Genomic DNA, 115,343 nt, shown 5'->3' with positions numbered 1-115,343 from the left:
CGCGGCGTGGCATTTGAATTCCGCGGGCAAGTGAACAATCTGAAATGGGTCAAAACATGGGACTGGGTGATTTTCTTCGGAAGCCTTATCCCGCCGTTTGTATTCGGCCTTATCTTTACAAGCTTGTTCCGCGGCGTGCCGATTGACGGACACATGAACATTCACGCGGGTTTTTCAGATATTGTGAACGTGTATTCCGTTCTTGGCGGAGCAGCCGTCACCCTTCTTTCATTCCTGCACGGTTTAATGTTTATCACCCTGCGCACGATCGGTGATTTACAAGAGCGTGCGAGAAAAATGGCAAAACGCGTAATCGGTGTTATCTTTCTTGTTGTACTTGCTTTCTTTGCGATGTCTGCATACGATACGGATATGTTTACACGCCGGGCAAACATCACGATTCCAATATTCGTGCTGATTGTCATCTGCAACGTTCTTGCCATTGTGTTCATGAGCAAGAAAAAAGACGGCTGGGCATTCGGTATGACCGGCGCGGGTCTCGCTTTGACAGTCGCGATGATTTTTATCTCCCTGTTCCCGCGCGTCATGGTCAGCTCGCTGAAAAGCGCGTATGACTTAACAGTAGCTAACGCGTCTTCCGGTGATTATTCACTTAAAGTCATGACAATTGTCGCACTGACTCTGCTGCCGTTTGTCATCGGCAGTCAGATCTGGAGCTATTATGTCTTCCGGAAACGCGTCAGCCATAAGGAGCCTATGACTTATTAATGGGAAAAGACCTGTTTCTTTATAAAGGAATGAAGCGGATTCTTGCGATCATTACGGGATTAACGATCATACAAACGGCCGCCATTATCTTGCAGGCGGAATGGCTGAGCCAGGCGGTAACCGGATTATTTAACGGGAAGCGGATTGCTTCTCTTTATCCGGTTATCGGCTTTTTCCTGCTTGCGTTTTTGGTCCGGCATGCGGTGACAACGGTCCGGCAGAAAATCGTGTACCAATATGCCGCGCAAACCGGCGCAGACTTAAGAAAAAGATTTCTTGAGCAAATATTCCGTCTCGGCCCCCGCTTTGCGAAAAAAGAGGGGACAGGCCGGATGGTGACGCTGGCGATGGAAGGCATCAGCCAGTTCCGCCGCTATTTAGAGCTGTTTCTGCCGAAAATGGTCAGCATGGCGATCGTGCCGGCTGCCGTTGTCATTTACGTGTTTTTTCAGGATAAAACATCGGCTTTGATTCTGATTCTTGCGCTTCCGATTTTGATTGTATTTATGATTCTGCTCGGACTTGTCGCACAGAAAAAAGCCGATCGCCAATGGAAGTCCTATCAGACGCTTTCCAATCATTTCGTGGATTCGCTCCGCGGACTGGAGACATTGCGGTTTTTAGGATTAAGCAAATCACACAGCAAAAATATTTTTCATGTCAGTGAGAGATACCGCAAGGCGACGATGAGCACGCTCCGGGTCGCGTTTTTATCATCATTCGCCCTTGATTTCTTCACGATGCTGTCGGTGGCGACAGTGGCGGTGTTCCTCGGCTTGCGGCTGATAGACGGACAGATTCTTCTCGGTCCGGCATTGACCGCGCTGATTCTCGCGCCTGAATACTTTCTCCCGGTCCGCGAGGTAGGAAATGATTACCACGCGACATTAAACGGGCAGGAAGCGGGAAAAACCATTCAGGCGATTTTGGCGCAGCCCGGTTTTAAAGAAGAAAAGCCGCTCGAGCTTGATACGTGGACTGACGGAGATGAATTACAGCTTACGCGTTTGTCCGTCCGTGAATCGATGTCTGAATTTAATCTGTCCTTTAAAGGGAAGAAAAAAATCGGGATTATCGGGGAAAGCGGCGCGGGAAAATCGACTCTCATTGATGTGCTGGGCGGCTTTTTAGAGCCTGCGTCCGGTGAGATCAAGGTTAACGGTGAATCCCGCTCGCATCTGCAGTCGGACGGCTGGCAGAAGCAGCTGCTCTATATTCCGCAGCATCCGTACATTTTTGATGACACGCTTTTGAATAATATCCGGTTTTATCATCCTGATGCTTCCCGTGAGGAAACGGCGCAGGCCGCTAGATCGGCGGGTCTTTCCGAACTGATCCGTGATCTGCCCGGCGGTCTTGACGGCCGGATCGGCGAGGGCGGACGGGCGCTCAGCGGAGGGCAGGCTCAGCGTGTCGCGCTGGCCAGAGCCTTTTTAGGAAACCGTCCGATTCTCCTTTTGGATGAGCCGACCGCTCACCTTGATATTGAAACAGAGTATGAAATAAAAGAAACGATGAAAGACCTGTTTGAAAATAAGCTTGTTTTTCTGGCCACTCATCGTCTTCACTGGATGCTTGAAATGGACGAAATTATCGTGCTTGATGACGGCGCGGTAGCGGAAATCGGCACCCACGACGAATTGATGGCGAAACAAGGCGTATACGCCAAACTTGTAGAGGCGCAACTGGGGGAAAGAACATGAGGAAAGAAGAATGGATTCTGCCGTATATTAAGCAAAATGCCCGTTTGTTTGTTCTTGTGATTTTTTTAGGCGCGGTGACGATTTTTTCGGCGGCCTTTCTCATGTTTACTTCCGGTTTTTTGATCTCTAAGTCGGCGACAAGGCCTGAGAATATCCTGCTGGTGTACGTCCCGATTGTGGCCGTGCGCACCTTCGGGATCGCCCGTTCAGTCTCCCGGTATGCCGAGCGTCTGACAGGGCATCACATCATTTTGAAAATCGTGTCCGACATGCGGGTGCGGCTTTACAATATGCTGGAGCCGGCCTCTCTCATGCTCTCTTCCCGTTTCCGGACGGGCGACATGCTCGGCATTTTGGCTGAGGATATTGAGCATTTGCAGGATGCGTTTTTAAAAACGATTTTCCCCGGGGTTTCCGCTTTGCTGCTGTATGCGGCATCCGTTATCGGGCTCGGCTTTTTTTCCTGGCCGTTTGCCGCTCTTGCGGCGATTTATCTGTTTGTATTGGTTGTCTTATTTCCGGTTGTGTCGCTTCTTGTGACGAGAGCGAAAAACATGAGGCTGAAAAGCGGACGGAATACGCTCTACAGCCGGCTGACCGATGCCGTGCTCGGCGTGAGCGACTGGATGTTCTCGGGACGTCAGGCCGCCTTTATTTCCTCTTATGAAGAGAAAGAAAAGGCATGGTTTGACCTTGAGAGCAAGCGTCAGCGATTTACGAGGCTGCGCGATCTCGCCGCACAATGCCTTGTCGGCGGCTTCATATTGATCATGCTGTTCTGGACGGCAGGTCAGTATGCGGACGGCAGTATGGCCAACACGATGATCGCGGCCTTTGTGCTTGTTGTATTTCCATTGACGGAGGCGTTTCTGCCCCTTTCGGATGCGCTAACGGAAGTGCCTTCTTATCAGGATTCGATCAGAAGAATGAGTAAGGCGGCTCCAGAGCTGCGGGGGCGTGAGGTGAAGCAGTCAGATGAGAAACTGGATGTCACTGATGTGACACTGACGTTTGATAACGTGACATTTTCTTATGATCAGCACAGTCATGTGCTTGACCGCTTTTCCTTCACTCTCCGCCAGGGTGAAAAAATGGCGCTGCTCGGCAGGAGCGGCTCCGGTAAGTCGACCTCTCTCGCTTTAATTGAAGGCGCCTTAGTTCCCGATTCAGGCAAAGTGACACTGAACGGGCTGGAAACTGCGGCCGTGCAGGATCAGATTTCCTCAGCGGTAGCCGTTTTGAATCAGAAGCCTCATCTTTTTAATACGAGCATTATGAACAATATCCGGCTCGGAAACGGCAAGGCGAGTGATGAAGATGTTAAGCGTGCGGCGCGGCAAGTGAAGCTGCACGACTATATTGAATCACTGCCTGACGGGTATGAAACGTCCGTGCAGGAGACGGGGATACGTTTTTCAGGCGGGGAGCGTCAGCGGATCGCACTTGCCCGCATTCTGCTCCAGGATACGCCGGTCATTATTCTTGATGAACCGACGGTCGGCCTTGATGCGGTCACTGAACGCGAATTGCTTGATACGATTTTTGACGTCTTTAAAGAGAAAACGATCCTCTGGATTACACACCATCTGGCAGGTGTGGAAACAGCTGATAAAATCGTCTTTTTAGAAAATGGAAAAGCAGAAATGGAAGGAACCCATCAAGAGCTGCTTGCAGAAAACGAACGGTACCGAAAGCTTTACCGTCTTGATGTTCCGATCAGAACATAAACAGCCGCAAACGTGCGGCTGTTTTTTTGTGCGGTTTAAAATCTCTTCTTGTTTGGAATATAAATAAGAGACAGAAGAGGAGGTACAGAGATGGACATACTGGAATGGACGGAACGGGATGTGAAAGATACATTGCCGAAGCGTGAGGCAGACAGCCATAAGGGGACGTTCGGGACGGCGTTATTGCTGGCCGGAAGCGATGACATGCCGGGAGCCGCCCTTCTTGCAGGTTTGGGCGCGATGAGAAGCGGTGTCGGTAAGCTCGTCATCGGTACATCGGCAGGCGTCATCCCGCTCATTGTCCCGGTGCTGCCGGAAGCGACGTACTGGCGGGACGGGTGGAAAAAAGCCGCGGCGGCTCAGCCGGAAGAAACCATCCGGGCCGCGGCCATCGGGCCGGGGCTTCCCCAAACGGACGAAGTGCAGCAGGCGGCTGACCAGCTGCTTTCTGCCGATTATCCCGTCATACTGGATGCGGGCGCCTTAACGAAAAGATCCTATCCGGAAAGGAAAGCCCCGGTGATCTTGACGCCTCATCCCGGCGAATTTTCAAGAATGACAGGCCTTCCGATTCAAGAGATTCAGCAGAACAGGGCGGCATATGCCGCGGAATGGGCGGAGCGGCTTCATGTCACGATTGTCCTGAAAGGAAACGAAACCATTATCGCTTTTCCTGACGGGGAGTGCCGCCGGAATACAACCGGAAACGGCGCGCTTGCAAAAGGCGGGACCGGCGACACGCTGACGGGAATGATCCTCGGTATGTTGTGCTGTCATCAAGACCCGAAGCATGCCGTATTGAACGCCGTCCGCCTTCACGGCGAATGTGCGGAGTTATGGACGAAAGAGCGCTCCGCACATACCTTATTGGCGCACGAACTTTCCGAACTGCTGCCGCGTGTATGGAAGGAATATGAATAAAGAAAAGGCGTCTTCATAGGGAAGGCGCCTCTTTTTGTTTTAACCTTGATTTCATCAGAACATAATACAACAGCGACGGAACGGCCAGCCCGACGACCCAGGCAATGTCGCCTCCGCCGAATATTTCTGCGAGCGGCCCGATGTAAAAGGACGTATTGATGAACGGGATTTCTAATATGATCGACAAAACGAAGGCGGCCGCTGTAATCCAGTTGACCCTGCCGTATTGTCCATTCACGTCAAACATCGACTTGACGTGGTATTTTCCGCGGCGGACAAAATAGTAATCCACGAGGTTGATCGCTGTCCATGGAATTAAGAAATAACTGATGAAAAAGATGAAATTTAAAAACAGTTCCATGAAATTGCTTTGACCCAAGAGACTTAATACAGTACCCGCTGCCGTCACACAAAGGATCATTACGACTCTCGTTTTCGGCGTCACCTTCAGTTTTAAAAACGGCTCCAGGGTGGTCGTGGTTGACATAAAGGCTCCGTATAAATTAAAGACGTTGATAGCCATTTGCCCGAACAGGACGATAATCAGCATAATAAAGGAAAACGGGCCGAACAATTGGACAATTTCATTTCCGGCATTAGCAGTGAATCCCGGGAGCGCCGTCGTCAAAATAGCGCCGAGAAGCATCATCCAGATAGAACTGACTGACGTACCTGCGTAGCTGTACCAAAAGGTATGCGATGCCGGTGTTTTGACCGGCAGATAACGGGAATAATCTGCGACATATGGCGCATACGCCAGCTGCCATGTGGCCACCGCGCTGACCGCCACTAAGAAAACAGGCAGATCTAATGAGCCGGGCACCCAGCTTCCTGAGGGAATCGGCAGTTGAAAAATAAGAATCGTTGCAGCAAAAAAAACGGCAAAGGAGGTCCAAGAGAGGATTTTCTGCATTTTGTGAATCAGATCATGACCGTAGATCGTGAGTAAAAAACAGATGGCGCTTAAGCCGATAATACACCATGAAGCCGGAATCGGTACAAAGCTGCTCAGTGTACCGGCTGCGAGAATCGTACTGCTCGCAAAGAAGCCCAGGTAGATAAACATGACCAAAAAGAGGGGCAGAATCGCTCCGATCACGCCGAATTGCGCGCGGCTTTGAATCATTTGCGGAATTCCGAGCTGAGGTCCTTGTGCGGAATGAGACGCCATAAAGATTGCGCCGATAAAGGTTCCGATAATAATGGCGGCGATACTCCAAAAGAGATCGAGTCCCATTGTAACGGGCAGTGTGCCTGTGACTAACGTCGTTATATGCATATTCGCCCCGAACCAAACGGGGAATAAATCTTTGGCCTTTCCGTGTCTTTCGTGATGCGGAATATGTTCAATCGTTCGCCTTTCTACTTTCAATAGATAATCTCCTCCGTATGTCTTCTTTTAACATAAAGTCATAGCTTAACAGATTGACTTACCGTTTACAAATTCCAGTACGCAGGAAAAACATTGTAAAGCCTCGCTGACAGCAGTTCTTAGATTTTTTGTGAAACTGAACAGACACTGCCGCCAAAACGATTTACCGGGGGTTAAAAGGCATGGAGATGCTTACGGACTAATATATATGAAGGAGAAATGTGTCAATCTTTTGACGAATGGAATCATTATTCGCTAAGCTTTAAGAATAGTTTACTTTGTGTAAATTTCATAAATGAAAAGGGGATTGATGATATGTGTACAAGTCTTACATTGAAAACGGCAGATGGTAATCACCTATTGGCGCGAACGATGGATTTTGCTTTTCAGCTCGACACCGACGTCATGCTGTACCCTCGTCAGTACAGCTGGAAAAGCGAAGCTGACGGCAGGCTGCATAAGACGAAATACGCATTTATCGGCATGGGGAGAAATCTCGGCAATATTCTGTTTGCCGACGGCGTGAATGAAAAAGGGCTGTCTTGTGCGACGCTGTATTTTCCGGGCTTTGCGGGATACGAGAAAGCGGAACGGGAGGGCACGTGCCACATTGCTCCTCATGAGTTCGTCACATGGACCTTATCAAACTGTGAATCTCTTGAAGACGTAAAGGAAAAGCTCGCTTCACTGACAATTGTAGAGAAGAAGTTAATGTTATTGGATACGGTGCTGCCCCTTCATTGGATTTTATCAGACCGCACGGGGAGCTGCATTGTGATCGAGCCGACGCCGGAAGGTATGAAAGTCTATGACAACAAACCCGGAGTGATGACCAACAGTCCTGAATTTCCTTGGCATGTGACCAATCTGCGCCATTATATCGGAATCAGGCCGCAGCAGTCAGAAAGCAAAACATTGGGCGGAATGACATTAACCGCATTCGGCCAAGGGTCAGGAACGATCGGGCTTCCCGGTGACTACACGCCGCCATCCCGATTCATCAGGGCCGCTTATCTGAAAGAGCATTTAGAGCCTGCCGCTCATGAAACAGATGGCGTTACGGCCGCTTTTCACGTGCTGTCCAATATGAATATTCCAAAAGGCGCGGTGATCACCGAGGAGAATGAAATTGATTATACGCAGTATACGTCCGTCATGTGCTGTGACACGGGGAGCTATTACTTTCATCTGTACGACAACCGGCAGATCCATAAAGTGAATTTATTCCATGAAGATCTTGACCGTCCGGAGCCGAAAGTATTTGCGGCTGTGGCGGAGCAGAATATACAGGAGCTTAATTAGCTCAAAAAAAAACAGGACGCGATTGTCCTGTTTTTTTGTTTAATACGGATCTGACGGATGGCTTTCCCGTTCAGCCTGCTTTGCCGCCTGTGCCGCATCCGTAGTGCCGATCGGCCCGCCGCTGTTGCTTTCGGAGGCTTTTTTCAGCCCTTCCGCCACGCGTTTTCCGTAGTCCGGATCTGCTTTTGTGAAATTCTCAATCATTTGATCCTGAATGTCTTTCCGGCAGGAAGAGAGCGTATTGACCAAGTTTGTGATCAATTCGTTCCGTTCAAATTCCGAAAAGCGGCGGTACGTTTCTCCGGCTTGGCCGAAGTTATTCGACCGATCGATCGCTTCCCGCTTCACATCGCCTTCGACATGAGGCGTATGGTCTTTCCCATCCTGCTTCGCTTCTTTCAGTCCGCCCATAATAGACGGCTCATAGTTGACGTGCGGGTTTTGCCCTTCTGCCCGATCGACCCGATACTGCATTTGCCCGCCTTCCTGGTTGGTGGCGACATGCTTTTTCGGCGAGTTGATCGGAAGCTGCAGATAATTTGCGCCGACGCGGTACCGCTGGGTATCTGAATAGGCGAATGTCCGCCCCTGAAGCAATTTGTCATCTGAAAAATCAAGGCCGTCCACAAGCACGCCCGTTCCGAATGAGGCTTGTTCCACCTCGGCATGGTAGTTTTCCGGATTTTTATTGAGCACCAATTTGCCGATCGGCTTCCAAGGAAAATCGTCTTTATACCACAGCTTTGTCGGGTCAAGCGGATCAAAATCCAGTTCGGGATGCTCGTCATCAGTCATGATTTGCGCATACACTTCCCATTCAGGATAATCGCCATTTTCAATCGCGTCATACAAATCCTGTGTCGCATGGTTAAAGTTTTTTCCCTGAATCTCTTCCGCTTCCTTCTGTGTCAGGTTGCGGATGCCTTGTTTCGGTTCAAAGTGATATTTGACGAGCACGGCTTTTCCTTCTTCATTGACCCATTTGTACGCGTGGACGCCTGAGCCCTGCATCTGCCGGTAGTTGGCCGGGATGCCCCACGGCGAAAACAAGAAAGTGATCATATGAGTCGCTTCCGGTGATTGGGAGATGAAGTCGAAAATACGCTCACCGTCCTGTATGTTCGTAACCGGATCAGGCTGAAATGCGTGAACAAGATCCGGAAACTTCAGCGGATCACGGATAAAAAAGATTTTCAAGTTATTGCCGACCAGATCCCAGTTGCCGTCTTCCGTATAAAGCTTAACGGCAAAACCCCGGGGATCACGCAGTGTTTCCGGCGAGTGCTTTCCGTGATTGACGGTTGAAAAGCGCACAAACGCCGGTGTTTTCGTTCCTTTCTTTTGGAACACCTTCGCCCTTGTGTATTTTGAAATCTCCTCGTCTCCAAAACTTCCGTACGCCTCAAAGTATCCGTGTGCGCCGGCGCCGCGCGCGTGAACGACGCGCTCGGGAATCCGTTCACGGTCAAAGTGGCTGATTTTCTCCAAAAAATCATAATTCTCCAATGTCGTCGGCCCTCTATTGCCGACTGTCCTGACATTCTGGTTGTCAGTGACCGGATGGCCCTGCCGGTTTGTCAGCGTGTCTTCTGACTCGCCTTTACCGGTCGTCTTACTGGAAAGCGCTTCTTCGCTGTCTTTGTTATTTTCCATTGCTGAACCCTCCTTTTTGAACGGTAACAATATGCCCAGCAGAGCCGTTTTTTAAAACCGGTTTTCAAAAGAAGAGGTTATTCCGCAATCGGCGTCAAAAATCCGCCGTTCCATACTCAGGCCAGCCATAACAGCCATAAATAAAGCCCGATCAGGGTGATGAATAACGTCGGAACGGTTAATATCAGACCTGTTTTGAAATACATTCCCCAGGAAATTTTCACGTTTTTCCGGCTCAGCACATGGAGCCATAACAATGTCGCCAGCGACCCGATCGGCGTGATTTTCGGCCCGAGGTCCGACCCGATAACATTCGCGTAAATCAATGCTTCTCTCATCAGCCCGTGAGCGTCTGTTCCGCTGATGGCTATGGCGTCAATCATCACCGTCGGCAGGTTATTCATAACGGAGGACAGAACCGCAGCGATAAAACCCATTCCGAGTGTCGCCGCAAACAGTCCGTGATCCGCCGCTTTCTGAATAAGCTGAGAAAGAAGATCCGTCAGTCCGGCATTCCGCAAGCCGTACACGACAACATACATGCCGACAGAAAAAAACACGATGGCCCACGGGGCGTCCTTGATGACTTGTTTTGCAGGGACGGCGGGGCTTCGCTGCGCCAGAATGAGAAAAATAACCGCGATGGAGCCGGCAACGAAGGACACAGGGATCGACAGCAGCGCGCTGACGAAATACCCGATCAATAAAACGGCCAGGACACCCCATGATAACCGGAAAAGGCGCTCATCCTTAATGGCGGATGCAGGGTGTTTCACAAGGCCGGTGTCAAACCGTTTCGGAATGTTTTTTCTGAAATAGAGATACAGCACCAAAATGCTTGCCGCCAAAGAAAAGAGATTGGGCACCAGCATGCGTGATGCATATTCAATGTATCCGATATGAAAGTAATCCGCGGATACGATATTGACCAAATTGCTGACTACGAGCGGGAGCGAGGTGGTGTCGGCGATGAACCCTCCGGCGATAATAAACGGAAAAACCAGCTTTTCAGGTAAATCCAAAGCCCGCACCATCGCCAGTACGATCGGCGTCAAAATGAGCGCCGCTCCGTCATTGGCAAACAGGGCGGAGACCACCGCCCCTAAGACGGAAACATAGAGAAACATCCGCAGCCCGCTGCCTTTGGCCGCCATGGCCATATGCAGCGCGGCCCATTCAAAAAATCCGATGCTGTCAAGAATCAATGAAATGATAATAATGGCGATAAAGGCAAGTGTCGCGTTCCAGACGATTCCCGTCACTTCCGCGATATCATGCAGGCTGACTGCCCCCGCAATCAAAGCGAGGACCGCTCCGCCGCAGGCAGACCAGCCGATTGATATATGTTTCGGCTGCCAAATGACAAATACAAGTGTCAGCACAAAAATCAGCGCTGATAAAACCGCAATTCCCAAGAATATATCCTCCTTATCGGCATGAAACAGTGGCTTCTTTTTGCCGCAATGTCTGTAAAACGCCGTCCTTTTCATCTATCTGCTGCAGAATGGAGCGGACCAGCGCGTATTCCGGACCGGACGGATGAATGGCATAGTACCGCCACTGGCCTTCCCGTCTTTCCCGCACAAGCCCGGCATTCTTTAATTTCCGCAAGTGCTGGCTGATGCCGGGCTGACTCATGCCAAAAATGGCCGTCAGCTCACAGACACAGTATTCCTTCTCCTTCAGAAACTTCAGCATCAAAAGCCTTGTCGTGTCGCTGAGAAGCTTGAGGCATTGGCTGACCCCTTCGGAACTTAAGGCGTTATGCTGCCGTTGCATGCTCTCACTCCTTTTTTACATCATTATATAAGCGGTTGTTTATATAAGTAAATAACAATATAAAAAAGCCGGCTTTGCACGTTTTGCAAAACCGGCTCATGTTTATTTTTGGAACAGCTTTTTCGCTTCATCCATTGCTAATTTATTTCCCAGTGCCGAATAATCAAGCCAAGGCTGATCGGCAATCTTATAGACGTGGTTTGCTTTCACGGCCTTCAGCCCTTTCCATACAGCGCTTTTTTGCAATTCTTTAAAAGCTTGCTGTGACTTGTCGTCTCTGTTAACGACCACGAAAATCGCATCTGCGTTGTAATCCGGCAGCACTTCCTGAGAAATGACCTCATAAGGGCGGGAGGTGTTCATGTCTTTAATGCCGTCAGCAGGCTTCAGTTTCAGGTCATCAAACAGAATCGGACCCATCGGGCGGCGTGTGCTGAAGACGCGAAGTTCTTTTGCATTCACGCGGATCGCCATGACTTTGGCGTTTTTTCCTAATTCCTTATCGATCATAGATTTGACTTGTTTTGTTTCATCTTCGTAATCTTGAATAAAGGTTTTCGCTTCTTTTTCACGGTTGACGATTTTTCCGATGTCTTTTAAATGATCGCGCCAAGTGCCTTTATCAAGGTCGAAAACGTGTGTGTTTCCGATTTTCTTGTATTTTGACACATCTTTTCCTGCAAATTCTTTATCAAGATAAATGTTGTCAGGGTTCAGTTCGAGTAACGCTTCCATATCCGGATCTGAGGCAGGGCCGAGTTTTTTCGTGTCTTTCAGCTGATTTTTTACATGAGGGAGAAAATCTTTTAATTCTCCGCCCACGACGGAACCGGCCGGTGTAATGCCGAGAGCCAGCAGATCATTTGTCAGGTGAATAGACATCGAAGCGATTTTATGATCGCCGGATGCCTTTTTTGTCTCCGGCTGTGTTGAATCGGATTGGCAGGCAGCCAATAAGAAAATACACATGAAACTGACGAGGGCAATTATTTTTTTCATGAGAAGACTCCTTGTTTTATGTTTTGATTTTCATAACCAGATAGAGAAAATACGGCGCGCCGATGGCTGCCGCAACCACGCCGGCCGGAATGGCGTTCGGCTGAAACAAAGAGCGGCCGATGGTATCTGCCGCGACAAGAATGACAAGGCCGATTAACCCCGCAATCGGGATGATATGCTGATGCATGGTGCCGACGAGCCGTCTCGCCAAGTGAGGGGCGGCAAAGCCGATAAAGCCGATTCCGCCGGCCATCGCCACACTCGCGCAGGACAGGCCGACCGCTATGGCGATCAGCATGATCCTTTTTCTCTGCACGTGTGCGCCAAGCCCCGTGGCGGCCTGGTCACCGAGCATTAAAATATTCAAAGACCGGGCGTTAAGCCATGCAAGCGGGGCGAGAATGCCGATCCAGGGCAATAGCGACCACACGTGAATCCAGTCCCTGCCCCAGACGTTTCCCACCAGCCAGCGGGAAGCGAATGTATAGGTTTCTTCATTCAGACGCAGCGACATAAACAATGTAACGGCGCTGAAGCCCGCGGAAACAGCAATCCCGACTAACAGCATGCGGATCGTTAAAAAGCCGTTCAGCCTGTCGTACGTGAGCACTACGATCAGCAGGGCGGCGAGGGTTCCGCCCGCAAACGTAAATAACGGGATGAACATCGACGCCTGCGCCTCAAGTGAATGAAAGAACGTGATATACATCATCAGGCCGAACGAAGCCCCGGCATGAAGCCCAAGGATACCCGGATCGGCAAGCGGATTCCGGGATACGCCCTGCAAAATAGCGCCCGACACGCCTAAGCCGATACCGGCCAGCATCGTCACCAGTATCCGGGGGAGCCGGTAATCGAATAAAACGGTTGTGCTTTGAAACGTGCCGTATCCGAACAGCGTTTTTCCCACCGTAAAGGGAGAAAGCCGGAATGATCCCGTATGCACCCCGATCAGAACAATGCAAACGGCGATGATCAGCAGAATGAGGCCTGCCGCCGCCGCTTTTTTGGTTTCCTTCTGCACCTTCATTTATAATTCTCTCCCTTCCTTGCGGGCAATATAAAGAAAGAAAGGGACACCGACAAGAGCGACCATGATGCCTATTGCCAATTCTCTCGGGGGACTGACCGTGCGTGAGGCCAAGTCGGCCAAAATCAAAAGAATCGCCCCAAGCAACGCGGACATCGGAATAATCAGCCTGTACGTAACGCCGACGATCTTTCGCGCGATATGGGGGATGACCAGCCCGACGAAGCCGATTGCACCGGCAGCGGAAACAGACACACCGGCAAGAACGACGGCGATCATTAATCCCGCGGCACGCGTCAGAGCGGTGTTCACCCCTAAATTCGCCGCAACGTCATTTCCCATTGAGAGAAGGGTGACGGACCGGCCCATGAATGTTGCGAGAATGATGAAGACCGCAATCACGGGAGCAAGGACTTGTAAATGAATCCACTTGATTCCTGAGACCCCGCCGGCGTACCAGAAGGCCAAATCCTGGCTTAAATCGTAATAAATCGCCACACCTGTGCTGAGTGAATGTAATAGAGCGGCTACAACCGCCCCGGCAAGCGTCACCTTTAAAGGTGTCATGCTGCTTTTTCCCGCCGCGCTGATAAAGAAAATCAAGCCTGTGCTTGCCAGTGCGCCCAAAAACGACATCACCATCAGCAGGGCGTATGACAAATGAGGGAAAAAAGCAAAGCTGAGCGCAACAACAAACATGGCTCCCGCATTTACGCCTAAGACACCCGAATCGGCAAGCGGGTTTCTCGTGACACCTTGCATGAGGGCGCCCGCTGCTGCAAATGCGGCTCCTGTAACGGCCGCGCCGAGCACTCTCGGCAGACGCAATTCATGAATGATCTGCTGGCCCGTCATGTTTGGATTGTAATCAGCAATCGCCGACCACACCGTATGTAAAGTAATGTCTTTCGCGCCGAATGAGACGGCGAAAAAAATAGACACAAGCAGTCCGATTACCGCGATCAGGAAGAAAATCCCGTTTTTTAAGATGCCGATCAGACGGCTTGCGGACGTGACAGAATCGCTCAAAAATCAATTCACCTACTTTTATGATCATTGTCCGGTATTTATTGAACATGAGAATCATTTTCATTTGAACCATCATATTATAACCAGCCGATTTTCAAAACGCAATAGAGTGTTCAACAATGATGCCCTTTTTTCTTTCATGTTTATATTGTAAAAAAGAAGTGAAAAACGTGAAAGAGGGAATTGGATATAATCAGAAAGGGGGGAGACAAATGGCGGGAGAACGAAAGCCTTTGCCGATTGAATTTTACCAAAGGCCGTCAGTAGAGCTTGCTCCTTTATTGCTCGGCTGTCTCTTAGTAAAAGAGACGGATGAGGGAACGGCTTCAGGCTTTATCGTGGAAACAGAAGCTTATATGGGAGCAGAAGACCGGGCGGCGCACAGCTTCGGCAACCGGCGCACGAAACGGACGGAAATTATGTTCCACGAGGCGGGCCGCATTTATACATACGTCATGCACACCCATACATTAATGAACGTCGTCGCCGCTGACATCGGCATTCCGCAGGCCGTGTTAATCAGGGCGGCACAGCCCCATGAAGGTCAGTTCCTGATGGAGCACAGGAGACCGGGCAGACCCCCGAGAGAGTGGACGAACGGCCCGGGAAAACTGACGAAGGCGATGGGCATTTCAATGAATGACTACGGCGGCATGATCACGGAACCGCCGCTGTATATTACGGAAGGCTTTACACCGGAGCATATATCAACAGGCCCGAGAATCGGGATTGACAACAGCGGAGAAGCCCGGGATTATCCGTGGCGCTATTGGGTGACAGGGAACCGGTATGTCTCACGCTGACTATGTTTATAAACGCTGATAACAGGGGAAAGACAAGGTAAAAGAAAGGGGATTCAAACATTGAAAAAATTTTTCAAAACAATTATTAAATGGGCGCCCGTCATCTATCCGATTATCAGAAAAATCGTAAAAGATCGGAAGGCATCTAAGCGAAACCGCATGTCCGCATCCCGAACAGCCGGCTGATCCGGCTGTTTTTTACGGGCTTTGCCTCAGGCTGCCGCATTGACTTGAAAACCTCCCCATTATAGAATTTACATACATTTACCCCTTTTTCATCCTTTTTGCCTATTTTTTACGTCTGCATCTGATCTGATAGGAGGTTTTTCTCATGCTTCATGGGCGGCTTCGTGAACTTCTTCGCTTGCTTTTAGCTGCTGAAACACCGGTTACAAGCTCAGTCATCGCTGCAAAAGTAAAGGTAACGACGCGGACGGTCCGCAATGACATAAAGGAACTGCAAACCATTGTCGAAAAACACGGCGCTTCCATTCAATCTGTCAGAGGGAGCGGCTATAAGCTGCTGATCCAGGATGAGCAGCCGTTTAAAAACTGGCTTCAGGACAATTTCCAGCAGAACAGCGCCGTGCCGATTTTTCCCGAAGAACGGATAAATTATCTGATGAAAAGACTGCTTCTGACCGACGGCTACCTCAAGCTGGATGACTTGGCAGAAGAATTATTCATCAGTAAATCCACGCTTCAATCCGATCTGAAAGAAGTAAAAAAACAGCTCCGCCCCTATGACATCATTTTGGAAACAAGGCCGAACTACGGCTTTAAACTGCGCGGTGAAGAGCTCCGTCTCCGTTATTGTATGGCGGAATACTTAGTGGACGACCGCGAGCCTGAGCCTGATCTCCTGAGTGAGAAGGCCGGTATTCTGCCGAAAGACGACATTCAAGTGATCCGATCAGCCATTATGAAGCAGGTTCGAAACCATAAGATCCCGCTTTCTTTCTTCGGCCTGAACAATCTCATCATCCATATCGCCATTGCCTGCAAACGAATCCGGACAGAAAACTATGTATCTCTCATTCCGGAGGATCTTCATGATATTAAGCTTGAAACAGAATATCAGTCAGCGGAAGCCATCGTTAAAGAGCTTGAATCGGCGCTATCTGTCACCTTTCCTGAACAGGAAACCGCCTATATCGCCATTCACCTGCTCGGGACAAAACGCATGACCCAGTCACAAATGGAAGGAAAAGAGCTTACAAGGTTGATAGACGGGGAGACCAGCCGTTTGACAGAGGCGATGATTGAAGCCATAGAGCGGGAGCTGAAGCTCGGAATCACGGACGATAATGAGCTGAAAGCCGGTCTTGCGCTCCATATCAAGCCGGCGATTAACCGAAACCGGTACGGAATGAACCTGAGAAACCCGATGCTTTCCGCCATAAAGGAAAATTACCCGCTCGCATTTGAAGCGGGAGTGATTGCGGGAATCGTGATTAAGGAGCAAACCGGCATTGATATCCATGAAAATGAGATCGGATACTTGGCGCTTCATTTCGGAGCGGCCATCGAAAGGAGAAAGACAGAACGGCCGCCTAAACGCTGCTTGATTGTCTGTGCGTCCGGCGCCGGCAGCGCGCAGCTTTTAAGAGAAAAGCTCCGTTCACGGTTCGCAAAGCGCCTTGAAATCGTCGGAACGGCTGATTACTGCAGCCTTGACCAGCTTTCTTTTGAGTCGATTGATTTTGTGGTCAGTACAGTGCCAATCAAAAAAGACCTGCCCGTTCCCGTATTAAAGGTTCATACACTGTTGGGAGGCGGGGATTTTACAAAAATCGACGCCATGCTGGAAGAAAAGCGGGAACAATTGAACTTTCTGAAACCGGAGCTGGTTTTTTTGCAGCAGGATCTGGAGACGAAGGAGGACGTCATCCGTTTTCTCGGACATCAGGTTGCAAAAGCCGGCCTCGCTTCTGATACTCTGACCGATTCTATTTTTGAAAGGGAAGCGATTTCTCCTACGAGTTTCGGCAATCTCACGGCGATTCCGCATCCGCTCGTTCCGCAGACAGACACGACGTTTTGGGCGGTGTGCACGCTGAAAAAACCGATTGACTGGGCGGATAAGCGTGTCCAATTTGTCTGCCTGCTTTGCGTCGAGAAAGAGAGCAAAGCCGACCTTCAGCATATGTACAAATGGCTGGGGGGCATGTTAGATGATCCGGCCGCGGTGAGCCGTCTCTTAAAATGCACAGCCTATCACGAGGTTTTACAAGTGTTCAGAGACAAACGATCAGAGAAAGACCGGGATACACCTTTTTTCCGTTAGCAGCGGAAAAAGCCTGAGTAGTTATGAAAGCGATTTCATAATATGATGGTATTAACACCGAGACATACAAAATATCAAACTTTCAGGAGGTCTTTTACATGAATATATTACTCGTTTGTGCAGCAGGGATGTCAACAAGCTTACTCGTTACAAAGATGGAAAAAAGCGCGCAGGAACAAGGAAAAGAATATAAAATCTGGGCTGTGTCAGGCGATTCAGTCAACCAGCATATAGATAAAGCGGACGTATTGCTGCTTGGGCCTCAAGTCCGTTATTTGCTTCCGCAGCTGAAAAAATTGGGTGAATCAAAAGGCGTGCCGGTTGAAGTCATTAATACCGTCCATTACGGCACATGCAACGGAGCGGAGGTTCTGAAATCAGCAGAACAGCTCGGAAACGCATCGTAGAAAGGGGCGGGCCGTGTGAATAAGGTGAATCAGTTTTTAGAAGAGAAAGTCATGCCCATTGCCGGGAAAATTGCTTCCCAGCGGCATCTGCAAGCATTGCGTGACGGGATCATCCTCACCATGCCGCTTATCATCATCGGTTCGTTTTTTCTGATCATCGGCAACCTGCCGATTCCGGGGTACGCGGATTTCATGGCGAAGACGTTCGGAAGCGCGTGGTCTCAAAAACTGCAATATCCGGTTGATGCGACCTTTGAAATCATGGGCCTTGTCGCCGCTTTTGGAATCGCCTACCGTCTGGCTGAAAAATACGGGGTGGACGCTTTATCGGCCGGTGCGATATCTCTGGCGGCGTTTCTTTTGGCAACGCCGTACAAAGTTCCGTTTCTGCCGGCCGGCGCAAAAGAGGAAATCATGGTGGGCGGCGGCATTCCGCTTTCTCTCATGGGAAGCAAAGGGCTGTTTGTCGCAATGATCATCGCCATGCTGTCGACGGAAATTTACCGCCTGATCATCCAGCGGAATTTCGTCTTCAAAATGCCGGACGGCGTGCCTCCGGCGGTCAGCAAATCGTTTGTCGCTTTAATTCCCGGTTTTGCCGTCGTCTTTCTCATCTGGGGTGCGCGTTTAATCGTCGAAGCGACGCCGTTTGAAAGCCTTCATAATATTGTAAGCGTTGTATTGGGGACGCCGCTCTCGATTCTTGGGGGAAGTCTCGGCGGAAGCCTGATAGCCGAAACGGTTCAAATGCTCTTGTGGGCGTGCGGATTACACGGGGCGAACATTGTCGGCGGCGTCATGGCGCCGATCTGGTTCGGAGCGATGGATGCCAACCGGATTGCATTTCAGGCGGGCGATGTGCTTCCGAATATTTTCACCCAGCAGTTCTTTGAAATTTGGATCAACATCGGCGGAAGCGGCGCGACACTGGCGCTCGTGGTCACCATGTTTCTCCGTTCGCGAAGCAAGCAGATGAAGCAGCTTGGGAAACTCGCCATCGGGCCGGCCGTCTTTAATATTAATGAGCCGATTATTTTCGGAATGCCGATCGTCATGAACCCGATGCTTCTTATTCCGTTCATTATCACACCGCTTGTCACACTGGTCCTTACCTATATCGGCATGAGCACGGGCCTCGTCGCCAAACCTGCCGGCATTGCCGTCCCGTGGACGATGCCGCCGATTTTCTCCGGCTATCTGGCCACGGGCGGAAAAATATCAGGGGCTGTCATGCAGGCGATTAATATCATCGCAGCCTTTATCGTGTACTATCCATTCTTCAGAATGTGGGATTCGCAAAAGCTGAAAGAAGAAAACGAACTTGAACAACCGCAGGCGCCAGCCGTACAGGGAGACGAAAAAGCCGCGCTTTAGAGAAAGGGAGTGAAACACATGAATGAGAAAATGGAACAGACCATTTTTCAGATCATCCTGCATGGCGGCAATGGCAGAAGCGCATCAATGGAGGCCATTGCCGCCGCAAAGCGGGGAGACAGAGCCCTGGCGGAAGAAAAGCTTCAGGAAGCCGCAAGGGAACTGACTGAAGCCCATCATTATCAGACAGAACTGATCCAAAATGAAGCCGGCGGAGAAAAAACAGACATGACGCTTTTGATGGTACATGCGCAAGACCATTTAATGAATGCGATGACCGTGAAAGACTTGGCCGCAGAGTTAGTCGAGATTTATGAAAAAGTGAGTCTGCAAGGGGGAGCAAAAATATGACAAAAGGAATTAAAATTGTAACGATCGGCGGAGGTTCAAGCTATACACCGGAGCTCGTGGAAGGCATTATTAAGCGCTATGATGAACTGCCTGTCAGAGAATTATGGCTTGTCGACATTCCCGAAGGCGAGAAAAAACTCAATATCGTCGGCACGCTTGCAAAACGCATGGTCGAAAAAGCGGGGGTTCCGATAGAGGTTCACCTGACGCTTGACCGGAGAGAAGCCTTGAAGGATGCGGATTTCGTAACAACTCAATTCCGTGTCGGTCTTCTTGAGGCCCGCGCCAAAGATGAACGGATTCCGTTAAAATACGGCGTAATCGGGCAGGAGACAAACGGTCCGGGCGGTTTATTCAAAGGGCTGCGCACCATTCCGGTTATTCTGGAAATCGCGAAAGACATCGAAGAGCTTTGTCCGAATGCATGGCTCGTGAATTTTACAAACCCTGCCGGCATGGTTACCGAGGCCTTGCTCCGCTACTCGAATCTCACAAAAGTCGTCGGCCTCTGCAATGTGCCGATCGGCATTAAAATGGGCGTCGCCAAAGCCTTGGATGTCGATGTCAGCCGGATTGAGGTGCAATTTGCCGGGCTGAATCACATGGTCTTCGGATTAGATGTTTTCTTAGACGGCGTCAGCGTAAAGGATAAAGTCATCGAAGCCATGGGAGACCCGGAAAACGCCATGACGATGAAGAACATTTCCGGAGCGGAATGGGAGCCTGAATTCCTGAAGGCGCTCGATCTGATTCCTTGCGGCTACCACCGCTATTATTTCAAAACGAAAGAAATGCTCGAGCATGAAATAGAAGCGTCACAGACGGAGGGCACACGCGCCGAAGTCGTGCAGAAGGTTGAGAAAGAACTGTTCGAACTGTATAAAGATCCGAATCTCGCCATCAAACCGCCGCAGCTTGAGAAACGGGGCGGAGCGTACTACAGTGACGCGGCCTGCAACCTGATCAGCTCCATCTATAACGACAAACATGATATCCAGCCCGTCAATACGATAAACAACAGCGCGATCGCCAGTATCCCAAATGACTCAGCGGTCGAAGTGAACTGCGTCATAACGAAAGACGGTCCGAAACCGATCGCCGTCGGTGATCTGCCGGTATCCGTCCGCGGGCTCGTCCAGCAAATCAAATCATTTGAACGCGTGGCCGCTGAAGCAGCCGTCACGGGAGATTATCAAACAGCGCTCCTTGCGATGACGATCAATCCGCTTGTGCCATCTGATAAGATCGCGAAAGAAATACTCGATGAAATGCTTGAGGCGCATAAAGAATACCTTCCAAAATTTTTTAACTCTGTCGAAGCTTAAACAAAGGGTTCCAGTACGGGTGTGCTGGAACCTATTTTATTTCACCAGACTGCCGCTTAAATCCAGCCCCATTGAAACAACTTTGCACCCCGTGTTCGACTCATTCTTTATTAGATAAAGGAAGAATTCGAACTTGAGTTCATTGAACAGAATCCTGGAAGAGAATGTCATGCCCACAGCTGCAAGGATAGCTGGCCAGCGTCACCTGCAGTCTCTCCGCGATGGCATTGTCTTAACAATGCCGCTGATTATTATTGGGTCGCTGTTTCTAATTTTAGCGAATTTGCCGATCCCTGGTTATGCAGATTTTATGGCTGGTTTATTCGGTAAGCAATGGGCAGATCAATTATCTTACCCGGTCAGTGCAACCTGCGGCATCATGGCGCTCGTCGCGACATTCGGCATTTCTCTTCGCTTGGCAGAAAAGTATAAAGTGGATGCTCTTTCAGCTGGAGCCATTGCATTTGCTGCATTTCTGCTGGGGACACTTATCAAATTCCGTTTACACCAGATGGGTCAACAAAGGAGGTCCTTGTCTCAGGCGGCATTCCTGTTTCGTTAATGGGCAGTAAAGGTCTATTTGTCGCAATGGTTATTGCTATGCTCTCAACTGAAATCTACAGGTGGATTATCCAGAAGAATATTGTCTTCAAAATGCCTGATAGGCGTGCCTCCTGCAGTCTGCAAATCATTTACAGCGCTTATTCCAGGTTTCGCAGTCATTGGCGTTGTCTGGGCAGCAAGGTTATTCATTGAACTCACGCTTTTTCAAAGCCTTCACAACGTGATAGGAGAACTTTTAGGCAAACCTTGGCGGAAGTCTGACGGGGAGTTTAATAGCTGAATTTACACAAATGCTTTTATGGTCCTGCGGTTTGCATGGCGCAAGCATCGTCGGCGGAATCATGTCTCCGATTTGGTATGGTGCAATGGATGAGAACCGACTTGCGTTTCAGGCCGCTGAAGCATTGCCGCATATTTTCACAAAACAATTTTTCGACATATTTATTAATATTGGCGGAAGCGGGGCGGCGTTAGCACTTGTACGCAGCATGGCGGTTCGTTCAAAAAGCAAGCAAATGAAGCAGCTGAGCCGTCTTGCGCTTGGTCCTGCCTGCTTTAATATTAATGAACCGATTATTTTCGGTTTGCCGATTGTCATGAATCGATGCTGTTAATCCCCTTTATCATCACGCCGCTCTTAACGGTAACTGTCACTTACATTGGGATGAGCACCGGCCTAGTTGCAAAGGCGGCAGGAATATTTGTGCCATGGACGATGCCGCCGATCTTTTCAGGCTATCTGGCTACGGGTGGGAAAATATCAGGAGCTGTCATGCAAATCATCAATATCGCCATCTCATTCACTGTATATTATCCATTCTTTAGAAAATCTAAGAAAAAGAAAGAGCCCAAACCAAATAGGGCTCTTTTTGTTATGAAGTCTGAAAATTATGATACCTTAAAAGAATCATCTATAAAGGGGTGCTGCTTAATGAATGAAGAAGTGAAAGTGTTGGAAGTAGAGTTAGGGGCGATATTAAATGCTTCGAACGACAATATTGTGATAACAGATGGGGAAGGGATCGTTTTAAAAGCAAGTCGTAATTGTGAAGATATTTACGGACGGCCGCTTTCTGAGATCATTGGGAAATCGGTGTTTGATTTACAAAGCAGATCGGTCTTTTCTCCGTCTGTTACCGCACGAGTGATTCAAGAAAAGAAGGAAATTCAAGTGATGCAAACGACCTCTTCTGGCAAATCCGTAATGGCGACGGGAATTCCGATTATGAAAAACGGAGAGATATTTAGAATCATCAGTTTCTCGCATGATTTAACGGAGATTAGGCGGCTGAAAGAAGATTATGAACAGCTTCAATCCAAGATGCGGCGATATGAAAAGGAGATTCAGGAATTGAAAAAGAAGACCGCTAATTCTGGAGAGGTTGTCATCAATAGCGATCGAATGGAGAAACTTTGGGTATTATTGAACCGCGTTGCGGCGAGTGATGCCAATGTAGTCCTTCTGGGTGAATCCGGTGTAGGAAAAACGGTTTTTGCCCGCGCCCTCCATCAGGCCAGCCATCGTAAGGCGGGCCCTTTCATTGAAGTGAATTGCGGTGCCATCCCGGAAAACCTGTTTGAATCAGAGATGTTCGGTTATCAAGGCGGTGCATTTACTGGGGCAAATCAGAAAGGCAAAGCAGGCATGATTGAACTCGCTCAAAAAGGTACTTTATTTCTTGATGAAGTAGGGGAACTCCCATTTAGTATTCAGGTCAAACTCTTAAAAGTTCTGCAGGAAAAAAGGGTTACAAGAATTGGCGGAATCACAGGCAAACATGTCGATTTTCGACTGGTTTCGGCTTCAAATCAGAATTTAGAAGAGTTAGTTCAGCAGGGAAAATTCCGTGAAGATTTATTTTACCGCTTAAACGTCGTCCCCATAACCATTCCGCCGTTAAGAGAAAGAAAAGAAGAAATTGATCAGCTGATGATGCATTTTCTGGAAAAATTCAATCAGAAATATGGGACAAGCAAGTTTTTTCATGCCGAAGTGTTTCCGCTATTCTTACAGTACCATTGGCCAGGAAATGTAAGAGAACTCGAGAATATGATTGAAAGAATCATTGTTACGACTGACACCAATACGATCTATCCAAAAGATATTGGTTTTTTGACTGGTAAGACTCAGGCTGACTATGATTGGAGCTCGCTCTTCGAATTTAATTCGAGTGGGGGCACACTGCAAGACGCTTTAAAAGAAGTCGAGAAAGCATGGCTCAAGCGGGCCTACCGCCAATGTAAAACAACGTATGAGATGGCAGATATACTAGGGATCAGCCAAGCCACGGTTGTCAGGAGGCTCAAAAAATACAAGATCGATTCAAAATAAATGAAGATAATTCATTTTGAATCGAAGTAACCGCTTTTCATTCACTTTTAACTCATTGTGCGTATTTATAATCCCCCGTTACTTGGAATCAAATGATTGGCACGGAAATTGCATAAATAAAAGAAAAACGTTTGGGAGGTCTTATGATGAAAAAATATCAGCCTAAAAATTCTTTTGAATCTCCGCGCTACTGCGGGCCGCGGACATTTATGCGACTGCCTTACAGAGAACAGCTTGACGAGCATATGGATTTTGTCATCACGGGAATTCCGTTTGACTCCGGTCAATCTTTTAGAACAGGGGCGAGATTCGGCCCTGAAGCAGTGAGAGATTTCTCCATTCTTTTACGGCCTTATAACCCGGAACAAAATATTAAAATCTTTGATTATGTTTCAGGAGTAGACTATGGAGATATTCCTGTGGTCCCTGGGTACTTTAAAGAAACATATAAAAAAATCGAAGAAGGTATTTATTCAATAGCAGAAAAAGGGATCATTCCCATTACAATTGGCGGAGATCATTCGATTACGCTAGGGGAATTAAGAGCCTTAAAGAAAATTCACGGACCAGTCGCATTGCTTCAGTTCGATGCGCATTCAGATACATGGGACAGCTATTTTGAGCAAAAATACAACCACGGCACGGTTTTCCGCCGAGCGATCGAAGAAGGGCTTATCGATGTCTCACGTTCCATTCAAATTGGAATGCGGGGCGGACTTTATGGTGAAGAGGATCTAATGGATGCGAAAAATCTTGGGTTAGAAGTGTTTACGACGAATGAATACAAAAAGCTTGGTGTTGAAAAAATGCTTGATGTGATTCATCAGAGAGTCGGCAGCGGACCTGTTTTCTTATCATTCGATATCGATTTTCTCGATCCTGTTTATGCGCCGGGGACAGGAACCCCTGAGGTATCTGGAGCAAGTATTGATGATGCTTTGGCTTTCGTCAGGGGATTGACGGATATCGACTTTATCGGTTTTGACCTTGTAGAAGTTCTTCCTGCGTATGATCATGGTCAAATTACTGCAGCAGCGGCCGCTAACATCATTTATGAGTTTGTCACACTGACAGCCCTTGCGAAGAAGAAAGCTGAGGCTGAACTGCGGTTGGCCAAAGAGAGATAGTTTTTGGCATAAATGACTGAATATTCTCAACTCGAAAGGAGGAGGGTGTTATGAATGGACTGGATGTCATGATGGTTGTCTTATATTTTGCTGCATTGATTTTTGTAGGTGTTTTAGGAGCGAGAAAAGCAAAAACTTCTGAAGATTATATCGTTGCCGGGCGTAATCTCGGCCTCACGATGTATTTAGCCTGTCTGGCTGCTGTTATATTAGGCGGTGCCTCTACAATTGGCACCGCCAAACTTGGCTATCAATTTGGCCTTTCAGGAATATGGATGGTTTTCATGCTTGGTCTGGGGATATCAGCAATCGGAGTTTTTCTGATTCGAAAAATGATGGCCTTGAAAGTGCTCACCATCAGTGAGGTGCTTGAAAAACGTTTTAATTCGGAAACAAGGCTGATCAGCTCTTTAGTTGCTGCCATCTATACACTGATGGTTACGGTGACACAGGTGATCAGTATGGGGACTATTCTCAATGTTCTGCTTGGCTGGAATTTAACGTTATCCATGATCACAGGCGGAGGAATTGTCCTGTTTTACACCTTGCTTGGCGGAATGTGGGCCATTACGATGACCGATATTATTCAATTTGTGATTATGACAGTTGGTGTTTTCTTCATTATGCTGCCGATGAGTCTCCACAAAGCGGGAGGCTGGAGCACGCTTTTAGAGAGATTGCCGCCAGGATATTTTGATGCAGGATCTATCGGCATGTCAACCATCTTTCAATACTTCCTGCTGTTTTGCTTAGGTATGGCTGTCGGGCAGGACATCTGGCAGCGGGTCTTTACAGCAAGAACAACTAAAATCGCCCGGGCCGGCACGATTGGAGCAGGGGTCTACAGTTGTTTTTACGCAGTTGCTGTTTGTTTGATCGGAATGTGCGCCTATGTTGTTCTCCCGCACTTGAAAGACCCGCAAACAGCCTTTTCAAGTATGGCGCTCGCGACGCTTCCGCCTGGCATATTAGGGGTTGTTATCGCAAGTGTCATTTCCGCACTCATGTCGACAGCCTCAGGAACGATGCTGGCTTCATCAACTTTAATTGTAAATGATATTTTAAAACGATATATGTCGCCTCAGATGAACGAACAGCATTTTTTGAAAATATCCCGGTTGACAACGTTCGCAGTCGGAATCACGACGATCGTCATTTCAATTTGGATTCAAGATGTACTGACAGCGCTTGATGTGGCGTATGCTGTGCTGTCCGGAGCGATATTCTTCCCGATTATTTTGGGATTCTTTTGGAAAAGAGCTACCGCACAAGCAGCATTTTATTCGATTTTGCTCAGTACTGCAGTTATCCTTGCGGGTCTTGCTATCCAAGGGGTGTCGTCGACAGAGCCGATTGTGTACGGGCTGCTTGTCAGTATCATCGTCATGATTACAGTCTCGCTTGCTGGTACATCAAAGAAAGAACCAGCTGCACTTAAAAAGTCTGAACCTTATTATTAAAGGCTAGGAGCTGATCGAAATTGAATGTGAAAAATGAACAGCTTTTCATTAATGGCGAATTTATAAAAGGAGAAGGAAAAGAACGTGCAATCATTGATCCTGCTTCGGGGCGCCTTATCACCGTCATTCAAGAAGCTTCGGGAGAACAAGCACGTGAAGCTGTCCAAGGTGCAGAACGGGCTTTTGTCAAAACAGACTGGGCTCAAAATCAATCCCTTCGTATAAAAGTCCTTCGCCGGCTTTCGGATCTATTGGAAGCTTCCGCAGAGACATTTGCCGAAATCGAAACCCAAAATACCGGTAAACCGATTCGTGAATCAAGATTAGATATCAGTGATGCTGTGTGTTGTTTAAGATATTACGCTGATTTGCAAGAGTCGAAAAAAACGTGGTCCAAGGAAATGGATGACGGTTCAATCAGCCGAGTGATTGAAGGCCCCATGGGTGTCTGTGTTTTGATTGTACCGTGGAACTTTCCGCTGTTATTGGGAATTTGGAAACTGGCGCCGGCGTTAGCTGCGGGGAATGCAGTGGTTTTCAAGCCTTCTGAATGGACGCCGCTGTCATTTTTAACATTTGCAAAATTGGTCAAAGAGGCGGGCCTCCCAGATGGCATATTCAACTTAGTAACAGGAGATGGCTCGTCTGTCGGCCAAGAATTAATTAAGCACGGAGCGGTTCGGAAAGTCTCGTTTACTGGAAGTTCCAAAACGGGTCAACTGATTAATCGCCAATGTGCAGGCACATTTAAGCGAGTTTCTCTTGAATTAGGAGGTAAATCGCCGCTTCTCGTCTTTGATGATGCAGACATTGAAGCAGCTTGTGATATTGCATTGTTTTCGTCTTATTTTAATCAGGGACAGGTCTGTGTCGCTGCTTCCCGTATACTCGTGCAAGATTCATTGTATGACAGTTTTTTAGCCAGGCTGACAGAGAGGGCTAAACAGATTAAAATTGGCGATCCTCGTGACGAAGAGACGGAAATGGGGCCTGTCATCAGTCAGGAGCACCTTGCAAAAATTGAACACTATATCAGGGCCGGGAAGGAAGAAGGGGCTCGTCTCGTGACTGGAGGTGAGCGGATCATTCCTCAAACCGGTTACTATATCACACCGGCAGTCTTCACGAACGTAAACCAATCGATGAAAATTGTTCAGGAAGAAATTTTCGGCCCGGTGATAACGGTTCAGGAATTTTCTAATGAAGATGAAGCCATCTCTTTGGCAAACGGTACGAGATTTGGCTTGGCAGCTGGTATTTTAACAGAAAATGAAGAAAAAGCGCTGCGAACAGCAGAAAGTCTTCATGCAGGGATCATTTGGATCAATAGCTATCATACACCGTATCTTGAAGCGCCATGGGGCGGGGTAAAACAGAGCGGGATAGGGAGAGAACTCGGACCTTATGGCCTCGCTTCGTTTACAGAGCCTAAACATATCAATATCACCAGCAAATTGAATCCTGTGGAATGGTATCAGTGGCATCCATCTGTTCTGAATAAGGGGTGATGACATGACAGAAGAAGCGGCAGGTTTTAGCAGTGATGGGATCATGCCTATTGAGACAGGGAAGAGGACGATGGGGTTCTTTTCAACTTTCTCGATTTGGACGGGCGCGAATATAGTGGTCACGACGATGTATACAGGGATGCTTTTTGTACCGGATATGACCTTTTGGCAAGCATTATGGCTCATTTTGCTCGGCTCCATTGCCGGCGCTGTCCCCTTGGTTTTAATGGGTAATATCGGAACACGAACAGGATTGCCGACGATGGTGTTAATGCGTCCGGCTTTCGGAATAAAAGGAGGTATTTTGCCTTCAGCTGTCAACATTCTCATTTTAGTTGGCTGGTCATGGATCCAAGCTTATATGGCGGGGGCCAGTTTAAATGAGGCTGTTTATTTTTTAACAGGCTACAGCAACATTAATCTGTTCACAATAGTGACGCAAGCTTCTGTGCTTGTCATCACGTTATATGGGCATAAAGTTGTTGAATCTGCAGAAACGATTGTAGCGGCTATTATGGTGGTATTAACTGCTGTTTTGTTTGGGTTTATCTTTATGACGTTTCATCCGATTGAATTTCTGCAAATGAAAACAACTGCCGTTTCAGGAATCAAGGGCATAAGCGCATTTGATATTGTCGTCGCGACTGCATTTACTTGGGTGCCGATCGTCTGCGATTATAATCGGCATTGCAAAAATGAGCGAACGGGGATGGCAGGTACCTTTTTCGGTTATATTTTATCCACCGTCATTGCGATGGGACTTGGAGCGGTAGTTTCAGCTTTTGCGGTTTTAGGACATCAACAGCCTGACCACCAAATGGCGGGCATTATTGGACAGTATCATCCTATTCTCGGCTTTATTGCGGCCATTGTTATTTTTTTATCTGTTTTATCGACCAATGTGATGGTATTATACAGTGCTGTCATGTCTTATCTATCCATCTTCAGCAAACAGCGCTTCATTTTTCCTGCAATCGCTCTTGGTATCATTACCATTGGAGGTTCATTATTAAAAGAATGGCTGCTCGATCACTTTCAAAATTTTTTACTGATGATCGGTACGCTTTTTATTCCTATCTTTGCTATTGTACTGGTTGATTACTATATTGTTAGAAAAAAACACTATCATGTGGATGAAATGTTAACAGGGGAGAAGCGGTTTTATTGGTATCAAAAGGGGTTTCACGTACGGGTTTATTTCACCTATCTTTTTGGCGCTGTTTTCGCTTATTATTTTTCCTATGTGATCCCGCTGCCGATCGGCGTGACCATTCCTACTTTTATGGCTACAGGGCTATTTTACTTAGCAGTGCTTAAAGTAACGGAAAGAAGGGCGGCAGTGACGGAGATGGTGAAAAAAAACCTCTCTTAAAGAGAGGTTTCATAGGTCTATTACAGTGTATCGACTTCTACTGTCCAGCCGAATAGATCAGGCTGGGCGCCTTTTTGAATGCCTGTAATGGTATCATACAGCTTCTTCGAGATCTCTCCGGTTTCACCGCTGCCGATGACAAGACTTTCATCATTCCAAATCAGTTCGCCGACCGGAGAAATGACCGCCGCCGTACCGGTTCCGAACGTTTCTTCCAATCGGCCGTCACGATGCGCCTGAATGATTTCATCGATCGAAATTTTCCGCTCAGACACAGTCAATCCCCAATGTTTGAGCAGGGTGATGACGGAATTTCTCGTAATTCCTTCAAGAATGCTTCCGTTCAGCTCCGGCGTCACAATTTCGCCGCTGATTTTGAAAAAGATGTTCATGCTGCCGACTTCTTCTATGTATTTTTTCTCAATGCCGTCAAGCCATAGCACCTGGGAAAAGCCCTTCTCCTCCGCAACCTGCTGCGCCTTCAGGCTTGAAGCGTAGTTGCCGGCCGTTTTCGCGTTTCCCGTACCGCCTTTGACGGCGCGGACGAACTCGTTTTCCACGGCGATTTTCACCGGTTTAATGCCTTCTTTGTAATAAGAGCCGACCGGCGACAGAATGATAAACAGCTTGTACGTATGGGATGCCGCTACACCGAGGAAAGGCTCGGTCGCAATGATAAACGGACGGATATAAAGGGAAGTGCCTTCCGCTTTCGGAATCCAGTCTTTGTCGATGGCTACGAGCTGTTTCAGGCCTTCAAGAACAAGCTCTTCATCAATGAGCGGGATGCAAAGACGGTCATTTGACTGATTCAGGCGCTCCATATTTTTCTCCGGTCTGAACAGAAGCAGCTCCTGATCCTTCGTTACATACGCTTTAAGCCCTTCAAAAACGGTTTGGCCGTAATGATAAACCATAGCCGCAGGATCCATTGAGAAGGGCTGATAAGGGATAATTCTCGGATCGTACCAGCCTTGATCCGCATCGTAATCCATAACAAACATATGGTCGGTGAAAATTCTGCCGAACGCAAGGTTATGGGGGTCCGGTTTAGGTTTTTTGGCTGAAGTCAATTCAACACGAATGTCTTGTTTCATAATGTTCTGTCTCCCTATTGGTGTTATTGTCGAACTTATTTGAAAATAATTTATATTCTATTGTATACCTTCAACAAATATTCGCAATAGTTTTCCTCAAATTTGTGAAAAAATCAAATCACATAAAAAGCAGGGGAGAGAATGCCCCCTGCGTGTTCGTTTTTTCTGTATTCGATCATCGCCGTGCTCAGTGAACCGTCACTTTGCCGGTTTTGTAAAACTGCTCCATCGCTTTATCGACGTACACCCAGCCCTTCCAGGCGATATGGATGGTGTCTTTCATAAAGTACGGATCATATTCGTGCCCGGATAAGTCGGCAACCTGAAAGCCCTTCGCTTTAATCTGCTTTGTGACTTTTTTGTAGTAATCAGTCCGGCCTTTTTTCGGGAAGCCGGTGTAGTCATACCATTTTCCGTTGACCGGAATAACCACGAACATCGGTTCAGCGCCGGCAGCTTTCAGAATGTCCAGCATATCCTCAAAGTCGTGATATTCGACTGATTTGGCGTAAGTTCTTCCTTTGTTGATTCCTTTCACTCTCTTTAACTTCGGCTTAATTTTTTTATAAGAAGTGTCATCGATATAGAAAGGATTGGACTTGGAACTCCGTTTTCCTAATTGCGCGGCGGCTGTTTTTAACTCTGACCACGATTTTCCTTTTAGGTTTTCAGAGATCGTCCGCTCAGGACCCTCGGTTTCTCCCAATGAATAATAAAGATCTTTTTTCTCAAGCAGAGAATAGTAAGCCTTGGCGGCCGGCATGACCGTTTTCACTTTCCATGATTGGCCGTTGACCATTCCTTTGTACAATTCAGAAAGGACGGCATCATGCTGAACGACTTTAAAACGAAGCATGCGTTTCATCATGTTCTTTTTGACCGCGGGATCAATCTGGTCATTAAATGCTAAATCCAATGCTTGAAGTGATGAAAAATTCGGCGCAAAGTGCTGTTCATCCGAACCTTTTTTAATAAACCATTGAGGAGAAACAATGAATACCAGTTTTTTTCCTTTCAGCTGCTGGTAATGCGCCGCAAAGTTTACGGCGTGTATCAGGGATTGATCCCCGCCTTTTCCGACAAGATAAGGCGTAAAGCCTTGGTTGTTCACTTGAAAATAGTTGGACGGGTGAAACTGATCTAATCTTGAAAGCTCGGAAGATCCGAAAATCGGCAGATACTTCGAGTCTTCGAACATTTTGTTTTGCAGATAGAGCCCTTGGAACATATTAGGGTTTAAGGCCGCTGCCGACTCTTCGACACGTTTTTCAGGAATGAAGCGCGTAAGCCATGAAGCCGGAACTGCTATAGCTCCGACAAACAGGACAAACGCTAAAATAATTGGTCCAAAGAAACGCTTTTTCATTTACTTCAACTCAGTCAGTTTGTTTACAATGTTGTTTGGCGTATTCCACTCGTCACGGTCAAACTCAGTGATCGGCACTGTAATGCCGAAGCGGTTTTCGATGGCAACAAGCAGCTCTACAGTTCCGAAAGAATCAAGCAGTCCTTCTTCAAAGATTTCAATATCAGGATTTTCTTTCACAGCGTCCTCCTGACAAACTTCAGCTAATACGTCTAATACTTCCTGTTTAAATTCCATGTGTTTTCAATCTCCTTTAGTGATGAAATGGTTTTCCTGAGAAAATATAAAATCCGAAACATACGAAATGGAATGTGATGACGATGGCTAAAAACGCCGTAAAACGATTGGCGGGCAGCCACTTGTATTTCTTATTCCATTTCTCAAAAAAGTTATACCCCGTCATTAACACGGCATGGTACAGGCCGTACACAATATATTGCAGGGCGAGCCCGTGCCAGACGCCCATCAGCATGAACAGCAGGAAATACCCGATGTTCGAGACGGCCATCCGGTTCTTTATCCATTTTTTCTTTGTCATCCAGAAAACAAAGCGCATAAATACGTAGTCTCTGAACCAAAAGGATAAGGACATGTGCCAGCGGTTCCAGAAGTCTTTAATGTTTCTGCTGATAAACGGCTTATTAAAGTTTTCCGGAGATTTGATACCCATAATGTAGCTGACACCGACGGCAAACATCGTGTAGCCCGCAAAATCGAAAAACAGGTACAAGCTGTATCCGTACATGTACAGCACATTGCTCCACAGTTTGCTGTGGGTGATATGAGACAGATTCATAATGAAATATGTGTTAATCGCATATCCGATAATGAATTTGTACAAGAAACCGATAAAAATTTTATGAATGCCGGTATACAGTAAATCAGCGTATTCTCCCTTTGTCCATACTTTCTGTTCGTCCTTGGCAAATCTGCGGTATCTGTCGATCGGACCGGAAGAAATGGTCGGGAAGAACATAATAAAGTACAAAAGGCGGTGAAGCGGCATTTTTTCTTTAATCAGCCCGTCTCTCGTTTCCATGATCAGCTGGACGCCTTTAAATGTCAAATAAGAAATTCCTAAGAAACTGATCAGGTTGTGAACCGGATGATGAGGCACCGCCGGAAAGAAAAACGGCCATAATTTAGATAAAAACAGGGGTAAAATGGACGCGATCACGGCCATGCTGAAGACAAAGCCGCTATTGGCTTTCAGTCTGTAAGCGAGATACCCCCTGATTAACAGCACCTGCCACAGCGTAAAGATACATAATGCAATGACGCCGTGCAGATCATGCGAGAAAATCAAAGCCAATACGATGATGGATATAAACATGTTGTATCCTTGGAATCTCTTGCCGTTCAGCCCTAAAATAATCGTCGGCAAGAGAAGGATTCCAAGTAAGATAAAAAAGAAAAACGAGCTGTAAGGCGTCATACAAGAACCTCTTCGCCAATGCGTTTACGGTCGATTTTTCCGTTCGCAGTCATTTGAATGTGATCCTGATAAATGAATTTTCTCGGAATCATGTAAGCCGGAAGCGAAGCGGCCAGCTCTTTCTTAATAGCGCTTGTCAGCTGGAATTCTTTTTCGAAATCATGTTTTTCAGGCACGATGGCGGCAATTAGATATTCGACAGGTCCGTTAGGCTGATACGGGATGACAACCGCTGAGCGTACATATTGAGACTGCCTTACATGCACTTCGATTTCCTCAAGCTCCATTCGGTAGCCGTGAAGCTTTATCTGGAAATCCAGGCGTCCTTGGCAGAAAATCTGACCTTCTTGAGCATAACCGGCATCACCCGTATGATATGCCCACTGTCCGTCAACAGAGAAAAACGCTTTTTCCGTCAGAGACGGCTCACCGAGATAACCTTTGCTTACGCTCGGGCCGGCGATGATGATTTCCCCTTTTTCTCCGTCCGGAAGCTTATTCCCGTTTTCATCCATGATGAAGATATTCATATCGGGTTTTGCAAATCCGACGGGCAGAGATTCATTTTCATCGATGACCTGCTGCGTAATTTCCACGGAGGTGACGGCAACCGTTGTTTCGGTCGGGCCGTATGTATTGAATACGCGGGCCTTCGGAAAACGGTTTAACAGTTCCTGTGCCACGGCAGCCGGAAGCGCTTCTCCGCAAAACATAAATACTTCTGCGTCAGGCAGGAGTTCCTGCGTAAAGCCGGGGTCCATCAGACACATTTGGACGAAAGACGGCGTCGATGTCCAGACATTCAGCCTGGATTTCTCCAGCTCTTCAAATAGTACTTTCGGTTTATTGATTTTGTCTTTCGTTACACAGTGCAGCGTACCTCCCGTTTGAAGCGACGGGAAAATGTCCATGACAGATAAATCAAAAGAAAACGGAGCTTGGTTTAAGAATGTCTTGCCTTCGCCCACAGGAAAATCCCTGCAGATCCAGTCTGTGAAGCTTTGCAGGTTATCAGCTGATATCTGCACGCCCTTCGGATTTCCCGTGCTGCCGGACGTGTAAATAATGTAAAAAGTGTCCTGATCTTTTACCCAGTTCTCACGGCTGAGGTCTGCATCTCCGTCAGCTGCAAGTTCTTCGGGTGTAACGGTTTTAATCAGATTGCTCCCCGTATCGACTGCATCGCCCGATACGCTGATGAGCAGCTCTGCGCCTGAGCTTTCAATGATTTTGACGATCCGCTCTGCCGGAATGGACACATCGACAGGGATGTAAGGGCGGCCCGCTTTGACGCTTCCTAAGAAAGAAACGATCATATTCGGCTCCATATGTCCGTAAACCAGGACAGGTGTTTTCGAACCGTCAGCTGTATGTTTTTCAATGCCGGACGCAACCCGCTCCGACAAATCCCATAATTCCCCGTAAGTGAGGGAATGATCTAAGGAACGAAACGCTTCGGCCTGAGGCTTGGCGTCTGCATATGTTTTTATAGCATCAAGTAGTTTCATAGTTATCCTCCCCGATTAGAAATCGTTGTAAATATAAGTGCCGGTATTGGCTGTATGAAATCCATACATCCAAAAGAGCAATACTAATATCAGAAAATAAAAGCCCGTATGAAACGTCCATTTAACCAATGTATTTTCATAAGCACGTTTTAATTTTTGCATCATGTTAAAATTCCTTCCCCGCGTATTCAATAATTACACCAGTATATGACGATTAGATTAACAAAAAGTTTCAAAATATGTCTAATATCCTAAGCTTAAAATTTCCTTAAAAATGAATGAGAAACAAAAGGATGGAAAATACGCATGTATAAATTGGCAAATGATCATACTAAAAAAGCGATGTTCAGGCGGGATTTTTAACTTATCGTAAATATAAATGAGGTAAAAAAATTTCGGCGGCTTTTTCTTACGCAGGCTTGTGCCGAACCCCAATAGGGAAGGGCGGAAAGCCGTTTTCGGCAGCAAAGCTGACGGAGCGCCGCATCTTGTGAAATGGGGAAGAAATTATTATGATAGATAAGGTAGCAGAAAACATAAAAACCCCAATTCAACACTACTGTTATCGGCTGACTGTGAAAGCCTTTTAATAGAAAGGAAGAGGAAAATGAATCAAAACAATATGGGAGGCAGCCAAAAGACGCCTGAAAAAGAAAGCATGGGCCGCATTTTATGGCAGTTAACCCGCCCTCATACATTGACGGCATCGTTTGTGCCCGTACTTCTCGGCACCGTATTGGCGATGTTTTACGTAAAGGTTGATTTCCTGCTGTTTTTGGCCATGCTGTTTTCCTGCCTTTGGATCCAGATCGCCACGAACTTATTCAATGAATATTACGATTTTAAACGCGGTTTAGATACGGCGGATTCTGTCGGTATCGGCGGAGCGATCGTCCGCCACGGCATGAAGCCGAAAACGATTCTGCAGCTGGCGCTCGGCTCTTATGCGATTGCCCTCGTGCTCGGTGTTTATATCTGCATGAGCAGCAGCTGGTGGCTTGCGGCAATCGGCCTTGCCGGCATGCTGATCGGCTATCTGTATACGGGCGGCCCGCTGCCGATTGCGTATACACCGTTTGGGGAACTGTTCTCCGGCATTTGCATGGGCTCTGTGTTTGTCCTTATTTCTTTCTTCATTCAGACAGGCGGAATTAATGAACAGAGCATTTTGATTTCCATCCCGATCGCCATCTTGGTCGGCGCGATTAACCTGTCCAATAATATCCGTGATATTGAAGAAGATAAAAAGGGCGGACGTAAAACGCTGGCGATTTTAATGGGGCATAGGGGAGCCGTCATGATACTGGCCGCGTCCTTTGCCATCGCTTACATCTGGATCGTCGGTCTTGTTATCATGGGATATACAAGCCCGTGGCTGTTCCTGGTCTTTTTGAGCGTGCCCAAACCCGTTCAGGCCGTGAAAGGCTTCGTGAAAAACGAAATGCCGATGAACATGATTATTGCGATGAAATCAACGGCGCAAACCAATACATTCTTCGGATTCCTGCTTTCCATCGGACTCCTGATCAATTATTTCCTGATCAAATGACAAGGCAAATGCCATAACGGCATTTGCTTTTTTTTATGAAATAATCTTCACGATTTTGTAAAGAACCTGACTGCCGACCGAACCGTCTGATATGTGGACAGCAAAGCAAGGAGATGAAAAAAATGGACTTGTCAACAGCCCATATGGATGATTTAAAAACGGTCATGGAAGATTGGAAAAATGAATTATTAGTTTATAAATTCGCTTTAGATGAGCTGGATACGAAGTTTTCTATCATCAGTCAGGAATATAATCTGATTCACGGGCATAACCCGATCGAGCATACAAAATCACGCGTGAAAAGTTTTGAAAGCATCGTCAATAAACTGATGCGCAAAGGCTGTGATGTGACGACGCAGGAAATGAAAGAGCATATTCATGACATCGCGGGTGTCAGGATCATCTGTTCTTTTATATCAGATATTTATAATGTCGCTGAGGTTTTGAAGCAGCATAAGGACCTGAACATTGTGAAGGTGAAGGATTATATCAAACATCCGAAGCCGAACGGCTACCGCAGCCTGCATTTGATTATTGAAATTCCCGTCTATTTGACGAATCGGGTGGAATATGTGAAGGCGGAAATCCAAATCCGCACCATCGCCATGGATTTTTGGGCGAGTCTTGAGCATAAAATTTATTACAAATTAAATAACGAAGTCCCGAAGCATCTGACTGACGAGCTGAAGGAAGCGGCGGAAATCGCCCATTATTTAGACGAAAAGATGCTTGGGATTAAGAAAGAAGTCGATTAACCGATTGGCGCATCATAAACAGCCGGACTGCAAATAAAAGCAGTCCGGCTGTTTGTTTATCCAAGGACGCTCACCGTTTTTCGCTGCCGGCCTTGATCGTCTTGCCCCCGTTCACATAGAACCCGCTGCTAAGATCACTTTCTTTCCTCACCCCAAACAAAGAAGAAAGATATCAACTCGTCAACAGCACATTCCCGCAGAAAAAATGTGTAAGATCGAGGTTTACTTTTGAAAAAAAGGGAAAGAAAATGATACAACAAAAAGGGAGATGAATATCAGTGGGAAAGAATGAAACAATGCATATCGTATCATGTGCCGATGATCATTATGCTCGTCATTTGGGTGGGATGTTCGCTTCTTTATTGATGAATATGGATAAAACAAGGAATGCCAAATTATATGTGATCGACGGCGGAATTACTGCTGAAAATAAGGACAAGCTTGAACAGACTGCGATGTCATTCGGAACGCCGCTTGAATTTTTAGAAGTGGATGCTGACCAATACAAACATGCGGTCGAAAGCAGCCACATTACAAAAGCGGCTTATTACCGCATTTCCATTCCTGATTTAATTAAGGATGAGTCCGTAAAGCGGATGATTTACATTGATTGCGATGCAATTGTGATGGAAGATATTTCGGTTTTATGGGATTTGGATATTTCCCCGGCAATAGTTGCGGCAGTAGAAGATGCCGGACAGCATGAAAGACTGAAAAAAATGAATATCAGCGACACGGCCAAGTATTTCAATTCCGGCATTATGATTATAGATTTTGAACCTTGGAGAAAACAGAATATTTCCAAAAAAGTGATTGATTTTATCAATGAAAACAGTTCGGAGGATTTTCTCGTGTTTCATGATCAGGACGCGCTTAACGCGGTCTTATATGATCAATGGTATGAACTGCATCCGCGCTGGAATGCACAGACGCATATTATCATGAATGAGAAAACGCCTCCTGAACTGATCGACCGTATACGTTACAGAGAAACACGGGCCGAACCGGCCATCGTCCATTTCTGCGGCGGAGACAAGCCTTGGAATACAGGCACCGCGCACCCGTACCGTGATCATTATTTCCGATATATGTCCTTTACGAAATGGAACACGGTCGATCGCCCGGCCATGAACCAATAGGCAGATGGAAGAAAAACGCTTATGAAGCCATGATGCGGCTCATAAGCGTTTTTTTAATGTTTCACCTGAATTGCGCGCACGCGTTTTTGCAGGCTGGTCTTTTCGGCAGACGGCTTCAGCCGGCTGACCGCCGTTTGTGCCGCTGATTTTGCCTTTTTCGTTTTGGTTTTTTCGGCCGTTTTCACTTTGTCTCTTGCCTGCTTCCGGTGGAGTTTCTCTTTTATCCGGTCAAGCCGTTTTTCCAGAGTGGTTTTTTCTTTTCCCGGCTGAAGCTCGCTCACTGCTTTTTTGGCTTTTGCGGCGTTGGCCTCAGAGGTCTTTTTTTCGGCCTGTCTGACGCTGGCCCCAGCAGTTTTCAAAAGGCCTGAATTGACAGCGTCAAGCCGCTTTTGCAGCCCTTTTTTCTCTGATCCGGCCGGTAATTTCCGGATGGCGCTTTGTGCCGCATTAACGGCGGTTTTTTTCTTTTGTTTTTCGGCAGTCCGGACTTTGTCTTTGGCGTCCGTCACATTTCTTGCTGTCTGAACTTTATTGATTCGGGACTCGAGGGCGGTTTTTCCCTTTGACTTGGAAAGCTTGCTGACCGCCGTTTTTGCTTGATTGATATCTGCCTGCTTTTTCGTTTTTTCCGCTTTTATTACGGCCCGTTCGGCAAAGCTCTTTTGCTTTGCGTGATATTGCACCAGCCCGTACCCGAATTGGCTGTCACGTCCGGGAGCGCCCAGATCTTTAATGTTTTGCTGCATCTGCTGTCGGAGCTGTTTATTTGTTTCTTCCGGATATTTTTGCTTGAGCAGCGCGAACATTCCGGTGACGTGCGGCGCGGCTTGAGATGTGCCGTCAGCCACAGCGTACATTTGATTCAGGTACGTGCTCGTAATATTGGTGCCGGGTGCGGCAAATTCAATTTGTTTTCCGGTCGTGGAAAAAGCCGCAAGCCCGTTTTTTTCGGTTGACGCTGAGACTGCCGTTACGCTGCTGTAGGCGCCCGGATAATTGACGGGTTTTTTGTTGCCGTCGTTTCCTGCGGCGGCTACGATGACAATTCCTTTTTTGTATGCTTTGTCGACGGCGTCGTGAAGAATTTTGCTGTCTGCGTTAGTTCCGAGACTCATATTGATGATGTCCATTTTGTTGGCGATGGACCAGTCGATCGCTTTAAGAAGGCTTTTGAGATCTCCCGCGCCTTTTCTGTCCAATGCTTTAACCGCATATAACCGGACATCCGGCGCGATGCCGTCAATGCCGTATCCGTCATGTTTGGCGGCAATGATGCCGGCGACATGCGTACCGTGCCCGTTGTCATCCTTGTATGAAGATGTATAGCTGACTGCGGAATAGCCTCCCGCAACGGAAAGGTCATCATGAGGGTAAATGCCGCTGTCAATGACAGCCACTTTCACCTTTTTTCCCGTCAAGCCATCTTTCCAGGCCTGCTTGACCTGAGTGGGCTCTATATCCCATTGCGGCAGGGTGTAACTGCCGCTTGAGGCCGCTGTTAACGGGTGTATATCAGAACCGCCTGCTGCCTGAAAGGATACATTGTCTTCAACATATAAAATGTCAGGATCATGTTTCAGGTCTTTCACCGTTTCCGAATCAGCCGACACGGCGACTGCGGGAAGATGCTGATAGGTCTGTTCCACATCCGCTCCGCTGTCTATGGCGGATTCCTTGCCGTTATTATTTTTGTAGACCACGATAACGTCCCGGTCCTGCGTCTCGGCGTGAGCGGGTGCCGCGGCGGAGAACAGGGTGACGCACAAGGCCGCGGCGATGATCGGTTTCAGGGTGTGATACATTGTGATTCCCCCTTTTTCTTTATATATCGGCATTGCGGAATTCTTTTTTTCCTAAGGGATAAGGAAAATTTCTGCATGCAAATGTAAGCGTTTCCAAAATATGATGGAGAAAATGCTTTAAGACATCTGCGCAATGAACTCAAAAAAGGGGGTTTTTTGATAAATGAGTACGTTTAATCGGGTCATGGAAGAAAAAATCATGCCTGTCGCCGGAAAAGTCGCCGGCCAAAGGCACTTAAGGGCTTTGCGGGACGGCATTATTTTGACTATGCCGCTTATTATTATCGGATCGGCTTTTCTGATTCTGACGAGTCTCCCGATTCCCGGTTATGCCGATTTTATGGCCGGTCTTTTCGGTGAACAATGGGTTGAAAAGCTCGGGTATCCCGTGAATGCGTCCTTTGACATTATGGCGCTTGTCGCCGCCTTCGGGATTGCTTACCGGCTCGCAGAAAGCTATGAGGTGGATGCCCTGTCGTCGGGAGCCATTGCCCTTGCCGCCTTTTTATTGGCGACACCGTATCAGATTCCTTTTATCCCTGACGGCTCGTCAACAGAGATTATGGTGGGGGGCGGCATTCCGATTTCGCTGCTCGGAAGCAAAGGCCTGTTTGTCGCGATGATCATAGCAATGTTGTCTACGGAAGTGTACCGGTTTATCGTACAAAGAAATATCGTCATTAAGATGCCTGACGGAGTGCCGCCTGCGGTCAGCAAATCGTTCGTCGCGCTCATCCCCGGTTTCATTATTATTACGCTGGTATGGCTGGCCCGTCTGTTTATTGAAATGACTCCTTTTAAAAGCCTCCACAATGTCGTAGGCGACCTGCTGGGCACTCCGCTGTCTATTTTAGGCGGGAGTCTTGGCGGAAGCCTTGTCGCCGAATTCGTGCAAATGCTCCTTTGGTCGTGCGGCATACATGGCGCTTCCATTATCGGCGGGGTCATGTCACCGATTTGGTACGGAGCGATGGACGTCAACCGTTTGGCTTTTCAAGCGGGAGAAGCGCTGCCGAACATTTTTACGACACAGTTCTTTCAAATATGGATCAATGTCGGCGGAAGCGGCGCAACGCTGGCCCTTGTGCTGACCATGCTTGTGCGCTCCAGAAGCAAACAGATGAAACAGCTCGGCCGACTCGGAATCGGACCCGCGATCTTTAACATTAACGAGCCGATTATTTTCGGGATGCCGCTTGTCATGAATCCGCTGTTAATCGTGCCTTTTATCATCGCACCGCTCTTGACCATTACGGCGACGTACATCGGGATGAGCACGGGAATGGTGGCAAAACCGGCGGGAATCGCCGTGCCGTGGACGATGCCGCCGCTTATTTCCGGTTATCTGGCGACGGGCGGGAAAATCTCCGGTTCGGTCATGCAGCTGATCAACCTCATGATTACATTTATCATTTATTATCCGTTTTTCAGAATGTGGGATCTTCAAAAATGGAGAGAGGAACGGGCAGCGGAACAAAACGTCACAGAAGAAATATAAAAAAACGGGCGCTTCTGCCCGTTTTTTTTAACGCTGGAAAAATTCGATCCATTCGCCGTCCGGTCCTTCAATGTAAAAGTAGCGGTACCCGTTCGGAAGCGTCGTGATTTCTTCATCGATAAATACGGCGCCCTGACGCTTCGCATGCGTGAATTCCGCCGCGATATCTTCAGTTAATAAAGCGATATGATGCACTTTTCCTTCTGCGGGAAGCTCGCTGCTGTAGCCTTGAATCAGCTCAATCTCCGTCTCAGGCCCTTCCTGAAAGCCGAGAAAGGCAAGTTCAATAATGCCGTTCGTATGAGTGATACGATCCTTTAACTGCATACCGAGAACGTCTTGGTAAAAAGCAATGGATGTTTCAATATCTTTGACCATAATGCCTGTATGGTCGATTCTTTTGGCTGTCATGGTTTTTCCCCCTGTTTTGAATTTTTCGGGACAATGCATGTTTTATGGTACGATAAGAGAAAGCAAAACGAAAGAGGAATGCACAATGAAGCTACTTACAGTGAAAGATACATTTGCCGGAAAGCTGAAAAAAGGATTCCCCCTGATTGAAAAAGACGCTCTGTCCGGAAGCTCGGCTCACTTAACAGAGGGCGATCTTTTTGATGTAACATCCGAGAAGGGCGAATTTATCGGGAAAGGCTATTACGGTTTGCAGAATAAAGGAGTCGGCTGGGTGCTGTCCCGTGCGAGAGACGAACAAATCGACGGACGTTTTTTTCTGGGCAAGCTGAAAAAAGCGGCTGAAGCAAGAACCCATCTGTTTAAGGCACCTGATACGACGGCGTTCCGTCTGTTCAACGGTGAAGGCGACGGCATCGGCGGCGTCACGATTGATGTCTATGACGGTTATCTGCTGATTCAGTGGTACAGCAAAGGCATTTACGCATATAAGGACAGTTTGATTGAGGCGATTGACGGCCTGGAGCTTTCTTATAAGGCGATCTACGAAAAGAAACGGTTTGATACCGCCGGACAATACGTGGAAGACGACGACTTTGTCAAAGGTGAAAGAGGAGACTTTCCAATCATTGTCCAAGAAAACGGCATACAGTACGCGGTGGATTTAAACGACGGGGCGATGACGGGCATTTTCTTAGACCAGCGTCATGTACGCAAAGCGATTCGGGACAAGTATGCAAACGGCAGACGGGTGCTGAACACATTCTCTTATACGGGGGCATTTTCGGTTGCGGCGGCGCTTGGAGGAGCTGAGAAAACGACCAGTGTCGATGTCGCCAACCGCAGCCTTGCAAAAACGATTGAACAGTTCAGCGCCAACGGAATTGATTACGAAGCACATGATATTAAAGTCATGGATGTTTTCAAATACTTCGGCTATGCGGAGAAAAAAGGGCTGGCGTTTGACCTCATCATCCTTGACCCGCCTTCTTTCGCCCGTACAAAAAAACGGACGTTCAGCGCGGCGAAAGATTATAAAAACCTGCTGAAGGAAACGATCGCCATCACCGCAAAAAACGGCATCATCGTTGCATCGACAAACAGCAGCGCCTTCAATATGAAGAAATTTAAAGGCTTTATAGAGACCGCCTTCAAAGAAACAAACGAGCGTTACGACATTTTGGAAGAATATATGCTTCCGGAAGATTTCAAAACGATTCCCGCGTTTAAAGAAGGGGACTATTTAAAGGTTGTTTTCTTGCGGAAAAAATAGGATTATCGTTTAAAGCGATGAAAGAGGGGGAAAGAAAACCTTCCTTCATCGCTTTAAATTGGTTGAAAATAAAACAGGTTATTAAAGAAACAGTCCGCTATTACGCAGTATCTCATCTGTATTAAGTAAAGTGGCCTCTCTAATTCCCACATTGTTGGCCTTCATGAAGGATTGCACTGCTTGGTAGCCAACCGCATAGCCCGCAAACGGTGATAAGCCGACAGGCTGATAACCTTGTTGGGCTGCAAAGATGTCACCAAACATGTAACTGCTGACCTCAGCAAATCCTTTCATATTTAATGAGTCTTTGATGATTTCTTTTGAGTATTCTAAGTCTTCCTTTTCAAAAGAAGTAACCCAAGGACCTAACAGAGCTTCTCCGTAAAGTTCTTTGGCAAACGATTCTGCCAACCCCTCTATAATTAAGTAATCGCCAACCGTTATGTTCCCATAATCCCAATTGAAATACGAAAAACGAATATTATGATGAAATTCATGTGCGATTACAGCAGGCAGTCTCGGTATATTATAAGTATTGGGAAAAATACTAACTTGAATAAATCCCGGAATTCCTCCAAATCCGCAATATCCTTTATGTAATTCAAGTTTTTTTGGATTAGCCAGATACATTCCAAATCTTATTTCATCAGCGTTTATTTTTAAGTTGCTTTCTTTGAGGAATTCAACACAATGAGTTAAGGTATCATATGCAATTTGAGGAGCTTGAATTTCTTTCAGGCTCTCTAATGCTTTTTTTCCGGTTTCCGTGTCCGATATGCTCAGGTAGCCCAGCATATTTGCAGCCATTATTACATCATATCCGTTAGGGTGTTTTGCCTTTAAGGGAACATTAATCTTCTTCCACATGTCTTCGAAGGGTTTCATCATTGAGTATCGATAATAATCTTCTCTATTTTCAATCATTGAAAATAACTTTTCGTATTGCCCGATTGTATCCTCTATAATGATTTTAATTGGTATCACCCTTTTTTTTGATTATCTATATAAATTTTAATTGCGTCACTCATGAGCATCGCCAATCCTTCACCATACTGATCGATGTTCTTAGTAAAGCGTTTATCTTCAACATAGAGTTGACCTAATCCATAAAAGGCATCAAAAGAATATTCACCAAAATTATCATTTAAAAAATCAAACCATTCTTTTACAGCTATTTGTACTTTTGGAGAGTTGGGGGATTGGTTAATGAGCAATGCAAATTTATTGAACATTGCAGTCCACTTATCAGATAAATCTTTTTGTTCACCATCAGTCATGCTTTTCAATCTTATATTTACCTTATCGACAGGTTCATCACCCCACCGTTTGCGAGCTTCTTGTTCATAATGATTATGTGTAAAGTGAATTCCCTCAAATCTCTCTTTGTTTGTCATGCAGATTTCTCCCATCATATGTTTGATTGATTTATCGATGGTATCAATCATCTTGTCGACTCTATTTCGTTTCTCCATCAACATTTTCTTTTGTAAGATTAAAGCCTCTCTTCGGTTAAATGAAGGACTATTAATGATTTCTTTAATCTCTTTCAGGGAGAAATCGAGCTCCTTGAAAAATAATATCTGTTGCAGCTGTTCAAGGTGTTCTTCTGAATAAAGCCGATAACCGGAATCGGTAGTTTTAGGAGTCAATAATCCAATCTGATCGTAATGATGGAGAGTACGGATGCTTACTCCAATCAGTTCAGCTACTTCTTTTACTTTCATATCCATCACTTTTTCCGCCTCCTCAATTGCTACTCTAAAGTATTACGCGGCGTAAGGGTCAATAGTTAGTTATGGATTTTTCGATTTAGCTATCACAAAAAAAGCCGGGCATGCATGCAGCCCCGGCTTTTTTTCTATTCAATAATCTGCTGGACCCGGCCGATTTGCCCGTCTTCCAGGCGAACCTTAATGCCGCGCGGGTGGAAGCTTGAGTTCGTCAAAATATCTTTCACGATTCCTCTTGTCAGCTTTCCTGAACGCTGATCGGCTTTCAAAACGATATCGACTTCAAGCCCTTTTCTGATGCTATTTCGCTGCTGGCCGTTCATATGACACATCCGTTCTTCAGTCTTTTCACTTCATGTCTTATCATATCGTGTTTTCGTCTTTTTATGAAGGACAGACTGATTGATCTCCGGCAAATAAAAAAGACCGCTCTGTCAGGAGCAGTCTTTTATGACATAAACGAAAGCAAAATCGGAGCCGCGCACAGCGTCATAATCGCGGCGAGAATCATGGACACGCTTGAGATCGTACCTGATACGGAGCTGAGCTCAAATGCTTTAGATGTTCCCGCTCCGTGCGCGCTTGTTCCGAGCAGCACGCCCCGGGCAATTTCGTTATCAATGCGGAAATAGCGGATGACCATCGGCCCGATGATCGTTCCCAATAAAGCCGTTAAAATGACGAAAACCGCTGTAACGGCCGGCATCCCGCCAATCATTTCTGAAACGTTCATGGCAATCGGCGTCGTCACTGATCGCGGCACGAGACTGTCGACTAAGCTGCTGCCGAGATGGAACCATTTCGCGATAAACGCCGTTGACAGAATAGCGATACATGAACCGACCGCTACGTTCAAAATAATTTCCACGGCGTATTTCTTTAAAATCGGGAAATATTTATAAAGCGGGATGGCGAACGCCACTGTTGCCGGCTGAAGCATATCGGTCAGCAGTCCGCCGCCGAGATTGTATGTCTGATACGGGACATTGACAAGAAGCAGCAGTACGACCAAAACAGCGGGCGTAATCAGAAGCGGCGACGTATACACCCGCGGAAAACGAATGTAGAGTTTTTTCGCGCCCAAATACACTAAGACAGTTAAGAATAAACTTATGATTCCGATGAACACGTTTGTTTTTTCTCCTTTCTTTTTGCTATCAGCTGTGTAAGCGTACCTGTAGAAACCATCACGACAAATGTGCTGATGACGACGACAAGTAAAATGCTTACACCGAATTTAGACATAATATCTCCGTATTCAATCACTCCGACGGCAGACGGGATGAAAAACAACAGCAGCTCACCGAGGAGCCATGCTGCGCCAAGCTCGATCCATTCAAGCTTGATAATCTTGAAATGCAATAATGTGAAAAGAATCACAATCCCGATTATACTGCCGGGAATATTTATATGAAGAGCCGCCGTGACCCAATTGATCAGACGCGCAAATATAAACAGCAGAGCGATTTGAATAACGGTAAGCAACAATTTTTTCATAATGATGCCTCCCTTATATTTATATTGTACATAAGGTTTTGCTATAGGTAAAATATATATAAAGAATAATATGTATTCCTTTTGTCTATAGAAAGGATGAGATGAAATGGACATCCGGCACTTAACGTACTTCTTGGAAGTGGCCCGTTTGAAAAGTTTTACGAAGGCTTCGCAGTCACTGTATGTTTCACAGCCGACAATTTCAAAAATGATTAAAAATCTGGAGACGGAGCTCGGCATCAAGCTGTTTTACCGTAATGGCCGGCAGGTTGAACTGACTGACGCCGGACAAAGCATGTATGTGCAGGCACAGGAAATCACAAAGTCATTCCAAAACCTGACATCAGAGCTGAATGATATTATGGAGGTAAAGAAAGGGCACGTCCGCATCGGATTGCCGCCGATGATCGGGTCGGGCTTTTTCCCGAGAGTGCTCGGTGACTTCCGCGTCACATATCCCGATGTGACGTTTCAGCTCGTAGAGGACGGCTCTATTAAAGTGCAGCAAGGTGTGGAGGACGGCTCGCTTGATATCGGGGTCGTCGTGCTTCCCGCGAATGAAGAGATTTTTCATACGTTTACAATCGTAAAGGAAACCCTCATGCTCGTCGTCCATCCGTCACATCGGCTCGCGGACGAGAAAGAATGCAGTCTTCACGAATTGAAAGAAGAGCCGTTCATCTTTTTCAGGGAGGATTTTGTCCTTCACAATCGAATTATGACAGAATGTGTGAAAGCCGGGTTCAGGCCGCACGTCATTTATGAAACGTCACAGTGGGATTTTATCAGCGAAATGGTATCGGCCAATCTCGGCATCGGCCTGCTGCCGGAAAGAATCTGCCGCGGCCTTGATCCTGAGAAAGTCAAAACCATTCCGCTCGTTCACCCGGTCATTCCGTGGCATTTAGCCATCATTTGGCGGAAGGACCGCTACATGTCCTTTGCCGCCAGAGCCTGGCTGGAACATACAAAATCGTATTTGTGGAATCCGAAAAAGAGAAAAAAGGATGATTAAGCATGGATGCACAAACGGCAGCTCAACACTTGAGTAAAGTGCGGGAGCAATGCCCGCTCGTTCACAGTATTACCAATAACGTCGTCACGAACTTCACCGCTAACGGCCTGCTCGCGCTCGGCGCATCGCCCGTTATGGCTTATGCAATTGAGGAGGCCGCCGACATGGCGAAAATCGCCGGAGCGCTCGTCCTGAACATAGGCACCCTCAGTCCGGCATCGGTTGAAGCTATGATCGCCGCGGGAAAATCAGCCAACGAAAACGGCGTTCCGGTCATTTTTGATCCGGTAGGCGCCGGCGCCACGCCGTTTCGGACGGCATCAGCCCGCAAAATCATACAGGAAGTCCGCTTGTCCGTCATTCGCGGAAATGCCGCGGAAATCGCCAATATTGCCGGCGCATCCGATTGGAAGATAAAAGGCGTGGATGCCGGGGAAGGCGGAGGAGACGCGCTTCAGCTCGCCAAGACGGCTGCAAGCAGGCTGAAAACGGTCATTGCGATTACCGGAAAAACTGACATCATCTCTGACGGCACCGACACATACGCCGTTCATAACGGTGATAAACTGCTGACGAAGGTGACGGGGGCGGGATGCCTGCTGACGTCTGTAATCGGAGCCTTCTGCGCAGCGGGCCAGGATATTCTGCAAGCGGCCGTTTCAGCCGTTTCTGTATACGGAAGCGCCGCTCAGCTTGCTGCTTTGGACACGTCTCACAAGGGCCCGGGCAGCTTCCAGATTGAGCTTTTAAACAAGCTGGCAAGCATTTCAGAACAAGAGGCGGCCGAGCTTGCTGCAATTGAAAGGATGACAGAAAAATGACGCGTATTTCTCGGGAAATGATGAAGGATATGTTATCGGTTTATTTTATTATGGGATCAAATAATACTGATGCAGACCCCGTGTCTGTAGTGAAAAAAGCCATAGAGGGCGGCGCTACGCTTTTTCAATTTCGGGAAAAGGGGACCGGTTCTTTAACAGGAGAGGAACGTGTCCTGTTTGCAAAGCAGGTGCAGGATGTCTGCAGACAGGCCGGCATTCCTTTCATCATTAATGATGATGTTGAATTGGCCTTGCGCCTTAAGGCGGACGGAGTGCATATCGGCCAGGATGACGCAGACGCTGCAGAAACGAGAGCGGCAATCGGTGATATGATTCTCGGTGTATCAGCGCATAATGTCTCCGAGGTGAAGCGGGCGGAAGCTGCCGGAGCTGATTACGTCGGAATGGGCCTGGTCTATCCGACCGAAACGAAAAAAGATGCTGAAGCTGTGCAGGGCGTTACATTGATTGAAGAAGTGCGGCTTCAGGGCATCACCATACCGATTGTGGGAATCGGCGGCATTACGGCGGCGAATGCGGCGCCCGTCATTAAAGCGGGAGCTGACGGCGTCAGCATGATCAGCGCCATCAGCCAAGCCGATGATCCAAAAGAGGCGGCGCGCAGATTTTTTGAAGAAATTCAGCGTTCCAAAGCAAAAAGCTGACATGTTTCTGTCAGAAGGGCTGTCCGGGGAGGACGGCCTTTTTCTGTATGCGCAACTTTTTATTGACAAAGGCCGAGATCGGACTATGATTATGATATATAATGATAATCATTTTCAACTACAGGAGGTGCATGATGGCACGGAAGCTTGCTTTCATGTTATTCAGCCTGCTCGTCATAGTCAGTTCTTCTGCCGTGGCGAAAGGCGCTGATCCCATCGCTTCACTTATCAGCCTGAATCAGCAAATGATTCAATCTGCAAAGGACGGAAACCTGCAATCCGCCGAAAAAACATTTTCACAATTCAAAACAGTATGGAAAAAAGAAGAGCCTGCTATTAAAAAAGAAAATCTATCTTCCTATTCAAAAATGAACTCCAATATCGCAATGATTTCACTTTCTTTGCTTAATAAAGACACAAAAAAGGTACAGGCGGAGCTCTCTGAGCTTGGGTCCCATTTAGAAACCTACCGGCAGGCCGTCACATTAAAAGGCGCAGCCGGCGGGAGCTCAAGGCTTACACTCTCAGCCTATATTCAAAGCTTAAAAGAGACGAAACAGCTGATCAAAAGCAGCCAAACCGCTGAAGCCCAAGCAAAAATCGATCAGCTTGTCACGAATTGGCTGGCTGTCGAAGGAGACGTCGTGTCCCAATCCAAAACGGCTTACACAACCTCAGAAGAGAATCTGGCGCTCATGAAAGCGGAAGCCGAAAACCGCCCGGATCAGGCCGTTAAACATATTGACGAAATGATTCAGCTCCTTGAGCCGATTGCGTCAAGCAGCTACAGCTGGCTGGACGCCGCTCTTATCCCGATAAGGGAGGGAATGGAGGCGCTTCTTGTGATCGGCGCGCTGTTGACGATGACGAAAAAAGCCCGGGTCACCCGTTCATCAACTTGGATCTGGGGCGGAGCGTCACTCGGCATGCTCGTCTCTCTCGGGGCGGGGGTCGGCGTCACACTGCTGTTTTCCTCAAACATTTTCGGAGAAAACAATTTTCTGCTCGGCGGCGTGACCGGCATTCTGTCTGCCGTGATGCTCCTGTTTGTCGGCGTCTGGCTCCACCGCAACGCTTCAATGGATAAATGGCGGGAAAAAATTAACACACAAAAATCGCAGGCGCTTAAAAAAGGAAGTCTGCTGTCCTTCGCGCTGATCGCCTTTTTGGCAGTCGTCAGAGAAGGGCTTGAAACGGTAATCTTTTTTATCGGCCTCGTCGGCAAGCTGCCGCTTACCGAATTAATAGGAGGAACCGCAGCGGGCTTGTTGATCCTTGCGGCAGCGGGTTTTCTCATGATTAGGCTCGGAATGCGGATTCCGTTAAAGCCGTTCTTTCTGCTGTCCATGGCCGTCGTTTTGTATATGTGCGTGAAATTTCTCGGTACGGGCATCCACAGCCTGCAGCTGGCGGATATTCTCCCGTCTGACGCTGAAAGCTGGCTTCCGTCGGTATCGTTTCTCGGCATCTATCCGTCGGTTTTCAGCACCATTCCGCAGCTGTTCATTATTGGCTTTTTAGCCGCAGCACTCATCATGGAAGCCGTAAAATTAAAATCGAATAGAAGGGAAGTTGCAAAATGAAACAGATCCGGAAAGCGGCTTTATCAGCCGGCTTACTCCTCGCTCTGTGCTCGGGCTGCGGCGCTCAGCAGTCAGCGTCTGACAAAGGAGCCGAAAAAACCAGTGTAAATCAGGACATCAAAACATCAGTGGACAAAATGGAGGATATTCTGACCAAACTGAATGAATCCGTTAAAAAACAAGACCGGAAAGGCATTCAGCAAAGAGGAAAAGAACTGAACAGCTACTGGCTCTCATTTGAAAATAAAATCCGCGGAGATTATCCGTTTGAATACACGGATATCGAAAAGCACCTGCAGCCGATTTATACAGAAGCACAAAAAGATAAGCCTGATACAGAGAAGATTAAATCGGAATCTATATCGCTGACAGCCTCGCTGGAGGAGCTGACGGGCGCTGGAAAAAGCAGCAAAAAGGCCGGTGACCAGCTCAAGAAAGCTGCGGGTGATTATAAAACATATGTCAAAGAACAGAGCGATCAGCTTGTAAAATCGACCGAAGCGTTCACAGACGCCGTCAAGGCGGGGAACATCAATCAAGCGAAACAACTTTATCCGAAGGCGCGCGTCTATTATGAGCGAATTGAACCGATTGCCGAAAGCCTCGGCACGCTTGATCCGAAAATCGATGCCAGAGAAAATGATGTGGAAGAAGGCGGCAAATGGACGGGCTTCCACAAGCTTGAAAAAGCGCTCTGGAAGGACAATCAGATTTCTGGCGAAAAAGAAACGGCCTCCGTCCTGTTAAAGGATGTGAAGGAGCTTGACGGTTCTGTCGATTCTCTCAAACTGACGCCTGAACAAATCGTCGCCGGCGCCATGGAGCTTCTGAATGAAGCGGGCATCTCAAAAATCACGGGTGAAGAAGAACGTTACTCCCGGATTGATTTAACAGATCTGGCCGCCAACGTCGAAGGCTCAAAAGCTGTCTATGAAACAGTGAAAAGCGCGCTTGTGAAAGATCATTCCGGCGTCACGGAAAAACTTGATACGGAATTCAGCGAATTTGAAGTTTTGATGTCGAAATACAAAACAGGCGATCATTCGTATACGTCTTATGATAAATTAAGTAAAGATCAAATCAGAGAGATAAGCACGAAGCTGACGGCCCTTTCTGAAACCATGTCGAAGATTGCCGATGTGCTTTAAAAGGAGTTATGACACAGCATGAGCGATGAACAAAACAAGGAAAAACAGATCCACAGACGGGATGTCCTGAAGTGGGGCGCCGTAGCGGGCGCCGCCGTCGCTGTGGGAGCGAGCGGCCTCGGAGGACTCGCTCCGCTCTTCAAACCGGCGGCCACCGCTTCAAAGAAGAGTGAAGGAAAAAGTGATAATGAACAAATCGTTCCTTTTTACGGGAAGCACCAAGCGGGAATCACAACGGCGCATCAGACGTATGTGTATTTTGCAGCGCTTGATGTCAAGTCAAGCAACAAAGCTGATGTCATCTCCCTCTTCAGAAATTGGACCAGTCTGACGCAGCTGCTGACCTCAGGCTCCGCTTTGTCAGGCGAGCAAAAAAATAAATATATGCCTCCGCAGGATACCGGCGAGTCACAGGATCTGGCACCGGCGAATTTAACTGTTACCTTCGGCTTCGGCGCCGGATTTTTTGAAAAAGACGGGAAGGACCGCTTTGGGCTGAAGGATAAAAAACCGAAGCACCTCGCTGAAATTCCGCCAATGCCAAACGACAAGCTCGATCAGAAACAAGGCGGCGGTGATATCGTCATTCAGGTCTGTGCGGATAATGAACAAACGGCGTTCCACGCGGTGCGCAATCTGATTAAACAGGCTGTCGGCGTGTGTGAAGTCCGTTTTCTCAATAAAGGTTTCTTAAGCGGCGGGAAAAACGGCGAAACCCCGCGCAACCTTTTCGGATTCAAAGACGGCACCGGCAACCAAAGCACAAAGGATGAAAATCTGATGAATTCAATCGTTTGGGTTCAATCAGGGGAGCCGGACTGGATGACGGGCGGCACGTACATGGCGTTTAGGAAAATTAAAATGTTTTTAGAAATATGGGACCGTTCATCCTTGAAGGAACAAGAGGACACGTTTGGGCGGGTGAAAAGCTCGGGCGCTCCTTTCGGACAAAAAAAGGAGACTGATCCCGTCAAGCTGAATCAAATTCCCGCCGACTCGCATGTCAGCGTGGCGAAATCAACCGGCAGACAAATTCTGCGGCGGGCGTTTTCTTATACGGACGGAATCGACCCGAAGACGGGCTATGTTGACGCAGGCCTGCTGTTTATCAGCTTTCAAAAAGACCCGGACCGCCAATTTGTCCCGATGCTGAAAGCTTTGGCGGCAAAGGATGCGCTGAATGAATACACACAAACGATCGGCTCTTCTTTATTCGCCTGTCCCGGAGGCTGTAAAAAAGGAGAATATATCGCCCAGAAGCTGCTGGAATCGTGACACCTTCCATATGGAAGGTGTTTTTAAAAAACGCTTGTAACTATTTTTGTTACAACGTAAAATAAAAAGGAAAGGAGACATACAATGACACTGCAGATTAAAGTATATACTGATTATGTATGTCCGTTTTGCTTTGTCGGCAAAGCGGCGTTTGAAGAAGCAATCAAGGACAAGGACGTACAGGTGGAATGGATGCCGTTTGAATTGCGTCCGAGCCCCTCACCGAAACTTGATCCGGTAAATGATCCCGCCAAGCGGCAGATGTGGAAAAATTCAATTGAACCGATGGCACGGTCTTTAGGTGTTGAGATGACATTCCCCCGCGTATCACCGCATCCCTACACGGATTTGGCGTTTGAAGGTTTTCATTTTGCGAAGGAACATGGGAAAGGAAGCGAATACCATACACGCGTTTTTCAGGCATTCTTTCAGGAAGAACAAAATATCGGTGACATTGACGTGCTGACAAAGCTCGCGGAAGAAGCCGGACTTGACGGCGTCGCGTTCAAAGAGGCGCTTGAGACAAGAGCGTACAGGGACATGCAGCGGGAAGCGCTCCGCCATGCCTATGAGGAAGCCGGCATTACGGCAGTGCCGACGTTTATCATCGGCGATGAAAGAATCCCGGGCGTCGCGGGAAAGGAAACTTTTGAACAAATCATTGAACGGGAATTGAATAAACGTTAATCCGTAAAAAGCCCTCTTTGCATCAGCAAGAGGGCTTTCCCATATAGTGTTGGACAAATATTTGTCTGTCCGCTTCATACGCCGCGGCGTCAAAGGAGTCACCGCAAAAATGAAGGCACCAAGGGTCTTTCTGGCAGGCGACGCCGACTTGATAGCCGTGTTTTTGAAATTCGAGCGACTGTGATGTGTCGTAAAAATGAAAGCCTCGAAACAAATCCTCTCGCCACTCCACATCATATTGAGAGGCCATTAACAATCCGTCAATGGCGTCAGCGGGCATAAACAGTCCGTCTTCATCACCGTTCTCGAATTCAAGCGGATGGCAAGCATTCCCGCGGTATTCAATCACTTTCCCCATCCGCTGCCCGCTTTCCCACCAAATGCCGTTCGGCGGAAGCGTTTTGCAGCCCGCGACACCGAGAAGACCGAGCTCACGATGAGATTGAAAGATATGAAGCATGTCTCGCAGGAAATGCTGATGAATGATAAATGTATCCTGATGCAGATAAATTTTATATTTGGAAGGGTGTTTCAGCGCTTTGTTGTAGGAGGAGGCCATGCTTTCTGAATCGTATATCGGCATGATATCAACGGAATGTGAAGGGGGAACGGTAAGCTTCAGAATATGGTTTTTGCATCGGGAGTAGAGCGACTCATCATTCACGCAAATGACAAACAGAAATGAATGTGCATTCATTACATGCTCCTCTCGGCCTCAATCACGTATTGATAGGCCGATGCTTCTGTCAGAAAATCATGTCTTATGCCAAGCTGTACGCATACTTCGTGCAATGAGGCGATGGCCCGGTGATAAGAGGGATGATCAACGCGGATCGCCTCAATGCGTTTCACCTCATAGCCTGCCGCTTTAAATAATGAAAGGGTTTCTTCCCGGGTAAAAAAACGCAGGTGGGTCTGATCCATTAACCCGGCGTCCCTGTAAGTCCATTTGCCGGCTAAAAGCTCCAGCACCACTGAGATGTGGCCGACATTCGGTATGCATGCAAGCACCGTGCCGTCTTTTTTTACATACGGGCGAAGCTTTTTCAGCACTGACCACGGGTCGACAAGATGCTCCAGAACGTCTCCGAACAGCATACAATCGAATTGTTCTGATTCGTACGGAAGAATGGCGGATTCAATGTCGCCGCAAAGCACATGGCTCAATTTACTTTCCGCCTTTTTTGCTGCTTCGGGAAACGCTTCAATGCCGTAAACCGTTATTCCGCGGTCTTCAATCGCCGCGCCTAAATTGCCCGTGCCGCAGCCGACATCGAGCACTGTCCGCCAGTTTTTGTCTATATTGTTTAATAAATAAGGATTCAGGCCTTCGTAGTAGCTCTGTTGTTTTTCATCATAATAGGGATTCGTATCCATCCGTGTATCACCTCATAAATGGGCATAATACACAAGATATGCAGCGGGGGGATCTCATATCACCATGTTTGGCTGTTCAGGTAGCGGAATGGGGCGGGAATGGTTGTCCGTTCACGGTTTTGTACTCTGATTCCCCTCTTAAGATGGCAGTGTTCCTTTGAAAACTCGGGTGAAAGGATCCGCCTGTAAATCTTACTGCTGGCGGATGGTGTTTTTCATTGATGTTTTTTTCTTCACCGCTTTTTCAGTATTTAAGAATCGCCTTACATCGTCAATGTGCAAACCCATGATTCTAGCTTCTTGAATTAACAATTGCCAATCTTGATCTATATTCTTCATTACATGAGTTTTCATAAGAACCTCCAATTGAAAAAATGATTTGCCCAGCTACAGCAGCCAATGTGTAACAAATATCACACATAGTTGGCCGGTAATCCCAAATTGAAGATGAATTCACCTACCTATTCCCTAAAAAAATGACTGAAATAACCAAAATCCTTCAAGAATTCTTACATATAATAATAAACAAATAAATACTGACTGGATAGTATGTAAATAAAAATAAATCATATGACCTATTAACATTTACCCTTTGATCGTCGACTAGCATATTCTTTTTGTATAAAAAATACCGCAAAAGAATGATTCGGTGTAAGATAAAGTGAATGATCAAACAGCTGGGGTAAAAAATGAAAAAAAACAAATTTCAAATTAAGAGAGAAGAAACATTTGAAAGTTTTATTGACGCAGGCCTTCATCTCCTGATTGACAGAGCTTACGATTCAGTCTCAATCGATGACATCAGTAAAGCGGCGGGTTTCAGCAAAGGCGCGTTTTACGTTCATTTTGAAAGCAAGGAAGATTTTCTGAAGCATTTGTTAGACAGGCGTCAGATCAAAAAAAGGATCATCACGGGCTATCTCGACGAAATAGAAAAGCAAACAGCGCGGCCGTTGACGCTTTGTGAAGCCGCGGCAAGCACAGCAAGCCTGTTGATGCGGTTTGTAAACAGCAAGCCTGCCTGGAATGTGGTGTCTTTTGCCGTTCATATGCCTACTTACAAAGTCGTCAGTGAATATGAAGCGTATATCCGCCTGTATAAGTTATGGATAGAAGAAAGCGCCATGTACATAAATTGGCTCAAATCGAGAAATTTAATAGAAGACCATATAGATACCGAGCATACCGCTAAAATAATGTGCGCGCTCATCGACGGGATGATCAAGCAATCCAATGTGCTGGGAAGGCCGGTTACGTTCCGCAGCATGTTTGACGCGCTCTATGTTTTTGTCAGCGGCAGAAAATCAGGGGAACGTTCTTCTTGATTTGACAAAAGGTTTAGAAAAGTTTTTCAGAAAGCGAGGAACTGCCATGCGTTACAGAGAAATTATGATGTATATCATTATGGGTGTGTTCACGACGATCGTGAACATCGTCAGTTTTTACATTCTGACGGCGGTATTTGAGATGGATTACAAGGCGGCGACCGTCGCCGCTTGGGTTCTGTCCGTTCTATTTGCATATGTCACGAATAAACTGTATGTATTTCAGCAAAAAACCGCGGGGATGCGGAGTCTGATGAAAGAATTGACTGCCTTTTTCAGCGTGCGGGTGTTGTCTCTCGGCATAGATCTCGCGATGATGATTCTTTTGGTCAGTCAATTTCACATGAATGAAACGTTGGCGAAAATCGCCGATAACGTCATCATCGTAGTCGTCAACTATGCTGCCAGCAAGTGGATTGTTTTCAGAAAAGCGAAAGAAGGGGGCGTGTCATAACGGTTTCTTTCCGCGCCCGGGGGGAAAGAGTAACGGTGAAAGGGGATGCGTATGAAACACAAAATAAAGAAAGCGTTTGCTGATGTATTCGGGGAATCGGAAGGCCTGCGTCTTTTCTTTGCGCCCGGCAGAGTGAATCTTATCGGGGAGCATACAGATTATAACGGGGGCTGCGTCTTTCCGTGCGCGCTGACGATCGGTACATATGCAGCCGTCAGAGAAAGAGGGGACAGGCTCGTCAGAATGTACTCTCACAATTTTAAGGAAGCAGGCATAAAAGAATGCAGTCTCGATGATATCCGCTATCAGAAAGAGGACGGGTGGGCCAATTATCCGAAAGGGGTCATGGCGGAATGCCTCCGCAGCGGTTTTTCCCTTCCGCACGGCTTCGATATTGTATTCTGGGGAAATATCCCGAACGGCGCAGGGCTGTCATCATCAGCCTCTATTGAACTTGTCACGGCGGTCATTCTCAAGGAATGTCATGAGCTTGATGCAGACATGCCCGATTTGGTGAAACTGGCTCAAGCGGCGGAAAATTCCTTTATCGGCGTCAGCTGCGGCATTATGGATCAATTCGCCGTCGGGATGGGAAAGAAACATCATGCGATCCTGCTGAATTGCGGAACGCTCGCCTTTGAATATATTAGACTCGGGGTGTCGGGACTGTCGATCGTGATTGCGAATACCAATAAAAAACGGACGCTTGCAGACTCAGGCTATAATACGAGGCTCAAGGAGTGCCGGGAAGCGCTTTATGATCTGCAGAAGCACCTTTCCATTCAGTCGCTGGGGGAGCTGTCTCCCTCCGCTTTTGATTCGCATGCGGAGCTGATTCAGAATGAAGTGAACAGGCGCCGGGCGAAACACGCCGTCTATGAAAATCACCGCACCAAAAAGGCGGCCGGCATGTTCAGTAACAATCAGCTTCATCATATCGGTGAATTAATGAGGGATTCGCATCTCTCGTTACGCGATGATTACGAGGTGACAAGTTTTGAGCTGGACACACTGGCTGAAGCGGCCTGGCGCCACGAGGGGGTTGTCGGGTCAAGGATGACGGGAGCCGGTTTCGGAGGCTGTACGGTCAGTATCGTCAAGGATGATGCGGTTTCAGATTTTATTGAAACGGCAGGCGCCTGCTATGAGGAACAGACCGGGGGAAAGGCCGATTTTTACACGGCGGACATCGGAGCCGGAGCGAGAGAACTAAGGGGGGATGACGATGGCGATTGAGCGGCATGTGGAACGTTTAATCCGGTACGGACTGCAAAAAGAGCTGATTTCCTTTCTTGATATTGAATATACAAGAAACCGTTTATATGAAACTTTGCATATCACCCATCCGGCGCCATCAGCACGGACGGAAAATGAATCGGAGGCATCTCTGCCGGACATATTGGCCCCGATTTACGAATGGGCGGCAAAGGCGGGCCGGATTGCAGCCGATACAGACACATATCGCGATCTGCTGAGTGCGAAGATCATGGGCTGCTTTGCCCCGCAGCCGTCTGAGATTGTCCGGCGCTTTGAAGAAACAAAGGCGATGCACGGGCCGGAGCAGGCGACAAAGGCATTTTACCGATTTTCAGAGGATGTGTATTATATCCGTTCGGACAGAATTCAGCGGAATATCGGGTGGACGGCTGAGACAGCTTACGGAAAGCTGGATATCACGATCAACCTTTCAAAACCTGAAAAAGATCCGAAAGCAATTGCCGCTGCCAAAGAGCAGCCTCAATCCGAGTATCCGAGATGTGTTCTCTGTAAAGAAAACGTCGGGTACGAAGGGAGGCCGGATCACCCCGCGCGTCAAAACCTTCGCGTCATTCCGGTGATTCTCGGCGAGGAGCAGTGGTTTCTGCAATTTTCTCCGTATGTGTATTACCGGGAGCATTGCATCGTATTGAAAGACCGGCACGAACCGATGAAGATCAGCAAAAAAACGTTCGACAGGCTGCTGGCGTTCGTCAGCCAGTACCCTCATTATTTTCTCGGTTCCAATGCTGATTTGCCGATTGTCGGCGGCAGTATTTTAAGCCACGATCATTTTCAGGGCGGCGATCATGAATTTCCCATGGCGCAGGCGGAGACAGAAAGCCGGTACAGGCTGCCTGATTATCCGAAGACGAAGATGGGCATTGTGAAGTGGCCGATGTCGGTCATCCGTCTGCAAAGCGAGAGCGCATCTGAGCTATCTGGCGCGGCGGACACCATCCTGCGGGCATGGCGCGGTTATACTGATGAAGCGGCGGATATCCTCGCTTATTCAGGAGAAACACCGCACAATACAATTACGCCGATAGCCCGGCGGAGAAACGGTTTATTCGAATTAGATCTCGTCCTCAGAAATAACCGCACCTCTGATGAACATCCGCTGGGAATTTTTCATCCCCATCAGGAAGTTCATCATCTGAAAAAAGAAAATATCGGACTGATTGAGGTGATGGGGCTGGCGATTCTGCCGGGGCGTCTTGAACAAGAGATGAAACGCACGGCTGAAGCGCTGTGTTCACCGGACCCGGATGCGGCCTTGACGGCCGATCCTTCTGCGGCCAAGCATAAAGATTGGGCGCTCGGCGTGCTGCATAAGCGGAAGGTAACGAAAGAAAACGCGGAACAGATTCTAAAAGAAGAAATCGGCCATGTCTTTGCGCGGATATTGGAGCATGCCGGCGTCTTTAAACAGACAGAGGAAGGCAGAGCGGCTTTCCGGCGGTTTATCGGCCATTTGCACGCTCTGCCTGAAAAAAGCCTCGTCCCTTAAGGGACGAGGCTTTTTTTTTATCCTCTGCTTCTGGCGATCAGGCTGAACAAGAATACCACGATCGCCGCTCCGATGATTGCCGGAATGATGGCAAAGCCGGCAAGGTGAGGGCCCCATGTGCCGAGCAGGCCGTGCCCGATCCATGCGCCGATCAGACCTGCGATCATTGACCCGATAATCCCCCCGGGCATACTTCCTTTTACAAATAAACTTCCGATCCAGCCGATAATAATGGCAACAATCAGAGATACGATAAAACTCATAAATATCACTTCCTATTTTTTATTATTTATGCCTATATGATTCCTTCGTTTTGTCTATATTAAACATATGAATGTGTTTTTTATAATGAACATATCAAGGCGCGTTCCGGTCTTTTTTTTCCCTATGCGTTGCGTTAAAATGGTAACCGTGTGAAAAGGTGAGAGCAAAGGGAAAAATATTTTCTTTATGGAATGGTTAACAAAATGAAACTTTTTGTTGACCCGCGTTTTTTATTGTGGTAAACCTTTATTTGGTATTATTCATTCTCACTATCTTTTTTCTCTATATATGCTAAATGATCTAAAACTTTTTATGTTTGATTTACGCAAGTGAAAAAAGTTCATGCATTTTTTGACGATTTTGTGACATTAGGGCGAAAAAAAGATGAACTTTAGAAAAAAATAAAGCTAATAAGGGCAGATTTTGATAGCATAACAAGGTAGATAGAGAAAAGATTTTGAGAAAGTACATTTCAGATTCACTACATCAATAGGAAGGATGGTGATCTTCTTGTTCAGAGCATTTAAACCGTTACTTTTATTAGCGATGTTGGCTGTTGTTTTCGTACTGGGCGGATGCAGCGACATTTCCGTGTTAGATCCGAAAGGACCTGTAGCAGACCAGCAAAAAGATCTGATTCTCTTGTCAATCGGATTTATGCTGTTCATTGTCGGCGTCGTATTCGTACTATTTACAATCATTTTAGTGAAATACCGCGACCGCAAAGGCAAAGACAGCGGAAATTACAAGCCTGAGATGCACGGCAACACGTTCTTAGAAGTAGTCTGGACAGTGATCCCAATTTTAATTGTCATTGCACTTTCTGTGCCTACCGTACAGACGATATATTCGTTAGAAAAAGCGCCTGAAGCGACTAAGGATAAAGAACCGCTTGTCGTTTATGCTACTTCGGTAGACTGGAAATGGGTATTCAGCTACCCTGAGCAGGATATTGAGACGGTAAATTACCTGAACATTCCTGTAGACCGTCCGGTATTATTTAAAATTTCTTCAGCAGATTCAATGGCGTCGCTATGGATTCCTCAGCTTGGGGGACAAAAATACGCGATGGCGGGAATGCTGATGGATCAATACTTACAGGCTGACAAAGTGGGAACATATGAAGGCCGCAACGCGAACTTCACCGGCGAACACTTTGCCGACCAGAAATTCAACGTAAAAGCCGTTACGCAAAAAGACTTTAACAGCTGGGTGAAAAAAGCCCAAAGCAATTCTCCAAAGCTGACGAAAGAGAAGTATGACGAACTGATGCTTCCGGAGAATGTCGGTAAATTAACGTTCTCTTCTACACACTTAAAATACGTTGACCACGGCCAAGATGCCGAATATGCGATGGAGGCGCGCAAACGCCTTGGCTACAAAGCCGTATCACCGCACTCTAAAACAGATCCGTGGGAAAATGTAAAGAAAAACGAATTTAAAGTATCCGACGATAAACAAGATTGAAATTGAACAAGAAAGGAGGAAGCCCGAATGAAATTGAGATGGGATGAATTTTTTGTAACAGGTGACCCATTAATTCTGGGCGCACAAGTTTCCATTGCGCTTTCCACTATTGCTATCATCGTTGTACTCACATACTTCAAAAAGTGGAAATGGCTCTGGTCTGAATGGCTTACATCTGTAGACCATAAGAAACTTGGAATCATGTACATTATCTCTGCTGTTATCATGCTGTTCCGCGGCGGGGTAGACGGCTTGATGATGCGTGCCCAGTTAGCGCTTCCTAATAACAATTTTTTAGACTCAAACCACTATAATGAGATCTTTACGACTCACGGTACGATCATGATTATCTTCATGGCGATGCCGTTTTTAATCGGTCTGATCAACGTTGTCGTACCTTTGCAGATCGGTGCGCGCGACGTAGCATTCCCGTACTTGAACAACCTGAGTTTCTGGACGTTCTTCGTAGGTGCGATGCTATTCAATATTTCTTTCGTTATCGGGGGTTCTCCGAACGCAGGCTGGACGAGTTACATGCCGCTGGCAAGCAACGACATGAGCCCTGGGCCTGGTGAGAACTTCTACCTGCTCGGTCTTCAGATTGCCGGTATCGGTACGCTGATGACGGGTATCAACTTTATGGTGACAATCCTGAAAATGCGTACGAAAGGCATGACGCTGATGCGTATGCCGATGTTCACATGGACGACGCTGATTACAATGGTTATTATCGTATTCGCCTTCCCTGTTCTGACAGTGGCATTGGCGCTCTTATCATTTGACCGTTTGTTCGGCGCTCACTTCTTCACGCTGGAAGCCGGCGGTATGCCGATGCTTTGGGCTAACTTATTCTGGATTTGGGGACACCCTGAAGTTTATATCGTTATCTTACCGGCATTCGGTATTTTCTCTGAAATTATTTCAGCTTTTGCAAGAAAGCAGTTATTCGGTTACAAAGCGATGGTCGGCTCTATTATCGCCATTTCCGTCCTGAGTTTCCTTGTATGGACTCACCACTTCTTCACAATGGGGAACAGTGCGTCTGTTAACTCTTTCTTCTCGATTACAACGATGGCGATTTCGGTTCCGACCGGGGTTAAAATCTTTAACTGGCTCTTTACGATGTATAAAGGCCGAATCAGTTTTACAACACCGATGCTTTGGGCGCTTGCGTTCATCCCGAACTTCGTTGTCGGCGGGGTAACAGGGGTTATGCTCGCGATGGCTGCAGCGGATTATCAATACCATAATACGTACTTCCTTGTATCTCACTTCCACTATGTGCTGATCGCGGGGACGGTATTTGCGTGTTTCGCAGGATTTATTTTCTGGTATCCGAAAATGTTCGGCCACAAGCTGAACGAAAGAATCGGAAAATGGTTCTTCTGGATCTTTATGATCGGATTTAATGTATGTTTCTTCCCTCAATACTTCCTGGGGCTGCAAGGTATGCCTCGCCGTATTTACACTTACGGACCGAATGACGGATGGACTGCATTAAACTTTATTTCAACTGTCGGAGCCTTCATGATGGGTGTCGGATTCTTAATCCTTTGCTACAACATCTACTACAGCTTCCGCTACTCTACTCGCGAGATCAGCGGAGATTCATGGGGCGTGGGACGTACGCTTGAGTGGGCGACTTCATCTGCGATTCCGCCGCACTACAACTTTGCGGTGCTTCCTGAAGTGAAATCTCAAGATGCGTACCTGCAATTGAAAGAAGACAAAACGGATATTCATCCGGAAAGCAAATTCAAGAAAATCCATATGCCGCACAACTCCGGCAGACCGCTTATTATGTCAGTCGCGTTCGGTTTTGCAGGCTTCGGACTTGTATTTGAATGGTTCTGGATGGGCATTGTCGGCTTGATCGGCATTCTGCTTTGCATGGTGCTTCGTTCATTTGAATATGACAATGGCTACTATATACCTGTTGAGGAAATAAAAGAGACGGAAAGAAAGATTTCCGAATAAAGGAGGCGTGATTTATGGAACATGCAGAACACGGCAATTCTAACGCGCCTATGGAATATCAATCTGAAACCGGCAGACTCAATATTCTCGGGTTTTGGATCTTTTTAGGGGCAGAGATTGTGTTGTTCTCAACACTATTTGCAACCTTCTTCGTTCTTCAAAGAAGAACAGCAGGAGGGGTCTTACCGGCTGAATTATTTGAAGTGAAGCTTGTCATGATCATGACATTCCTGCTTCTGATCAGCAGTTTCACCTGCGGGATCGCTGTTCATGAAATGCGTCGCGGAAGTTTAAAAGGCGTCGTCATTTGGACGATCATTACGCTTCTTCTCGGCGCGGGCTTCGTCGGATGTGAGCTTAACGAGTTCATCCATTATGTACATGAAGGAGCATCTCTCGGTACAAGTGCTTTCTGGTCTGGATTCTTCGTCCTTCTGGGAACGCACGGAACGCACGTAACGATCGGTATCTTCTGGATTACCGGCATCTTACTGCAATTGAAGAAACGCGGATTAACACCGCAGACGTCTTCAAAAATCTTTATCTCAAGTTTATACTGGCACTTCTTAGACGTTGTTTGGATTTTCATCTTTACAGGCGTCTATCTCATCGGATTGGGGGGACTATAATATGGCAAACAAATCTGCTGAACACAGCCACTTTCCGTGGAAGCATATCGTAGGTTTTGCGTTGTCTATTATTCTGACCCTGCTGGCCCTTTGGGTTGCGGTATACACAGATTTAAGTTCATCAGCAAAACTCTGGATTATTTTCGGATTCGCATTTATTCAAGCCGGCCTGCAGCTTCTCATGTTCATGCACATGACAGAAAGCGAAAACGGCGGAATACAAGTCGGAAACACGCTCTTCGGATTTTTCGGAGCGATTGTCATCATCCTTGGTTCCATCTGGATCTTTGCGGCGCACTACCAACACGGTGACCATATGGATGGAAACCCTCCAGGCGGTGCAAAACAACATTCCGAACATAAGGAATAAAAAGAAACCCTCTTCGTTCAGGCGAAGAGGGTTTTTTGTGCCTTTATCGGCTTCTTCTCCGGCGCAGGCGCGGAAGACCGTAAATGATAAAGGCGGCGATATGGGCAACGATGACGTTGACGGCAAACAGGATAATCATGAGTGTGTGGCCGAGAGGGGATAGACTGCTGGTTGCGTAAAAGTAGAAGAAAACCCACATTAAAATGATTGGCGGTATGGCCGAGAGGGCCACTTTTTTGTTATCCAGCCAGATAAAGAGGGGTGTTGCGCTTGCGACCAGTAAATAAGCAAAAAACATGTCCATCTTACGTGTCTCCTTTCATTTTATGGCAACGTTTCCAAAATGAAATACAGAGAATAAAATGTGTCTGTTTTGTGGTCGTTTTTTGAATATTTTGTTACAATTATTATACCATGTTTTCCAATTTTTGATACCTCTTTTTCGAGAAATGTATTGCAACTATTGCCCCATTTTTGAATAGGTACAAGAAACCGGAAAGGTCAACCACCCTGTCACATTTCCATACAATGGAGTGGCGCAGGCTGTGAACATTTGCTATGGTCAAAGAAAATATGCACAGCAAGGGTGGTTGAAGTGCACGTAAGGAAAGAAGATGTAACAGCGCCGGATGTCATTGCGCTTTTGCAGGCGCATCTGAAGAGCATGACCCTGCATTCTCCCCCGGAGAGTATACACGCGCTCAATGCGGACCGCCTGCGCCAGCCTGACGTTACGTTTTGGAGTGCGAGGGAAGACGGCGTCCTGCTCGGCTGCGGCGCCTTAAAGGAGCTGAACAGCCGGCACGGTGAGGTGAAATCAATGAAAACCTCTCCGCAGCATGTCAGAAAAGGCGCAGCCAAACGAATCCTTCACCATATAATTGAAGAAGCAAAGCAAAGAGGCTATCAGCGGATCAGCTTGGAAACCGGTTCGATGGATGCTTTTCTCCCCGCCAGGCGCCTGTATGAAAAAACCGGGTTTCAATATTGTGGACCGTTTGCAGACTACAATGAGGACCCGAACAGTTTGTTTATGACATTAAACATGAGCTGAATCCCCTTTTCTGACGAGAAGGGGTTTTTTTATCGGAAAAGTTTCACCATGACCGAAACATTTCCTTTTCTGACACGTCATATGTCGTGTAGTCCCCAAACCGTAAAAAGAAACAACCTCATCATGTTTTCTTGAACGGTGTTCATGTATAATAAACAATAGTGACTTCCGATGAAAATGTAAGGCGGGATAGAATGAGTCGATATAAGAAACAGCAAAATCCCTATTATCAGGGGGATTTGATTTTTATATTTGGTGTGTTTTTAATAATTAGTGTTGCGGCGATTTATGCGGCCGGACAGTTCGGGCAGTATGGAGATAATGCTTGGATGAAACAAGTTATTTTTTATATCGTTGGTGCTGGGCTAATAGGGTTATTGCTTTATTTCGATTTGGAACAGTTAGAGAAGCTTAGCATTTATGTTCTAGCTGCTGGAGTACTTTCATTACTCCTTTTGCGAATTGCGCCGGAATCCATAGCACCAATAAAGAATGGAGCTAAAAGTTGGTTTCAGTTTGGTAAATTTACCCTCCAGCCATCTGAGTTTACGAAAATAGGAATTATGATGATGGTCGCGTCCATTATATCGAAGGCAAGCCCGAAAGATCAAAGATCACTTCGGGAAGATGTGAATCTGCTTTTGAAAATTGCGGCATGGACAGTGATTCCGATCGGACTGATCGTTTTGCAGGATGCCGGAACGGGAGCGATCTGTCTGTTTATCGTTATGGTGATGGTGTTTATGTCGGGTGTGAACTGGAAGCTGATCACCATTATCGGCGGATCAGCCGCCCTTGTTGTCGCCCTTTTCTTAGCGCTCGTAATTGAATTTCCCCATGTGGCAAATTCAATCGGCATTGCGGACTATCAAATTAACCGGATTACATCGTGGATGTCTGATTCAAGCGCGGCTACGACACAGGCAGAGAGTGACAAAAGCTGGCAGGTGGATCAGGCCGTTATGGCGATCGGCTCGGGCGGTATTACCGGAAACGGCGTTCATAATCTAAAAGTGTACGTGCCTGAAGGACAGACCGACTTTATCTTTGCGATTTTGGGTGAAAGTTTCGGGTTTTTAGGCTGTGCCATTGCGGTTGTCATGTTTTTCTTTTTAATTTACAGGCTTGTGGTGCTGATTGACCGTCTGCATGCCTTTAACCGATTCGGCGCATTCTTTTGCGTAGGATTTACTGCACTTATCGTGATTCACACCTTCCAGAACATCGGGATGAATATCGGCATTATGCCGGTTACCGGAATTCCGCTGCTGTTTGTCAGCTATGGAGGGAGCTCGGTGCTATCTACATTGATCAGCTTCGGGATTGTATATAACGCAAGTGTGCAGCTGACGAAATATAAAAGTTATTTGTTCAATTCATAATGTCAGGCGGCTCGTTTTTCGGGCTGTCTTTTTTTGTTCAGAGCATTTTGCTTTTGACATGATTCCCTTTGGGATATGATATATAGAGAAGGAGGCTTTTTATATGAACAATACCATCGAAACTATACTTAATCATCGGTCGATCCGATCATTTACTGACGAGCTGCTGACAGCAGAAGAGATAGATACATTAGTGAAAAGCGCCCAGGCGGCGTCAACATCCAGTTACGTGCAGGCTTACTCCATCATCGGCGTAACTGATCCGGAGAAAAAGCAAAAGCTGGCGGCGCTGGCCGGAAATCAGCCTTACGTCGAGAATAACGGGCACTTGTTTGTGTTTTGCGCTGATTTGTACCGTCATAAAAAACTTGCTGAAGAAAAAGGCGAAAACATTACAGAGCTTCTTGAGAATACGGAAATGTTTATGGTCAGCGTCATTGATGCCGCACTTGCTGCACAAAACGTAAGTGTTGCCGCAGAATCAATGGGCCTTGGCATTTGTTACATCGGAGGCATTCGGAATGAGCTTGATCAGGTGACGGAAGTGCTCGGTACACCTGACCATGTGCTGCCGCTGTTCGGTCTGGTAGTCGGCCACCCCGCTCATCCGTCAGGTCAAAAGCCGCGTTTGCCGAAACAAGCCGTATATCATGAAAACACGTATGATACGAATGACGAAAACTTCCGCAGTTATATGAAGGAATATGATGAAACCATCTCCGATTATTATGATAAACGGACAAACGGCAAGCGGGTTGAAACATGGTCTGATCAAATTCTGCAGTTCATGAAACAAAAACCGAGAACGTATTTAAATCAATACGTAAAAGATAAAGGTTTTCAAAAAAATTAAGAAAAACCTCTCCTGACGGGAGAGGTTTTTTTATGTTTCACGTGTAACATATTTCGACAAAATGGAACATCTGCGATGATGTACAGTTTCAAAATTTGATGAGTTGCCGTTCCGGGTTTTGAACTTTCACATATCGTCTTTTTTTCATTAATAATCGAGACTACATTCAATACACAACAGAGCAGCTCTGTTTGCCTTAGTACATCTTTGAACCGAAGTTCTAAAACAGTGAATAACGTGAATATGGCTGATCTCTGTATATAAGTGAAGTTAATTGACTTAACTGGCAGTCTCATTCCTCATCGTCTTATTATAATTCATAGCAAACGGACGCCTGCGTCTCCAGAACCGTGCTAATAAACTTAGCGATGTCTTGATGAACCGGGTGTGTAAGGTACTCTTCCATATCCCCCAAGGAAGCAAACTTAGTGATCAGAATCAAATCATATCCTGAAGGGGCAGGGCGAATGTTAGCTTCAACCTGAACATCGAGAAGAACGTCTATTTTTCCCTTCATGCCCAGCAGAACGGTTTGAACTTGCTTGATATGCTCTGGGCTCATGTCCTTCAGCTTCAGCAGCACGTTATTTACTATCATTTTTATGTTCCTCCTGGTTTCTTATCTGGATTACCGTTTCTGTTTGTTCGGGTTCTTTAGAAAGCTGGATCGCAAGCTGCTTAATCTTGTGGTTATGAATCTGAAAATAAAAATCTAAATAGAGAGGGTTCGGCAGGCTGGTTTTGTCAAAATCGCCGTCAACCTTAAAAACCGCCGTGATTTCCGCCTTATCCTGTCTATGCCTTTGTAAGTCAAGCGTTACTTTTGCATCAAAATGATGTTCGTCACTCCATTTTCTTATAGCGGATTTGCCTGCCCACACTTTGCCTTCATCAAAGATCATAGCATCCTCCGAAAAACAGTTGATATAGGCATCCGGGTCGGGTTTATTGGAAGCGGCTATAAAATCTTGTATAACTTGCGGAAGAGCACTAGGCTCCATAAGATCAACTCCTTTGTCATTTCGTTAAACGGTGCGGATGGTTCCGCCGTCAATAACATATTCACAACCCGTTACATAAGAGGCTCTGCTTGACGCAAGGAATGCGGCAAGCTCGGCAACCTCCTCAGGTTGAGCCGGACGGCCGAGGGGAATGCCGCCAAGCTCGTCCATTAACTGCTGACGGGCGGCTAGATAGTCGGTTCCGGCTTGTTTAGCCATTCTCTCAATTAACTGTTCAGCTGCTTCTGTTTCGGTAAATCCCGGTGCTAGCGCGTTGATTCTTATCCCCTCAGGGCCGAATTGGGTCGCCAGGTTTTTACTGTAGTTAACTAGTGCAGCTTTGGCAGCCGAATAAGGCATGGTCATGTTGCCCGGCAGCTTTCGTTGAATAGATGATATATGGACAATCACTCCGCTTTGCTGCTTGACCATGTAAGGCAGAAATCCGCGATCGAGGCGGACGGAAGAAAACAGATTTGCGTTAAACGCTGTCTGCCAATCCTCGTCTGTTAAAGCTAAAGCCCCTGCCGTGCTACTTGAGGAACCTCCGACATTATTAATCAAAATATCCAGACCGCCGAATTTATGAATTGTTTCCTTAATGATATGATCTATGCCTTCTGGAAGGCAGACATCGGCCTGAATAAACCCTGCGCCTTCAGGCAATGCCTCGGGTAATGATCTTGCCGTAGCTATAACTTCAGCTCCTGCCGCATGCAGACGTTTGACGATGGCTCTGCCGATTCCCCGTGTTCCGCCGGTCACTAGGATCCGTTTACCTGCAAATTCTTTGCTCATATTTAATAAGTACGGACTGTTTTCCATCGTTCTGCTGAATCCTCCTTCAAATGTTGAGTACAAGTCTAGTTTAATCAACAGAACCTGACAGCATCGTGTCCAGTTACCTCAAATATTTTTCGGCCATTCTGGCAGTGCGATTTTTCATTTCCAGTCTGACAGATGCCGGCTCAATGACTTCCAGTAAATCTCCAAAGGAAAGTAGATAGTGATAAAGCCATTCACCGGGAGGAATATCTGAAGTGACCCGGAAAGACCCGTCTTCCAGTTTTAAAATGTCTTCTTCTTTAAACTCATCCACGATTCGATAGGCTCCCGCTTGGTCTATTTTTAATACCAGAGGGATTCTCTGCGGTTCTTTAACCGATTCTTCTGCAGAAGAAGTCATGGAAGGCTCCGACCAGCCATGCTGAAGGTGAAGTCCCATCTCCTCTCCGGTTAAAAGTCGGACATTCGACATTCTGTTAATTTTAAAGGTTCTTAAAGCGTTTTTTTCGAAACTGAAGGCTTCAATGTACCACGCTCTATCTTTAAAAAGCAGTTTCATTGGCGCGGCTCTCCGGCTTTTTTGTTCTCCGGCAGCACTCAAATAGGTAAATGAAATCACTTTCTGCTCCAAGATTGCCTGTTTCAGAAGTACAAACAGCTCTTTTTGTTTTTGCCCGCTTCCCCATGAGGAAAAATCCACTTCAATCCAGTTGATGCTGTTTTTCCTGAAAAGGCTGCTCAATTTCTCAAAAATCGCATTGGAATCAGGGTATTGGGCAGCGGCTAAGCTTTGGAGAGCAAAAAGGATCTCATCCTGCTCCTTGTCGGTAAGCATAGATTTGTTCAGAACAAACCTGTCGGAAAGGGAAATGCCGCCCCCTTTCCCTTGTACGGTATAAATCGGAATTCCAGCCTGGCTTAAAGCCTCAACATCCCTATAGATCGTTCTGACAGACACCTCAAAACGCTCAGCCAGCTCTGGTGCCGTAACGGTTCCATTTTCCAATAAAATATAAATCACTTGAAATAATCTGCTGATTTGCATCCACTCACCTCTGGGTTTTTAGTATATCCATTAAAACTTGACAACAAGATGTCAGGTTAAAATAATTTCTTAAAATCTCCCTCTTTGTAAATGTTAACATGGCTGAAGTTCCGAGCCACTCGTCTACGGACACACAGCCAGCATGCCGATATCGCTTGCAATGGAAACAAAAGAAGCAATCAGGTGGTATTGCAGTATTCCTTGAGGTTAAAGATAAAGGCAGCCCGTTTGGCATTTGTGAGGTCGCGAGGAAGCTAAATCATCGTAATAACAAACCAAGATGACGAAGAAAGTCGCCAGACTTCATATGATCGGCCTAGCAGTGGTACGATGTTGAGGAGGTGACAGTGATGATTTCATTAAGTATATTAGATCAATCTCCTGTATCAGAAGGGAGTACTGCAGAGAGTGCGCTGCGGGATACAGTGAGGCTCGCGCAGGAGGCGGAGAAACTCGGATATAAGAGGTTCTGGGTGTCAGAGCATCATTTTTCAGAGCGATTGGCGGGTTCAAGCCCTGAAGTGCTCATCAGCCATATTGCGGCGAAAACGAACAGAATCCGTGTAGGCTCGGGCGGTGTCATGCTTCCGCATTACAGCGCATATAAGGTGGCGGAGAATTTCCGCGTGCTTGAAGGTTTGACGCCGGGCAGAATTGATCTCGGATTGGGACGGGCGCCGGGCGGAATGCCGATCGCGTCATGGGCGCTGAATGACGGCGGGAAGCGGAATGCTGATCAATACCCGCAGCAGATTCGTGAGCTGGCGATGTATTTGCATGATACAGCCGACGAAAATCACCGTTTTCCGAATCTGACGGCATCACCCCTTATTAAGACTGCGCCGGAAATCTGGCTTCTCGGTTCTTCGGGGGAAAGCGCGCTTCTGAGCGCAGAAAATGGAGCAGGCTATATGTTTGCCCATTTTATTAATGGAGAAGGCGGAGAAAGCACGACGGCACAATATAAGCGCCGATTTAAACCTTCTGTATTAGGAAAAGAACCAAAAACGGCCGTGGCGGTATTTGTACTGTGCGCGGATACTGAAGAGAAAGCGGAGGAACTCGCGGCCGTCATGGATTATACGCTTCTTGCGGGTGAACAGGGGATTCCGCTTCAGGGCGTACCGTCTTACGAAACCGTCCGCGGCAATACGTATACACCGTATGAACAAAGACGAATTGCTGATAATCGGAATCGAATGATCATCGGAACAAAGCAGCAAGTGAAAGAACAGATTCTGGCTCTCAGTAAAGCATATGGAACGGAAGAAGTGATGGCTGTGACCATTACTCATCAGTTTGAAGATAAACTTCAGTCGTACCGGCTGCTTCGCGAAGCCTTTGCCGAATGATCAGAAAGAAACCCTGCTGATGCTTCAGCAGGGTTGTTTGGTTATTCAATGATAAAAGGTTTTTCAGTCAGCACCTGGCTTGATTTCCCTTTGTTCGCGGCATAGGCCAGCATGTAATATTCTCCTGCCGGCAGTGCGGTGTCACCATTGACTTTGCCGTTCCAGTCGAAATATTGATAGCCTTTATCCTGCTTTTTGTAAATGCCGGCTTGGCCGACAAAGTCAAGGTTGCTGTCATATACAAGGAAGGCAAGCTCTTCGGCTCCCGCCGGAAGATAGGTTTCAATTTGGTAGGTTCCCTGCGTGGTGCCGTCCTGCACGTCGATTGACGTCACGCGCGGATAGTCCGGCTCTTTTACAATCAGCAGCGTCGGCACTTTTGCGACTGTTTTTCCGCCTTCACGCACTGTGACTGTTCCCTCATAGGTGCCTGCCTTTACTTTTTTGGCATTGACCTTTACCTTCGCATTGACTTTTCCGATTTGATGAGCGGGGACCACGACCCGGTCTGAGCCCGAAACGGTAATGCCCGTGCTGTTGAAAGAGTACTCGAGCTGATATGATTTTCTGATGGACGATTGGTTTTCAATCGTAAAGGTTTCTTTTTTCGTTTCATTGCCTTTGTCTTTCATAAACGTTCCGTAAGAATAACTTCCCGGTGCGACAAGAGAGTCTGCTTTGATCGCCTTCATGATTCTGATGCTTCCGGCACCTTGCGCATTATGCGGGTATACATCACCGTCCGCGTCCGTTAAGGTGTCGGCCGTATTCATGAGAGCGGCTTTTATTTGTTCCGGACTCCATTTCGGTTTGGCCTGCTTGATGACGGCAGCTGCGCCGGCTACGTGCGGGGAGGCCATGCTCGTTCCCTGCTTCGATCCGTAGCCGTACGGGTTGGCCGGATCATGCGTCGGAATGGTGCTGACGATGTTTACGCCGGGAGCTGAGACATCCGGTTTAATCATCCATGTGTCCATAACAGGACCGCGAGACGAGAAGTCTGCCATTTGTTCAGTGAGCGATTTAGCCACTGATAAATTGAATGTCGCTTTTGTGCTGCCCGCTTTTAATTGGCTGACGAGTTTTTCGCCGTCTTCTGATGAAAGCTTAATCGTCGGCACGGACATGCCCGGTACATTGGCTTCAATTTCTCCCGGGGCATTGTTATACACAACCATACCGATCGCGCCCGCTTTTTTGGCGTTGTCGGCTTTATCCACAAAGGCGATGCTGCCCCGTTTGACGACTGCGACTTTTCCTTTCAGATCTTTGCCTTCAAAATCTTTTTGCTCGCCGATACCCGCTTCTATGAGCTCTGTTTCTTTTTTATTCAATGCTTTGATGTCATCTTCTTTGTTATAGCCCATCACTTTCGCTGAGGAATAAGAACCGAAGGAGACGGCATATTCATTCAGCGGCAGCTGTGTCGCTCCGACGGAGATGGCTTCTCTGGACGTTCCCGGAGAGCCGACGGTCCAATTGTTCGGCCCGCTGTTTCCGTTTGATGTAACGGCCGTGACGCCTTCTGACATCGCCCAGTCAAGCGCCGTGCTTGTCGCCCAGTCCGGGTTATTCACAGAATTGCCGAGCGAGAGGTTCATGACATTCGCTCCGTCCTGTACGGCGCGTTCGATACCGGCGATGACGTTCTCAGTTGTTCCGCTTCCGCCGGGACCGAGCACACGGTAGGCAAGGAGCGTTGCATCAGGCGCGACGCCTTTAATCGTTCCGTTTGCGGCTACTGTGCCCGCGACGTGAGTTCCGTGGTCAGTCGCCGCGCCTCTCGGATCACCGGACGGCGTTTCTTCAGGATCGTAATCGTTATCCACAAAATCATATCCTTTATATTGTCCGAAATTTTTCTTTAAGTCAGGGTGTTTATATTCGACGCCCGTATCAATAATGGCAACTTTGACGCCTTTACCCGTATAGCCGAGCTTCCACGCGTCATTTGCCCCGATATAAGGCGCGCTGTCATCCATCTGCGGAGACACGGCATCCTTAGCAAGGGTGATGTCTTTATCTTTCAGCTGATCGGTATGATAGGTGACATTCGGATAAACCGCTTTGATATCCTGATCACTCAGCAGTTTCGGGATTTCATTGGCCGGGAGTTTCATGGAGAAACCGGAAAACACTTGCTCATATTCCCTGTTGATCTTTCCGTGTTTAATGGTTTTGAGCGCTTTGTTTTTTACCTTTGCGCGTTCGCTTTTCAGCTTGTTTTTTGATTGGGTTTTACCGAGTTCCTTTGCTTCCGCGAGTGACTTTTCCTTCAGCTCTACGATGACCGTCGTTTGTTTGCCGGTAGTCATATCAATGTCACCGAACACCTCTGCCTTCTCAAGATCAGGAGCTTGAGATTTTGAAGCCGGCGCCGCCTGTGAACTTGTGGATAAGGTAAAGGATAAGACAAAAGCCGGAAGAAGATAACGGATGATTCCTTTTTTCAATCGTGTTTCCCCCTTTTTCTTTATCTAAATTAGAAATCTAGTATATATTTCTCGAAAATTCAAAATATTCCTTGTGACATAGGACTCATTTCTGGAAATTGGTCTGTGAATAAGGAGGGAGTTATACACAGAATCCTGTGTATAACTGAATAAATTTGTGTATATATATTGTTGGGAACGAATGTTCCTATACAAAATATAGATCGGTTTTGTGGATATGTGGATATCACCTGTGTTTAAGCTGTGCTTAACCAAGGGATAAAGTGTGTATAACTTTTTTTAACCGCTTCTCCATTTTTCAGGTCATTTCCATCAGCTTTCAACAAAACTTCTGAAAACTAGTTTGTTTTTTCACTCATATTGTGACAAACAATTCGCCCGGCCGCGTCTATCATAGAGTCATAGGGTTGCTAGACCCGCTAGTTTTTAGCGGAGAAGGATCGGCCGCCTTTTCCGTTAAAGCGGAGAGAAAACAGGCCTGCGAACAAGCTGTCTGTCAAAAAGAAGCGGAGGGATGATTTGCAATGAAACGTTTGCTGGTATCTTTACGGGTGTGGATGGTCTTTCTGATGAACTGGATGGCGCCGGGTAACGGAAGATATCAATTAGCCGCTGTGTACGGAAACCAAGCTGTCTATTATAAGAAAGCGAAACGGACGGCTCGGGCATTTTCGTTTGTGAGCCGAGTCCGATCGGCGGATCTGACCGATGAGACGAAATCGGCCTGCGGCAGGCTGGATAAAAACCGGTGGGTGCCGGTCCGCAAAGAATTGCCGAAACGGGAGCGCGCAGGTCCGGTGCCTTTACATCATATGAAAAAGAGGGTACAATCCCACTAAACATATGAACGGGAGCGAACCTCTTGAGAATAGACAAAGTATTAAATAACAATGCGGCGTTAATAAAAGAAGACGGACGGGAAAAGATCGTAATGGGGCCCGGAATCGCTTTTCAAAAGAGAAAAAATGATGTGATTCAAAAACATAAAATTGAAAAAATATTTGTCGTGCACGACGAAAATGAAAAGTTCAAACAAGTGTTAGAAACGCTTCCCGAAGAGCATATAGAAGCGGCTGAGGATATCATCAGCCATGCGGAGGGAGAGCTTGCGGCGCCTTTGAGTGATCATATCCACATTGCGCTGGCGGACCATTTATCCTTTGCGATCGAAAGGATTCAAAACGGCTTTCAGGTGCATAACCGATTGCTTCATGAAATTAAGGCGCTCTATAAAAAAGAATATGAAATCGGCCGTTGGGCGGTCGAACACGTGAAACGAACCCTCGGTATATCATTGCCTGACGATGAGGCGGGGTATATCGCGCTTCATATCCATACTGCCAAGGCGGATGCCAAAAGCATGTATTCGGCGATGAAGCATACAACCATGATCAAAGAAATGATCGAAAAGATCGAATCCTTTTTTGAACAGAAGGTTGATGAAGAAAGTATTTCCTATCAGCGCCTCGTCACGCACTTGCGGTATGCGGTCAGCCGGTTGGATTCAAATGAAGCTCTTCACTCCATGGACGAGGAGATGCTTTATTTCATCCAAAAAAAGTATCCGTTTGCTTATCGGTGTGCGCTTGAACTGGCGGCGTTTTTAAAAAATGAATATGATTTGGAACTGCCGGAATCCGAGGCCGGCTATATTACGCTGCATGTCCAGCGTCTTCAAAAAACCCCGGAATAACGTGTCTGTTTGGAGAAACAGACTTTTTTTTGAAAATATATTGACGAAAGCGCTGTCATGAAATAAAATGATAGCGCATTATAAAACTGAATCCGGCGGGATTGTGACTGGTTATGCAGGCAAGACCTAAAATTTGCGTACATGAAAAAGGGATCATACTGACCTTTTTCGTTGGCGAATTTTAGGTCTTTTTTGATTTTGGAAAGGGGGAAACGTAATGGATTATCAAAAAACGGCAAAACAGCTTATTAAACATATCGGAGGGGAATCAAACGTCATCAGCGCGACACATTGCGCGACGCGGCTCAGGCTCGTCATTCAGGATGAACAGAAGATCAGCCAGGCCGGCATTGAAGAAATAGAAGGCGTAAAAGGGGCTTTCAGCAGCTCGGGACAATATCAGATTATATTCGGCACCGGGCTCGTGAATAAAGTGTATGACGCTTTTTCAAAAGAAGCCGATTTGGGGCGGGAAGATCGCGAGACCCATCAGGACGCAGCGAAAAAAAAGCTGAACCCGGCCGCAAGATTGGCGAAAACACTGTCTAACATATTCGTTCCCATCATTCCGGCTATCGTGGCAAGCGGTCTTTTAATGGGACTGCTCGGCATGATGAAGGCCTTTCATTGGGTGTCTGAACAATCTCCAATGTTTATTCTTCTCAATATGTTTTCAAGCGCGGCTTTTCTCTTTCTGCCCATATTCATCGGGTTCAGCGCGGCAAAGGAATTTGGCGGAAATCCCTATCTCGGGGCGGTGCTCGGCGGAATTATGATTCATCCGGTGCTTTTGAACCCATGGGGGCTTGCGGATTCAGCGCCTGATTTTATGGAACTCTTCGGTTTCCACATTGCGCTTCTCGGCTACCAAGGAACGGTCATCCCCGTACTGTTAGCCGTTTATATTATGAGCAAGGTGGAAAAAGGCACGAGGAAAATTGTGCCTCACGCTTTAGATTTATTGGTCACGCCGTTTGTCACGGTGATTGTGACCGGATTTATTACCTTTATCGCAATCGGTCCGCTTGGCAGGGCGATCGGATCAGGCATTACCGTCTCGCTGATGTATGTGTATGATCATGCGGGCATTGTTGCAGGACTTCTTTTCGGAGGGGCTTACCCGCTTATTGTGCTTACCGGTGTGCATCATAGCTTTCATGCGATTGAGGCCGGCCTCATCGCTGATTTGGGCAGAAACTATATCCTTCCTATCTGGTCGATGGCGAATGTCGCCCAGGGCGCGGCGGGACTGGCTGTATTTTTCCTGACGAAAAAAGTGAAAGTGAAAGAAATCGCTCTGCCTGCCGCGTTTTCCGCTTTTCTCGGCGTAACCGAGCCCGTCATTTTCGGGGTGAACCTTAGATACCGCAAGCCGTTTATCGCGGGAATGATCGGCGGAGCGCTGGGAGGCGCCTATGTCGTGGTGACCGGTGTCGCCGCCAATGCCTACGGTCTGAGCGGAATTCCGATGATTGCCATCACGGCTCCGCTCGGTTTAGGAAATCTCATAAACTATCTGATCGGGATGGGCATCGCCTCTGTGACGGCGTTTATTGCCGCTTACATTATGGGAGCTAAAGAAAAGGAGGCCGCCAAATGAGTACACTGGATCAAGAGCTGCGCATGCAGGCTGAGGAAGCAAAAAAGAAGCGCCGAGAAACTGCTGCATCAGATCCGTACCGCCAGAACTATCATATTATGCCGCCGGTCGGGCTTTTAAACGATCCGAACGGCGTGATCCAATGGAACGGCGAGTATCACTTGTTTTTTCAATGGCAGCCATTTCATACGGGGCATGGCGCGAAATTTTGGGCGCATGTGACGACGAAGGATTTTGTTGAGTGGAAAGAGGAAGAAATCGCGCTTGCGCCGGGCGAATGGTATGACAAGAACGGCTGTTATTCCGGAAGCGCCATTGAAAAAGACGGCCGGCTCTGCCTGTTGTACACAGGCAATGTCCGTGACGGAGAAGGCAACCGTGAAACGTATCAATGCCTCGCCGTATCCGAAGACGGAAAAGTGTTTGAAAAAAAAGGAGTCGTTGCGCGTCTCCCGGAAGGCTATACCGCTCATTTCCGTGATCCGAAGGTTTGGAAGAAGGACGGGACGTATTACATGGTGCTCGGCGCGCAGACAGAAAATCTCACCGGAAGCGCTGTGCTGTTCACATCAGAGAACTTGAAGGATTGGACGTTTCTCGGTGCGATTGCGGGGGCGGATTCCGGCGGTCTCGGGTCATTCGGCTATATGTGGGAATGCCCGGACTTGTTTTCTTTGGACGGAACCGACGTGCTGCTCGTATGTCCGCAGGGGCTTGACGCTGACGGGATCAAATATCATAACAGCCATCAGGCGGGCTATTTCCTCGGCAGACTGGATACAGAGCCGCTTGAGTTTAAGCACGGTGAATTCACGGAGCTTGACAGGGGATTTGATTTTTACGCGGCGCAGACGCTGGAAGACGATAAGGGACGGAGGATTCTGTTCGCTTGGATGGGTGTCCCCGATCAGCAGGAGGACAAACATCCGACACATGCGTATCACTGGGTTCACTGCTTGACGATGCCGAGAGAGCTTTCACTGTCAAACGGCAGAATCATACAGCGTCCGCTTCAGGAAATGAAATTACGCCGCACGAATGAGCAAAAGCGCCGTCTTCAATTGAATCGCTCTTCAGAAACCCTCCCGGTGAAAGAGGCGTCCCGGGCTGAAGTGCTGCTGGAAGACATGACTCATGAATCGGGTTTTGAAATCTCTATTCGGGGCGCGGCCCGGTTTATATTTCATCAGGAAGAGGGGCTTGCCGTGCTGGAGCGCACCGCTTTCAGCGGAGAAGAAAAAGAAACGAGAAGCTGCGCCATCAGTGAGGTGCGTTCCGTCCAGCTCTTTTTGGATGCATCCTCCATCGAATTGTTTTTAAATGACGGAGAAGAGGTATTCAGCGCCAGATATTTTCCTTTCCCGGGAAATGATGAGGTAACGGTTACATCGAGAGGAAGAAAGGAAATAACTGCCTCTATTTGGACACTTTTGTAGAAAATCGTTCTTTTTTCTTATGTGAAACCTATGCCATCTGTGCTAATCTTCAAACGAAAGACTACTATTTTCAGGAATAAAAGGAGTTGTTTTCTCAGTTTTGAAAAATCAGAAGATGACGCCGAAATGTTTACTTATCAAAGCCGCAGAGCAAGTGGAAGATAAGCGGGAAGAATATAAAGAAGTATTGCTTCAGCTGAAACGCATGCTCAAGAGAGCCGAGCCGCACAACGAATGGAGTGATCGGCTGAGCCATACATATGAACAGATGAAGGAATATGCGCTGTTTGTGCAATCGATTGAGATGTTTTTACGTTCATCTGCGAAAAAAATGAAATAATCCCCCTCGGTGATGAGGGGGATATTTATTTTATTTTCCGCTAAGACGCATCGCCGAATGTTTAGTCGGACCGATGTATTGGTTCAGCGGGAAGGACTCTTTAATGGCAGCGGTGATAAATTCTTTTGCCGCGTAGATGGCTTCCTTCACTTCAGCGCCTTTGGCCAATTCTGCCGTAACGGCGGCGGAGAATGTGCATCCGGCTCCGTGCGTGTAAGGCGTATCAATCATTTCGCTTTCTAATACTTCCGCGGTTTCCCCGTCATACAGCACGTCGACCGCTTTTTCATGTTTCAGCTTGCCTCCGCCTGTAATTAATACATATTTCGCGCCGAGTTCGTGAATTTTCTTGGCCGCTTCTTTCATGTCTTCCACCGTTTTTAATTCGTCCATGCCGCTCAGCTGGCTTGCTTCGAACAGGTTTGGCGTGATGACGGTTGCCAGCGGGGCCAATTGGGTGCGCAGCGCTTCGGCGTGCTCCGGATACAGCACTTCGTTCGCTCCTTTGCAGACCATGACCGGATCGATAACGACATTTTTCAGCTGTTTTTCTTTAATCGTTTTCGCCGCAAGCTCAATGATCTCCACGGTAGGAAGCATGCCCGTTTTCATGGCGTCTACGCCGATTCCGTCAACGATCGTCGCAAGCTGTGCGCGGATCGTGCCGGCATCTATCGGAAATACTTGATGATCCCAGCTGTTTTCCGGGTCCATCGCTACGATAACGGTCAAAGCCGTCATTCCGTATACGTTTTTTTCTTGAAATGTTTTTAAATCGGCCTGAATTCCCGCGCCGCCGCTGGAATCAGAACCGGCAATAGTAAGTGCTTTGTGCATTGACATATCAATGGCCTCCATCAGTGTTTTATACCTCATTATAGTTAGAATTTCTCTCGATCACAATACGAAAGGCTTAGAGGAATGATTTGACAGTGAGGGATGCGCGCTCGTCCCGCCGGCTTTTGTCTGTTTGTGCACGTGCTATGCGATGGTGTTGGTGCCTGTTTATCAATCAAAACTTTGGAATGTCATGGAGGCGGGCAGACTTAATGCCAAGGCGGTTTGCGCCGTTTGGGGAGATCTTCTGATCATTCTGGTTTTGCTGGCGGGCATGACCATGATTTGTTTCTGAATGGGCTGAAATCAAAAATCCCCCCTGATCTCTCCGCCGCTTTATGTTTTAATAGAACATGAGAAAAAGCAGAAGGAGCGGATCATGAATATATCAATTGTCATAGTCACGTATAATCGGATTCCGGCTTTGTGTGAGCTGCTGGAGTCGATTTCCAGGCAGACCGTAAAGCCTTATGAAGTAATCATCGTAAATGATGCCGGGGAATCAGTCGAGGAGGCGAAAAAGCTGTACAGCGATCTGCCAATTCAGATGATTGATTTAGAACAGAAAGCCGGACATGTGGAAGCGCGGAACGCCGGTGTGAAAAAAGCGTCAGGTGATTGTATCATGCTGTGCGATGATGATGATTTCATTACGCCGGGCCATTTGGAAAGAATGGCGGCCGAGCTCGCTGATGCCGACTTGGTTCATTCTGATGCGGAAATTGTGTCATTTGAAGAACGGGACAACACGAGATTTCCGGTTTCACGAAAGCCATTCGCCTATACGGCCGATTATGAGGATATGCGGGTGTTTTCCACGTATGTCCCGTCAGGCAGCATGTACAGGCGTTCTCTGCATGACACGTTAGGATATTTTGATCCGGATGTCCATAATTACTGGGACTGGGATTTTTATTTACGCGCTGCGAAACAGCACCGTGTGAAGCGTGTTCCTTGCGCGAGCGTCATATATGCGTTTTTTGAGGGAGGCGGCAATCAGTCTGCGGACCTCGGCGCAAAACGGAAGCAGTACTTAGACCGGCTAAGCGAAAAGCACGGGCTTGGGGAGCTCCCGACGAAAAATTTCGCGGTTCTTCTTGAAGAGCCGGACATGAAGAGGCGGGAGGCGACGACGGACATTGTGTGGGACGGAAAGCCCGTCTATTCAAGACTGCACACTTCATAAGGGGGACGGACAGTTTGAAACAGCTTTTAAAGGACAGCTGGTGGAATCAGCTGAAAGATGAATTCGACAAACCGTATTATCAAGAGCTGAGAGAGATGCTGAAACAAGAATACCGCAGCCAAACGGTGTATCCTGACAGCCATGATATTTTTAATGCCTTGCATTATACGTCCTATGAGGATGTAAAAGCGGTCATTCTCGGGCAGGATCCGTATCATGGGCCCGGACAGGCGCACGGGCTTAGTTTTTCCGTTCAGCCCGGCGTCAGACAGCCGCCGTCTTTGAAAAATATTTTCATAGAGCTTCAGGATGATATCGGCTGCCCCGTACCGAATCACGGATCGCTTGTCAGCTGGGCGGAGCAGGGAGTGCTTTTGTTAAACACAGTGCTTACGGTTCGCCGCGGTCAGGCCAATTCCCACAAAGGCAAGGGGTGGGAGCGGCTCACTGACCGTATCATTGATGTGGTGAATGAAAGAGAAAAGCCGATCGTCTTTATCCTGTGGGGACGTCACGCACAGATGAAAAAAGAGCGTATTGACACATCGAAACACATTATTATCGAATCGACTCATCCGAGCCCGTTTTCGGCAAGGAACGGTTTTTTCGGGAGCAGACCGTTTTCCCGGACAAACGCCGCCCTTGAAAAAATGGGTGAACAGCCGATCGACTGGTGCATTCCCGACTTGCCGCAATAAATGGTGTTTTGAGGCGCTTCCGCCCGGCGGAAGCGTCTTTTTTGACGTTCCGGGCGGTATGCTGTCAGAAAAAATAACAAACTCAATTCTGCGATTGGTTCAGAAATTTGATAAAATGCAGGAAGAAGACAAATTAATGCTGGAGGATTTACTCATGAACATACATATCTCTGCTTTGATTCAGAAGATGGAAGAAGAACTGAGGCAGGCGAAAACGGCATCCCGCGCCGAGGATGTCAAAATGCACGCAGCTGCCATCCGCTCTTTGTGTGACGTCGTGCTCGGCACCCAGACGGATACCGCTCAGGCGCCTGTGCAGAATCCGATTCCGAAAGCGGCGCCGAAGCCTTCCGCATCACCATCGACAGACCCGCTTCTGCTTGAAAAAATGATGGGCAGCGCCGGTCTGAGCCAATATCAGAAAAAAGCGAAAGACGAACGTGAGGAAGACGGAAACGGGGATTCCATTTTCGATTTTTAACAGGAGAGGTTGATTAATTTGAAACTGATACTCGGGGGATTGCAATGGGCGGCATTCATGATTGCGGCTGCAATTGTGGTTCCTGTCGCCATCGCACAATCATTTCACTTGAACCATGCCGATTCTGCCGCATTGATTCAGAGCACATTTTTTGTGCTTGGCGTCGCCGCGGTTATCCAATGTCTTCAAGGCCATCGTCTGCCGATTAATGAAAGCCCGGCAGGCTTATGGTGGGGCGTATACACGATTTACGGCGGATTGACGGGCACGGTGTTTGCGACATTCGGCGAGACGCTGCGGGCGCTGCAGGGGGCGCTGTTATTAAGCGCTGTCTTTTTCTTTTTGTTCAGCCTTTTTAAAGTGATTGAACGGCTGGCCGTATTGTTTACGCCGGTAGTGACGGGCGTGTATCTGCTGCTTTTGGTCATGCAGCTGAGTCAGCCGATTGTAAAAGGCCTTTTGGGCATCGGCTATTTAAAAAACAGCGTCGACGGTCTTGTCTTCGGGCTCGCCATGGTTGTGACGGCTGCGATGTTCATCATGTCCCGATCAAATGTTACTTTTTTAAGGCAGTATGCGATTCTTCTTTCGCTTGCCGGCGGATGGATCTTGTTTGCCGTCTTCGGCGCTGCCAGACCGATTCAAATACCGGACCGCATGATTCAGCTTCCGACTCTCTTTCCGTTTGGAAAACCTTCGTTCGACAGCGGTCTGATCATTACGTCACTCTTCATTACAGTGCTTTTGATTGTCAATATGCTTGCGAGCATCAGAGTTGTTGAAGCGGCTGTGAAAAAATTCGGCGGCACCGTGGGGAAGCGGCGTGAGCGTCCGGCCGGGTTTGCGGCCTCGATCAGCCACCTTTTAAGCGGGCTGTCGGGAGGCATTGCGCCTGTACCGATCTCAGGGGCGGCCGGTTTTATTGAGACGACGAAGCTTCCTTCGAAAAAGCCGTTTCTTTTAGGAAGTGTATTTGTCATCATCATCAGTATGATCCCATTATTTATGAATGCGTTTGCGAGTCTGCCCTCACCGGTCGGCTTTGCGGTAAACTTCGTCGTTTTCTCAACAATGGCGGGTCTTGCCTTTACAGAGTTTGACTCTTATGAGAAAGCGGAGCAAAAACGAATCCGTTCCATTATCGGTCTGGCGCTCCTCACAGGAGTCGGGGTGATGTTTGTGCCGGAGAGCGCATTATCAGGGATGCACCCGATCCTGATTTCGCTCTTAAGCAACGGCCTTGTGCTGGGGACGCTGCTGGCGATCGCGATTGACCGAACCCAGCTTATCAAAAGGAAAAAATCCGACAATCTCGTGTCATCGGAGGACGGACGTTGAATTTTGCCGATGTTGGGTTATGATTGAAATGGAAACTTTAACGAAAAGGCGGGAGAAAATAGATGAAAGTGTTTATTATTCTGGGCGCGATTAACGCCTTATTGGCAGTGGCGCTGGGCGCTTTCGGCGCACACGGGCTTGAAGGGAAAATCCCCGATAAATATCTGCAGGTATGGCACACAGGCGTGCAATATCATATGTATCACGCGCTCGGCCTTCTGGCTGTCGCCTTTTTGGCCGAGAAGCTCTCCGGCGCAGGCAGCGTTTCGGTTGCAGGCTGGCTGATGTTTGCGGGCATCGTTCTGTTTTCAGGGAGCCTGTACGTATTGAGCGTGACTCAGATTTCTATTCTCGGAGCGATTACACCGCTCGGCGGCGTGGCGTTTATTATTTCATGGATTATGATTATCGTCGCAGCCGTCAAATATTTATAAAGAAAAAAAGCCAATCCTCTGCCAAGTGAGCGATTGGCTTTTTGCTTTATCTCGGAGAATAGGAAGACATGGAGAACGGATAAGTATAAGCAATTTCTTCATCAAACGTGATGTAATCAAGGTAAATGGTCAAAAGCAGATAGCGGGTGCCCGTTTTCGGGTCGCTGATAATGATATGGTCACGCCCCGCCGCCTGAATCACACCGCGGAAAATCTTTGAATTCCATTCTTTGCTGTTTTCAAATGTCATATAAATCGTCGCCGTTTTGCCCCGGTTCAACCGCAGAATATTTTCAATGTATGATTCTTCAATCGGCAGCATGCCGGGAACGCTTTGTGATGATGATGGCCCCGACGGGATCTGAAACCCGCCGCCCTGCTGCTGCGGCTGGCCGGAGAACCCTCCGCCGAAGCCCTGCTGGCTTTGCTGCATCGGCATTGGCATTTGCTGCTGCATCGGCATCATCTGTGATCCTTGGCCCTGAGGCTGCGGATAAGGATTAGGCCCGAGCTGCGGCTGGTATCCCTGCATATCCATTCCCATCCCCATCCCCTGCATTTGCTGATATTGATTCTTTTTCGGTTTCATATTGTTCCTCCTTTGATGAAAACCTCTTGGTGCTGGAACCTCCTGACAAGTATCAGACAGCCTTCAAATCGGCTGCCGTTTTTATCTATTCCACCATATGAGCCCATAGAAAGATTTATGCAAAAAAAAGAAACACACTTCCTTTCGTCCGGCCATCAAAGCCGGCTTTTTTGTGTGAAGAAAAGCTGACTTTTCACACAATAGTCTGTAACCCTAGCGCACCTTTGACATAAGAAACATATGATAGCGGTAGTTTCAGGTACGTAAAGGGGGTGACGAGTTGCCTAAAGTGTCAGTGATCATGACGAGCTATAACAAAAGTGACTATGTGGCCCGCTCTATTAAAAGTATTCTGTCCCAGACGTTTACAGACTTTGAGCTTTTTATTATGGATGACAACTCAAATGAAGCGACATTGGCGGAAATACGCCCTTTTCTCACCGATCCCCGCGTCCGGTTTTATCAAAGCGATGTATCGGGCGTCAAAGAAAGGACGGAAAAAACACGCTACGCCGCCTTGATTAATCAGGCAATAGAAATGGCGGAGGGCGAGTATGTGACGTATGCGACCGACGACAACACCTATGTGCCGGACCGGCTTGAGAAAATGGTGAAAGAGCTTGATGCCGACCCGGAAAAAGCCGTTGTGTATTCAAGTTCCAAAACCTATCATCTGAATCAGCAGAAGGAGACGGTGAAGGAAACGGCCAGGCCCGCCGACCGGATCGTATGGAATGCGCCGTGCGCCATTGACCATTGCTCAGTCATGCATCGGTTTTCCGTGCTGGAACAGGTCAAATCGGCATTCGGTTCCTATTGGGATGAAAGCCCCGCGTTTTACCGCATCGGTGATGCCCGTTTCTTCTGGAGAGTGAATCATTTTTATCCGTTTTATCCGATTTCTGAGGAGCTTGATATCAATTATATTACCGATCAATCCATTCATTATCAGCTTTTCGCGGCGGAAAAAAATGAGTTTGTGAGCAGCCTTCCGCAGCAGGCCACGTGCCGGGAGCTGAGGGAATCATTAAAAAAGCTTGGAAAGGGGTGAGGGCTTGTCGGCATACTTAGCGAACTATTGGGTGCTGTACCGGCAGTATATTGACCTTTTTCACTCACTTCGCTACAAAGACATTCCGCTCGCATTGATCAGTAATTTTTATCAATATATCAGTCCGGCGCTTCGGGAGAGCATGGAACAGAACCCAGAGCTTTTCGGTTCCGCTGCCCGGCATATTCCTGAAGCCGATATTCAGTCTTATTTTGATCAAAAGAAGCAATCCATTAAGAAAACAGGTGAGAAACCGGTAAACGGAAAACTCATTCTGCATTTCGACCATCTTCGGTTCACCGAGGAAAATTACCGGCAGTTTGATCCGGCAAAAACAGCGGTACTGGCGAGATGGAGTCTGCCTGACCATCACGGGCTTCCCGTTATCTGCAAATTGGAACTGGCGGGAATGGGCCAAAAAGGGAACCCCGTCCCCTATATTGAAAAAGCCCATGCCATTCTGAAAGAGCTGCACAGCCATCCCGCTTTCGGAAACAGAGAATTTCAGGAGCGATTATATAAAGATATTCCGTTATTTATTGAAACGATTGATGCGCTTGATAGTTTGTTTACGGCTGAGCCCATTTCCGCCGTTGTGGTCGGCACGACAGAGGATATTTACAGCCGTGTGCTGGCGCTGATGTGCGCGAAAAAAAACGCCGTCAGCATCTGTCTTCAGCACGGTGCCCTCATGGGAGATGAAGCGTTTCTGCCCGTGTTTACGGACTACCAGGCTGTATTCGGGGCTTATGAAGCGGAGTGGTATAAAGCGAAAGGCTGCAGGGACGAACAAATCATCATCACGGGGCATCCCCGTTTCGATGAGATCTTCTCAAGAGAACCGATAGATAAAGACACGTTTTACCGCAAGCTTTCCTTTCTCCCGTCGCAGCGGACGGTGCTGATCGCCACGCAGCCGTTCTCTGATGCCTTTTACACGGGGGTGCTTGATGAACTTGTCAAGCATAAGAACATGCAGCTCATTATTAAACCGCATCCGTGGGAAATCGGCAAAAACAAGCTGGATGCTTACAACCAGGTGCTGCGGAAATACAAAGCCGGCAAAATCATCAAGAAAGAAATGGGGCTTTACGATATTCTCCCGTATGTTGACGCCGCGGTGACACAGACATCAACAGTCGGTCTTGAAGCGATGCTGTTTCAAAAACCCGTGCTGATCGGAAAATCAGCGGGAACCCGCCAATACCCTTATTATCATTCACTCGGGGAATTTGCCTTTGAGGACCCGCGGGCACTGGCTCAGGAATTAATCCGGGTATGCGAAAGCCCCGCAGCATATCAAAAGGCGGAACAGGCGCGCCGGGCTTTTATCGCGGCGAACTACCCGGTTCAGGATTCGCTTGCGGCTTTATGTCAGGTGCTTCAGGAAAAAACCGGAGTCGGCTTCAGAAAGGCTGACTCTTCATAAAAACGATAGGAGCGCAAAGAAAATGGTGCAAAAAAGATCAGCTTTTCTTCCCTATTCATTGCCCATGATCGGGAAGGACGAAATTCAGGAGGTTATTGATACGCTAGAAACGGGCTGGCTTTCAAAGGGACCGAAAGTGGAGGCGTTTGAAAAAGCTTTTGCCGCCTGGACGGGAGCAAAGCACGCGATCGCGCTGAACTCATGTACCGCCGCTTTGTTTTTGGCCTTGAAAGCGAAAGGAATCGGTCCCGGCGACGAGGTCATCACGTCTGCCGTGACGTTCAGTTCAACAGCCAATACCATCGTGCATACAGGCGCCGTTCCGGTGTTTGTTGATATTGACCCGCTTACACTGAATGCAGACCCTGAGAACATTGAGGCGGCCATCACCCCGCGGACAAAGGCGATTGTACCCGTTCATTTCGCCGGCCAGTCGTGTGATATGGATCGGATTCTGGCCATCGCCGAAAAGCATCAGCTGTTTGTCTTAGAGGATGCCGCACATGCCGTGTACACCACGTATAAACAGAAAATGGTCGGATCAATCGGGGACGCGACGGCATTCAGTTTCTACGCGACAAAAAATCTGGCAACCGGTGAAGGCGGCATGCTGACGACCGATGATGACAGGCTTGCCGATCAGATCAGGGTGCTCAGCCTGCACGGCATGAGCAAAGGCGCGTGGAACCGCTATTCTTCAAACGGAAGCTGGTATTACGAGGTCGAAGCGCCCGGCTACAAAATGAATATGTTTGACCTTCAGGCAGCGCTTGGGCTTCACCAGCTGAAACGGATTGACAGCATGCAGCAAAGAAGGGCTGAAATTGCAAGCCGCTACCAGGACGCTTTCAGAGACATGAAAGGGCTGACCGTCCCTTATGTCAGTGATGACGGGCGGCATGCATGGCATTTGTATGTTCTTCAAATAGAGGAGCAGGAAACCGGGATCAGCCGGAACGATCTGATTTCCGCTTTAAAAGATCAATATAACATCGGCACAAGCGTTCATTTTATTCCGGTTCCGTTTCATCCGTATTATCAAAAAACGTACGGATATAAGGAAACTGATTTTCCGGCCGCGGCCGCGTATTATCACCGCACCGTATCACTCCCTCTTTATCCGTCAATGACAGATGACGACGTTGAATACGTCATTGCGGCCGTTACGGATATCATCAAAGGGGCTGATTAGGTGTACAGACTGAAGAGAAATCTTGCACAGGATGTGATTCAAGCTTTTCTGCAACAGAAGGGCATTCAGCCGGAGGCCTATGAGTCGTCACTCTGTTTATTGGAAGAAAACAGCCTTCAAGGCGTGATTTTATATGAGAGCTCTTCGTGGGAAAGTCAATTGTTCCAAAAAAATATCATCAATGTGAAGCTTGCAGCCGCAAACAGCACCGGTCAGCTCAAAAGGCTGTTTCAGGAATTTTACGCGTCAAGGCGGGCGGACGGCACTGATTTTATATTTATTAAAATACCGGCTGAGGATGTCGGCGCGATGCAGGTCGTGCAGCAGCTTCCAAATGCTTGTTTTGTCGGGAGTCTGTTCAAACTCGTCAGCCCGGTGCGTGTATTTAACAGCACGCCGCCATTTGAGATTGCAGAAGCCGGACCCGGCGACGCGGAAGCGATCAGCCGGCTGGCACGAGATGCCTTTACAAAAAGCAGGTATTACCAGGACCCCCATCTCAGCTATGAAAGTGCAAACCGCCTGTTTGAAGAATGGGCGCGGAATAACGCGGAAGGCAGGGCTTCGTTACAATTCGCCGCCAAATATAAGGGAGAGACCGTGGGCTTTGTGCAGGGGCTTTCTAAAGGCGATGAATTCGTCCTTGATCTGATGGCGGTAAAGCCTGGATTTGAAGGAAAAGGAGCGGGATACCATTTAGTGGCGCGCATTATTGAACAATCACTGCGCTTTCAGCATAAGACTGTATCAGCGGGCACGCAGCTCCACAATGTAAGAGCCATCCGGCTGTATGAACGAATGGGCTTTAAAGCGGATGCATCTTATTATTACTATCATGTGTGGCCCGGGAAGGGGGCGGACTGATGGCATCATGCAAAATCGGATCGAAGTCAATCGGCGGAGAATCGCCCGTTTTCATTATCGCCGAAGCCGGGATTAATCATGACGGAAAACTGAACCAGGCGTTTGAATTGATAGACGCGGCCAGTGAGGCCGGTGCGGATGCGGTCAAGTTCCAAATGTTTCAGGCTGACAAAATGTATCAGAAAGACCCCGGTCTATACAAAACCGCTGCGGGAAAAGACGTCTCTATTTTTTCACTCGTGCAATCAATGGAAATGCCCGCTGAGTGGATCGAACCGCTGCTTGAATATTGTAAGAAAAAAGGCGTGCTGTTTTTAAGCACGGTATGTGACGAAGGCTCTGCCGACTTACTCTATGCGACTTCCCCGCCGGCCTTTAAAATCGCCTCCTACGAACTGAACCATCTGCCGTTATTGAAATATGTGGCGGGGCTGAAGACCCCGATTATCTTTTCAACCGCGGGCGCTGATATTTCAGATATTCAGGAGGCTTATCAAACCATTACCGGCGAGGGGAACAAAGAAATTGCGATCATGCACTGTGTGGCGAAATATCCCGCTCCGCCTGAACACAGCAATCTGAGCGTCATTCCCATGCTTGCCGCCGCTTTCCCTGATGCTGTGATCGGTTTTTCCGACCACAGCGCCCATCCGTATGACGTCCCGTGCGCGGCTGTCAGGCTCGGAGCGAAACTGATTGAAAAGCATTTTACAATCGACAAAAATCTGCCCGGCGCTGATCATTCCTTCGCCCTCAACCCGGATGAATTAAAAGAAATGGTTGCGGCGATCCGGTCAGTTGAAGAAGAGCTGCGGCAGGGGCATCACGCTCCGGTGCCGGAAATGCTGTCGGGAAGCTCCCATAAGACCACGACACCGATTGAAGGGGATATCAGAAAATTCGCTTACAGAGGCATTTTTTCAACAGCGCCGATTCAAAAAGGCGAATGTTTTACGGCGGATAATCTTGCCGTCCTTCGTCCCGGCCAAAAACCGCAGGGGCTTCACCCGAGGTATTTTGAGCTTTTAATTGACGGGGCGCGTGCGGTCAGGGATATCCCTGCCGACACGGGTATCACTTGGGATGACCTTTTGACGAAAGGCAGCTCTTATGATGATGACTGACATTTTGTTCATCATTCAGGCGCGGATGGGGAGCGGGCGTCTTCCCGGCAAAGTGCTGAAACCGATCGGCGGGTATACCATCCTCGATATGATTGTCAAAAGGGTTCGGCAAAGCGCGTATTATGATCAAGCGCGGGATAATTTGATCGTGGCCACGTCCGACAGCAAGACCGACGACATTCTGTACGCGCACTGCCTCAGTAAGCACTACCGGGTGCACCGGGGCAGCGAACAGCGCGTGCTTGACCGGTTTGCGAAAGTCATTGAACAAGTAAAACCGGCTATCGCAGTCAGACTGACTGGGGATAACCCGTTTGTCGACCCTTCGCTGCTTGATATCCTGATTCAATCGCACTCAGACCAGCACGCAGACTACACGTATATCAGCGATACGCCGCTCGGCATCGGCGGAGAGGCGGTTAACGCGCGCCTCCTAACGAAGATCAATGCCGACAAAACGCTGGCGGACAAATATCAGGAGCATGTCACGCTTTTGATTAGAGAATCTCCTGAGAGGTACCGGCTGCTCTTTCCCGAACCCCCGCAGGAACTCCATGCTCCTCATTTGCGGCTGACCGTCGATACCGAAGAGGACTACAGGCTGGCCCGCGAGCTGTACGAAAAAGCAGGCTCGCACCCTGATATTCCGGCAAAAGAATTGATTCATCTGCTGGATAGCGATCCTGAGCTCAGGGCGATTAATCAAATGATCCGGCAAAAAGAGGCTGATTAGGATGCGGGTTTTGATATTCGCAGACGGGGGCCGTGAAATCGGTATGGGGCACGCCGTCAGGATGAAGCTGCTTGCCGGCGCCATTTTGAATAAATGCTCAATCACGTTTTACACCAACAAAGAAGCTTCTTCATACCTGTCTGCTGATCAATGGGAAGTGATCATCAAGCCTGACACGGGACAGAAGGAATTTATTGTCCGGGAAATAAACAGGCAGGCTCCTGACCTGCTCATATTCGACCTGCTCGATATGCCGTGTGACTGGCTTGAAGAAATCAGACGGCATTCATCGGCACGCATCGTCTTATTTGAAGAAAAGCGGGAGCATGTCATTCATTTATGTGATGCCGTCATAAACGGCATATACGGCAGGCTGAAAAGCCGGACGATGAAAATGGGCAGAGCCGTTATATATGAAGGCCCGGAATATATCATTCTTCATCCGGAATTTGAAAAAGCCAAACAGCACTATCAGCTGAGAAAAGAATGCCGGACCATTTTGGTTTCTTTAGGAGGAAGCGATCCGAAGAAGCTTGTCTTTAAAGTGATGGAAGCATGCCGCCGGATTCCGGATATTCATCGAAAACAAGTGATTATCGTCATGGGCGGCGCCGCGGCTCACGCTGATGACGTGCGCACGCTTATCGCGCAAATGCCTTATGCCGAGATGGTAAGGCAGACAAATGACATGGCCGCGCTTCTTACGAGGGCTGATATGGCCGTCGTGTCCGGCGGCATCACTTTATATGAAACCATTTGTACGGGTGTGCCCTGCATCGTTCTTTCTCAAGTGGCGCATCAAACCGTGACGGCTGAAAAATTCGCCGCACGGGGCGCCGCCGTTCATCTCGGCCTGGGAGAACACACCCCGGCGGACGTGCTCGCTCGGCATATGTCTGAGCTGTCTGCTGATTATCCGAGACGGCTCGGGCTTCATCAGAACGGAACGCCGCTGGTTGACGGGAGAGGCATCAAACGGGCGGCGGCGATTCTTTATGATTTGTGATAAAACCACACGTAAGGAAGTGTTCATGTGAAAGGTGTTATCTTAGCCGGAGGCACCGGCTCGCGCCTTATGCCGCTGACGAAAGCGGTTAATAAGCATTTACTCCCTGTCGGTCCGTACCCGATGATTTACTGGTCGATCATGAAGCTGGAAGAAGCGGGAATTACGGATATATTGCTGATTACGCAAAAAGAGTATATTCCGCAATTTCATAAGCTTCTTGAAAACGGAGAAGAGCTCGGCGTGTCGATCACATACCAGGTTCAGCCCGCCGCATCAGGGATTTCAGACGGTTTATCGTACGCAAAGCGGTTCACCGGACGCGACCCCTTCGTCCTGCTTTTAGGAGATAATATTTTCGAAGATTCATTAAAACCTTATACGGAACGTTTCGCACAGCAGGGAAAAGGGGCAAAAGTGCTGCTGAAAGAAGTTGACGATCCGGAGCGCTTCGGCATCGCCGAGATTGATGAAGAAAACAAACGGATCAAGTCGATCATTGAAAAGCCGGAGCATCCGCCGACCAGCTTATGTGTCACAGGGATTTACATGTACGACGCAGAAGTGTTTTCTTATATTGAACAAATTTCCCCTTCAAAACGCGGCGAACTGGAAATTACGGATGTCAATAATTTATACATTGAACACAGTGAGCTGACGTATGATGTGTTAACGGGCTGGTGGGTGGATGCGGGCACGCATGAATCGCTCTATCTCGCCGGAAGCCTGGCGCAGCAGGCAATACAGAAAGGACAGGAACATTAATCATGCCAAAATCATATTTAATTACAGGCGGCGCAGGATTTATCGGCCTTACCTTTACAAACATGATGCTGAAAGAAACGGACGCGCAGATTACCGTCCTGGATAATCTCACGTATGCAAGCAGGCCGCTTGAAATAGAAGCCTTAAAAAAGAACGGCCGTTTCCGTTTTATCAAAGGTGACATTTCCAAAAAAGAAGACATTGATAAAGCATTTTCCCAAATGTATGACGCTGTCATTCATTTTGCGGCTGAATCCCATGTGGACAGAAGCATTAATCAGGCAGAGCCGTTTATCACAACAAATGTGATGGGCACATACAGACTGGCGGACGCGGTGTTACAGGGCAAAGCCGGCAGGCTGATTCACATTTCCACAGACGAGGTGTACGGAGATTTGGGGCCGGACGATCCCGCTTTCACAGAGACGACGCCGCTTTCTCCGAACAATCCGTATTCCGCAAGCAAGGCGGGCTCAGACCTGCTCGTCATGTCTTATGTGAAAACCCATAAGCTCCCTGCCATCATTACGAGATGCAGCAACAATTACGGGCCTTACCAGCATCACGAGAAAATGATTCCGACCATTATCAGGCACGCCGTAAACGGCACGCCGGTTCCGCTGTACGGCGACGGGATGCAGATCAGAGACTGGCTGTTTGCCGAGGATCATTGCCGCGCCATTAAGCTCGTGCTGGAAAACGGAACGCTCGGTGACATTTACAATATCGGCGGCGGAAATGAACGGACGAATAAAGATCTGGCGGCATTTATCATGAAGGAGCTCGGAGTGGAGGAGCGGTTTGCTCATGTCGAAGACAGAAAAGGGCATGACCGCCGTTACGCCATCAATGCCTCAAAGCTGAAAAATGAGCTGGGCTGGCGGCAGCAGGTCACATTTGAAGAAGGAATGAGAAGAACCATTCGCTGGTATACAGACAGCCAAGACTGATCGGAAAGAAGGGGATCCGATTGACGAAGGTATTAGTAACCGGAGCTGCCGGCCAGCTGGGGCGGGAGTTATGCCGCCTGCTGAAGTGGGAAGGGTATGAGGTAATCGCCCTGACAAAAGCGATGATGAATATATCCGACCAGCGTTCGGTGCGGCACTCATTCAGCCATTACAAGCCGGATATCGTCGTCAATACGGCGGCATACACCTCCGTTGACAAATGTGAAACGGAGCTCGACAAAGCGTATTTAATAAACGGAATCGGCGCTTATTATGCCGCGCTTGAGGCTGAAAACATCGGCGCGAGATTCGTTCACGTCAGCACCGATTACGTTTTCAGCGGCAAAGGAACACGGCCTTATCAGACGGATGATCCCGCAGACCCCGGCACGATTTACGGAAAAAGCAAAAAACTCGGTGAAGAACTGATCCGGTTAACGGGAAAAAATCATACCATTATCAGAACATCGTGGGTGTACGGCAGCGGCGGGCATAACTTTGTCAATACGATGTTGAAGCTTGCGGATACACATAAACAAGTGCGTGTCGTCAATGACCAAGTCGGCTCGCCGACGTATACAAAGGATTTAGCCGAAACGGTGATCGGTCTGTTTGACAGGCCGCCGGGCACGTACCACGCCGCAAACAGCGGAGTGTGCAGCTGGTATGAATTCGCCAAGGCCATTTTTGAAGAAAGCGGCAGGAACGCCGCCGTGCTGCCCGTGACGACGGAGGAATACGGAAATGAGACGCCGCGTCCCGCTTACTCGGTGTTAAGCCTTGAGTCGATCGAACGGCAGGGGCTCGGCATGAGGCACTGGCGGGATGCGCTGCGGGATTATTTACAAAGGGAGGGGCAATGCAAGTGATCGAAGGCGTAAAAATCAAAAAGCTGACCAAACACAGTGACGACCGGGGTTTCTTTTCAGAACTTGTCCGCGACGATGAACATCTCTTGGAGCGATTCGGGCAGGCTTCCTGGTCCAAAAGCTATCCCGGCGTCATTAAAGCATTTCACTATCACGAGAAACAGGATGACCTGTGGTTTTTCCCGACGGGCCACGCCCAGGTCGTGCTGCATGACCTTCGCGAAGAGTCAGCAACCAAGGGAGAAACGGATGTCTACTACATGGGAGAAGACAATCCGATGCTGCTTCTCATTCCCAAAGGGGTCGCGCACGGGTACAGAGTGCTGGGAGAAACCCCGCTGACCATTATTTATTTCACGACAATGTCCTACAATCCGGATCAGCCGGATGAAAAAAGAATCCCATGGAACGACGAAACCATCGGATTTGACTGGCAGACGGCCCATCGGTAGCGTACAAGACGAAGACAGCGGATGTCTTCGTTTTTGTGTTTTTGTTGACTTTGATATGAGTGGAGCCGGTGAATAAGATACGACCGCCCACTATATCATGATTGCTGGCCTGAAGAACAATTTCATCAAAAATGTCTTGGAAGATGGCGGTCAGTTAGGGACCTGAAATTTAAGGGATCCTCCCTTTCTTCTCCTATGGACATCATGCATCCTAAAAAAACAAAAGATGATTTATAGAATGGGGATAAGATTTAATTAGAAAAATCTTAAGAAAAAAGTAATATTTGCTTAAGAGAAAAGAGAACTTTCCTTTATATAGTAGGAGTATATAGGGAAAGGGGAAAGCGAATGACATACATCTTAAAAACGAGTCAGCTTACAAAATCATTTAAAGGAAAAGAAGTTGTTTCCGGAGTTAATATGCACGTAAAAAAAGGAGAAATTTATGGATTTTTGGGGCCGAATGGTGCAGGTAAAACAACCATTATGAAAATGATTACAAATTTAATCAAGCCTACAAGTGGTGAAATAGAAATTTTCGGTGAGAAATTAACAGATACGTCATTTGAAGTTTTAAAAAGAATGGGCACCATTATTGAATATCCCATTTTCTATGACAACCTCACTGCTAAAGAAAATTTAGATTTCCATTGTGAATATATGGGCTATTACGATAAAAAATCCATCGACCACGCTATCGAGCTTGTAAAGTTACATAATATTGATAATAAAAAAGTGAAAGAGTTTTCTTTAGGAATGAAGCAAAGGTTAGGAATAGCCAGAGCTATTTCTACAAGACCAGAACTTCTCATTTTAGACGAGCCAATTAATGGCCTGGATCCAATAGGTATAAAAGAGTTGAGGGATCTCTTTAAGTTACTTTGCAGAGAATATGGAATTACATTATTAGTCTCCAGTCACATTTTAGCCGAAATGGAACAAATGTCAGATACTGTTGGTATCATACAGAATGGCAAGTTAATAAAAGAAGTTTCTATGAAGAGTATAAACGGAAAACAAACAGAGTATATAGAGGTAAAAGTCCAAAATATAAAAAAAGCGTTATATATTTTAGAGCAAAATCTGGGGATAAGGAATTTTAAAATGATTGATCAACAATTAATCCGTATCTATGAAACAGCAGTTACACAACAAGAAATCTCTAAAGCACTTATTCTGAATGACATTGGTATAGAAAGTATAAATAAAAAACACAGTTCTTTAGAAGAATACTTCTTAAATTCTATGAATGGGGAGGGAATGCACACTAGATAGATTGCCCGTCTGTGTTATGCACCTATTTGCATTGTCTTAAATTCTTCTGCTGGAGGCTATTAGCATGTTAAAACTTATGAAATTAGAGTACAAAAAACATCACTTATCACAGTATTTTAAATGGGTGGCACTTTGGATATTAATCATCTTTGCCTTAGTGGCTCTTATGGGATGGGAATCTAAAAATGAAAATGAACTTATGTTTCGTGATTATGCAGATTTTATATCTCTAACTAATATTCTTATTAGAATTGTGTTTATTAGTTTTTCTGCTGTGATTTTATCCCGTTTAGTTATTGATGAATATAAAAATAAAACAATACAATTGCTGTTTACTTATCCTTTACAAAGAAAAAAATTAATGCAAGCTAAACTATCTATTGTCTTCCTATTCTGCTTTGTAAGTATTGTTATTGCTACTTTTGTTATTAACTTGTTAATTCTCTTCGTGAGTCCGCACTTATATTTATTCGAGAAGCCTGTTGAAATGAGTGAAGTTATTTCCGCTATGCCATCGACTCTTCTCACCGCTTTTATGATGGGAGGAGTGAGTCTGATTCCTTTATTTTTCGGCATGAGAAAAAAATCAACTGCTGCTACAATCACTTGGGCTGTCATAATCGGGGTCTTTATCAATGCAACAGTTTCCGACGGAGGAGAAACAGTCAGTTTAAGTCAATTTATTATCATTCCAATTCTACTTTGTTTATTTGGTCTTTCAGTGGGTTATCTTTCTTACCGTAAAATAGAACAAAAAGATTTAGTCTAAATAATCAAAGGAGAAATTACACATTGAAGAAAATTATAGCAACGTCTGTAACGTCTATCGTAATTGGCGGAATTGTTTTAAGTCTTTATAGTGCAGAGACAAAAAACTTTAAAACTTCCTGCAATGCAAAAAATATTGATACTTTAAAAGTATATACAGACTCTTGGGATGTAAAATTTAAAAAGAGTAATTCAAATGAGGTTACAGTATCTGCTGAGGGGAGACAGAAAGATAAAGCTCCAGTTACATTTCAAAAAGATGGGGAGGATTTGGTCATTAGTCAAAAAGAGCAAAAAAATAGCGGCTTTTTTGGAGGATTTACTTTTGGAAAACAGGGCGGCACAATCTATATTAATGTTCCCGATTCAGATATGAACAATATTGAAATAACCAATAAAGATGGGAATATACAATTAAGTGAAATTTCAGCTGAAAATATTGTCGTTGATAATCATTCCGGTGATGAAAAAGTCAATAATGTTTCGGCTCATATTGGAAAGTTTTCATCCAAGGATGGGGGGATAAGCGTTGAAAATAGTTCTTTTGAGAAATTAAATATAACATCTGCAAGCGGCGATAACGAGATGAAGGAAATACATAGTTCCAATGTAAAGGTTTCTTCTATAGATGGGACGGTTTCAATCAAGGACATAACAGAAGGAAAATCTTTATCAGTAAATACGAAATCAGGAGATATAGGTGTATCTTAAAAAAGCGCCAACTTCACTTGCTGTTTTTGCTCAGAGTAATTCTGATGTAACGCTTGATCTAGGTGGGATTAATAAGAGCCACGATGGCGTAAAAGTGAAAAAAGGTGAAATTGGCGTGGGAAGTAATAAAGTAAGTCTATTTAGTGAAGATGGTTCGATAAAGGTTAGATAAAAAGAGAAAAACACAAGACAACAATTCCCGCTATTGAAGAATGGTTGTCTTATTTGTTTGTATTTAAAATGTTTTGGAGTATTTATCTCCTTTTGGATAAAAAAGAATTATAATGAGATTAATTATCTGTATAATGATTGAAATAAACAGTGAAATAAGAATATCAGTTTTATATTTAAGGAGCGGAAAGCTTGGGTTACAAAATATTAATTGTAGAAGACGACCAATTCATAAGCCATATGGTAAGCGAAAGCTTAACAAAAGAAGGGTTTGAAGTAACAGCAGCTTTTGACGGTGAAGAAGCTTTAGACATATTGAACACACAAAAGTTTGAGGTTATATTATTGGATTTAATGCTTCCGAAGATAGATGGTATGGAATGTTTAAGAATGATTCGTTCTAAAAGCATGATTCCAGTTCTTATCATGTCTGCAAAAGATGAAGATGTAGATAAGGCACTTGGTCTCGGTCTCGGAGCTGATGATTATATTTCTAAACCTTTTTCTATGCTGGAAGTATTAGCTAGAATTAAAGCAACCATTAGAAGAGAAAGACACTATAAGAGCTCCCTGTCTCCAAAGGAAGAAAAAAACATTAAAATAGGTGATTTAAGTGTTGACCTGCAGGGCTTTTCTGTTAAAAAATTCAATAAGAAGATTAATCTCACGGCAAAAGAATTTAATATTTTAAAACTCTTTATTTCTAATCCTTCACAAGTATATACTAAGTCTCAACTTTATAAATCCGTATGGGAAGATGAGTATCATGGAGATGAGAATGTAATTAATGTTCATATTAGACGGCTTAGAGAGAAAATTGAGGACGACCCATCTCATCCAATGTACATAAAAACTTTGTGGGGAATCGGTTATAAGTTGGGAGATTTTTAAATTGTTTTATATGTTGGTTATTTTATTCATATGCTCTGCAGCAGTAAATATATTTCTTTTCCGAAGCCGATTAAATCTAAGGACTGAGATTAAATATATTAGAAATAAACTTCGAAAAGTTGTTAATGAAGAGACAGGCGAAAGATTATTGCTTAACACGGATGATAAATATATAAAATCCTTGTTAATTCAAATAAACCGTCTTTTAGATCATAATCAAAAGATCAAAGGGAACTACAATAGTATTGAACTGTCCATGCGAAAGATGTTGTCAAATATTTCACACGATTTAAAGACGCCTTTAACAGTTATACTAGGTTATATTGAAATTATAAATAACGATAAAAGTCTGACTTCAGAAAAGATTATGAGTTTACTAAAAACAGTTAATTTAAAAACGGTCGAGGTATTAGCGTTAATAAACCGTTTTTTTGAGCTTGTGAAATTAGAGTCAGGTGATAAAAAATTAAATTATTCACGAATTGACATATGTGAAGTCAGCCGAAAAATAATTTTGGATTACTACGAAATTTTAATTAGCAAAGAATTTGAAGTAGTGATTGATATACCCGATGACCCTGTCTTTGTTCGCGGAGATGAAGATGCAATTGAGAGGGTTCTAAATAATTTAATTACGAATGCAATTCAATATGGTTCCGATGGTAAAATGGTGGGTTTAAAAATCAGAATAACTGATAATGATGTTTTTGTAGAAATATCAGATAAAGGAAAAGGCATAAATGAAATGCATAAAGACCGTGTCTTTGAACGAATGTACACATTGGAGGACTCGAGAAACACCAATTATCAGGGAAGCGGATTGGGGCTGACGATTACTAAGAGATTAGTAGAGCAAATGGAAGGAAGTATATCTCTAAATAGTATCCCCTTCCAAGAAACAACGTTTTCTGTACGTTTAAGACGTATTAGATTTTAATAAAAGCAATAAGGTTTCTTCTGTATACGTCTTCAAATCCTCCTTTCTCTTTAATCTGAGAGGCTGACAACAGTCTCTTTTTTTATGCACAAAAGGCTGGCATGAATCTTGCATATAAAAAGGGACGTAACGACTATGTGAAAGGGACTGATGGGTCTTGGTGTAAAAGCGCTTACGTTTTGTTCTGCCGGTAATTGAAGCTTACACGTAAAATACGATGAGGTGATAAACATGTCAGCCAACCCGCTTTCTAAAAGCAATCAGAAAGACGAAGAAAAAGAAGTACTTGATTTGTTTCTGTCAACACAATCGATCATAAAAGAGGCCCTGCGCAAACTGGGCTATCCTGACAATATGTATGACTTGATGAAAGAGCCGATGCGGCTTTTGACCGTCCGCATCCCTGTCAAAATGGACAATGGATCAGTGCGGGTTTTCACGGGCTACCGCTCGCAGCACAATGACGCTGTCGGCCCGACAAAAGGTGGCGTGCGGTTTCACCCGGAAGTCAGTGAGGAAGAGGTCAAGGCGCTTTCCATCTGGATGACCTTAAAATGCGGCATCACAAACCTTCCTTACGGGGGCGGAAAAGGCGGCATCATCTGTGATCCGCGGACAATGTCTTTCGGTGAGCTGGAACGGCTGAGCCGCGGATATGTGCGGGCGATCAGCCAGATTGTCGGTCCGACAAAGGATATTCCGGCTCCCGACGTATATACCAACTCGCAGATTATGGCTTGGATGATGGACGAATACAGCCGCCTGAGAGAATTTGATTCACCGGGATTCATTACGGGCAAACCGATCGTTCTCGGCGGTTCACAAGGGCGGGAAACGGCGACCGCGCAAGGCGTCACGATTTGTATTGAGGAAGCCGTTAAGAAAAAAGGGATTCCATTGGAAAATGCGCGCATCATCATTCAAGGGTTCGGAAATGCCGGAAGCTTTCTCGCTAAATTTATGCATGACGCCGGCGCCAAGGTGATCGGCATCTCAGACGCCCATGGCGCTTTGTATGATCCTGACGGCCTTGACGTTAATTACCTGCTGGATAAGCGGGACAGCTTCGGCACGGTGACGAATCTCTTCTCAGATATCATAACGAACCGGGAGCTGCTGGAGAAAGACTGTGATATTCTCGTGCCTGCCGCAATCTCCAATCAGATTACAGCTGAAAACGCCCATCACATTAAAGCCTCAATCATTGTGGAAGCGGCGAACGGGCCGACAACGATAGACGCCACGAAAATTCTGAATGAAAGAGGCGTGCTTCTCGTACCGGATATTTTGGCAAGCGCCGGCGGCGTGACGGTATCTTATTTTGAATGGGTGCAAAATAATCAAGGCTTTTACTGGTCTGAGGAGGAAGTCGCCGGAAAACTGCGCAGCGTCATGGTGAATTCGTTCGAATCCATTTATCAGACAGCGCATACCCACAAAGTCGATATGCGTTTGGCCGCCTATATGACAGGCATCAGAAAATCGGCTGAAGCGGCCCGATTCCGCGGCTGGGTATAAGGGTGATCTGCAAAAAAATTTGCGCCTTTTATACAGGGGAACGCAAAATTTCTTTGCATCACCTGAATGCAGCCGACAGATTCAGACAAGCTTCGTCTGCTTTCGGCTAATTGTTATGCTGGTATGCTTCTTGCATCTTCATAAAGCGTGAGCACACATTACAAAATACAGGGAGGAATTCTAATGACAGTTTCATACGCACACGAACCCTTTACAAATTTTCAGGAAGAGACAAATAAACAATCGTTTCAAAAAGCGCTGGCTTATGTGAATTCACAGCTCGGCAAGCATTATCCGCTTATCATCAACGGTGAAGCGATTGAGACGGATAAAAAGATCATTTCCGTCAATCCGGCTGATAAAAAAGAAGTGATCGGCTCTGTATCGGCGGCCGGAAAAGAACTTGCGGAAAAGGCCATGCAGGCTGCGCTGCAGACATTTCAAACATGGAAAAAAGTACGGCCGGAACACCGCGCGAATGTACTGTTTAAAGCGGCGGCGATCATCCGCAGAAGAAAGCACGAATTCTCCGCGTATCTAGTGAAAGAAGCCGGAAAACCATGGAAGGAAGCGGATGCGGATACGGCGGAAGCGATCGACTTTTTAGAGTATTATGCCCGTCAGATGCTGAAGCTGAAAGACGGTTCCCCTGTAAAGAGCCGTGACGGAGAATATAATCAGTATCATTATGAGCCGCTTGGGGTGGGGATCGTCATTTCTCCATTCAACTTCCCGCTTGCGATTATGGCCGGAACGGCGGCAGCAGCCATCGTAACAGGCAACACGATACTGCTGAAACCGGCGGATGCGGCGCCTGTCGTGGCGGCGAAATTCGTTGAAGTGATGAAGGAAGCGGGCCTGCCGGACGGCGTGCTCCAATTCATACCGGGCGACGGAGGAGAAATCGGCGACTACCTGGTTGAGCATCCAAAAACGAGATTTGTGTCGTTTACAGGCTCCCGCGCGGTCGGATGCCGCATTTATGAACGAGCCGCAAAAGTGCAGCCGGGCCAAAAATGGCTGAAACGGGTCATCGCCGAAATGGGCGGAAAAGATACGGTGCTTGTAGACAGAGATGCTGATCTTGATCTTGCCGCTTCCTCAATCGTGCATTCCGCCTTCGGATTTTCAGGCCAAAAATGTTCAGCCGGTTCCCGTGCGGTCATTCATCAGGACGTCTATGATGAAGTTGTCGAAAAAGCCGTCGCTTTAACGAAGTCACTCACTGTCGGAAGTCCGGAAGATTTTGATACATACATGGGGCCTGTCATCCATGAAGCGTCTTATAATAAAGTCATGAAGTATATCGAAATCGGCAAAACAGAAGGAAAGCTTCTGACGGGAGGCGAAGGTGATGATTCGAAAGGATACTTTATTCAGCCGACCATTTTTGCGGATGTTGATGAAAACGCCCGCCTGATGCAGGAGGAAATTTTCGGGCCGGTCGTCGCGATCTCAAAAGCCCGGGATTTCGACCATATGCTTGAGATCGCCAATAATACCGATTACGGACTGACAGGTGCACTGTTATCGAAAACCCGCGCGCACATTGAACGCGCCCGTGAAGATTTTCACGTCGGGAATCTATACTTCAACCGCGGATGTACGGGAGCGATTGTCGGATACCAGCCGTTCGGCGGCTTCAATATGTCAGGAACCGATTCAAAAGCCGGGGGACCTGACTATCTGATTCTTCATATGCAGGCAAAAACAACGTCTGAAGCCTATTAATCTTTCGGAAATAGCGCGATGAAAAAGAGAGTCGCGCTATTTTCTCTATATGAGGGTAAGGGGGATGGAACATGTATCAGCAGCTCAGCAAGATGCTTCCGGAGGAGAAAATAGAAGCCATTACGAAATCACTGGTGGCGTTAAACAGCATCAACGGCACATTGGGAGAAGGAAAAAAAGCCGACTATATCAAAGATATGATCAAGAGCTTTCCCTACTTTCAGGAGAACCCGTCACATGTGTGGGAGCAGGCGATTCCTGAGGACCCTTACGGCCGTAAGAATATCTTCGCGTTTATTGAAGGAAACGGTGACAGCCTGAATACGGTCATTTATCACGCTCATCTTGATACGGTCGGCATAGAAGACTTCGGCCCTTTAAAAGATATCGCTTTTGATTCCGACCGTCTCGCGGCGTATTTCTCAAGCTATGAATTTGATCGGGACGTGCAGCGGGACGCCCGCTCAGGCGAGTGGATGTTCGGAAGGGGTTCGGTTGATATGCAGAGCGGTATTGCCGTTCATCTCGCCAATCTGCTTCACTTTTCTGAACGGCGCGATCAGCTGCCGGGCCATATTCTGTTTATGGCAAACCCGGATGAAGAAAGCCAGCATTCCGGCATTTTAACGAGCATTTCTGAATTAAAACGGCTGAAACGAGAAAAGCAGCTTCGATATTTAGCAGCGATTAATAACGACTTCATCACCCCGCTGTATGAAGGTGACACGACAAGGTACATCTACACGGGCGCGGCAGGGAAGCTTTTGCCTTGCTTTGCGATTTACGGGCGGGAGGTGCATGTCGGTGATACGCTGTCCGGCATCGACCCGAATTTGATCGCCTCAGAAATCACCAGAAGAATCCACAACAATATTCATATGGCGGAAAACATTGAAGGGGAGCTTGTGCTGCCGCCGACCTGTCTCTACCAGCGTGACAACAAGGAAGCATATAACGTGCAGACTGCCGTCAGCAGCTATGTCTATTTTAATTATTTTATTTACGAGAAAACCGCCAAAGAAGTCATGGATCAGCTGACTGCCGTGGCTGAGGAAGCATGCAAAGAGACAGAACAAAAATTATCTGATTATTATGACGAATACTGTGAGAGAACGAGCCTCCCGAAAAAAGAAATCACATGGAACGTTCAAGTCTATAGTCTGGAAGATTACTTGAAAAGGCTGAGAAGCCGCGGCATCAACCCGGCGCAGTGTATAGAGCAGGCATTTAAAACATATGAACATCTTGAACTGCGGATGAGATGCTTTAAAGCCGTCGAGGAATTGCAAAAACTGGATCCTGAGCAGGGTGCCAAGGTTATTATTTTCTATGCGCCGCCTTACCTTCCGCACAATTATCTGAAGAAAGAGAGCACGCGGGACCGGCTTTTGCAGCATGTCATTCAAGAAGCCGTCGATAAAACAGCGGCGTCAACGGGGGAAACATTCATCTTTAAAAAGTTTTTCCCTTATTTAGCGGATGGAAGCTTTTTATCGCTGCATGAAACAGACGCGGAGGTCGCCGCCTTTACCGATAATTTTCCGGGCTGGGATGTCATCGGGACGATTCCTTTTAAAGAAATAAGGGAATTAAATATTCCGTCAGTCAATATGGGGGTATACGGAAAGGATGGCCATAAATGGACGGAACGGGTGTATAAACCGTACACATTCCATGTTCTGCCCAAACTCATTCAGCAGACGACGCTGCACCTTTTGCACAGCTACCGATTAGACATACGCACAAAAGGCTGACATAACGGAATAAGGGGGATGTATATGCAGGGAGAAACCAATCAAAATGAATTGCAGCGTACGATGAAGGGCCGGCATTTGTTTATGATCGCACTCGGCGGCGTGATCGGGACGGGGCTGTTTCTGGGCTCCGGTTTTACGATCAGTGAAGCGGGGCCGATCGGCGCGATATTGGCTTATGTGATCGGCGGATTTTTAATGTATCTGGTGATGCTTTGTTTGGGGGAGCTCGCGGTCGCCATGCCGGTCGCAGGATCATTTCAGGCGTATGCGGCAAAGTTTCTCGGGCCGTCTACTGGTTTTACGATCGGGTGGATGTATGCTTTCAGCTGGGCCAATACAGTGGGGCTTGAGCTGACGTCGGCGGGGATTTTAATGCAGCGGTGGTTTCCGGCCGTTCCGATTTGGGTGTGGTGCCTTGTATTCGGTGTCGTCATTTTCTCCATTAATGCGCTGTCGGCGCGGAGTTTTGCGGAAATGGAATTTTGGTTTTCCAGCGTCAAGGTTATGGCTATTGTATTATTTATTATTCTCGGCTGCGCTGCCGTATTCGGCTTTGTCGGTTTTAACGGCGGGCAGACGGCGCCGTATCTGTCAAACTTTACGACGGATAAAGGGCTTTTCCCGAACGGGGCTCAGGCCGTGCTGTTTACGCTTGTCATGGTGAATTTTTCATTCCAGGGTACCGAACTGGTCGGAATCGCCTCGGGAGAAAGCGAAAATCCGGAAAAGACGCTTCCCCGCTCAATCCGAAACGTCATATGGCGGACGCTGTTTTTCTTCGTGCTGGCGATGTTTGTTCTCGTGTCCATTTTGCCGTACCAAACGGCAGGGGTCATCGAAAGCCCGTTTGTCGCTGTGCTGGATAAAATCGGCGTACCCTATGCGGCTGACATCATGAACTTTGTTATTCTGACCGCCATGCTGTCGGTGGCGAATTCCGGGCTGTACGCTTCGTCCAGAATGATGTGGTCTCTATCAAAAAGTAAAATGGGCCCCGCTTCCTTAACAAAACTGACGAAAAAAGGCGTGCCTCTGAAAGCCCTGTCCATCACCATTGCCATCTCAGGTTTATCGCTGCTGACAAGTGTAGTAGCTGCTGAAACGGTGTATGTGTGGCTCATTTCCATCTCGGGTATGATTACCGTCGTCGCGTGGATGTCAATCTGCGCTTCACAATTCGTTTTCCGGAGACGCTTTCTGGCTGAAGGAGGAAATCTGAAAGACCTGGCATTTAAAACGCCACTTTATCCGATCGTGCCGATTCTCGGATTTTCAGTTTACGGTCTTATCTTAATCAGTCTCATTTTTATTCCGGACCAGCGTATCGGCCTGTACTGCGGCGTCCCGCTGATGATCATCTGTTATGCGTATTACCACTTCGGTATCAAAAAACGCTTGAAACGTGAGCCGGCTTCTTCGGAAAAAGGCGCAGCAGGATAAGAAAAAAAGCCCTCCGCAAAAAGCGGCGGGCTTTACTTTGTTTTCCGTTTAGCCAACAGCACGTAGGAAAGAACGGCAAAGAGCTGAAAACCGAAAATGCTGACAGCCATCGGCCAGGCGTTTTCTTCTCCGGCAATACCGACCAGGGGAGCGGCAAGCGCGCCGCCGATAAAGGGCAGTAGTCCGAGAAGAGCCGCTGCGCTTCCCGCGCCTTTCTCCTGTTTCTGCATAGCCAAAGAAAACCCTGTCGTCGTGACGATCCCGACAGAAGAAACAATGATGAATAAAGAAATGCAGACCGCTGTCAGACCTAAACCGAAAGCAAGCGATAAAAGCAAAGCGACGCTCCCGATGACGGCAATGACCAATCCGGAGACAAACAGCTTCCGTTCATCATGTGTTTTGGCCATCCGTCCCGTCATTTGGGTGGCGCATATAATTCCCGCACCGTTTACGGCAAACAGCAGGCTGAACATTTGCGCCGATACGCCGTAGATATTTTGCAGCACAAACGGCGACCCGGCAATATATGCGAACATGCCGGTCATCACAAATGCCTGGCTGAGCGCAAATCCCATAAACATCCTGTCACCGAGCAGGCCGCGAAACGTCATCAGCGTCTCCCTGAGTCCGCCGCTTGTCCGCCTTTCCGGCGGGAGTGATTCAGGCAATGCCGTAAGCACGGCTGCAAAAATGATACAGCCGATCACCGCCAGCACGATAAATACGATTTTCCAGCCGGCAAACTGAAGGATAAATCCCCCTGTAATCGGCGCTAAAATCGGCGCCGCCCCATTGACGAGCATCAGCAATGAGAAAAAAGCCGTCAATTCTTTTCCGGAATACATATCGCGCGCGGAGGCCCGTGCGATGACGATTCCGGCCGCCCCGGTGAATCCTTGAATAAACCTCATGACAATTAAAAACGAAACAGAAGGGCTGAAGGCGCATAATAAAGATGCCAGCGTATAAAGCAGCAATAACAGAATCAGCGGTTTCCGGCGCCCGATCATATCACTGAGCGGCCCGACAACGATCTGGCCGATCGCCAGCCCCAAAAGACAAAACGTCAGGCTCAGCTGCGCAAGGGACGCTGTCGTATGGAGATCGGCCGCCACTTCAGGCAAAGCGGGCAGATACATATCGAGCGAAAGCGGCCCGAATGAAGCGAGCGTCCCGAGAATCAATACCATGCCGAGGCTTGCGCGGGCGGCCTTTGAACCAGCGTTATTCATTTCATGACCCACCTTAACAAATGATTCTATCACTATAGCATAACCGGCCGGCATATTTTATATTATTTATTGAATGTAAAATGAATAGCTTATTTAAAAACTGAATGCAAATAAAAAAACAGAATTCTTTTTCGAATGAAATGTAAAATGAAAAAGGAGGATGCTAAACTATAAAACAACAAAAGATAGAAAAGTTTTACGGAGGAGGTGTTCAAAGAGCATGAACAGCCAACAAACCGAGCATATTGAAATGAAACGCCGATTTCCGGTCTGTCTCGCGCTTGCTTTGACATTAGGCGTATTTGCCGCGGGTTCTGAAGAGCTGGTGATATCCCCGCTGCTCCCGGATTTAGCGCGGGCTTTCAGCTCGGATGTCAGTGTGCTGGCGCTTTCCATCAGTATTTACGGAGTAATGATTTTTATCGGCGCGCCGCTTCTCGTTCCCCTCGGCGATAAATATTCCCGGGAGCTCAGCCTGATGGCGGGGCTGCTTATATTTACGGCCGGCACGGTGATCTGCGCGCTGGCGCACAATCTCTTTTTCTTCTTTCTGGGCAGGGCGCTTTCCGGGCTTGCGGCGGGGGCGTTTGTGCCGACAGCATATGCGGTCGTCGGCGACCGTGTGCCTTATGCGTACCGCGGCAAGGTAATGGGGCTGATTGTGTCAAGCTGGTCGCTCGCTTTGATTTTCGGCGTTCCGATCGGCTCTTTTATCGGCGGTGTTTTGAATTGGCGGTGGACGTTTTGGATTTTCGCTTTGATGTCTGTCCTCGTTGTTTCGCTCATTTTCATTGAGGCGCGCCGCAGCACGGCGGACGGGAACAAAACAGAAGAGGAAAACGGACTGCAGGCAGGCACCTTCCGGGATGCGCTGAAGGTGCCCCGTGTCCCTGTATACCTCACGATCACCTTCTGCAACATGATCGGTTTCTACGGCATGTATTCCTTTCTCGGCACATATCTGCACCGCGTGCTGCCGGGGGGAAATACAGCTTCCGGGCTGCTGATCATGGTGTACGGAATTGGTTTTTCCATGAGCGTGTTCACGGGGAAAATCGCAGACAAGGCGGGAAAAATGCGCTCTTTGATCACGGCAATGGCCGTGATCAGCATATGGCTTGCCTGTCTCGCCTATGCGCCGTCATCAATGCCGCTTTTGGTCATCGGGTTATTCATCTGGGGCTTGATGCAAAGCCTGACGGTGACCTTGCTCAGCACCATTTTAAGCGATTGCTCACAGAGCCGCCGCGGCAAAATCATGGCATTCTACAGTCTGGCGTCCAATTTGGCCGTGACCTTGGGCTCGGCTGTCATGGGTCCGGTCTATGTCGGCTGCGGATATGCAGCTGTCGGGTTTATCTGTGCGGCCGTCACCCTCATTGGCTTTGTCCTCAGCGTTTTTGCTTACAGAAGATATGGCAGATATGAGCATAAGGCCAATCAATCATTGTACCGGTAAATAAAGTTTCTATAATTTAATAAATGTTAATTTCCACCTTATTCAAAAAGGCGTTTCCTAAATCAATCAACAAATTCAGCAGCAGGACCGTAATATAAGAAGCTTCTTCCGAGGCGAGAAAGGCAGCCAGCGCCGCGGTTTCTTCGGCGGTTCCGACACGCTTCATCGGAACGCCCGAGGCAATCCGTGCTTCCGATTCTGCTTCGGACATTCCGTTTTGCTTCATCATGTTCTGCACGAATGGGTGATAACGATCCGTGGCGATAAATCCGGGATTCAGACAGTTGACAGTGATGTGAAAAGATGCAAGCTGAATGGTGATATTTTTGCTGGCATTAATTAAAGCGGCGTTCATCATACTGTTGGTGAACATGTCGGCGCCGGGTTCTTTCCATAGGTTTCCGACGATATTAATGATTCTGCCGGATTCGTGCTGCTTCATGATCGATGCGGCTGTTTTCATAGAGTCGATATAAGCGATTGTTTTATTCGTAAAGGTATTGGTCATATTCTCTATATCACAGTTTTCAAAGGTATCCGGCGCACCGCCCGGAATGTTGTTGATCAATACATCAAGCCGTCCGCATTGTGATCTGATGTCTTCAAAAATGCCGGCTCTCGTCTTCTGATCCGACATATCCCCGGCCAGAACGGTGACGCCCGCATCCGGATGCTTGGCGAGGATCTCCTCTTTCACCGATTCAATATTTTCTGGAACCCGCGAATTAATGACGGTATGAAAACCATTGTCCGCCAGTTTCAAAGCAATCGCTTTGCCGATCCCCTGACTGGCGCCCATAATAAATGCGGTTCGTTTTGACAACCGTCAGCACCCCTTTACAAAATGGAATCTCCTTAACATCGTAAAAAAAATGATAAAAACAGCAAATCTTATTTAAATTCTGACAAATAAAAAAACCCGCCGGACAGGCGGGTGGGTGTTACACGTGCAGAAACTTCGGAAGCGTGTCGAGAGACAATCGGTTTCCGACAAAGAATGAGCCGAATTCGCCGTAGCGCGCGCTGACTTCATCAAAGCGCATTTCATAAACAAGCTTTTTGAACTGAAGCACATCATCACTGAAGAGCGTGACGCCCCATTCATAATCGTCAAAACCGACAGATCCCGTGATAATCTGTTTGACTTTGCCTGCGTAGCTCCGTCCGATTAAGCCGTGGCTTCTCATCAGGTTTCTGCGTTCATCCATAGAAAGCATGTACCAGTTGTCATTTCCGCTTCTTCTCTTATCCATCGGATAGAAGCAGACATATTTCGCTTCCGGCAGCTCAGGATACAGGCGGGCGCGGACATGCGGATTTTCATACGGATCGCCTTCTCCGCTTGCCAGATAGTTGCTCAGCTCTACCACAGACACGTAAGAATAAGCCGGGATTGTAAATTCAGCAAGCTTTGATTTATTAAATTCAAGCTCGATTTCGTTCAGCTCTTCCATTGTCGGGCGAAGAATCATCAGCATAAAATCAGCTTTCTGTCCGACGATGCTGTAGATGGTTTGCGAGCCTTTGCCTTCTTTTTGGGCGACGCCCCATTTTTCAAGCAGTCCCGTAAATTCATGTATAATCGACAGGCGCTCATCGCTGGATAACTGCTTCCATGACGTCCAGTCCATTGTGCGGAAATCGTGAAGCGCATACCAGCCGTCAAGCGTTTGTGCGGCCTCGTTCGTTTTTTGCTGCTCACTCATGTATCTTCACTCCTATATCTTTTCATTGATGCCTTCACTATATCACAGTTTAACCGTTTCGGCTGTGGAGAAACCTTGAATAATCCCACCCCTTGTATCAGAAACTAAGCCGTAAACTACCCGTCAGTTAAATTAGTTAGAAAAATAAGATTTCTTATTGAAAGCGCTATAATAGAAGTTGGTTATTTGAATTTAGCTGGAAGAAGAGTATGCTGTAAAAGTAAGCGTTTTTTGTCAACATAGAGGAGGGTATATCGTGGCAGATTTATTTACAAAAGTACAAGAAAAAGTAGCAGGAAAAGATGTGAAAATCGTATTTCCTGAGGGGTTGGACGAACGTATCCTGGTTGCGGTCAACAATTTGGCGGGCAACAAGGTATTAAAGCCGATCGTAGTCGGCAATAAAGAAGACATTGAAGCAAAAGCGAAAGAATTAAATCTCACACTTGACGGCGTTGACATTTTTGACCCGCATACATATGAAGGCATGGAAGAACTCGTTCAGGCTTTCGTAGAACGCCGCAAAGGCAAAGCGACGGAAGAACAGGCCCGCAAAGCTTTGTTAGACGAAAACTATTTCGGCACGATGCTTGTGTACAAAGGTCTCGCGGACGGACTTGTCAGCGGAGCTGCACATTCTACTGCCGATACGGTGCGCCCTGCACTGCAAATCATCAAAACAAAAGAAGGCGTGAAAAAAACATCAGGCGTCTTTATCATGGCCCGCGGTGACGAGCAATATGTATTTGCTGATTGCGCGATCAACATTGCCCCTGACAGCCAGGACCTTGCTGAAATCGCCATTGAAAGCGCCAATACGGCTCAAATGTTTGACATTGACCCGCGTGTTGCCATGCTCAGCTTCTCTACAAAAGGATCGGCAAAATCTGATGAGACGGAAAAAGTGTCAGAAGCGGTGAAAATTGCGAAGGAAAAAGCGCCTGAGCTTACGCTTGACGGCGAATTCCAATTTGACGCTGCATTTGTGCCGTCTGTTGCGGAGAAGAAAGCGCCGGACTCCGACATTAAAGGAGACGCGAATGTATTTGTATTCCCAAGCCTTGAAGCAGGAAACATCGGCTACAAAATCGCTCAGCGTTTAGGCGGCTTTGAAGCGGTCGGACCGATTCTGCAAGGATTAAATATGCCTGTAAACGATCTTTCCAGAGGATGTAATGCGGAAGACGTCTACAATCTTGCGTTAATTACGGCTGCTCAAGCGCTGTAATCCGGAAAAAGCCGGCCTTTTAAGAAGGCCGGCTTTTTTTATAGAAAGAAAGCCACTGCGGCCCAGCCAAACAGCGATAAACAGAGAGAGCCGATCAAGCCAGCCGCGAGCGCCCGCCAGCCATTATGACGAAACGCCGATATATGAACGTTCAAACCGAGACCCGCCATTGCCATGCCGATTAAAACATAGGACACTTGAACAAGAAACGCGGAATGCGCGGCGGAAATGATGCCTGATGTGTGGATGGCGCTCATTCCGAGAAATCCGAAGATAAACCAAGGGATCGGCAGTGAAGCAGCAGAGCCCGTCTCTGATTTCCCGCCGCGGCGCGCCCGCATTCCAAGCATGAATGCAACCGGGACGAGCAGCGCGACCCGCGTCAGCTTGACGATCACCGCCATCTCGACGGCTGCTTTTCCTCCGGCGCTTCCGGCTGCTGCCGCATGCGCCACCTCATGAAGCGTTGCCCCGCAAAAGGCGCCGTAAGCAGCAGGAGAAAAGCCCAATACATGATAAGAAAGAGAATATACAACTGTAAAAACGGTTCCTAATAACGAAACGGCGGCTGCACTGATGGCTGTCGCATTTTCGTTTGACCTGATTTGCGGCGCGATCGCGGCAATGGCAGCCGCCCCGCAGATCGCAGTGCCGCAGGCTGTTAACATGCTGAGTGTCTGATCAATGCGGAACAGCCGGGACAGTCCGTATACGACGGCACCCGCAACCATCATACAGCAGACGGCAATTGCAAATACGTGCCAGCCGGCATGATAGATATCCGTCAAGTTCAGTCTCATGCCAAGCAGGATAATGCCGGCTTTCAGCAAGTATTTGCTTGAGAATCCAATCCCCGGCTCGAATGCCGCCTGCTGTCCGAAAACGGCGCGCCAGACCATTCCGATCAGCATCGCGAGGACAAGCATGCCGAGCAAATTTAAAAACGGCAGGCGGCTGGCATAGAAAGCCGCAAACGCAATTCCTGCGGTAACTGAAACACCCTTTACCATCTTCATCTCCGTCACTTCCCATTAGGTTGATAACTTCACTTTACTGCGGTCTTAATCATTAGTAAAATATATTTATATGATCTAACCAATCAGGAAAAATAATGATAAGGGGCGATGCTTTTTGTATTATGGGGAACTGAAAACATTCATTGCAGTCGTCGAAGAAAAAAACTTTACAAAAGCGGCGCAGAAGCTGATGATTTCTCAGCCGAGCGTCAGCCTTCACATTAAAAATCTGGAGAAAGAATTCCAAACCGCCTTGCTGAACCGCTCCCCGAAGCACTTTACGACTACGCCGACGGGGGACATTCTCTATCAGCGCGCGAAGCAAATGGTCTTCTTGTACGAGCAGGCGAAAACCGAAATTTACGCCCATCATCATTATGTCAAAGGGAAGCTCAAAATCGCCGCGAGCTTTACCATCGGCGAATATATTCTGCCGCCGCTTCTCGCAAAGCTTCATGACGAGTATCCCGAACTGAACCTTGACGTCATGATCGGGAACACGGAGGAGGTCAGCGAAGCGGTTCGGATGCTTCAAGCCGATATCGGATTAATAGAAGGACATACGGGGAAAAACGAGCTCGACATTCAGCCGTTCATGGAGGATGAATTATGCATTGCCGCACCTAACGGACACCCGCTCGCAGGCAGAAAAAACATCCCGGTCACCGACTTGCAAAATCAAGCGTGGGTGACGAGGGAGAAAGGTTCGGGGACAAGGGAGTATTTGGATCATGTCCTGCATTCAAACGGACTGCGGCCGAAATCCATGATGACGATCAGCAGCAACCAGGGCGTCAAGGAAGCTGTGATCAGCGGAATGGGTCTTTCCGTTCTGTCAAAAAGCGTACTGCAAAAGGATCTGCTTCACGGCAGCATTTCCGTGCTTCAGATCAAAGGATTTTCCTTAAAGCGGAAACTGTCTATCATTCAATCTTCCATTATGGAGAACACAAAAAACAAAGAAATCTTCATCGCTCTTTTGAAAAGTCAATTTCAATCATCTTAAGCGGAATGATATAATAAATGCATGGAAAGCCTATGACGAAAGGGATTTAATATAGATGGGAAAGCAACCGATTGATTTATTGATGCAGCCGAGCTGGAGAATCATTGACCAATCCAGCCTCGGTCCTTATTTTGATGCGAAGCAGTCATTCGCAATGGATGATACGCTGTGCGCCTCCGTAGGCAAAGGGGAATCGCCTGCGACAGCACGCTCTTGGGTGCACCACCAGACGATCGTGCTCGGCATTCAGGACACACGCCTGCCGTTTTTAGAGGACGGCGTGAAATTGCTGGAGGACGAAGGCTATCGTGTGATTGTCCGCAATTCAGGAGGCCTCGCGGTCGTTCTCGATGAAGGCGTACTGAATATCTCGCTTATTTTTGAAGATGAGAAAAAAGGCATCGACATCGACAGAGGCTACGAGGCGATGACGGAGCTTGTGCGGCGGATGCTGCGTCCGTACAATGCTGAAATTGAAGCATATGAAATTAAAGGATCGTATTGTCCGGGCAGCTATGATCTCAGCATCGGCGGGCGGAAATTCGCGGGAATCTCACAAAGACGCCTGCGGGGCGGAACCGCGGTTCAGATTTACCTCTGCGCCGATAAAAGCGGAAGCGAACGCGCCGATCTGATCAGACGTTTCTATCAAGCCGCTTTAAAAGACAAAAGCAATGACATAAAAGGCGTGTACCCCGACATCCGGCCTGAAACGATGGCTTCATTAAGCGAATTGCTGCAAACGGACATTACCGTGCAGGACTTAATGCTGTCGCTCTTAACCGAACTGAAGGAACGCAGCGGCCGCCTGTATGCAGCCGGATTATCGCCGGAAGAAGAAATGGCATTTGAAAAAAATCTGATCCGAATGCTGGAACGGAATGAGAAGGTGTTCGGTACGCAGGAAAGCTTGGACTAGGTCCGGGCTTTTTTATTTTTAGTAATTATATACTAATTAGTTATAGTGAAAAAAGAATCGTTATTCCAAAACTAGTTTACAATTTATCCCTTATTTGATTAATATATTGTTGTAGGTTCCAAATAATTCTATAAACTAGAGGAGATGGAGATATGAATTTTAAAAAAATAAAAGAGGAAAAAAGAATCACGATCCCGACACATTTGTTAGCCGGAGATGCTGAGCAATCAGGCAATAGCTTTGCTTGGAGCGGATGGGTGCTTGTAGTACCGAGCCAAGAAGACAATCAAAACCCGAATTTGAATTTCAATGATTTAGCCGTTCAGAATTAGATTCATCCGTTTGGAACCTACGCATCTTAGAAAAGGCGGTGGAAGTTTGACACAAGAGTATATAAGAGAAATTAAGCGGGGAGCACTGTCATGGATTGGTGAGAATATCCATTATTTTGATATGAATCATAAAGTAGCGAACGATTTCAGATGGCGGCTTAAAACATTTATAGAGCTTATTTTTCTTACCAATTACCTGATCAGAAATCAGG

General features: G+C 47.2%; 114 protein-coding genes and 1 pseudogene (2 of these 115 only partly in view). 79 read left to right on the top strand and 36 right to left on the bottom strand.

Annotated features, from left to right (window positions below; translation table 11 throughout):
- From cydB to ABDB98_RS18415, 4 genes are all read left to right on the top strand, one after another.
- A protein-coding gene (gene cydB / locus ABDB98_RS18430; RefSeq protein ID WP_060963936.1) for a cytochrome d ubiquinol oxidase subunit II crosses the window boundary here: on the top strand, window positions 1–729 show its 3' portion. It extends 288 nt beyond the left edge of the window; only the last 729 of its 1,017 coding nucleotides appear in the window; its start codon lies beyond the left edge, outside the window; it ends in the stop codon at window positions 727–729.
- Complete coding sequence (gene cydD / locus ABDB98_RS18425) at window positions 729–2,432, top strand: thiol reductant ABC exporter subunit CydD (protein ID WP_438420924.1); 1,704 nt, start codon at window positions 729–731, stop codon at window positions 2,430–2,432. The genes cydB and cydD overlap by 1 nt, the downstream gene beginning before the upstream one ends.
- Window positions 2,429–4,159: a thiol reductant ABC exporter subunit CydC gene (gene cydC / locus ABDB98_RS18420; protein WP_438420923.1), complete on the top strand. Its 1,731-nt coding sequence runs from the start codon at window positions 2,429–2,431 to the stop codon at window positions 4,157–4,159. Before cydD ends, cydC begins: the two co-directional genes overlap by 4 nt.
- Before the next feature lie 90 nt (window positions 4,160–4,249).
- Window positions 4,250–5,080 carry an NAD(P)H-hydrate dehydratase gene (locus ABDB98_RS18415; protein ID WP_438420922.1) on the top strand — a complete coding sequence of 277 codons (831 nt, stop codon included), beginning with the start codon at window positions 4,250–4,252 and terminating at the stop codon, window positions 5,078–5,080.
- A gap of 13 nt (window positions 5,081–5,093) precedes the next feature.
- On the opposite strand, the gene ABDB98_RS18410 is transcribed toward ABDB98_RS18415, so the two are convergent.
- Window positions 5,094–6,452 carry a purine-cytosine permease family protein gene (locus ABDB98_RS18410; protein WP_438420921.1) on the bottom strand — a complete coding sequence of 453 codons (1,359 nt, stop codon included), beginning with the start codon at window positions 6,450–6,452 and terminating at the stop codon, window positions 5,094–5,096.
- Window positions 6,453–6,767: 315 nt separating this feature from the next.
- Between ABDB98_RS18410 and ABDB98_RS18405 the strand changes: the two genes are divergently transcribed.
- Window positions 6,768–7,754, top strand: a complete 987-nt coding sequence (locus tag ABDB98_RS18405) for a choloylglycine hydrolase family protein (protein WP_438420920.1) — start codon at window positions 6,768–6,770, stop codon at window positions 7,752–7,754.
- A 39-nt stretch (window positions 7,755–7,793) separates the two neighbouring features.
- Here the strand turns inward: ABDB98_RS18405 and katX are convergent, their stop codons facing one another.
- The 6 genes from katX to ABDB98_RS18375 all read right to left on the bottom strand — a co-directional run bounded on the left by katX (window position 7,794) and on the right by ABDB98_RS18375 (window position 14,214).
- On the bottom strand, window positions 7,794–9,407 hold the full coding sequence (gene katX, locus ABDB98_RS18400) for a catalase KatX (RefSeq protein WP_047475971.1): 1,614 nt from the start codon (window positions 9,405–9,407) through the stop codon (window positions 7,794–7,796).
- Between the two features lie 116 nt (window positions 9,408–9,523).
- On the bottom strand, window positions 9,524–10,822 hold the full coding sequence (locus ABDB98_RS18395) for an arsenic transporter (protein ID WP_438420919.1): 1,299 nt from the start codon (window positions 10,820–10,822) through the stop codon (window positions 9,524–9,526).
- Between the two features lie 13 nt (window positions 10,823–10,835).
- Window positions 10,836–11,186 carry an ArsR/SmtB family transcription factor gene (locus tag ABDB98_RS18390; protein ID WP_269774087.1) on the bottom strand — a complete coding sequence of 117 codons (351 nt, stop codon included), beginning with the start codon at window positions 11,184–11,186 and terminating at the stop codon, window positions 10,836–10,838.
- A 102-nt stretch (window positions 11,187–11,288) separates the two neighbouring features.
- Window positions 11,289–12,185: an ABC transporter substrate-binding protein gene (locus tag ABDB98_RS18385; protein ID WP_016937484.1), complete on the bottom strand. Its 897-nt coding sequence runs from the start codon at window positions 12,183–12,185 to the stop codon at window positions 11,289–11,291.
- A gap of 16 nt (window positions 12,186–12,201) precedes the next feature.
- Complete coding sequence (locus ABDB98_RS18380; RefSeq protein ID WP_438420918.1) at window positions 12,202–13,215, bottom strand: FecCD family ABC transporter permease; 1,014 nt, start codon at window positions 13,213–13,215, stop codon at window positions 12,202–12,204.
- Window positions 13,216–14,214, bottom strand: coding sequence for a FecCD family ABC transporter permease (locus ABDB98_RS18375; RefSeq protein WP_438422176.1), 999 nt, complete (start codon window positions 14,212–14,214; stop codon window positions 13,216–13,218). It lies immediately after the preceding gene.
- 242 nt (window positions 14,215–14,456) lie between these two features.
- On the opposite strand from ABDB98_RS18375, the gene ABDB98_RS18370 reads away from it, so the two are divergent.
- From ABDB98_RS18370 to ABDB98_RS18310, 13 genes and pseudogenes are all read left to right on the top strand, one after another.
- Complete coding sequence (locus tag ABDB98_RS18370) at window positions 14,457–15,047, top strand: DNA-3-methyladenine glycosylase (RefSeq protein WP_060965093.1); 591 nt, start codon at window positions 14,457–14,459, stop codon at window positions 15,045–15,047.
- Between the two features lie 51 nt (window positions 15,048–15,098).
- Window positions 15,099–15,233: a hypothetical protein gene (locus tag ABDB98_RS18365; RefSeq protein WP_438422175.1), complete on the top strand. Its 135-nt coding sequence runs from the start codon at window positions 15,099–15,101 to the stop codon at window positions 15,231–15,233.
- Between the two features lie 145 nt (window positions 15,234–15,378).
- Entirely contained in the window at window positions 15,379–17,334 is a 1,956-nt protein-coding gene (licR, locus tag ABDB98_RS18360; RefSeq protein ID WP_438420917.1) for a transcriptional regulator LicR, read from the top strand.
- A gap of 98 nt (window positions 17,335–17,432) precedes the next feature.
- Entirely contained in the window at window positions 17,433–17,741 is a 309-nt protein-coding gene (licB, locus tag ABDB98_RS18355) for a PTS lichenan transporter subunit IIB (protein WP_003150863.1), read from the top strand.
- A 15-nt stretch (window positions 17,742–17,756) separates the two neighbouring features.
- Window positions 17,757–19,115 carry a PTS cellobiose transporter subunit IIC gene (gene celB / locus ABDB98_RS18350; protein ID WP_438420916.1) on the top strand — a complete coding sequence of 453 codons (1,359 nt, stop codon included), beginning with the start codon at window positions 17,757–17,759 and terminating at the stop codon, window positions 19,113–19,115.
- Between the two features lie 18 nt (window positions 19,116–19,133).
- A complete protein-coding gene (gene licA, locus ABDB98_RS18345) occupies window positions 19,134–19,466 on the top strand; it encodes a PTS lichenan transporter subunit IIA (RefSeq protein WP_016937491.1) in 333 nt (110 codons plus the stop codon).
- The gene (gene licH / locus ABDB98_RS18340) at window positions 19,463–20,791 is read left to right on the top strand and encodes a 6-phospho-beta-glucosidase LicH (protein ID WP_060963949.1); all 1,329 of its coding nucleotides are present in this window, start codon (window positions 19,463–19,465) and stop codon (window positions 20,789–20,791) included. The genes licA and licH overlap by 4 nt, the downstream gene beginning before the upstream one ends.
- A 169-nt stretch (window positions 20,792–20,960) precedes the next feature.
- Window positions 20,961–22,214: pseudogene (gene celB / locus ABDB98_RS18335) on the top strand (PTS cellobiose transporter subunit IIC); the annotation flags it as partial.
- A gap of 72 nt (window positions 22,215–22,286) precedes the next feature.
- On the top strand, window positions 22,287–23,687 hold the full coding sequence (locus tag ABDB98_RS18330) for a sigma-54 interaction domain-containing protein (protein ID WP_438422174.1): 1,401 nt from the start codon (window positions 22,287–22,289) through the stop codon (window positions 23,685–23,687).
- A gap of 146 nt (window positions 23,688–23,833) precedes the next feature.
- Window positions 23,834–24,814 (top strand): agmatinase, encoded by a 981-nt coding sequence (gene speB, locus ABDB98_RS18325; RefSeq protein WP_060963950.1) that lies wholly within the window; start codon window positions 23,834–23,836, stop codon window positions 24,812–24,814.
- Window positions 24,815–24,864: 50 nt separating this feature from the next.
- Window positions 24,865–26,274, top strand: coding sequence for a sodium:solute symporter (locus ABDB98_RS18320; RefSeq protein WP_438420915.1), 1,410 nt, complete (start codon window positions 24,865–24,867; stop codon window positions 26,272–26,274).
- A gap of 26 nt (window positions 26,275–26,300) precedes the next feature.
- Window positions 26,301–27,782, top strand: coding sequence for an aldehyde dehydrogenase family protein (locus tag ABDB98_RS18315; RefSeq protein WP_438422173.1), 1,482 nt, complete (start codon window positions 26,301–26,303; stop codon window positions 27,780–27,782).
- Window positions 27,783–27,786: 4 nt separating this feature from the next.
- Window positions 27,787–29,154, top strand: coding sequence for a purine-cytosine permease family protein (locus ABDB98_RS18310; protein ID WP_438420914.1), 1,368 nt, complete (start codon window positions 27,787–27,789; stop codon window positions 29,152–29,154).
- A gap of 20 nt (window positions 29,155–29,174) precedes the next feature.
- Here the strand turns inward: ABDB98_RS18310 and ABDB98_RS18305 are convergent, their stop codons facing one another.
- The 6 genes from ABDB98_RS18305 to ABDB98_RS18280 all read right to left on the bottom strand — a co-directional run bounded on the left by ABDB98_RS18305 (window position 29,175) and on the right by ABDB98_RS18280 (window position 34,725).
- On the bottom strand, window positions 29,175–30,254 hold the full coding sequence (locus tag ABDB98_RS18305) for a branched-chain amino acid aminotransferase (RefSeq protein ID WP_438422172.1): 1,080 nt from the start codon (window positions 30,252–30,254) through the stop codon (window positions 29,175–29,177).
- Window positions 30,255–30,438: 184 nt separating this feature from the next.
- Window positions 30,439–31,617, bottom strand: a complete 1,179-nt coding sequence (dltD, locus tag ABDB98_RS18300) for a D-alanyl-lipoteichoic acid biosynthesis protein DltD (RefSeq protein ID WP_438420913.1) — start codon at window positions 31,615–31,617, stop codon at window positions 30,439–30,441.
- A complete protein-coding gene (gene dltC / locus ABDB98_RS18295) occupies window positions 31,618–31,854 on the bottom strand; it encodes a D-alanine--poly(phosphoribitol) ligase subunit 2 (RefSeq protein ID WP_003150875.1) in 237 nt (78 codons plus the stop codon).
- Between the two features lie 16 nt (window positions 31,855–31,870).
- Window positions 31,871–33,052 carry a D-alanyl-lipoteichoic acid biosynthesis protein DltB gene (dltB, locus tag ABDB98_RS18290; protein WP_060963955.1) on the bottom strand — a complete coding sequence of 394 codons (1,182 nt, stop codon included), beginning with the start codon at window positions 33,050–33,052 and terminating at the stop codon, window positions 31,871–31,873.
- The gene (gene dltA, locus ABDB98_RS18285) at window positions 33,049–34,560 is read right to left on the bottom strand and encodes a D-alanine--poly(phosphoribitol) ligase subunit DltA (protein ID WP_060963956.1); all 1,512 of its coding nucleotides are present in this window, start codon (window positions 34,558–34,560) and stop codon (window positions 33,049–33,051) included. The genes dltB and dltA overlap by 4 nt, the downstream gene beginning before the upstream one ends.
- A 15-nt stretch (window positions 34,561–34,575) precedes the next feature.
- A complete protein-coding gene (locus tag ABDB98_RS18280) occupies window positions 34,576–34,725 on the bottom strand; it encodes a teichoic acid D-Ala incorporation-associated protein DltX (RefSeq protein WP_013354059.1) in 150 nt (49 codons plus the stop codon).
- Window positions 34,726–35,167: 442 nt separating this feature from the next.
- On the opposite strand from ABDB98_RS18280, the gene ABDB98_RS18275 reads away from it, so the two are divergent.
- The 3 genes from ABDB98_RS18275 (at window position 35,168) to ABDB98_RS18265 (ending at window position 38,003) form a co-directional block, all read left to right on the top strand.
- Entirely contained in the window at window positions 35,168–36,109 is a 942-nt protein-coding gene (locus ABDB98_RS18275; RefSeq protein ID WP_047475954.1) for a 1,4-dihydroxy-2-naphthoate polyprenyltransferase, read from the top strand.
- A gap of 122 nt (window positions 36,110–36,231) precedes the next feature.
- Window positions 36,232–36,864: a GTP pyrophosphokinase gene (locus ABDB98_RS18270; protein WP_060963957.1), complete on the top strand. Its 633-nt coding sequence runs from the start codon at window positions 36,232–36,234 to the stop codon at window positions 36,862–36,864.
- Between the two features lie 278 nt (window positions 36,865–37,142).
- Window positions 37,143–38,003 (top strand): glycosyltransferase family 8 protein, encoded by an 861-nt coding sequence (locus tag ABDB98_RS18265; RefSeq protein WP_060963958.1) that lies wholly within the window; start codon window positions 37,143–37,145, stop codon window positions 38,001–38,003.
- A gap of 53 nt (window positions 38,004–38,056) precedes the next feature.
- On the opposite strand, the gene ABDB98_RS18260 is transcribed toward ABDB98_RS18265, so the two are convergent.
- Window positions 38,057–39,805, bottom strand: a complete 1,749-nt coding sequence (locus ABDB98_RS18260) for a S8 family serine peptidase (protein WP_438420912.1) — start codon at window positions 39,803–39,805, stop codon at window positions 38,057–38,059.
- A gap of 163 nt (window positions 39,806–39,968) precedes the next feature.
- Between ABDB98_RS18260 and celB (ABDB98_RS18255) the strand changes: the two genes are divergently transcribed.
- The gene (gene celB, locus ABDB98_RS18255; protein WP_438420911.1) at window positions 39,969–41,303 is read left to right on the top strand and encodes a PTS cellobiose transporter subunit IIC; all 1,335 of its coding nucleotides are present in this window, start codon (window positions 39,969–39,971) and stop codon (window positions 41,301–41,303) included.
- Window positions 41,304–41,330: 27 nt separating this feature from the next.
- On the opposite strand, the gene ABDB98_RS18250 is transcribed toward celB (ABDB98_RS18255), so the two are convergent.
- Complete coding sequence (locus ABDB98_RS18250; protein WP_032875731.1) at window positions 41,331–41,714, bottom strand: VOC family protein; 384 nt, start codon at window positions 41,712–41,714, stop codon at window positions 41,331–41,333.
- A gap of 85 nt (window positions 41,715–41,799) precedes the next feature.
- Between ABDB98_RS18250 and ABDB98_RS18245 the strand changes: the two genes are divergently transcribed.
- Window positions 41,800–42,987 carry a class I SAM-dependent rRNA methyltransferase gene (locus ABDB98_RS18245; protein WP_438420910.1) on the top strand — a complete coding sequence of 396 codons (1,188 nt, stop codon included), beginning with the start codon at window positions 41,800–41,802 and terminating at the stop codon, window positions 42,985–42,987.
- A gap of 81 nt (window positions 42,988–43,068) precedes the next feature.
- Here the strand turns inward: ABDB98_RS18245 and ABDB98_RS18240 are convergent, their stop codons facing one another.
- The 5 genes from ABDB98_RS18240 to ABDB98_RS18220 all read right to left on the bottom strand — a co-directional run bounded on the left by ABDB98_RS18240 (window position 43,069) and on the right by ABDB98_RS18220 (window position 46,214).
- Window positions 43,069–43,911 carry a DUF2268 domain-containing protein gene (locus ABDB98_RS18240; protein WP_438420909.1) on the bottom strand — a complete coding sequence of 281 codons (843 nt, stop codon included), beginning with the start codon at window positions 43,909–43,911 and terminating at the stop codon, window positions 43,069–43,071.
- A 56-nt stretch (window positions 43,912–43,967) separates the two neighbouring features.
- Complete coding sequence (locus ABDB98_RS18235) at window positions 43,968–44,717, bottom strand: MerR family transcriptional regulator (protein WP_438422171.1); 750 nt, start codon at window positions 44,715–44,717, stop codon at window positions 43,968–43,970.
- 128 nt (window positions 44,718–44,845) lie between these two features.
- Window positions 44,846–45,040 (bottom strand): YwbE family protein, encoded by a 195-nt coding sequence (locus ABDB98_RS18230; protein ID WP_060963961.1) that lies wholly within the window; start codon window positions 45,038–45,040, stop codon window positions 44,846–44,848.
- 125 nt (window positions 45,041–45,165) lie between these two features.
- A complete protein-coding gene (locus tag ABDB98_RS18225) occupies window positions 45,166–45,846 on the bottom strand; it encodes a CidB/LrgB family autolysis modulator (protein WP_012118753.1) in 681 nt (226 codons plus the stop codon).
- On the bottom strand, window positions 45,828–46,214 hold the full coding sequence (locus ABDB98_RS18220) for a CidA/LrgA family holin-like protein (RefSeq protein WP_007407725.1): 387 nt from the start codon (window positions 46,212–46,214) through the stop codon (window positions 45,828–45,830). Before ABDB98_RS18220 ends, ABDB98_RS18225 begins: the two co-directional genes overlap by 19 nt.
- 106 nt (window positions 46,215–46,320) lie before the next feature.
- Between ABDB98_RS18220 and cidR the strand changes: the two genes are divergently transcribed.
- From cidR to ABDB98_RS18185, 7 genes are all read left to right on the top strand, one after another.
- Complete coding sequence (gene cidR, locus ABDB98_RS18215; RefSeq protein ID WP_045925509.1) at window positions 46,321–47,229, top strand: cidABC operon transcriptional activator CidR; 909 nt, start codon at window positions 46,321–46,323, stop codon at window positions 47,227–47,229.
- A 2-nt stretch (window positions 47,230–47,231) separates the two neighbouring features.
- The gene (thiM, locus tag ABDB98_RS18210) at window positions 47,232–48,050 is read left to right on the top strand and encodes a hydroxyethylthiazole kinase (protein ID WP_438420908.1); all 819 of its coding nucleotides are present in this window, start codon (window positions 47,232–47,234) and stop codon (window positions 48,048–48,050) included.
- A complete protein-coding gene (gene thiE, locus ABDB98_RS18205; RefSeq protein WP_438420907.1) occupies window positions 48,047–48,715 on the top strand; it encodes a thiamine phosphate synthase in 669 nt (222 codons plus the stop codon). The genes thiM and thiE overlap by 4 nt, the downstream gene beginning before the upstream one ends.
- Window positions 48,716–48,849: 134 nt before the next feature.
- Window positions 48,850–50,298 carry an FTR1 family protein gene (locus ABDB98_RS18200; protein WP_438420906.1) on the top strand — a complete coding sequence of 483 codons (1,449 nt, stop codon included), beginning with the start codon at window positions 48,850–48,852 and terminating at the stop codon, window positions 50,296–50,298.
- Window positions 50,295–51,446, top strand: a complete 1,152-nt coding sequence (gene efeO / locus ABDB98_RS18195; protein ID WP_438420905.1) for an iron uptake system protein EfeO — start codon at window positions 50,295–50,297, stop codon at window positions 51,444–51,446. The genes ABDB98_RS18200 and efeO overlap by 4 nt, the downstream gene beginning before the upstream one ends.
- Window positions 51,447–51,464: 18 nt before the next feature.
- Window positions 51,465–52,721 carry an iron uptake transporter deferrochelatase/peroxidase subunit gene (gene efeB / locus ABDB98_RS18190; RefSeq protein ID WP_060963966.1) on the top strand — a complete coding sequence of 419 codons (1,257 nt, stop codon included), beginning with the start codon at window positions 51,465–51,467 and terminating at the stop codon, window positions 52,719–52,721.
- 84 nt (window positions 52,722–52,805) lie between these two features.
- Window positions 52,806–53,408, top strand: a complete 603-nt coding sequence (locus ABDB98_RS18185; protein WP_438420904.1) for a DsbA family oxidoreductase — start codon at window positions 52,806–52,808, stop codon at window positions 53,406–53,408.
- Window positions 53,409–53,430: 22 nt separating this feature from the next.
- Here ABDB98_RS18185 and ABDB98_RS18180 read toward each other — a convergent pair whose 3' ends face one another.
- From ABDB98_RS18180 to ABDB98_RS18170, 3 genes are all read right to left on the bottom strand, one after another.
- Window positions 53,431–54,105, bottom strand: coding sequence for a glycosyltransferase family protein (locus ABDB98_RS18180; protein ID WP_438420903.1), 675 nt, complete (start codon window positions 54,103–54,105; stop codon window positions 53,431–53,433).
- A complete protein-coding gene (locus ABDB98_RS18175; RefSeq protein WP_438420902.1) occupies window positions 54,105–54,785 on the bottom strand; it encodes a class I SAM-dependent methyltransferase in 681 nt (226 codons plus the stop codon). Before ABDB98_RS18175 ends, ABDB98_RS18180 begins: the two co-directional genes overlap by 1 nt.
- Before the next feature lie 192 nt (window positions 54,786–54,977).
- Window positions 54,978–55,139, bottom strand: a complete 162-nt coding sequence (locus tag ABDB98_RS18170) for an anti-repressor SinI family protein (protein WP_060963969.1) — start codon at window positions 55,137–55,139, stop codon at window positions 54,978–54,980.
- Between the two features lie 335 nt (window positions 55,140–55,474).
- On the opposite strand from ABDB98_RS18170, the gene ABDB98_RS18165 reads away from it, so the two are divergent.
- From ABDB98_RS18165 to galT, 4 genes are all read left to right on the top strand, one after another.
- The gene (locus tag ABDB98_RS18165; RefSeq protein ID WP_438420901.1) at window positions 55,475–56,110 is read left to right on the top strand and encodes a TetR/AcrR family transcriptional regulator; all 636 of its coding nucleotides are present in this window, start codon (window positions 55,475–55,477) and stop codon (window positions 56,108–56,110) included.
- Window positions 56,111–56,177: 67 nt separating this feature from the next.
- Window positions 56,178–56,564 (top strand): GtrA family protein, encoded by a 387-nt coding sequence (locus tag ABDB98_RS18160; protein WP_032864817.1) that lies wholly within the window; start codon window positions 56,178–56,180, stop codon window positions 56,562–56,564.
- Between the two features lie 51 nt (window positions 56,565–56,615).
- Window positions 56,616–57,800 (top strand): galactokinase, encoded by a 1,185-nt coding sequence (locus ABDB98_RS18155; RefSeq protein WP_438420900.1) that lies wholly within the window; start codon window positions 56,616–56,618, stop codon window positions 57,798–57,800.
- Window positions 57,790–59,331, top strand: a complete 1,542-nt coding sequence (gene galT, locus ABDB98_RS18150) for a UDP-glucose--hexose-1-phosphate uridylyltransferase (RefSeq protein WP_438420899.1) — start codon at window positions 57,790–57,792, stop codon at window positions 59,329–59,331. The genes ABDB98_RS18155 and galT overlap by 11 nt, the downstream gene beginning before the upstream one ends.
- 17 nt (window positions 59,332–59,348) lie before the next feature.
- Here the strand turns inward: galT and ABDB98_RS18145 are convergent, their stop codons facing one another.
- Window positions 59,349–59,594 (bottom strand): GlsB/YeaQ/YmgE family stress response membrane protein, encoded by a 246-nt coding sequence (locus ABDB98_RS18145; RefSeq protein WP_014419187.1) that lies wholly within the window; start codon window positions 59,592–59,594, stop codon window positions 59,349–59,351.
- Window positions 59,595–60,096: 502 nt separating this feature from the next.
- Here ABDB98_RS18145 and qoxA point away from each other — a divergent pair.
- The 4 genes from qoxA to qoxD are packed head-to-tail and all read left to right on the top strand — an operon-like array spanning window position 60,097 to window position 64,038.
- A complete protein-coding gene (gene qoxA, locus ABDB98_RS18140) occupies window positions 60,097–61,062 on the top strand; it encodes a cytochrome aa3 quinol oxidase subunit II (RefSeq protein WP_095241275.1) in 966 nt (321 codons plus the stop codon).
- 27 nt (window positions 61,063–61,089) lie between these two features.
- Entirely contained in the window at window positions 61,090–63,039 is a 1,950-nt protein-coding gene (gene qoxB / locus ABDB98_RS18135; protein ID WP_316099763.1) for a cytochrome aa3 quinol oxidase subunit I, read from the top strand.
- A 14-nt stretch (window positions 63,040–63,053) separates the two neighbouring features.
- Window positions 63,054–63,668, top strand: a complete 615-nt coding sequence (gene qoxC, locus ABDB98_RS18130; protein ID WP_013354030.1) for a cytochrome aa3 quinol oxidase subunit III — start codon at window positions 63,054–63,056, stop codon at window positions 63,666–63,668.
- Window position 63,669: 1 nt separating this feature from the next.
- Window positions 63,670–64,038, top strand: a complete 369-nt coding sequence (qoxD, locus tag ABDB98_RS18125; RefSeq protein WP_095241156.1) for a cytochrome aa3 quinol oxidase subunit IV — start codon at window positions 63,670–63,672, stop codon at window positions 64,036–64,038.
- 43 nt (window positions 64,039–64,081) lie between these two features.
- On the opposite strand, the gene ywcE is transcribed toward qoxD, so the two are convergent.
- Window positions 64,082–64,342, bottom strand: coding sequence for a spore morphogenesis/germination protein YwcE (gene ywcE, locus ABDB98_RS18120; RefSeq protein WP_060963974.1), 261 nt, complete (start codon window positions 64,340–64,342; stop codon window positions 64,082–64,084).
- A gap of 291 nt (window positions 64,343–64,633) precedes the next feature.
- On the opposite strand from ywcE, the gene ABDB98_RS18115 reads away from it, so the two are divergent.
- From ABDB98_RS18115 to nfsA, 3 genes are all read left to right on the top strand, one after another.
- Window positions 64,634–65,092: a GNAT family N-acetyltransferase gene (locus tag ABDB98_RS18115; protein WP_438420898.1), complete on the top strand. Its 459-nt coding sequence runs from the start codon at window positions 64,634–64,636 to the stop codon at window positions 65,090–65,092.
- 194 nt (window positions 65,093–65,286) lie between these two features.
- On the top strand, window positions 65,287–66,474 hold the full coding sequence (locus ABDB98_RS18110) for an FtsW/RodA/SpoVE family cell cycle protein (protein WP_438420897.1): 1,188 nt from the start codon (window positions 65,287–65,289) through the stop codon (window positions 66,472–66,474).
- A 103-nt stretch (window positions 66,475–66,577) separates the two neighbouring features.
- Window positions 66,578–67,327 (top strand): oxygen-insensitive NADPH nitroreductase, encoded by a 750-nt coding sequence (gene nfsA / locus ABDB98_RS18105; protein ID WP_438420896.1) that lies wholly within the window; start codon window positions 66,578–66,580, stop codon window positions 67,325–67,327.
- 310 nt (window positions 67,328–67,637) lie between these two features.
- On the opposite strand, the gene ABDB98_RS18100 is transcribed toward nfsA, so the two are convergent.
- From ABDB98_RS18100 to ABDB98_RS18085, 4 genes are all read right to left on the bottom strand, one after another.
- A complete protein-coding gene (locus ABDB98_RS18100) occupies window positions 67,638–67,925 on the bottom strand; it encodes a Dabb family protein (RefSeq protein ID WP_016937526.1) in 288 nt (95 codons plus the stop codon).
- A complete protein-coding gene (locus tag ABDB98_RS18095; protein WP_438420895.1) occupies window positions 67,912–68,328 on the bottom strand; it encodes a YybH family protein in 417 nt (138 codons plus the stop codon). Before ABDB98_RS18095 ends, ABDB98_RS18100 begins: the two co-directional genes overlap by 14 nt.
- 24 nt (window positions 68,329–68,352) lie before the next feature.
- Window positions 68,353–69,153, bottom strand: coding sequence for an SDR family oxidoreductase (locus ABDB98_RS18090; RefSeq protein ID WP_438420894.1), 801 nt, complete (start codon window positions 69,151–69,153; stop codon window positions 68,353–68,355).
- Between the two features lie 76 nt (window positions 69,154–69,229).
- A complete protein-coding gene (locus ABDB98_RS18085; protein WP_438420893.1) occupies window positions 69,230–70,159 on the bottom strand; it encodes a helix-turn-helix transcriptional regulator in 930 nt (309 codons plus the stop codon).
- A 350-nt stretch (window positions 70,160–70,509) separates the two neighbouring features.
- Between ABDB98_RS18085 and ABDB98_RS18080 the strand changes: the two genes are divergently transcribed.
- Window positions 70,510–71,511 (top strand): LLM class flavin-dependent oxidoreductase, encoded by a 1,002-nt coding sequence (locus tag ABDB98_RS18080; RefSeq protein WP_438420892.1) that lies wholly within the window; start codon window positions 70,510–70,512, stop codon window positions 71,509–71,511.
- A 41-nt stretch (window positions 71,512–71,552) separates the two neighbouring features.
- Here ABDB98_RS18080 and ABDB98_RS18075 read toward each other — a convergent pair whose 3' ends face one another.
- Window positions 71,553–73,964 carry a S8 family peptidase gene (locus ABDB98_RS18075; RefSeq protein ID WP_438420891.1) on the bottom strand — a complete coding sequence of 804 codons (2,412 nt, stop codon included), beginning with the start codon at window positions 73,962–73,964 and terminating at the stop codon, window positions 71,553–71,555.
- 524 nt (window positions 73,965–74,488) lie between these two features.
- Between ABDB98_RS18075 and ABDB98_RS18070 the strand changes: the two genes are divergently transcribed.
- The 5 genes from ABDB98_RS18070 (at window position 74,489) to ABDB98_RS18050 (ending at window position 79,033) form a co-directional block, all read left to right on the top strand.
- Complete coding sequence (locus ABDB98_RS18070) at window positions 74,489–74,803, top strand: hypothetical protein (protein ID WP_438420889.1); 315 nt, start codon at window positions 74,489–74,491, stop codon at window positions 74,801–74,803.
- A gap of 23 nt (window positions 74,804–74,826) precedes the next feature.
- Window positions 74,827–75,657: a PRD domain-containing protein gene (locus tag ABDB98_RS18065; protein ID WP_438420888.1), complete on the top strand. Its 831-nt coding sequence runs from the start codon at window positions 74,827–74,829 to the stop codon at window positions 75,655–75,657.
- Between the two features lie 217 nt (window positions 75,658–75,874).
- The gene (locus tag ABDB98_RS18060; RefSeq protein ID WP_438420887.1) at window positions 75,875–77,257 is read left to right on the top strand and encodes a sucrose-specific PTS transporter subunit IIBC; all 1,383 of its coding nucleotides are present in this window, start codon (window positions 75,875–75,877) and stop codon (window positions 77,255–77,257) included.
- The gene (locus ABDB98_RS18055; protein WP_438420886.1) at window positions 77,254–78,693 is read left to right on the top strand and encodes a sucrose-6-phosphate hydrolase; all 1,440 of its coding nucleotides are present in this window, start codon (window positions 77,254–77,256) and stop codon (window positions 78,691–78,693) included. The genes ABDB98_RS18060 and ABDB98_RS18055 overlap by 4 nt, the downstream gene beginning before the upstream one ends.
- 115 nt (window positions 78,694–78,808) lie before the next feature.
- Window positions 78,809–79,033 carry a hypothetical protein gene (locus ABDB98_RS18050; RefSeq protein WP_045925788.1) on the top strand — a complete coding sequence of 75 codons (225 nt, stop codon included), beginning with the start codon at window positions 78,809–78,811 and terminating at the stop codon, window positions 79,031–79,033.
- A 30-nt stretch (window positions 79,034–79,063) separates the two neighbouring features.
- Here ABDB98_RS18050 and ABDB98_RS18045 read toward each other — a convergent pair whose 3' ends face one another.
- A complete protein-coding gene (locus ABDB98_RS18045; RefSeq protein ID WP_045925768.1) occupies window positions 79,064–79,876 on the bottom strand; it encodes a bifunctional hydroxymethylpyrimidine kinase/phosphomethylpyrimidine kinase in 813 nt (270 codons plus the stop codon).
- A 373-nt stretch (window positions 79,877–80,249) separates the two neighbouring features.
- Between ABDB98_RS18045 and ABDB98_RS18040 the strand changes: the two genes are divergently transcribed.
- The 5 genes from ABDB98_RS18040 to ABDB98_RS18020 all read left to right on the top strand — a co-directional run bounded on the left by ABDB98_RS18040 (window position 80,250) and on the right by ABDB98_RS18020 (window position 84,007).
- Window positions 80,250–81,056, top strand: a complete 807-nt coding sequence (locus ABDB98_RS18040; RefSeq protein ID WP_438420885.1) for a glycosyltransferase family 2 protein — start codon at window positions 80,250–80,252, stop codon at window positions 81,054–81,056.
- Window positions 81,057–81,070: 14 nt separating this feature from the next.
- A complete protein-coding gene (locus tag ABDB98_RS18035) occupies window positions 81,071–81,754 on the top strand; it encodes a uracil-DNA glycosylase (protein ID WP_016937539.1) in 684 nt (227 codons plus the stop codon).
- A gap of 58 nt (window positions 81,755–81,812) precedes the next feature.
- On the top strand, window positions 81,813–82,235 hold the full coding sequence (locus ABDB98_RS18030; protein WP_438422170.1) for a YwdI family protein: 423 nt from the start codon (window positions 81,813–81,815) through the stop codon (window positions 82,233–82,235).
- Window positions 82,236–82,253: 18 nt separating this feature from the next.
- Window positions 82,254–83,573, top strand: a complete 1,320-nt coding sequence (locus ABDB98_RS18025) for a purine/pyrimidine permease (protein ID WP_438420884.1) — start codon at window positions 82,254–82,256, stop codon at window positions 83,571–83,573.
- 62 nt (window positions 83,574–83,635) lie between these two features.
- Window positions 83,636–84,007: a DUF423 domain-containing protein gene (locus ABDB98_RS18020; protein WP_003150969.1), complete on the top strand. Its 372-nt coding sequence runs from the start codon at window positions 83,636–83,638 to the stop codon at window positions 84,005–84,007.
- Window positions 84,008–84,053: 46 nt separating this feature from the next.
- On the opposite strand, the gene gerQ is transcribed toward ABDB98_RS18020, so the two are convergent.
- Window positions 84,054–84,596, bottom strand: coding sequence for a spore coat protein GerQ (gene gerQ, locus ABDB98_RS18015; protein ID WP_047475915.1), 543 nt, complete (start codon window positions 84,594–84,596; stop codon window positions 84,054–84,056).
- A gap of 280 nt (window positions 84,597–84,876) precedes the next feature.
- Between gerQ and ABDB98_RS18010 the strand changes: the two genes are divergently transcribed.
- The 21 genes from ABDB98_RS18010 (at window position 84,877) to ABDB98_RS17910 (ending at window position 106,230) form a co-directional block, all read left to right on the top strand.
- Complete coding sequence (locus tag ABDB98_RS18010; protein WP_438420883.1) at window positions 84,877–85,647, top strand: glycosyltransferase family 2 protein; 771 nt, start codon at window positions 84,877–84,879, stop codon at window positions 85,645–85,647.
- Window positions 85,648–85,651: 4 nt separating this feature from the next.
- A complete protein-coding gene (locus tag ABDB98_RS18005; RefSeq protein ID WP_438420882.1) occupies window positions 85,652–87,076 on the top strand; it encodes a capsular polysaccharide export protein, LipB/KpsS family in 1,425 nt (474 codons plus the stop codon).
- 22 nt (window positions 87,077–87,098) lie between these two features.
- Window positions 87,099–88,268, top strand: coding sequence for a DegT/DnrJ/EryC1/StrS family aminotransferase (locus tag ABDB98_RS18000; RefSeq protein ID WP_438420881.1), 1,170 nt, complete (start codon window positions 87,099–87,101; stop codon window positions 88,266–88,268).
- The gene (locus ABDB98_RS17995) at window positions 88,269–89,132 is read left to right on the top strand and encodes a GNAT family N-acetyltransferase (protein WP_438420880.1); all 864 of its coding nucleotides are present in this window, start codon (window positions 88,269–88,271) and stop codon (window positions 89,130–89,132) included.
- Window positions 89,132–90,256 (top strand): N-acetylneuraminate synthase family protein, encoded by a 1,125-nt coding sequence (locus tag ABDB98_RS17990; RefSeq protein ID WP_438420879.1) that lies wholly within the window; start codon window positions 89,132–89,134, stop codon window positions 90,254–90,256. The genes ABDB98_RS17995 and ABDB98_RS17990 overlap by 1 nt, the downstream gene beginning before the upstream one ends.
- The gene (locus ABDB98_RS17985; RefSeq protein ID WP_438422169.1) at window positions 90,249–90,989 is read left to right on the top strand and encodes a cytidylyltransferase domain-containing protein; all 741 of its coding nucleotides are present in this window, start codon (window positions 90,249–90,251) and stop codon (window positions 90,987–90,989) included. Before ABDB98_RS17990 ends, ABDB98_RS17985 begins: the two co-directional genes overlap by 8 nt.
- Window position 90,990: 1 nt before the next feature.
- The gene (locus tag ABDB98_RS17980; protein WP_438420878.1) at window positions 90,991–91,995 is read left to right on the top strand and encodes a PseG/SpsG family protein; all 1,005 of its coding nucleotides are present in this window, start codon (window positions 90,991–90,993) and stop codon (window positions 91,993–91,995) included.
- A gap of 27 nt (window positions 91,996–92,022) precedes the next feature.
- Entirely contained in the window at window positions 92,023–92,760 is a 738-nt protein-coding gene (locus ABDB98_RS17975; RefSeq protein WP_438420877.1) for a sugar phosphate nucleotidyltransferase, read from the top strand.
- Between the two features lie 2 nt (window positions 92,761–92,762).
- Window positions 92,763–93,710, top strand: a complete 948-nt coding sequence (gene rfbB / locus ABDB98_RS17970) for a dTDP-glucose 4,6-dehydratase (protein ID WP_438420876.1) — start codon at window positions 92,763–92,765, stop codon at window positions 93,708–93,710.
- Window positions 93,711–93,730: 20 nt separating this feature from the next.
- Entirely contained in the window at window positions 93,731–94,579 is an 849-nt protein-coding gene (rfbD, locus tag ABDB98_RS17965) for a dTDP-4-dehydrorhamnose reductase (RefSeq protein ID WP_438420875.1), read from the top strand.
- Window positions 94,576–95,031, top strand: coding sequence for a dTDP-4-dehydrorhamnose 3,5-epimerase family protein (locus tag ABDB98_RS17960; RefSeq protein WP_029575291.1), 456 nt, complete (start codon window positions 94,576–94,578; stop codon window positions 95,029–95,031). The genes rfbD and ABDB98_RS17960 overlap by 4 nt, the downstream gene beginning before the upstream one ends.
- A 348-nt stretch (window positions 95,032–95,379) precedes the next feature.
- Window positions 95,380–96,306, top strand: coding sequence for an ABC transporter ATP-binding protein (locus ABDB98_RS17955; protein ID WP_438420874.1), 927 nt, complete (start codon window positions 95,380–95,382; stop codon window positions 96,304–96,306).
- A gap of 64 nt (window positions 96,307–96,370) precedes the next feature.
- Window positions 96,371–97,075 carry an ABC transporter permease gene (locus ABDB98_RS17950; RefSeq protein WP_438420873.1) on the top strand — a complete coding sequence of 235 codons (705 nt, stop codon included), beginning with the start codon at window positions 96,371–96,373 and terminating at the stop codon, window positions 97,073–97,075.
- 23 nt (window positions 97,076–97,098) lie between these two features.
- Window positions 97,099–97,785, top strand: a complete 687-nt coding sequence (locus tag ABDB98_RS17945; protein ID WP_438420872.1) for a DUF4097 family beta strand repeat-containing protein — start codon at window positions 97,099–97,101, stop codon at window positions 97,783–97,785.
- Window positions 97,775–97,957, top strand: a complete 183-nt coding sequence (locus ABDB98_RS17940) for a hypothetical protein (protein ID WP_438420871.1) — start codon at window positions 97,775–97,777, stop codon at window positions 97,955–97,957. Before ABDB98_RS17945 ends, ABDB98_RS17940 begins: the two co-directional genes overlap by 11 nt.
- Window positions 97,958–98,148: 191 nt before the next feature.
- Complete coding sequence (locus ABDB98_RS17935) at window positions 98,149–98,847, top strand: response regulator transcription factor (RefSeq protein ID WP_438420870.1); 699 nt, start codon at window positions 98,149–98,151, stop codon at window positions 98,845–98,847.
- A gap of 1 nt (window position 98,848) precedes the next feature.
- Window positions 98,849–99,784 carry a sensor histidine kinase gene (locus ABDB98_RS17930; RefSeq protein ID WP_438420869.1) on the top strand — a complete coding sequence of 312 codons (936 nt, stop codon included), beginning with the start codon at window positions 98,849–98,851 and terminating at the stop codon, window positions 99,782–99,784.
- A 231-nt stretch (window positions 99,785–100,015) separates the two neighbouring features.
- On the top strand, window positions 100,016–101,302 hold the full coding sequence (locus ABDB98_RS17925; RefSeq protein WP_438420868.1) for a Glu/Leu/Phe/Val family dehydrogenase: 1,287 nt from the start codon (window positions 100,016–100,018) through the stop codon (window positions 101,300–101,302).
- A 183-nt stretch (window positions 101,303–101,485) separates the two neighbouring features.
- Complete coding sequence (gene pruA / locus ABDB98_RS17920; RefSeq protein WP_438420867.1) at window positions 101,486–103,033, top strand: L-glutamate gamma-semialdehyde dehydrogenase; 1,548 nt, start codon at window positions 101,486–101,488, stop codon at window positions 103,031–103,033.
- A 71-nt stretch (window positions 103,034–103,104) separates the two neighbouring features.
- The gene (locus ABDB98_RS17915; protein ID WP_438420866.1) at window positions 103,105–104,787 is read left to right on the top strand and encodes a M20 family metallopeptidase; all 1,683 of its coding nucleotides are present in this window, start codon (window positions 103,105–103,107) and stop codon (window positions 104,785–104,787) included.
- A gap of 24 nt (window positions 104,788–104,811) precedes the next feature.
- Entirely contained in the window at window positions 104,812–106,230 is a 1,419-nt protein-coding gene (locus ABDB98_RS17910) for an amino acid permease (protein WP_438420865.1), read from the top strand.
- A gap of 32 nt (window positions 106,231–106,262) precedes the next feature.
- Here ABDB98_RS17910 and ABDB98_RS17905 read toward each other — a convergent pair whose 3' ends face one another.
- Window positions 106,263–107,465: a multidrug effflux MFS transporter gene (locus ABDB98_RS17905; RefSeq protein WP_438420864.1), complete on the bottom strand. Its 1,203-nt coding sequence runs from the start codon at window positions 107,463–107,465 to the stop codon at window positions 106,263–106,265.
- 220 nt (window positions 107,466–107,685) lie between these two features.
- On the opposite strand from ABDB98_RS17905, the gene ABDB98_RS17900 reads away from it, so the two are divergent.
- Window positions 107,686–108,924 (top strand): MFS transporter, encoded by a 1,239-nt coding sequence (locus ABDB98_RS17900; protein ID WP_438420863.1) that lies wholly within the window; start codon window positions 107,686–107,688, stop codon window positions 108,922–108,924.
- Between the two features lie 16 nt (window positions 108,925–108,940).
- On the opposite strand, the gene ABDB98_RS17895 is transcribed toward ABDB98_RS17900, so the two are convergent.
- A complete protein-coding gene (locus ABDB98_RS17895) occupies window positions 108,941–109,747 on the bottom strand; it encodes an SDR family oxidoreductase (protein ID WP_438420862.1) in 807 nt (268 codons plus the stop codon).
- 118 nt (window positions 109,748–109,865) lie between these two features.
- Window positions 109,866–110,630, bottom strand: coding sequence for a hydrogen peroxide-dependent heme synthase (gene hemQ, locus ABDB98_RS17890; protein WP_016937570.1), 765 nt, complete (start codon window positions 110,628–110,630; stop codon window positions 109,866–109,868).
- 256 nt (window positions 110,631–110,886) lie between these two features.
- Here hemQ and pta point away from each other — a divergent pair, with 256 nt between their 5' ends.
- Window positions 110,887–111,858, top strand: a complete 972-nt coding sequence (pta, locus tag ABDB98_RS17885) for a phosphate acetyltransferase (RefSeq protein ID WP_438420861.1) — start codon at window positions 110,887–110,889, stop codon at window positions 111,856–111,858.
- Between the two features lie 38 nt (window positions 111,859–111,896).
- Here the strand turns inward: pta and ABDB98_RS17880 are convergent, their stop codons facing one another.
- On the bottom strand, window positions 111,897–112,874 hold the full coding sequence (locus ABDB98_RS17880) for a YeiH family protein (protein WP_159353560.1): 978 nt from the start codon (window positions 112,872–112,874) through the stop codon (window positions 111,897–111,899).
- A 115-nt stretch (window positions 112,875–112,989) separates the two neighbouring features.
- Here ABDB98_RS17880 and ABDB98_RS17875 point away from each other — a divergent pair, with 115 nt between their 5' ends.
- The 4 genes from ABDB98_RS17875 to ABDB98_RS17860 form a co-directional block, all read left to right on the top strand.
- On the top strand, window positions 112,990–113,880 hold the full coding sequence (locus tag ABDB98_RS17875; RefSeq protein ID WP_016937573.1) for a LysR family transcriptional regulator: 891 nt from the start codon (window positions 112,990–112,992) through the stop codon (window positions 113,878–113,880).
- Window positions 113,881–113,935: 55 nt separating this feature from the next.
- Window positions 113,936–114,799, top strand: a complete 864-nt coding sequence (locus tag ABDB98_RS17870) for a lipoate--protein ligase family protein (RefSeq protein ID WP_438420860.1) — start codon at window positions 113,936–113,938, stop codon at window positions 114,797–114,799.
- A gap of 152 nt (window positions 114,800–114,951) precedes the next feature.
- A complete protein-coding gene (locus ABDB98_RS17865; RefSeq protein WP_016937575.1) occupies window positions 114,952–115,131 on the top strand; it encodes a hypothetical protein in 180 nt (59 codons plus the stop codon).
- Window positions 115,132–115,177: 46 nt separating this feature from the next.
- A protein-coding gene (locus ABDB98_RS17860; RefSeq protein ID WP_438420859.1) for a DUF6895 family protein crosses the window boundary here: on the top strand, window positions 115,178–115,343 show its beginning. Its footprint extends 758 nt past the window's final position; only the first 166 of its 924 coding nucleotides appear in the window; it begins with the start codon at window positions 115,178–115,180; its stop codon lies beyond the right edge, outside the window.

This window comes from Bacillus siamensis (assembly GCF_051628075.1).
GTDB classification, from domain to species: domain Bacteria; phylum Bacillota; class Bacilli; order Bacillales; family Bacillaceae; genus Bacillus; species Bacillus siamensis.
This window is presented reverse-complemented; position numbering and strand designations above follow the sequence as displayed.

Coding starts and splice junctions, on each gene's coding strand:
- ABDB98_RS18080 (WP_438420892.1), top strand. CDS start 70,510: ATGATTTCATTAAGTATATTAGATCAATCTCCTGTATCAGAAGGGAGT.
- ABDB98_RS18020 (WP_003150969.1), top strand. CDS start 83,636: ATGAAAGTGTTTATTATTCTGGGCGCGATTAACGCCTTATTGGCAGTG.
- ABDB98_RS18235 (WP_438422171.1), bottom strand. CDS start 44,717: ATGGATATGAAAGTAAAAGAAGTAGCTGAACTGATTGGAGTAAGCATC.
- ABDB98_RS17925 (WP_438420868.1), top strand. CDS start 100,016: ATGTCAGCCAACCCGCTTTCTAAAAGCAATCAGAAAGACGAAGAAAAA.
- ABDB98_RS18145 (WP_014419187.1), bottom strand. CDS start 59,594: ATGAGTTTTATCGTATCTCTGATTGTTGCCATTATTATCGGCTGGATC.
- ABDB98_RS18310 (WP_438420914.1), top strand. CDS start 27,787: ATGACAGAAGAAGCGGCAGGTTTTAGCAGTGATGGGATCATGCCTATT.
- ABDB98_RS18100 (WP_016937526.1), bottom strand. CDS start 67,925: ATGATAGTAAATAACGTGCTGCTGAAGCTGAAGGACATGAGCCCAGAG.
- ABDB98_RS17900 (WP_438420863.1), top strand. CDS start 107,686: ATGAACAGCCAACAAACCGAGCATATTGAAATGAAACGCCGATTTCCG.
- ABDB98_RS17910 (WP_438420865.1), top strand. CDS start 104,812: ATGCAGGGAGAAACCAATCAAAATGAATTGCAGCGTACGATGAAGGGC.
- ABDB98_RS17870 (WP_438420860.1), top strand. CDS start 113,936: ATGGGAAAGCAACCGATTGATTTATTGATGCAGCCGAGCTGGAGAATC.
- qoxB (WP_316099763.1), top strand. CDS start 61,090: ATGAAATTGAGATGGGATGAATTTTTTGTAACAGGTGACCCATTAATT.
- ABDB98_RS18110 (WP_438420897.1), top strand. CDS start 65,287: ATGAGTCGATATAAGAAACAGCAAAATCCCTATTATCAGGGGGATTTG.
- ABDB98_RS17880 (WP_159353560.1), bottom strand. CDS start 112,874: ATGAAGATGGTAAAGGGTGTTTCAGTTACCGCAGGAATTGCGTTTGCG.
- licH (WP_060963949.1), top strand. CDS start 19,463: ATGACAAAAGGAATTAAAATTGTAACGATCGGCGGAGGTTCAAGCTAT.
- hemQ (WP_016937570.1), bottom strand. CDS start 110,630: ATGAGTGAGCAGCAAAAAACGAACGAGGCCGCACAAACGCTTGACGGC.
- ABDB98_RS18200 (WP_438420906.1), top strand. CDS start 48,850: ATGGCACGGAAGCTTGCTTTCATGTTATTCAGCCTGCTCGTCATAGTC.
- ABDB98_RS18385 (WP_016937484.1), bottom strand. CDS start 12,185: ATGAAAAAAATAATTGCCCTCGTCAGTTTCATGTGTATTTTCTTATTG.
- dltA (WP_060963956.1), bottom strand. CDS start 34,560: ATGAAACTACTTGATGCTATAAAAACATATGCAGACGCCAAGCCTCAG.
- ABDB98_RS18330 (WP_438422174.1), top strand. CDS start 22,287: ATGAATGAAGAAGTGAAAGTGTTGGAAGTAGAGTTAGGGGCGATATTA.
- ABDB98_RS18155 (WP_438420900.1), top strand. CDS start 56,616: ATGAAACACAAAATAAAGAAAGCGTTTGCTGATGTATTCGGGGAATCG.
- ABDB98_RS18165 (WP_438420901.1), top strand. CDS start 55,475: ATGAAAAAAAACAAATTTCAAATTAAGAGAGAAGAAACATTTGAAAGT.
- ABDB98_RS18230 (WP_060963961.1), bottom strand. CDS start 45,040: ATGAACGGCCAGCAGCGAAATAGCATCAGAAAAGGGCTTGAAGTCGAT.
- pruA (WP_438420867.1), top strand. CDS start 101,486: ATGACAGTTTCATACGCACACGAACCCTTTACAAATTTTCAGGAAGAG.
- nfsA (WP_438420896.1), top strand. CDS start 66,578: ATGAACAATACCATCGAAACTATACTTAATCATCGGTCGATCCGATCA.
- ABDB98_RS17950 (WP_438420873.1), top strand. CDS start 96,371: ATGTTAAAACTTATGAAATTAGAGTACAAAAAACATCACTTATCACAG.
- ABDB98_RS17955 (WP_438420874.1), top strand. CDS start 95,380: ATGACATACATCTTAAAAACGAGTCAGCTTACAAAATCATTTAAAGGA.
- ABDB98_RS18170 (WP_060963969.1), bottom strand. CDS start 55,139: ATGAAAACTCATGTAATGAAGAATATAGATCAAGATTGGCAATTGTTA.
- dltB (WP_060963955.1), bottom strand. CDS start 33,052: ATGACGCCTTACAGCTCGTTTTTCTTTTTTATCTTACTTGGAATCCTT.
- galT (WP_438420899.1), top strand. CDS start 57,790: ATGGCGATTGAGCGGCATGTGGAACGTTTAATCCGGTACGGACTGCAA.
- ABDB98_RS18250 (WP_032875731.1), bottom strand. CDS start 41,714: ATGACAGCCAAAAGAATCGACCATACAGGCATTATGGTCAAAGATATT.
- ABDB98_RS18030 (WP_438422170.1), top strand. CDS start 81,813: ATGCTGTCAGAAAAAATAACAAACTCAATTCTGCGATTGGTTCAGAAA.
- ABDB98_RS18415 (WP_438420922.1), top strand. CDS start 4,250: ATGGACATACTGGAATGGACGGAACGGGATGTGAAAGATACATTGCCG.
- ABDB98_RS18055 (WP_438420886.1), top strand. CDS start 77,254: ATGAGTACACTGGATCAAGAGCTGCGCATGCAGGCTGAGGAAGCAAAA.
- ABDB98_RS18045 (WP_045925768.1), bottom strand. CDS start 79,876: ATGTCAATGCACAAAGCACTTACTATTGCCGGTTCTGATTCCAGCGGC.
- thiE (WP_438420907.1), top strand. CDS start 48,047: ATGACGCGTATTTCTCGGGAAATGATGAAGGATATGTTATCGGTTTAT.
- rfbB (WP_438420876.1), top strand. CDS start 92,763: ATGCCAAAATCATATTTAATTACAGGCGGCGCAGGATTTATCGGCCTT.
- ABDB98_RS18370 (WP_060965093.1), top strand. CDS start 14,457: ATGGCGGGAGAACGAAAGCCTTTGCCGATTGAATTTTACCAAAGGCCG.
- efeO (WP_438420905.1), top strand. CDS start 50,295: ATGAAACAGATCCGGAAAGCGGCTTTATCAGCCGGCTTACTCCTCGCT.
- ABDB98_RS18405 (WP_438420920.1), top strand. CDS start 6,768: ATGTGTACAAGTCTTACATTGAAAACGGCAGATGGTAATCACCTATTG.
- ABDB98_RS18240 (WP_438420909.1), bottom strand. CDS start 43,911: ATGATTGAAAATAGAGAAGATTATTATCGATACTCAATGATGAAACCC.
- gerQ (WP_047475915.1), bottom strand. CDS start 84,596: ATGAAACCGAAAAAGAATCAATATCAGCAAATGCAGGGGATGGGGATG.
- ABDB98_RS17865 (WP_016937575.1), top strand. CDS start 114,952: ATGAATTTTAAAAAAATAAAAGAGGAAAAAAGAATCACGATCCCGACA.
- katX (WP_047475971.1), bottom strand. CDS start 9,407: ATGGAAAATAACAAAGACAGCGAAGAAGCGCTTTCCAGTAAGACGACC.
- ABDB98_RS18175 (WP_438420902.1), bottom strand. CDS start 54,785: ATGGATACGAATCCCTATTATGATGAAAAACAACAGAGCTACTACGAA.
- ABDB98_RS17915 (WP_438420866.1), top strand. CDS start 103,105: ATGTATCAGCAGCTCAGCAAGATGCTTCCGGAGGAGAAAATAGAAGCC.
- ywcE (WP_060963974.1), bottom strand. CDS start 64,342: ATGGACATGTTTTTTGCTTATTTACTGGTCGCAAGCGCAACACCCCTC.
- dltD (WP_438420913.1), bottom strand. CDS start 31,617: ATGAAAAAGCGTTTCTTTGGACCAATTATTTTAGCGTTTGTCCTGTTT.
- ABDB98_RS18000 (WP_438420881.1), top strand. CDS start 87,099: ATGGTGCAAAAAAGATCAGCTTTTCTTCCCTATTCATTGCCCATGATC.
- ABDB98_RS18040 (WP_438420885.1), top strand. CDS start 80,250: ATGAATATATCAATTGTCATAGTCACGTATAATCGGATTCCGGCTTTG.
- ABDB98_RS17905 (WP_438420864.1), bottom strand. CDS start 107,465: ATGAATAACGCTGGTTCAAAGGCCGCCCGCGCAAGCCTCGGCATGGTA.
- ABDB98_RS18270 (WP_060963957.1), top strand. CDS start 36,232: ATGGACTTGTCAACAGCCCATATGGATGATTTAAAAACGGTCATGGAA.
- ABDB98_RS18280 (WP_013354059.1), bottom strand. CDS start 34,725: ATGATGCAAAAATTAAAACGTGCTTATGAAAATACATTGGTTAAATGG.
- ABDB98_RS17980 (WP_438420878.1), top strand. CDS start 90,991: ATGCGGGTTTTGATATTCGCAGACGGGGGCCGTGAAATCGGTATGGGG.
- qoxC (WP_013354030.1), top strand. CDS start 63,054: ATGGAACATGCAGAACACGGCAATTCTAACGCGCCTATGGAATATCAA.
- ABDB98_RS18380 (WP_438420918.1), bottom strand. CDS start 13,215: ATGAAGGTGCAGAAGGAAACCAAAAAAGCGGCGGCGGCAGGCCTCATT.
- ABDB98_RS18085 (WP_438420893.1), bottom strand. CDS start 70,159: ATGCAAATCAGCAGATTATTTCAAGTGATTTATATTTTATTGGAAAAT.
- ABDB98_RS18275 (WP_047475954.1), top strand. CDS start 35,168: ATGAATCAAAACAATATGGGAGGCAGCCAAAAGACGCCTGAAAAAGAA.
- ABDB98_RS17985 (WP_438422169.1), top strand. CDS start 90,249: ATGACTGACATTTTGTTCATCATTCAGGCGCGGATGGGGAGCGGGCGT.
- ABDB98_RS18245 (WP_438420910.1), top strand. CDS start 41,800: ATGAAGCTACTTACAGTGAAAGATACATTTGCCGGAAAGCTGAAAAAA.
- ABDB98_RS18090 (WP_438420894.1), bottom strand. CDS start 69,153: ATGGAAAACAGTCCGTACTTATTAAATATGAGCAAAGAATTTGCAGGT.
- ABDB98_RS18070 (WP_438420889.1), top strand. CDS start 74,489: ATGAAACGTTTGCTGGTATCTTTACGGGTGTGGATGGTCTTTCTGATG.
- qoxD (WP_095241156.1), top strand. CDS start 63,670: ATGGCAAACAAATCTGCTGAACACAGCCACTTTCCGTGGAAGCATATC.
- ABDB98_RS18320 (WP_438420915.1), top strand. CDS start 24,865: ATGAATGGACTGGATGTCATGATGGTTGTCTTATATTTTGCTGCATTG.
- ABDB98_RS18185 (WP_438420904.1), top strand. CDS start 52,806: ATGACACTGCAGATTAAAGTATATACTGATTATGTATGTCCGTTTTGC.
- licB (WP_003150863.1), top strand. CDS start 17,433: ATGAATATATTACTCGTTTGTGCAGCAGGGATGTCAACAAGCTTACTC.
- cydD (WP_438420924.1), top strand. CDS start 729: ATGGGAAAAGACCTGTTTCTTTATAAAGGAATGAAGCGGATTCTTGCG.
- ABDB98_RS18390 (WP_269774087.1), bottom strand. CDS start 11,186: ATGCAACGGCAGCATAACGCCTTAAGTTCCGAAGGGGTCAGCCAATGC.
- celB (WP_438420911.1), top strand. CDS start 39,969: ATGAGTACGTTTAATCGGGTCATGGAAGAAAAAATCATGCCTGTCGCC.
- ABDB98_RS18220 (WP_007407725.1), bottom strand. CDS start 46,214: ATGAAAAAATTGTTGCTTACCGTTATTCAAATCGCTCTGCTGTTTATA.
- ABDB98_RS18260 (WP_438420912.1), bottom strand. CDS start 39,805: ATGTATCACACCCTGAAACCGATCATCGCCGCGGCCTTGTGCGTCACC.
- ABDB98_RS18095 (WP_438420895.1), bottom strand. CDS start 68,328: ATGGAGCCTAGTGCTCTTCCGCAAGTTATACAAGATTTTATAGCCGCT.
- ABDB98_RS17990 (WP_438420879.1), top strand. CDS start 89,132: ATGGCATCATGCAAAATCGGATCGAAGTCAATCGGCGGAGAATCGCCC.
- ABDB98_RS18050 (WP_045925788.1), top strand. CDS start 78,809: ATGACGCCGAAATGTTTACTTATCAAAGCCGCAGAGCAAGTGGAAGAT.
- thiM (WP_438420908.1), top strand. CDS start 47,232: ATGGATGCACAAACGGCAGCTCAACACTTGAGTAAAGTGCGGGAGCAA.
- speB (WP_060963950.1), top strand. CDS start 23,834: ATGAAAAAATATCAGCCTAAAAATTCTTTTGAATCTCCGCGCTACTGC.
- ABDB98_RS18160 (WP_032864817.1), top strand. CDS start 56,178: ATGTATATCATTATGGGTGTGTTCACGACGATCGTGAACATCGTCAGT.
- ABDB98_RS18060 (WP_438420887.1), top strand. CDS start 75,875: ATGGATTATCAAAAAACGGCAAAACAGCTTATTAAACATATCGGAGGG.
- cidR (WP_045925509.1), top strand. CDS start 46,321: ATGGACATCCGGCACTTAACGTACTTCTTGGAAGTGGCCCGTTTGAAA.
- cydC (WP_438420923.1), top strand. CDS start 2,429: ATGAGGAAAGAAGAATGGATTCTGCCGTATATTAAGCAAAATGCCCGT.
- dltC (WP_003150875.1), bottom strand. CDS start 31,854: ATGGAATTTAAACAGGAAGTATTAGACGTATTAGCTGAAGTTTGTCAG.
- ABDB98_RS18180 (WP_438420903.1), bottom strand. CDS start 54,105: ATGAATGCACATTCATTTCTGTTTGTCATTTGCGTGAATGATGAGTCG.
- efeB (WP_060963966.1), top strand. CDS start 51,465: ATGAGCGATGAACAAAACAAGGAAAAACAGATCCACAGACGGGATGTC.
- licA (WP_016937491.1), top strand. CDS start 19,134: ATGAATGAGAAAATGGAACAGACCATTTTTCAGATCATCCTGCATGGC.
- licR (WP_438420917.1), top strand. CDS start 15,379: ATGCTTCATGGGCGGCTTCGTGAACTTCTTCGCTTGCTTTTAGCTGCT.